Genomic DNA, 109,937 nt, shown 5'->3' on the forward strand with positions numbered 1-109,937 from the left:
CGGCGCGTTGCCGTCGATGATGATCTTGCGCGACCCGCGCAGTATGTCCTCCATCGTCTCCAGATACATGCGCTTGGCCGTCACGTCCCTGGACTGCTGGAAGGCGTCGTAGACCTTGGTGAAGCGCTCGGCGTCACCCTGCGCCAGGCTGACGACCTGCTCGCGGTAGGCCGACGCCTCCTGGATCAGCCGCTCCGCCTCGCCTCGGGCGCGCGGGATGATGTCGTTGCGGTAGGCCTCGGCCTCGTTGCGGGCGCGTTCGCGGTCGGCGCGGGCGCGCTGCACGTCGTTGAAGGCATCGATGACCGGCCGCGGAGGATCCGCCTGCTGGAGCTGGATCTGCGTGATCTCGATGCCCGCCTGGTATTCGTCCAGCATGCCCTGGAGCAGCTGGCGGGTGGAGGTCTCGATCTGCTGGCGGGCCTCGGTCAGGGCCGGCTGCAGGTCGGTGCGGCCGATGACCTCGCGCATGGCGCTCTCGGCCGCCTTCTTCACCGTCGCCTCGGGGTCGCGGATCTTGAACAGATACTCGCCCGCGTCCTTGATCACCCAGAAGACGGTGAAGTCGATGTCGATGATGTTCTCGTCACCCGTGAGCATCAGCGATTCGTCGGTGATGTCGCGCGCCCCGCTGGCGCCCTCGGGACCCGAACGGTAACCGACCTCGATCCGGTTGACGCGCGTCACCTTGGGCAGGAGCACCGTCTCGATCGGGGACGGCAGGTGGTAGCGCAGGCCCGGTTCCTCGGTGCGCGCCCACTGGCCGAACCGCAGGACCACGCCCTGCTCGTCCGCCTCGACGCGGTGGATGCCGCTGGCCAGCCAGATCACGGCGATCACCGCGGCGACGATGCCAATTCCGCGCCCGGTGCCCATGCCGCCGGGCATCACCCGCCGCAGGCTGTCCTGGCCGCGCCGCAGGATGTCCTCGAGGTCGGGGGGCTGCGGACCGCCGCCGCCACCGCCGTTTCCGCCGCCGCCCGGCGGCCGTCCCCAGGGATTCTGACCGCCACCACCCGGCGGCGACCCCCACGGTCCTCCACCACCTCCACCCTGATTGCTCCACGGCATTAGGACTGTTCCCCTCTCACGCTCGCTGCCTCACCGTCCGGATCCGTCGCGGTGCCGCCCGGAACCTTTACGATTATTGTCCACCGGCCCTATAGTGCCCATCCTTTCGGAGAGGAATCCACCGGCGGATATCCGCCAATATCGGGAATCCAGCGGAGTTTTCAACCATGGCCCAGGTCAGCGAAGCTCAAGTCCTTGACGCTCTCAGGTCCGTAATGGATCCGGAACGAGGCAAGGACATCGTCAGCCTCGGCATGCTTTCGGGTCTCACGATCCGTGACAACAACGTCGCCTTCGCCATCGAAGTGGACCCCAAGCGCGGCGCGCAGGCCGAGCCGATCCGCCACGCGGCGGAAAAAGCGGTGGACCGGATTCCCGGCGTCCTGTCGGTGACGGCGGTCCTGACCGCGCATCGCGGCGGCCCCCAGCCAGCGCAGCAGGGGCACCGGCACGACCACGGTCACGACCATGCGCACGGCCACGATCATGGGCATGATCACGGCCACGGACAGCCCGCGCAGCCGCGCGGCGGCCAGGGCGATCAGAAGGCGCTCGTGCCCGGCGTGAAGGCCATCGTCGCGGTGGCCTCGGGCAAGGGCGGCGTCGGCAAGTCCACGACGGCCAGCAACCTGGCGCTCGCCATGGCGGCCAACGGCCTGTCGGTCGGTCTGCTCGACGCCGACATCTACGGCCCCTCGATGCCGCGCATGCTCGGCATTTCCGGCCGGCCCAACAGCAGCGATGGCCGCCGGCTGGAGCCGATGGAGAATTACGGCATCAAGGTGATGTCCATGGGCTTCCTGGTGGCCGAGGACACGCCGATGATCTGGCGCGGGCCCATGGTCATGAGCGCGCTCCAGCAGATGCTGCGCGACGTGAACTGGGGCGAGCTGGACGTGCTGGTGGTGGACATGCCGCCGGGCACCGGCGACGCCCAGCTGACCATGGCGCAGCAGGTGCCGCTGGCCGGCGCGGTGATCGTCTCCACCCCGCAGGACATAGCGCTCCTCGACGCCCGCAAGGGGCTGAACATGTTCCGCCGCGTGGACGTGCCGGTCCTCGGCATCATCGAGAACATGAGCTATTTCTGCTGCCCCAACTGCAACCACCGCTCCGACATCTTCAGCCACGGCGGCGCCCGCAAGGAGGCCGAAACGCTGGGCATGGAGTTCCTGGGCGAGCTTCCGCTGCACATCGCCATCCGCGAGACCTCCGACCAAGGCCAGCCGATCGTCGTGTCGCAGCCCGAATCGGAGCACGCCAAGGTCTACCGGAACATCGCGACCCGCGTCTGGGAGAAGGTGTCCGGCAACCAGGGCCCGAAGCGCGCCGCCCCGCGCATCGTGGTGGAGTGACGGCACAAAGGCCGGAGGGGGCGGGGCCGGCGCCCGCCCCCTTCCCCTAGCCGATCAGCAGGCTGTCGTCGGTGACGTCCTCGCCGCCGCGCCGGCGCGCGAAAAGGGCGAGCAGGTCCGGCACGTCGAGGCCGGACCGCTCCCCGCCCGCCACGTCCAGCACCACCCGCCCCTCGTGCAGCATCACCGTGCGCTCGCCGAAATCGAGCGCCTGTCGCATCGAGTGGGTCACCATCAGCGCGGTCAGGCGGTTCTCCCGCACGATCCGCCGCGTCAACTCCAGCACGAAACCGGCGGTGCCCGGATCGAGCGCCGCCGTGTGCTCGTCGAGCAGCAGGATCTTCGATCCGGCGAGCGTCGCCATCAGCAGGCTGACCGCCTGACGCTGGCCGCCGGACAGCAACCCCATGCGGTCCTGCAGCCGGTCCTCCAGCCCGAGCCCGAGTTCGGCGATCCGCTCGCGGAAGCGGGCGCGCCGGCCGAAGCCCAGCGCCGGTCCCAGCCCGCGCCGCCGGCCGCGCGCGGCGGCGAGCGCCATGTTCTCCTCGATGGTCAGGCCGGCGCAGCTTCCGGCCATCGGATCCTGGAAGACCCGCGCGACCAGCCCCGCCCGCTTCGGAGCCGGCCAGCGCGTGACGTCGGCACCGTCGATGACGATGCGGCCCCGCTCCACCGGCACGTCCCCGGCGAGTGCGCCGAGGACGGTCGACTTGCCGGCCCCGTTGGAGCCGATGACCGTGACGAACTGCCCCTCGGGGATCGCCAGTTCCACACCGCGCAGGGCCTGCTTCTCCAGCGGCGTGCCGCGCCCGAAGGTGACATGAATGCCTTCGACCGCGATCATCGCACCGCTCCCTTCAGCCGCAGGCGGGGCAGGATCAGCGCCACCGCCACCAGCACCGCCGTCACGAGGTTGAGGTCGGAGGCCTGGAGGCCGATGGCGTCCGCCGACAGGGCGAACTGGACCGCCAGCCGGTAGAGGATCGACCCGACCACGCAGGCCGCCAGCGCCAGCACGAGGCGGCGCGCCGGCAGGACGGTCTCGCCCACGATGACGGCGGCGAGACCCACCACGATGGTGCCGACGCCCGTCGTCACGTCGGCGAATCCATTGGTCTGGGCGAAGAGCGCGCCGGCCAGGCCGCACAGCCCGTTCGACAGAGCCATGCCCGTGTAGATGTGCCGGTCCGTGTCCACGCCCTGCGCCCGCGCCATGCGCGGGTTGATGCCCGACGCCCGCATGGCGAGGCCGAACTCGCTCGACAGCAGCCAGGCCAGCAGCGCCACAACCAGGACCACCACCGCCAGGACCAGGAGCGGCCGCACGATGTGGTCCGGCACGCCCAGCCCGTAGAAGGGCGTCAGCACCGTGTCCTGCATCAGGATCGCCACGTTGGGGCGGCCCATCACCCGCAGGTTCACGGAAAAGAGCGCGATCATCGTCAGGATGCTGGCGAGCAGGTGCAGGATCCGGAAGCGCACGTTCAGCGTCGCCGTCACCAACCCGGCAGCCGCCCCGGCCAGGGCCGCGGCGAGGCTGGCGAGCCAGGGGTTCCCGCCGGAGACGATCATGGTGGCGGCCACGACGGCTCCCAGCGGAAAGCTTCCATCCACCGTCAGATCGGGGAAATCGAGCACGCGGAAGGACAGGTACACCCCGAGCGCCACCAGCGCGTACACCAGCCCGATCTCGACCGCCCCGAAGAGCGCGATGTCGGTCACTTGCCCACCACCTTGGCGGCGCGGGCGACCAGCGCGTCGGGCAGGGTCACGCCCATCGCCTCCGCCGCCGCCGGGTTCACGTGCAGGTCGGTGCCCTCGGCGAAGGCCGGCTTGATGGCCGACGGCTTCTCGCCCTTCAGCACGCGGGCGACGAGCGCGCCCGTCTGCTTGCCGACCTGGAAATAATTGAAGCCGAGGGAGGCGACGGTGCCGCGCGCGACGCTGTCGGTGTCGGCGGAGAAGACCGGCAGCTTCGCCTGCCGGCCGACCGCGATGACCGCCTCCAGCGCCGACACGACCGTGTTGTCCACGGGGATGTACAGCGCGTCCACCTTGCCGGCGAGGCTGCGGGCCGCCTGCTGCGCATCCGCCGATCTCGTCGCCGTGGCCTCCGCGATCGCGAGCCCCTGCCCGGCGGCGGCCGTCTTCAGCAGACCGACCAGCGTGACGGAGTTCGGCTCGCCCGGATTGTAGAGCACGCCGACGCGCTTGGCCGTGGGCAGGATCTCGCGGATCAGCGCCAGATGCTCGGCCACGGGGATGAGGTCGGAAACACCCGTGATGTTGGCGCCGGGGGCGTCCATGCTCTTCAGCAGCTGGGCGCCGACCGGGTCGGTCACGGCGGTGAAGACCACGGGGATGTCGCGGGTCGCGGCGGCGACCGCCTGGGCCGAGGGGGTGGAGATCGGAACGATCACGTCCGGACGCGCGCCCGCGAAGCCGCGGGCGATCTGGACCGCCGTGGCCGGGTTGCCCTGGGCGCTCTGGTACTCGACCTTCAGGTTTCCGCCGGGCGTGAAGCCAGCCTCCTTCAGCGCCTCCACCACGCCGTCGCGCGTCGCGTCGAGCGACGGATGCTCGACGATGGCGGTGATGGCGACGGTCTTGCTCTGGGCCAGGGCGGGCGTGGCGGATGCGGTGGCGAGGGCCGCGGCGAGGGCCGCGGCAAGCGGGAGGCGGGCGATCTTCATGGTTGGTCTCTCGAACCGGCAGGGATTTGGGCGGTAACCTGTATGGCGGCGGCCCTGCCGTCAACGCGGGACGCGACCTTACGACGCGGCGCGCCGGGATTGCCCCGTGGCGGGCCGGCGTGCGAAAAGACGGGGACGATACGAAGGATTCCTCATGTCGCTCCCCCTGGACGCCCGCCCCAAGATGTCGTCCGCCCTGCGCGGGCTGATGGGCGCCTGCCCGGCCTGCGGCCGGGGCCGGCTGATGAAGAGCTACCTGAAGCAGGTGGACCGCTGCGCCCAGTGCGGCGAGGAGTACGGCCACATGCGCGCCGACGACGCGCCGCCCTGGATGACCATCCTGATCGTCGGCCACATCGTCATTCCGGCGGTGCTGCACATGGAGCAGGCCTACCAGCCCGAATCCTGGGTGCATTTCGCCATCTGGCCGGCGCTGACGCTCGCCCTGACCATGGTGCTGCTGCCGCGCTGCAAGGGTGCCGTGCTGGGGCTGCTGTGGAGCACCGGCGCGCCCGGCTCCGAACGCGCCTGACCTCCGCCCGAGACCTCTGAAGACTGAAAGGGCGCCGGACACGGAAGCGTCCGGCGCCTGGGCAAGGCTTACTCCGGGCGGCCCAGCTGGTCCATCAGCTCGCGCCATTCGCGCTTGGACAGGCCGCTCTCCTCCTGTGTCACCCGTTCCCCGGCGAGCAGGCGGCGGACCACCTCCAGCCCGGTGCGGGAGACGTGGGTGCCGCCCATGCGGTATTCCATGAAGGCGTCGTAGACCGCCGGCACCCAGCGCCGGACGACGTCCAGCATGGCGTCGGCGTAGACCCGGATCTCGTACTGGGCATGCGGGTCGGCGCGCAGGGACAGGAAGTTCAGCAGATTGTGCAGATCCGCCTTCCAATACCATTGCGTGTAGTAGTTCAGCGTGAGGTTCATGCGCGCCAGCTCGCGGGCGAGGCCCTGGCGGTCCGGCGCGATGGCGGTGCCGTCCTCGCGCTGGTTCAGCATCTCTTCGTAATGGTCGTAGACCATGCCTGAATCCTGGCGCAGCAGGGCCAGCACGCTCGCCGCCTCCTCGCCCTCCAGCACGCCGCCGCGCCCCTGGCGGTTCACCACGGCCTGGGCGCCGAGCTGGTCCGGCGCCGGAATGTAGAATTCCCGGTCGAGGATCGAATAGCGCGCGGAATACTCGTTCACGTTCGCCATGCGGTGGCGGATCCACTGGCGCGCCACGAAGATCGGCAGCTTGACGTGGAACTTCATCTCGCACATCTCGAACGGAGTCGAGTGGCGGTGCCGCATCAGGTACTTGATGAGCCCGGCGTCCTCCGTGACCTTCTTCGTGCCCTTGCCGTAGGACACGCGCGCCGCCTGCACCACCGCCGAGTCGTCGCCCATATAGTCGATGACGCGGACGAAGCCGTGGTCGAGGACCTCCATCGGCTGGTACAGGATCTCTTCCAGCGCGGGCACGGTGGCGCGGCGCGTGGTGGCGGTGACGGCGCGCAGACGGTCGATCTCGTCTCGCTGCTCGGGCGTGATCGGCATGGGGACTCCAGAACTTCTAGCGGGGCGGCACTCTACCCCGCCCGGATCGGTCCTGCATCCCGATTATCGCAACCAGTCCCGCTCGCGCCCCTTCCCAAGGCGGGCGGGAGGCCCTATATTACACCTGTCGGTACGCCGACTATGGCGATAAACGCCTTACGGAATAAGCGTTGTGGACCCGGGGGCGGTACCCGGCGCCTCCACCAAATCATCCTTGGGCCGGCAGGTCCGGGATCGTTGGGGGCGAAATAGGATCGACACGCGTGGTAAAGGTATGGTCTTCGCCCGGCATGGTTCCGCCGTTATCGGGCCATTGCAATAGTTGCCAATGACAACGTTGCTCAGGCTCGCCTCGCTGCCTAACGGCGGCTGGTAGCCTAAATTAAATTCCCGATGGGTTGCACCTGAGGGTGGGGCCGTGGGCCGCCTAGCAACAGAAGGCCCACACTTACCCATTTGCCGTATGGCTGATCTGCCCTAAGGACCCGCTCAAGCATGCCGAGAGAGCAGCTGCGTTATGACAGGATGGTCGAGACCGCATTGCGCGGTGTTGTGCGCGATGCGCTGACTCAGGTCGCCGAACGCGGGCTTCCGGGCAACCACCATTTCTATCTGACCTTCCGGACCGGCTATCCGGGCGTCGAGATCCCCCCTTACCTGTCGTCCCAGTACCAGAACGAGATGACGATCGTCATCCAGTACCAGTATTACGGTCTGGAGGTGCACGACGACTGGTTCGAGGTCACGCTGAGCTTCAACAACGTGCATGAGCGGCTGGTCATTCCCTTCGCGGCGATCACCACCTTCGCCGACCCCTCGGTGAATTTCGCCCTGCAGTTCCAGCCGATCACCCCGGCCGAGGCCGCGGAGGTCTCCTCGATCTCGCCGCGCCAGCAGGCCGAGAGCAAGGACGAGGGCACCGACGCCAAGCCGGCCGAGGAGCCGAAGCGCGGCGAGGTCGTGACGCTGGACGCCTTCCGCAAGAAGTAAGCGCGCCCTTCTCCGGCTTGCGCAGAACCACGAAAAAGGCCTCGCACCCGACGGTGCGAGGCCTTTTTCTATTCGGGGCTCCCCCGGCCTTCAGATGCCCTCGCCCATGTGGGTGGTGATGTTCGCCGCCTGCATGCTGTCGCTGCGCTGGCGCATCTGCCGCGCGAAGCGGACGGGGCTCGGCAGGAACTGGAACAGACGCCCCATGCCCGACAGGCCCGAGGTCGCCTTGCCCACGGCCATGACGTCGGCGAGCCGGCGGTCCACGAAGGCCCAGGTTTCCCGGTGATCCTCCGACTGGTCGTCGAGCCAGTAGAAGGTCGAGGAGCTGAGAACGGCCGAGAGCAGCGCGCGCTTGCTGTAATGGTTGAAGTCGGTCGCCGTGTCGCCGGCCGCGTACCACATGGCGTCCACCGTGCGGTACAGCATGCGCAGGCCGAGCCCGAGATTCTGCGGCATGGCGAGATAGGCGATCAGGCGGCGCTTGGCCTCCTTGTGCGGCTCCAGCACCTCGAAATGGGTGCGGACGGCGAGCGAGACCCGGTCGCGGACGCGCATCTCGGCGAGCGGCTTGCTCTCCAGCTCCTCCAGCATGCGCCGGTCGGTCCAGTTGCCGAAATGCTCGACCAGCTCGGGGATGCCGCCGGGGAAGGCCCGGTGCATGGTCGCCGTGTCGTGGCCGGCCATCTGCGCGCCGTCGCGCAGGGATTGCGTGCTCCAGCCGTCGAAGATGACGTTGGGCAGAGTGGACAGCAGGATCTCGTCCCGCACAGCGTCCATGTCCATGGTCCGGTCGTCCATGATCCCGTCCTTTCCCGTTCAGTCCTTTGCCAGCGCGGCCGTGACGTGATGCGCCTCTTCATTGAACGCGAGATGGCGCAGGTCGGGCATGCGGTCGATGTAGAGAACGCCGTTCAGATGGTCGAATTCGTGCTGAACCACGCGCGCGTGGAAGCCCGCCGCCTCCCGTTCGATGGGAGCGCCGTCCAGCCCGACGCCGCGGTAGCGGATGCGGGCGTGGCGCGGCACGACTCCGCGCAGGCCGGGGATCGACAGGCAGCCCTCCCAGCCCAGCTCCATCTCCTCGCCGACCGGCTCCAGCTCCGGGTTGATCAGCACCGTGGGCTCCACCGTCTCGCCGCCGGAGCGGTCGGCCGGCACCCGGAAGACGATGATCCGCTTGGACACATGGATCTGCGGCGCCGCCAGCCCGACTCCGGGCGCGTCCTCCATCGTCTCGATCATGTCGGCGGCGAGGCGCCGGATCTCCGGATCGGTCGGGTCGCGCACCGGCTCGGCCATGGCGCGCAGCACCGGATGCCCCATGCGGGCAATCTTCAACAAGGCCATGGGGCATTATCCGGGGAACCGGAGAGCCCGGCAACTGTTTCACCTCCGACCGTCCGCCGACGCGGGCGCCGGGCCGTCCCTCTTTGGTAACGGAAGACTCTTCTTCCCTTGGAGGCTGGCCCGTGTTAGACAAGTGTTCACACAAGGGGTGCGCTCGCTGGCGCATGCCTAATTGTTGCTACGCGCAACACGGCTTCCTTTAAGGGGTGACGGTAAACGTGCAAGTTTTGGTCCGTGACAACAACGTCGATCAGGCCCTCCGCGCGCTGAAGAAGAAGATGCAGCGCGAGGGTATCTTCCGTGAGATGAAGCTGCGCCGCAACTACGAGAAGCCCTCGGAGAAGCGCGCCCGCGAGAAGGCCGAGGCCGTGCGCCGCACGCGCAAGCTGCTTCGCAAGCGCATGGAGCGCGAGGGCTATTAATCGACTGGCGCGTTCCCGCGCCGGGCACCCTTGTGTCTAGAGCACTGATCTGAACCAGCCGCCCCGTGCCTGTCGCGTGGGCGGTTTTGGTGCATCCTCCTTCCGCCGCCTGCTCTCCGATATACTGGAGATCTCTGCGGCGGGGGCCACGGCCGGAGCTACGAGGTCCCGTGAGCGCGTCGAAGCACACCACCCGAATCACCGCCCCCGCCCTGCGCGCCCGCAAGGGTGGCGAGCCGATCGTCTGCCTGACGGCCTACACCGCCCCGACCGCGCGTCTGCTCGACCCCCATGTCGACCTTCTGCTGGTCGGCGACTCGCTGGGCATGGTGGTCTACGGCTTCGACAGCACGCTGGCCGTGACGCTCGACCTGATGATCGCCCATGGCGCCGCCGTGGTGCGCGGGACCGAGCGCGCCTGCGTGGTGGTGGACCTTCCCTTCGGCAGCTACCAGGAAAGCCCGCAGGTGGCCTTCCGCGCGGCCTCGCGCGTGCTGGCGGAAACCGGCGCCCAGGCCGTGAAGCTGGAGGGCGGGGCGGAGATGGCCGAGACGGTCGCCTTCCTGACCAGCCGTGGCGTGCCCGTGATGGGCCATGTCGGGCTTCTGCCCCAGTCGGTGAACGCGCTGGGCGGCTACAAGGCCGTCGGCCGCGACCCCGCGGCGGCCGAGCGCATCCTCGCCGACGCCCGCGCCATCGCGGAAGCCGGCGCCTTCTCCCTCGTCATCGAGGGCACGATGGAGCCGCTGGCCCGCCGGATCACCGAGGAGGTGGCCGTCCCCACCATCGGCATCGGCGCCTCCCCCGCCTGCGACGGGCAGGTCCTGGTCACCGACGATATGCTCGGCCTGTTCAGCGACTTCACCCCGAAATTCGTGAAGCGCTTCGCCGACCTCGGCCCGGCCATCGCCGAGGCCGCCGCCGGCTATGCGGCCGAAGTGAAGGCCCGCCAGTTCCCGGGGCCGGAGCACTGTTTCGGGGTGAAGAAAGGGTAAGAGGCGTTAGCGGCGACCTGGAAGGCCCGTTTCGTCATAGCCGAGGATATCGTCGGGTGCGCGGGAGTCGAACACAGGCTGGGCGGCCAGTTCGCGGTGCAGCCGCACCATGCGGTCTTCGGCTTCATCGCCATTGCGAACCCGTTGCCTCATGCGCTCCGCTTCGTCGCTTTTGACGCTCATGGATCGGCGCTCCGCATAGCTGTCTGTAAATAGGTCCAGAACCACCCTTCCACCGTTATCCCGGCGGACGCGCATAGGCGCTAACTGTTGCATGTTCGTCCGTTCCACCGAAGCTTGTACCTTCCCTCCTCGTCATCCCCGCGGACGCGCATGAGCGCTAACTTTTGCATGTTCGTTCGCTCGACCGAAGCCCGCGCCATCCCACCTCGTCATTCCCGCGAAAGCGGGAATCCAATCCCTTCCCGCAGCGAACCTATTGGAAACTCTGGATCCCCGCGTCCGCGGGGATGACGGTGGAGAGGCGGTCGGATGCTCGGTTTCGTCGGTCGATTCTCAAAGTTAGCGCCTATGCGCGGACGCGGGGATCCAGGGTTTTCAACGGTTCCGCTTTGGGAGGAACTGGATTCCCGCTCTCAAGCAAACTTCGTTTGCTCTGACGCGGCAGGCGAATGCCAGAAGCATTCGCCAAGAGCGTTTCGCGGGAATGACGTCGCAGGATGACTTACCTGCACCCTCCGAACAGACCTAACCCTCCCGCCGCTTTTCCCCCTCCGACCGCTTGGGCCCGAGCGTGGCGTCGTCGTTGAGACCCTGGGCCTGCTGCTCGGCCGGGGATGAGCCGGCGGGCGGGAGGCCCACGCCCATGCGCAGTTCGCGCCATTTCAGCCGCAGGTCGGCCAGACGGTGGCCCGGGGCCTCGTGGCCGTAGGCGCGGTATTGGTTCGGGGGCACCTTGCCCTTGGCGCGGACATGGGCCGCGAAGGCGTCCACCCAGCCGTCGAAATCCGCCATGACCCCAGCCTCGGCGACCATGTCCTCCGCCTGGTTGTCGCTGTAGGGCTTGCCGTTGCCGAACTCCCGGTAGCGCCAGAGCGCGTCCGGCACCTCGATCCCGCTGTAGCGGCACTGCCAGACCAGCGGCGCGTAGGCGTCGCGCATGTCGGCGAAGGGTTCCTTGTCGGGGTCGAACCAGTGCGGATGGCGGAGATTCTTCGGGCGGCCGCTCCCGTCGTCCTCGGCGGCGCCCGCGTCGCCGTAGCAGAAGAAGGCGGCGCTGCGGCCCTCCAGGTGGTTCTGCGACAGCTCGGCCCATTCGGGCGCGTGCTCCAGCGCCATCGCCCGTTCCGGGTCCTTGTGGCCGATCAGATCCTCGCGCGGGTTGCCGCCGCTGGCGCAGACCAGCCGGTCGAACATCAGCTTCAGATTGCTGGTCGGGGCGTACCAGTTGACCGGCCCGATCACCGCCCAGGCATCGGCGAGGTCGAGCCGGGCGTAGAGGCCGAGGTCCCACATCAGGTCCGGCTCGGCCTTGTTGTCCGCCTCGTAGCAGTTGCAGGGCCAGACGCAGAGCGCCATGGAGGTGGAGGCGCAGGCGTTGCAGCTCTGGATGCGGGCGCGGCCGAAAACGTTGCCGAGATCCTCGGCATCCACCTCCCACTCCTCCGGCAGGCGGCGCACCATGCGCTGCATCAGGGCGCGCGCCTTGGAATCGACGCCGGGGCAGTTGTATTGGCGCCGGTCGGAGCCGGCGATCACCAGCACGCGAAAGGGCCGCCGCTCCGGCGGCAGGGCTCCATTGGCGTCGTCGGGCTTCATGGCAACCGCTCCCCTTCGCGTCCCAAACCCCAGGCAAACAGCGGGGCATGGCGGAAGGTCCGGCGGAAAAGAAAAGCCCCCGGAGCGCGAGCGCTCCGGGGGCCTGACAGGCCGCTCCCTTCCGAGGAGACGCCCTTACTCCATCGACTTGACGACTTCCTCGGTGACCTTCTTGGCGTCGCCGAAGAGCATCATGGTGTTGGGGCGGAAGAACAGCTCGTTGTCGACGCCGGCGTAGCCCGAGGACATGCCGCGCTTGATGAAGAAGACGGTCTTGGCCTTCTCCACGTCCAGGATCGGCATGCCGTAGATCGCCGAGGTCGGGTCGGTCTTGGCGGCCGGGTTGGTGACGTCGTTGGCGCCGATGACGAAGGCCACGTCCGCCGACTGGAAGTCGCGGTTGATGTCCTCCAGCTCGAACACCTCGTCGTAGGGCACGTTGGCCTCGGCCAGCAGCACGTTCATGTGACCGGGCATGCGGCCCGCGACCGGGTGGATGGCGTACTTCACCGAAACGCCCTCGTGCTTCAGCGCGTCGGCCATCTCGCGCAGGGCATGCTGCGCCTGCGCCACCGCCATGCCGTAGCCGGGGACGATGATGACCGTCTGGGCGTTCTTCATGATGTAGGCGGCGTCCTCGGGCGAGCCGACCTTGACCGAGCCGCGGTCGCCGCCGCCGGCGCCACCGGCCGCACCACCCGCCGCGTCACCGCCGAAGCCGCCGAGGATCACGTTGAAGATCGAGCGGTTCATGCCCTTGCACATGATGTAGGACAGGATCGCGCCCGAGGAGCCGACCAGCGCGCCGGTGACGATCAGCGTGTTGTTCTGCATCGTGAAGCCGATGCCCGCCGCCGCCCAGCCGGAGTAGCTGTTCAGCATCGAGACGACCACCGGCATGTCGGCGCCGCCGATCGGCAGGATCAGCAGGAAGCCGAGCGCCAGCGAGACCAGCACGATCAGCCAGAGCGCCGTGTCGGAGTTGGAGGCGACCAGCCAGACGATCAGCAGGATCGTCAGCACGCCGAGGCCGGCGTTCAGGTAATGCTGCCCCGTGAAGACCAGCGGCTTGCCGGTGACCAGACCCTGGAGCTTGGCGAAGGCGACGACCGAACCGGTGAAGGTGATGGCGCCGATCGCGGTGCCCAGCGCCATCTCGATCAGCGAGCCGGTCGCGATGTTGCCGCGCACGCCGATGCCGTAGCCTTCCGGCGCGTAGTAGGCGGACAGCGCCACGAAGACGGCGGCGAGGCCGACGAGGCTGTGGAAGGCCGCGACGAGCTGCGGCAGGGCCGTCATCTCGATCTTCTTGGCGATGACGTAGCCGATGGCGCCGCCGATGGCGATGCCGAGAACGATCATCCAGTAGGACTGGACGATGGGCGAAGCCAGCGTCGTGCCGATGGCGACGACCATGCCGACCATGCCGTAGATGTTGCCTTGCCGGGAGGTCTCCGGCGACGACAGGCCCCTCAGCGCCATGATGAAGCAGACCGAGGCGACCAGATAGAGAAGGGCGGTAAGCGTTTCCATGGTTCGGTTCCCCTTACGTGCCCTTCTTCTTGAACATGCTCAGCATGCGCTGAGTGACGAGGAAGCCGCCGAAGATGTTCACCGAGGCGAGGATGACCGCGAGGAAACCCAGGACCTTGGAGAAGCTGAAGCCGGCGGGGCCGGCGGCGATCAGCGCGCCGACGATGATGACCGAGGAGACGGCGTTGGTGACGGCCATCAGCGGCGAGTGCAGCGCCGGCGTGACGCGCCAGACGACGTAGTAGCCGACGAAGCAGGCCAGGATGAAGACCGTCAGGCCGGTGATGAAGAAGTTGCCGTGGCCGGCCGCTTCCGCCACCTGGGCGGGGGCGGAGGTGGCCACCTGGGCGGCGAGCGCGTCGGCCTGCTGGCCGAGCGCGGCAAGCTGGGCCTTCAGCTCGGCGATGCGGGTTGCCAGTTGGGTCTGGTCCATGAGGGGTCTCCTTAGCCGGCGAAGGCGGGATGCACGACCTGGCCGTCGCGGGTCAGCGCGATGGCCTTGACGATCTCATCCTCCCAATCGACCTTGACGCTCTTGGCGTCCTTGTCGTGGAGGAGGGTGATCACCGCCAGCAGGTTCTTGGCGTAGAGCAGCGAGGAGGCCTCGGCCATGCGGCTCGGGTAGTTGGTGTGGCCGACGATCTTCACGCCGTTGTCCGTCACCACGACCTCGCCGGGGCGGGAGCCCTCGACGTTGCCGCCCTGCTCGACCGCGAGGTCGATCAGGACCGAACCCGGCTTCATGGAGGCGACATGCTCCGCCGTCACCAGCACCGGGGCCTTGCGGCCGGGGATCAGCGCGGTGGTGATGACGATGTCCTGCTTCTTGATGTGCTCCGCCACCAGCGCCGCCTGCTGGCGCTTGTAGTCGTCGGACATTTCCTTGGCGTAGCCGCCGGCCGTCTCGGCCTGCTTGAACTCGTCGTTCTCGACGGCGACGAAGGTCCCGCCGAGCGACTGCACCTGCTCCTTAACGGCCGGGCGCACGTCGGTCGCCGAGACGATGGCGCCCAGGCGCTTGGCGGTCGCGATGGCCTGGAGGCCGGCCACGCCCACGCCCATGATGAAGGCGCGGGCCGGCGGAACCGTGCCGGCGGCGGTCATCATCATCGGGAATGAGCGGCCATACTCGCTGGCCGCGTCGACCACGGCCTTGTAGCCGGCGAGGTTGGCCTGGGAGGACAGGACGTCCATGACCTGCGCACGGGTGATGCGCGGCATGAACTCCATGGCGAAGGCGTTCACGCCCGCCGTGGCGTAGGCCTGCAGCGACTCGCGCGCGTTGTGCGGCTGAAGGATGCCGAAGAGCATCGCGCCCTTCTTCATCAGCGCCAACTCGTCCTGGCCGCCCTCGGCGGCCGTGAGGGGGCGCTGCACCTTCAGCACGACATCCGCGTCGGCAAGCGCCGAGGCGGCGTCCGGCGCGATGGTCGCGCCGGCATCGGCGAAGGTCTGGTCCGGAATGCTGGCACCGGTGCCCGCCCCAGTTTCCACCACCACGTCCAGGCCAAGACCCTTCAGCTTCTTGACCGTTTCGGGCGATGCGGCGACGCGCAGCTCACCCGCGCGCCGCTCCCGGGGTATGGCGACTTTCATAAGGTTCCCCTCCCATACGCAAACCGGCCGAGCGACGGGAGGCACGGAGCCACCAACGCGCTAGCCGCAAACGGCGCGACCAACTGTCACGCCCAAGCAACGGTGTTACCAATCCTGGAAGAGATGCGCAACAACACCGCGAGTTTTGCCGCGTCGTAGAAAAGCAAACGCCACATAACTGTTTGTAAGCCGAACCAACATTGTTGTTCTCGGGGGCGGGATCCGGCAGTCCCGACGGGAGCCTCCCGTGAGAAGAGACGGACACCGTTCCCGAAAGGTGCCGCTGCGCTTGCGCTCCGCCGCGCCCGTCGATATCGTCCGCGCCTGCTTACAGCTTATCGAAGAGGTTACCCCATCATGTCCGACGTCGGCGGAATCGCGGCGGATCGCCTGAAATCCTTTGTCGAGCGCATCGAGCGCCTGGAAGAGGAAAAGCGCGGCCTTCAGGAGGACGTGAAGGAAGTCTATGCCGAGGCCAAGGGCACCGGCTTCGACGTCAAGATCATCCGGCAGATCATTCGTCTGCGGAAGATGGACAAGGCCGACCGCCAGGAGCAGGAAGCCCTGCTCGACCTCTACAAGGAAGCCCTGGGCATGGTGGAGTAAGGGACGGCGGCCGGTTTCGCGCCGGCCGCGCCCCTTCTGCCCGAGGCGGCCCCCGCATCCGTGGGATCTTACGCCGCCTCCATCCGCGCCCGGACGGTCAGCCGGGACATCACGTTGCCCATCAGCCTCAGCCCCACCCCGTCCTTCTGCGTGAGGATCGACTCCGGGTGGAACTGCACGGCCGCCAGCGGCAGGGTCCGGTGCTCCACCGCCATGACCTGCCCGTCCGCCGTCTCCGCCGTGACGGCCAGTTCCGCCGGCATCCGGTCGCGCCGCGCCACCAGCGAGTGGTAGCGCCCGACGGGAAACCGCTCCGGCAGCCCCTCGAACAGCCGCCCGCCCAGCACCCGCACCTCCGACGCCTTGCCATGCACCGGCTCGGGCAGCAGGGCGAGCGCGCCGCCGAACCGTTCCACCATGCCCTGAAGGCCGAGACAGACGCCGAAGACCGGGACCGCCCGCGCCAGCGCGGCGTCGATCAGGCCGGCCACGTCGAAGTCCGCCGGCCGCCCCGGCCCGGGCGACAGCAGGAGGAGGTCCGGCGCCTCGCGCAGCAGGGCCCCGCGCGCGTGCCCGTGGCGCAGGGTGGCGACCTCCGCCCCGGTCTGCCGGATATAGTCCGCAAGGGTGTTCACGAAGCTGTCGTCATGGTCCGCCAGCAGCACCCGGCGGCCCGCCCCAGGCTTGGTCTCCGGCACGGCGGAGGCGGGAAGCGACGGGACCAGCCCCTTCAGCACGGCGAGGAAGGCGGCGGCCTTCAGCCGGCATTCCGCGTCCTCCGCCTCCGGGTCACTGTCGGCGAGCAGGGTTGCCCCGGCACGCACCGAGGCGACACCGTCCTTCATGCGGATCGTGCGCAGAGTCAGGCCGGTGTCGAGCCCTCCGTCGAAGCCGATGCGCCCGAAGGCGCCACCGTACCAGCGGCGTACGAAAGGCTCGTGATCCTCCAGGAACTGCATGGCGCGGCGCTTGGGCGCACCGGTGACCGTCACCGCCCAGCTGTGTGTGAGGAAGGCGTCCAGCGCGTCGTAGCCCTCGCGCAGCCGCCCTTCCACATGGTCCACCGTGTGGATGAGGCGGGAATAGAGTTCGATCATGCGGCGGCCGAGAAGGCGGACGCTGCCCGGCTCGCAGACCCGCGCCTTGTCGTTGCGGTCCACGTCGGTGCACATGGTCAGTTCCGCCTCTTCCTTTGCGGAGTTCAGCAGCATGCGGATTTGGGCGGAATCCTCCAGCGCGTCCGCACCGCGCGCGGCCGTGCCGGAAATGGGGCAGGTCTCCACCCGTCGTCCGGCGACGCGCACGTACATCTCCGGGCTGGCGGCCACCAGGAACTCGCCTTCGCCGAGATTCACCAGCGCCTCGTAGGGCGCCGGGTTGGCGGCGCGCAGGCGGCGGAACAGGGTGGAGGGGCTGTCGGCGCAGGGCTCGGCGAAGGTCTGGCCGGGCACGGCCTCGAACAGGTCGCCCCGGCGGAACGCCTCCTTCGCCGCCGCGACCACCGCCGGATAGGCGCCTGGGGCATGGTCGCAGCCGCCCTGGGCATTGGTGGCCGCGCGGTAGCCATGGACCCGCCCCTCGCGCGGCAGCCCGGCCGTCGAAGCCTCGCCCACGGTGAAGTCGTAGGTGAAGCGGCGCGCCACCCCGCCCGCGGGGTCGGTGACGACCAGCCGGTCCGGCAGGTAGAGCAGCAGGTCGCGCTGGTCGTCCGGTCGCTCCAGCCGCAGGCGGATCGGCTCGAACTGGAAGGCCAGGTCGTAGCCGAAGGCACCGTACAGCCCGAGCAGCGGGTCGTCGGGTGCGGCGAACAGGCCGGTGAGCGCCCGCAGGACGGAAAAGACCGAAGGCTGCCGGCTGCGCTCCTCCTCCGCGAAGGCGCGGGCGGGCTTGGCGGTCAGCGCCGTGACGCGGGCCGGCGCCGTTTCGAGCCCGGCCAGCGCGCCGAGCCCGCGCAGGGCCCCGGCCACCGCGGGCAGGAGGATCTGGCCCCGCCGGTTCAACGCCTCGATGCGGACGGTGCGCCCGCGCGCCGTGACCGCGAGCGGCGGATCGGTGAAGCCCAGGGCGTGCCGGCGGTAACGGCCCGGCGCTTCCACCCCGCTCGCCAGCAAGAGACCGCGGCGGCTGTCCAGGGCATTGATCACGGGGTCCAGCGCGGCATCGGGCGCGAGTACCTCCGCGCTACGGGACACGGCGATACTGCCGGCGGTCCGGTAGGTCAAAGGGGCGAGGTGGGCGGGGTCGGCGAGGAACATCGGGTTCTCCGGGTCTCATGTGCGTGGACGGCGCACCCGGAGTTCCCACTCGACGTCTCTTTCCCGCATCGGGAACGAAAAAGGCCGCCCGGAACCCCGGGCGGCCTTTTTCGAGTCTCAAGCGCTCACGCGCGTCTCTTGGCCGGCCCGGACAGGTCGGGCCGCCACCAAAGGCGCGAGAGGGTGAGCGGGACTGTGTTCATGGGCCATAATGGGCCATGAGGGCGGCGGGCCTGTCAAGGCCCGCCTCACGCCGGCATGTTCTGACTGTCCGGGTCATCGCCCATCGGCAGGTCGGCGTTGCCGTCCCCATCCTTCTTGTGGGCCTCACCCTTATGGGCCTCACCGGGGCGGTCGGTTCCACCGGGAACGTAGGGATCGGCCGGAGCGGCGGGATCGCCGTCCCGGATGCCGCTGTCGGTGGCTCCGCCGAATCCGGGGGTCAGGCTGCCGCCCTGGTCGCCTTCGTTGTTACCGGTCCGGCCGCCGAGTCCGCCTTGGCCGGGTTGCTGTGGGTTGCCATTGGCCACATCCGCCTCCTTGAATGGTTCAAGGGGGAGAACAGGCCGGCGGGGCGACCGTTTCAGCCGCGCTGCGGCCAGGCGCGCCGCGCGAGGCGGGCGTCGAGGTCGTCGGCCTCCAGCGTCGGCTCGCCGAGCGTCCGCATCACGAAGCAGAAGGTGTCGAGCACGCGGTCGAACACGATCTCCTGGTCGTCGGGCCGGCGGCTGACCGTCACGATGGCGTGGCCGGCGGCGCGCGCCACCGCGCCGTCGCCGCGCAGGCCCCGCACGCCCCAGCCGGCGAGCGCCGCCTTGCAGCGGAACAGCTCGACCGAGAAACGGGTCGGGCTTACGTCCTTCACCACATAGGTCGCCGCGACCGCCAGCGGGGCCAGCAGGCCGTCCCAGTCCAGGCAGTCCTCCCGCGACACCCACATGCCCCCCACCGAGCATGGGGCGGCACCGATGGCGTCGCCCAGGCCCGCGCGGAAGGCGCGCAGGACCTCCACAGCCTCGGTCGCGGGCATCGGCTCGACGCGCTCGCCCTCGGGCATGAGCATCAGGCGCCCCGCCCATTCGGAGGAAGGCGGGAGCTGTTCCGTCAGGCGGAGCATCAGCGCTTCGCGAGCGGCGGCGAAGGGGAGGATCTTCGTCATACGGCTTAGGCCGAACCGAATGGTTGTAGGGGATGGCGGGTCTGGTAATGGAAAAGCGCTTATTCTGTCAACCAAAAGGCGTATCCGGGCCCGTTTTATCACAGCCTGGAAGGGATCGCCGCGAAATGGGTTTAGGCGGTTACATTGCGCTTGCCAGGAGCCGCAGCCCGGCTTATAAGGCGGCCTCCGTTCCGGATTAGCTCAGTCGGTAGAGCAGCGGACTGTTAATCCGCGTGTCGCTGGTTCGAGTCCAGCATCCGGAGCCATTGCGGGTGTAGCTCAGTTGGTTAGAGCGCCGGCCTGTCACGCCGGAGGCCGCGGGTTCAAGTCCCGTCACTCGCGCCATCCCCCTTCCGGGGCATGGCCCATGCTTCTTCCAGGAATTTCCGAACAATCCGCTCCGCCCTTCGAGCCGCAGGCCCTGCCCGCGGCTCTTGCCGTTTGCGGCCCCGGGCGGACCGCCTCAGGTCAGGCTTGATCCGTGTCGGGCGCGGCCTTCCTCGCGGCGGCGGTCTCGTCCTCGATCACGGCGAGGATGCGCTTCAGCGCGTCGGCCGACAGAGGACTTTCCATGTTCAGCACGTCGGCGAATTTCCGGATCGCGCCGATGCTGCGCCGCTTGGACACGAAATCGGCGTCGCCCGGCTGCTCGGGCTCCACATAGGGACCCTTGTAGAAAGAGCCGCGGAAGCCCCATTGCCGCTTGCCGTCCGCGCGCCATTCCGAATTGTCGGACAGCACCATGCAGCGGTTGTCGTGGGTGAAGGCCTTCACCTTGGCGATGGTTTGGGGGCCGCTCTGGCTTGCATGGACCGTCACGCGGTCGCCGACCCTGAACTCGCTCATTTGCCTCTCGAAAACTGAAAACCGCCGTCGCTCCGGCCGCCGGCAGGACACCCCTCCGGCGGACGCGCGCCGGCACCCTGCCCTATCCCCGCCGCTTCGTCCAGGGTTGCCGCCCAGCGCGTCAGGCCGCCCTGGCGCCGTTGAGGGCCGCGAGGAAGCCGGAAGCGGCCTTGCGCGGCACGCCGCCCCCGCCACTGCCGCTTCCACTGCCACTGCCGCCACGCGGTGCCGGAACCGCCTCGCCGGGACCGCGCCGGGCCGCCTGCGCTTCCTTCTGCGCGCGGGCGACGATCCGCTCGCGGAATTCGCGGTCGAGCGACTGGAAGACGCGCGAGGCCTCGCGCAGTTCCTGTTGGCTGCGCGATTCCAGGGTCCGCGCCAGGGCGCCCGACAACAGACGGAATTCCAGGAGGCCGGGGACCCTCACCTGCTCCACCGCCTGCGCCAGAATACGAATCGCTTGCAAATGATCCTGGTCCAGATCGCCTTGCGACATAGGTCCTCGGAACTCGCCACCGAAAAGCAATAGATCTTTATCCATCCGCCGGATTCCGGCGTCAATGCCCGCCGGAATCCAATCATAGGTTTTTTCTCTATGCGCAAAAGGGACTTGAGGGACGGGCGGGATACAGGTACATGACTCCTACCAGACCGGGCCCCTCTGGCAGCCTTCAGGGTTGCGATGTCGGACTGGATAGTTGGAGTGGCCTGGTTGCTTCTCCGTTTCGCGGTCGCGGAGCGGATTGCAGACCGGTGGACGTTGTGTCCCCGGTGAAATGCCTAAGCGCCACTCTGCGATTTTTCTTAATGGGGAAAGACGTCGCATGGGTGAATTGTTTACAGCCGACGCGTTGACGGCCCTGATCCAGGTCATCATGATCGACCTGGTGCTGGCCGGCGACAACGCCATCGTCATCGGCCTCGCGGCGGCCGGCCTGCCCAAGGAGCAGCGCAACAAGGCCATCCTGGTCGGCATCATCGCCGCGACCTTGATGCGCATCGGCTTCGCGGCCATCACGACCCAGCTTCTCGCCATCGTCGGCCTTCTGCTGGCCGGCGGCATCCTGCTGCTGTGGGTGTCCTGGAAGATGTGGCGCGAGCTGCGCACGTCCCACCAGGAAGAGGTGGACGCGAACGAGGCGCTGACCGACGAGGACCTGAACAAGGACGGCACGGTCTCCGGCTCCAAGCCGAAGAAGACCTTCGCCCAGGCCGCCTGGCAGATCATCGTCGCCGACGTGTCCATGTCGCTCGACAACGTGCTGGCGGTCGCCGGTGCCGCCCGCGAGCATCCGTCGGTGCTCGTGATCGGTCTGGCGCTCTCCATCGCCCTGATGGGTCTGGCGGCGACCTTCATCGCGCGTCTGCTGAACAACCATCGCTGGATCGCCTACGTCGGTCTGCTGGTCATCCTCTACGTCTCGCTGGAGATGATCTACCGCGGCGCCCTGGAAGTCTGGCCGTACGTCTTCGGCTGAAGCTTCGGGTCATAGCATCGGGAAGGGTGGGGTCCGAATGGACCCCACCTTTTTTATTGCCCATTTTTTTGCCCAGGCGGCATCAGGGCATCCGCGCCTCGTCTTCCCGCCCGAGATCGGCCACGGTCTCGTGATCGTCCTCGACCGTGCCGCGGCTCTGGAGCCAGGCGGCGGCCACCCAGCAGAGCAAGGCCCAGGCGGCCCCGGCGGTCCAGCCGGCCAGGACGTCGGTCGGCCAGTGGACGCCCAGATAGACGCGGCTCATCCCGACCATCAGGGTCAGAAGGATCGCGATCACCAGCACATAGGCCTTGAGCCGGCGCCGGGGGACGAAACGGGCGAGCAGGGCGCCGAGCGTCAGGTAGACGACCGCCGACAGCATGGAATGGCCGCTCGGGAAGCTCGCCGTGTAGACGACCTGTCCGTGCGGGACCAGATCGGGCCGCGCGCGGTCGATGCCGAGCTTCAACAGGGTGCTGAGCAGGATCCCGCCGCCGACGGAGGCGAGCAGAAACAGCGGCGCGCTCCGTTTCTCCATGAGCAGGAGGAACCCCACCGCGGCCAGCGTGATCAGGATCAGCACCGTCATGCTGCCGAGTGCCGTGATGTCGCGCGCCATCTCCTCGACCCAGGAGGGGCCGAGGGGATTCGACGGGTCGGCGGCATCGCGCAGGGCCAGAAGCAACAGGCGGTCGAGCGCCTGGGTTTCGCCTTCCAGCACTTCGCCGGCCAGAGCGACGAAGGCGGACAGAAGTGCCGCGACGGCGAGCGCGCCGCCGAGGATGGCCAGCTCATGCCGGCCCAGCCGGCTCCAGATTCCCTCCCGCAACCTCACCGCCACCTCCCCCGCCGCTTTGTCTCACGGCAGGGGAACGCCACGGCGGGGCCGTGGGTTGCAGAGCGGAACCGGGAAGGCCGGGTTAAGCCGGGACGTAGGGGGCGAGGTTCTTGCGGATGCGGTCGAGGACGGGGGTATCGTCCGTCGGCAGAGGGAAGGGCCGGCCGGTGATGGTCTCGAACACGTCGATGTAGACGCGGGCGGCCTCCATGATGACCTCCGCCGGGATCTCGGGGATCGCATCCTTGTAGGGGTCGCAGCGCGCGACCACCCAGCTGCGCACGAAGTCCTTGTCGAAGCTCTCCGGCTTCTGGCCGGCCTTGAACCGCTCCGGGTAGCTCGACGCGAACCAGTAGCGCGAGCTGTCGGGCGTGTGGATCTCGTCGGCCAGAATGATCCGGCCGTCCTCGTCGAAGCCGAACTCGTACTTGGTGTCCACCAGGATCAGCCCGCGCTCGGCCGCCATCTCCCGCCCGCGCGCGAACAGGGCCAGCGCCTTCTCCGACACCTCGTCCCACTGCGCCTGGGTCAGCACGCCGCGCGCGACGATCTCCCCGGCGGTGATCTCCTCGTCGTGGCCGGCGTCGAAGGCCTTGGTGGTCGGGGTGAGGATGGTGCGCTCGAGCTTCTGGTTCTCGACCATGCCGTCGGGGAAGCGATGGCCGTACATCTCCCGCCGGCCCGTCTTGTAGATGGACCAGATCGACGTGCCGGTGGTGCCGGCCATGTAGTCGCGCACGACGATCTCGACCGGCATGATGTTCAGCCGCTTGGCGACGACGACGTTGGGGTCCGGGTATTCCAGCACGTGGTTGGGGCAGAGATCCTTCGTCGCCTCGAACCAGTGGCGGGCGATCTGGGTCAGCACCTGTCCCTTGAAGGGGATGGCGGTGAGGATGCGGTCGAAGGCGGACAGCCGGTCGGTGGCGACGATCACCCGGCGCCCGTCGGGCAGATCGTAATTCTCCCGCACCTTGCCCCGGTAATGGTTCGGCAGCTCCGGCAGGGCCGCGTCGGCCAGGATGTGGGACAGGTAGGGGGCGAGGCGGGCGCTGTCGACCATGGTGCGGGTCCGGACTGGGATAGGGATGGGGGCGGAATGCGCCGGCATCATAACGCAATGGCGCCGTTCGGCCAGCGGCGATGTCGGCCCGGCGGCGCAGGCCAGCCCCACGGGAACCGGCTCCCCGCCACCGCTTCCGCTCCTGCCATCGGCACCTAGCGCAGTGGCTTGATGGCCCAGACCAGCCGAGCGGGCGGATGCTCCTGGTCCGCCGTCCCGATGAGGATTTCCCCCAACGCGGGCAGGACCAGGGCATCTCCGCTGTGGAGCCGCCGGGTGCCGGCGCCTGGAAGCACGACCGAGGTTCCGTTCCGGCTGCTGTCCGTCAGGACGAACTGCCCGTCGCGGACGGACAGCGTCGCGTGCCGGCGCGAGGCCGCCGCGACGTCGAGCTGCACGTCGCAGTCCGGCGAGCGCCCAAGGACGAGCTCCGCCCCCTCCCCGGACAGCCGGTGGCGCCGGCCGGCATGGGAAAGGGTAAGGCCGAGCGCGGCGGGTCCGGCCTTCGCGAGGTCCAACGTCTCCGCGCGTGCCCGGGCAAGGCGCGCGCGCTCCGTCTCGGGAACGGCGCCGATCCGCGCGATCAGCCGGGTCACGAGGGGAGGCGGAACGCCGGCGTCGCGCAGCCGGCCGCCAAGCACCTTCCTGAGTTCGGGCAAGGACACGCCGGGGGGGGCCAGCTCCGCGGCGGAGCGCACATGGTCGAACTCCTCCGCCAAGAGCCGGCCCAGGACCGCCGCCCTGCCCTGTCCGAGGCCGCTGCTCGCCAGATCGATCAGATAGCCGATCCGCGCGGCCGGTCCGCGCAGCCGGCCGATCAGGCGCTGCACCGCATCCTCGAAAGGCAGGTCCAGGCCGCCGTTGCCGAAGGCGAGTTTCGCGCGCCGGGTCAGGGCCGCCGCCATGGCGGGGCCGCCCCGGTAGCCCTCGAAGACGGCAAGCCGGTCGGCGAGGGCCTGGAGCGCCGCGGCTTCCGCCGGGCCGCCCTCGTGGGTCAGCGGGGTCAACCCATCGAGCCCGCCGCGCACGCGCCGCAGCAGCGCCTCGCGGACATGGATGAAGCCGCCGGCCCCGCTCTCAACGGCGCCGATCGCCTCCGACAGCGCGAGCAGTTCGGCGGTGTGGGGCAGCCGGTCGTCGAGAGCGCCCCGCTCGGTTTCCACCAGGGAATGGAGCGCGCTCGCCAGATCGGGGGCGTAGCCGATCAGGGCGCGCACCGGCTCCCGCCCGTCCACGGTTTCGGCCAGGAACTCGTCCACGAGCCGCACCGACTCTCCGTTCCCGTCCTCACGCAGGCGGAGGAGGGCGGTGACCTTGGGCCGCCAGTCCCGGTGCGGCTCCAGGAGCGCGGCGACGGCATGGGTGACGATGCGGTCGCGCTCCTCCGGCGGGTGTTCCGCCGTCGCCGCCAGAAGCCCGGCCACGCCGCCGCGCGCCAGCGCGGCATCGCAGCCGGCGAGCGACGCGGCGTGCTGCGCGAGATCCTTCAAGCCGTGGAACAGCCGTTCGAGTTGGCCATGCCGTTCGTCCGGCTGCATGCCGAGCATGGGGGCCTGAAGGGCGGCCAATCGGTTCAGCGCCGGCCCGAAGAGAAGCGCCTCGCGCTCGAATGCGCGCAGGGCGGAATAGCGGTGCAGCTGCTCGGACGGGATGACCTGCTCCTCGTCGAAATAAGCGCGCAGCAGCCGCAGCAGCGTCATCCGGCTCTCGAAGGAGAAGACCTGCAGGACGTCGGCGCACAGGTTGGCGCCGTCGATGGCCGAGATCGTGGTGGGCTTCGCGCCACCGGCCACCGCCTTCTCGAAGATCGTCTCTTCCTTGCCGGCCCTGGTGATCCGGAGGACGCGCACGACCGGGAATTTGGCGAGGCGCAGCAGGTACTGCGCCCGCTCCAGCGCCGGCCGCTCCTCATCGAAAACGCGGTCGATGCTGGACCGGCCGTCCTGCTCGACCATCACTTCGAAGGTGGCTTCCCGACGCCACGACATCATGGTGAACGCGCTCCCGGCAAGCTGCTCTCCCGGCCTTCCCTGGTCCGGACCGATCGTCCATACCAGATGGTTCGCAAACAAATAATGAAGGCCGAATTCCTCCTATGCGTGCAAATAAAGGACTTCATTCAATTAACGGACACCTCCGTTGTACCCGCCGGGCGTTGGGGTAGACTGCGCCGATGCCCATGCTTCGCTTCCGCCCGCGCGCGCTTTCCATCGGCCAGGCCGCGGCTCTGCTCCCGGTCCTCTGGCTTCTCGCCTGCTCGACGCTGCCCCCCGACGAGGAAACACCGGCCATCGCCGGTGCCGGCTTCGCTGCGGAGTCCGTCGGTTATCTGCTGTTCGATCTCGAAAGCGGTACGAACCTTGCCGGCCTGCAGCAGGACCGGCCCTTCGTTCCGGCTTCGGTGACGAAGGTGCCCACCGTGGCGGCGGCGCTCGCCGCGTTGGGACCGGACCACCGCTTCGCCACCACGCTGCACGGGACCGGTCCCTTGCGGGGCGGGACCCTGGAGGGCGACCTCATCCTGAAGGGCGGCGGCGATCCCAGCCTCACGACCGCCGGCCTGATGGACCTCGCGGGCCAGTTGCGCACGCTGGGGCTGACGCGGATCACGGGCCGCTTCCTGTTCGACACGACCACCCTGCCGGAGGTGCCGGAGATCGACCCCGCCCAGCCGAGGACGGCCGGCTACAACACGGGCGTCGGCGCCCTGTCCGTGAACTACAACCGCGTCCAGCGGGTGCGGACGCGCGGCCGGTCCGGGGAGCCGGGGGTTGAACATTGGTCCCTGTCCGACGCAGGCCGCCACCGGCTGGACCGCGCCACCCTGGACCACGCCGATCTGGACGATCCCTCGCTTTCGGGCCCGGACAGCGCGGATGCCGCCAAGCCGGTCTGGCTGCCCGTGCGGCGGCCGGGGCCGGTCGCGGCCGCGCTGTTCCGCCAGGTCGCGGCGGAGGCCGGCATCGCCCTGCCCGCCCCGGCCGCCGGGCTCACTCCGCCGGAAGCCGCCCTGCTGGCCCGGCATGACAGCGCCCCTCTCGTGGATCTCTCGCGCGATCTGCTGCGCTATTCCAACAACCTCTCGGCCGAGCTGATCGGGCTCGGCGCCGCCCGCGGAATCGATCCCATGCTGGACCTGCGCTCCGACCCGCTCGGCCGTTCGGCAGCGCTTCTGTCATCCCGGCTGATGGTGTCCGCCGGACCGGTGGACTGGCAGGGGTTCGTCCTCGCCAATCATTCCGGCCTCACAACGATGTCGAGGATGACGCCGCGTCAGACGGCCGCGCTGCTGCGCGCGGGCGGCCCGGCCCTGTGGGATCTTCTGCCCGGCGAGGATGAGGGCAGGGCTCCCGTTCCGGGCACCCGCGCGAAGTCCGGCACGCTGGCCTACGCGAAGGCGCTCGCCGGCACGCTGGAGGCGGCGTCGGGACGCCGCCTGGGCTTCGCGCTGTTCATCGGCGATGAAGCGGCCCGGCGGGCGTTCGACGCGGCGATGGACCGCAGCCGCCCCGACATGCCGCCGGAGGCGCGCGCCTGGATCGCCAGGGCAAGGGCGCTGCAGGCGGAGTTGCTGGCGCTCTGGGCGAGACGTTACTGAGCGCAGGCACTTTCGGCTGAGGCGGAGCCATTTTCCGATCCGCGCTGTTTTCCACGCATGACCGAGACACCCTTCCGCATCGGAACCTTCAATCTCGAGAATCTGGACGACGGGGGCGAGCTTCCCTTCGAGGAACGGATCGCCGTGCTGCGCCCGCAGCTCGAACGGATCTCCGCCGACATCCTGTGCCTACAGGAGGTCAACGCCCAGCGCCCGGCCAAGGGCGAGCCTCGGACGCTCCGGGCGCTCGACCGGCTGCTGGAGGGCACCGCCTACGAGAGCTTCCACCGGGCGGGCGGGAACGGCACCAAGCTGTCCGACCACCACAACCTCGTGGTCCTCAGCCGCTGGCCGATCCTGGAAACCCGCCTGTACCGCCACGACCTCGTGCCGGCCCCGGCGCTCCGGCTCGCCACCGCCGATCCGCCGCAGGAGGAGGCCCAGCCGGTCACCTGGGACCGGCCGATCCAGCATGTCGAGATCGAGCTGCCGGGAAACCGGCGGCTGCATGTCCTGAACCTTCATCTGCGCGCGCCGCTGGCGGCCCCCGTTCCGGGTCAGAAGGAGGCGGCCTTCACATGGTCGAGCGCCGGCGGCTGGGCGGAAGGCTTCTATCTGGCCTCCATAAAGCGGGCCGGGCAGGCGCTGGAGGCGCGTCTCCTCGTGGACCGGTTCTTCGACGCCGATCCGCAGGCTTTCGTGCTGGTCGCCGGGGACTGCAACGCCGACATGGAACAGACGCCCGTGCGCATCATCCGCGCCGACCTGGACGAGACGGGCAACGGACGGCTGGCCACCCGCGCGCTGGTGCCGCTGGAACGCTCCATCCCCGAAGAGCGCCGCTTTTCCGTCCTGCACGGCGGCGAGGGCGTGATGCTGGACCACCTGCTGGTGTCGCGCAGCCTGCTCGGCTGGTTCCGCGAGGTGGAACTGCACAACGAGGCGCTCGGCGACGAGCTGCTGGCCCACGCGACGGTCGCCAACTCACCGGAAAGCTACCACGCGCCCCTCGTCGCGGCCTTCATGCTGCCGGACTGACCTGAGTCCCGGACGGCCCGGGGCGGGCGGCGCATGGCCGCCCGCCGCGCAGGCGTCAGGCGGGGCAGGACTCGAGCCAGAACTGCTCGATGTAGTGCAGGCAGGAGGTCTTGTCGCCGCTGAAGCCGGCCTTCGACCAGCCCAGGGGAAGACCACGGCTGGCGGGCCAGATGGAATATTGCTTCTCCTGATTCACGACGGCGTCGTAGATCTGGGTGTCTTCCCGCACATACTGGTCGAACATCGGCATCTCTCCATGGATGCGGCTTTCTGGGTAGTCCGCTCCAGGGATGATGCCACCATAGATAGGCTGTTGGAAGCCCCGACTCGCTGTTTCGCGGATTGTCACAGAAGCGGATTGTCGCGCGGAGCCGCAGGCAGGCGGTCAGACGGTCACGGAAAGGACGGCGCCGGAGGTTCCCGCCGACGGCGCGGACGCCGCCATGGCCGGCGGGGGCGCCGCGCTGGTGGCGGACGGCGCGGAAGCCGGTCCGGACGGGCTACCAACGGGCGCGTCATCACCGCCGGGCTGGGCGGCGGGCGTGCCTGATCCGCCTTCGCGGTTCAGGCTGGTGGCGGCGCGGCGGTATTCCTCGACGACGCGCTTGGCCGGGATCTGGTCGCGGGTTTCCCCCGTGTCGTAATCGCGGAAGACCAGGACCGCGAGGCGCGCGCCCTGGTCATAGCGGATGGCGGGGCTGATGTATCCGCCGGAATCCGCCTGCCCTGCGGAGGCGCGCGTGGCGTCCCTGTCGGGGGCGGTGACCGCCGTGGGTGCCGCCGGCCTGTTCACCGCGATGCCGGAAACGCTCGTGATACCCATCGGTGCCTCCCCGCCCCATCGCAATGCAATCCTGTCCGAAAGCCTCTAGCGGTCCGCCACGAAAGGGCGGGGCGGACGGCCGGTTCAGACGGTGATGTTCAGGTTCTGGCCGCGGGTCGGGGTCGTGCCGCCCGGGACCGGCTGGGCCGAGGTCCGGCGCTCGGCCTGCCTGGCTTCCTCTTCGGCGGCCTGGGCCAGTTCCTGAACCGGATCCTTTTCCTGCGTCCGCTGTGCCGCGGCCGGGCCGCTGCTCAGCGGGGTGACGAACGGCTGCTGCGTGCCGCCGATGCCGCTCACGCCCATGTCGCTTCTCCTCGCGCGGCCCGTGTTTCAGAAAGGGTGAAGCGGGCCAAAAAAGAGAGTAGGCAAAATTTGCCGCCTGGGCAAGAGCGGTTGCGATTCGAATCGACAACCCCGGCGCATCGGGTATCCGTCGGCACGGGCGCATCCCGCGAAACGGAACCGAAAAGGAAAACGGCGGGCATCTGGCCCGCCGTCCCTCCATCGCCTATGGGGCGCCGCTCACATCCCGCCGGGATAGTTCGGCCCGCCGCCGCCCTCCGGCACGACCCAGTTGATGTTCTGGGTCGGGTCCTTGATGTCGCAGGTCTTGCAGTGGACGCAGTTCTGCGCGTTGATCTGCAGGCGCGGGTCGTTGCCGTCCTCGTCACGCACGATCTCGTAGACACCGGCCGGGCAGTAGCGCTGCTCCGGCGCGTCGTAGAAGCGCAGGTTCACGCGGATGGGGACCGTCGGGTCCTTCAGCGTGAGGTGCGCCGGCTGGTCTTCCTCGTGGTTGGTGTTGGACAGATACACCGAGGACAGCCGGTCGAAGGTGATCTTGCCGTCGGGCTTCGGATATTCGATCCGCGGCGCCTCGTCGGCGCGCTTCAGCGTCTCGTTGTCGGCGTGGGCGTGGCGCAGGGTCCAGGGCGACTTGCCCTTGATCGCCGTCTCGTAGGCGGCGTTCGCCAGACCGGCCCACAGCCCCTTGTTGAAGCCCGGCCGGATGTTGCGCACCGCGTGCAGCTCCTCCCACACCCAGGACCGCTTCATGCCCTCGGTGTAGGCGGTCACCTCGCGCGCCGCGTCCTCGGCCGACAGATGCGCGAAGATGGCTTCGGCCGCCACCATGCCCGACTTCATGGCGGTGTGGTTGCCCTTGATCTTCGGCACGTTCAGGAAGCCCGCCGCGTCGCCGGCGATCACGCCGCCAGGGAAGGTCAGCTTCGGAATCGACTGGAACCCGCCCTCGCTCAGCGCGCGCGCGCCGTAGGCGATGCGCCGGCCGCCCTCGAAGGTCGGGCGGATCGCCGGGTGCGTCTTGTAGCGCTGGAACTCCTCGAAAAGGTTCATGTGAGGGTTCCAGTAGTCGAGCCCGATCACGAACCCGACCGACACGAGGTTGCCCTCCATGTGGTAGAGCCAGGAACCGCCGTAGGTCTTCGGGTCCATCGGCCAGCCGATCGTGTGCACGATCAGGCCCGGCTGGGACTGGGAGGGATCGACCTCCCACAGCTCCTTGATGCCGAGCCCATAGGTCTGCGGCTGGACGCCGTCGCGAAGGTTGAAGCGCGCCATCAGCGTCTTGGTGAGCGAACCCCGGCAGCCCTCGGCGAAGATCGTCTGCTTGGCCTGCAGCTCGACGCCGGGCTGATAGTTGTGGGTCTTCTCGCCGTTCTTGCCGATGCCCATGTCGCCGGTGGCCACACCGATCACCGCACCCGCATCGTCGTACAGAACCTCCGCCGCGGCGAAGCCGGCATAGACCTCCACCCCAAGCTCCTCGGCCTGGGCGCCGAGCCAGCGGCCGAGATTGCCGAGGCTGATGATGTAGTTGCCGTGATTGTTCATCTGCGGCGGGTTGACCGGCGCCTTGTAGGCCTTGGTCTCGGTCAGGTAGAGGAAGCGGTCCTCCCTGGCCGGGGTGTTCAGGGGGGCACCCTTCTCCCGCCAGTCGGGAATCAGCTCGTCGAGCGCGCGCGGCTCGAACACCGCGCCGGAGAGCAGATGCGCGCCGACTTCCGAGCCCTTTTCGATGACGCAGACCGACAGATCACGGCCGGCCTCGTTGGCAAGCTGCTTCAGGCGGATGGCGGCGCTCAGACCCGCAGGGCCGGCACCGACGACCAGGACGTCGTATTCCATCACCTCGCGCGGTTCGCGCTCCATGGGCTCCCAATCTCCTGACAGTTGATGCCGACACCCGGGTCCGTGCCGCCGCCACGGGGCGGTGGTCGGCGCTTCGGATGGTCGGATCCTTGAACGGATTGAAGGCCATGTAAGACCACAGGAGCCGTGCTAAGGTCAAACCATGAGTGACGCATCGGACATCCTGGAACTGCTGCGCTGGCACCTGGACATCGGGTGCGACGAGGCCATCGGCGACGAGCCCGCGGACTGGACCGCCTTCACCGCGCGCGCCCCGTCACGGCCGGCTCCCGTCGCCCCCCCGGCCGCGGCGCTTCCGCCCCAGCGGACGGCCCGGCCCACGGCACCCGGCCGCCCGGCGGCGTCCGGCACCCCGCCGATGGGCAATCCCCTGCCGGGCATGCCCGGCGTCCAGCCCATGCCGAACGCCTCCCAGCCGCTGGGCGCCAGCGAAGCGGGGATCAGCGCCCGCGCCCGCGCCCGGGAGGCCGGCAGCCTGGCCGAGCTTGAGGCGGCGGTGCGCGCCTTCGACGGCTGCCCGCTGAAGGCCACGGCGATGAACACGGTCTTCGCCGACGGCAATCCGAAGGCCAGGATCATGCTGATCGGCGAGGCGCCGGGCGAGGACGAGGACCGCCAGGGCAAGCCCTTCGTCGGGGTCAGCGGCAAGCTGCTGGACCGCATGCTGGCGCAGATCGGGCTGGACCGCGACTCCGTCTACATCACCAACATCCTGCCCTGGCGCCCGCCCGGCAACCGGTCGCCGACCCCGGCCGAGATCGCCGCCTGCCTGCCCTTCCTGGAGCGGCACGTGGAGCTGATCGGTCCGGCCGTCCTGGTGCCGCTCGGCGGCACCTCGGCGAAGACTCTGCTGAACCGGGCGGAGGGAATCACGCGCCTGCGCGGCCAGTGGTTCGACTTCCAGGCGCCGGGCCTGCCCGGCGCAGTGCCGGTCCTTCCCATGCTCCATCCGGCCTATCTCCTGCGCAATCCGCTCGCGAAACGCGAGGCCTGGCGCGACCTGCTGCTCCTGAAGCAAAGAATTTCACAAGAGTAGGTGAAATTTTCCCGCGCACAGGCAAGTAATCGGAAGCCTGATCGGTCAGGGAAATCCCTTCTCCGGCATCGAGCAGCCTCCCAGCGCCGGCCCCTGACCAAAGGGCTAGCGCCGATGCCCCGCTGTGATCAAACCGGTCAAAAAGCGTTACTTTCTCCGCCTGCAAGCCTGATGCGCGAATCAACGGCTTGCGATTCTCAAAATGGGCGGCTATTTCAGACAAATGCTCGGGATATTTTGCAGCGCAGCAAAATCCGTCACGCTGCGGCGGAAACTCCTGGGGGCATTCTGCGCGGTGCTCGTTCTGAGCGCCGTGCCGGAGGGGGCCGGCGGTTTGCCGACGGCCCAGGCCGCCCTCGTGATTCACGCGCCCGATGGCCGGACGGTCATCCCGCCGGGATTCGAACAGGAACCGATCGACCTTCCCCGGGACGCGGAGGAAGCCGGCGCCCTTCTGGGCGAGGAGGATGCCGCGCGCTACCGCCGGATCTTCGCGCTTCAGCAGGGGGCGGAGTGGGACGCGGCGGACGCCGAAATCGATCAGCTCTCCGACAAGCGGCTGCTCGGCTATGTGCTGCGCCAGCGCTACCTGCATCCCGACCGCCGGGCGCGCTATGACGAGCTTGCGGCCTGGATGCAGCGCTACGGCGACCTGGCCGGCGCGGACCGCATCTATGCCCTGGCGCAACGCCGCCAGCCCGCCGGCCAGCGCGCGCCGAAACCGCCGCAGGGCGCGGGCGAGCGCCTGGCCGGATCGCTCGAACGGCTGGGCGGCTACAAGCCGGAGCCGGTCGCGGCGGAGGTCCTGGCCGAGGAAAACCTTGAAGACGGCGAAGGACGCGGCGCGGAGACCGCCGAGGCGGAGGAAGCCGCCAAGCCCGTCACCGTAGCGCCGCGCAGCCGCGCCACGCGCCGTGCCAGCACCAGCGGCGGGGCCGCCGTGGCGCGCGTCAAGGAGCTGCTGAGCGCGGGCAAGACGGCCGCCGCCCTGGCACTGCTCGGCGAGGATTCCTTTGGCCGCAACCTCGACCCGGTCCAATACGACACGGCGCGCGCCCGCATCGCCGCCGCGCTCTATTACGAGGGGTCGGTGAAGCAGGCCCTGGCGCTCGCCTCGGCCAGCGCCGCGCGGTCCGGCGCCTTCGTCGAGGAGGCGAACTGGATCGCCGGCCTCTCCGCCTGGCGGATGGGCCAGCACGACCGCGCCGCCCGCCATTTCGACGCTCTGGCCGAGGCCCAGCCCCGCTCGCCATGGCTGGCGAGCGCCGCCGGTTACTGGGCCGCCCGCGCCCACGCGAAGAAGGGCCGCCACGACAAGGCGCGGGCATGGCTCGCGGCGGCGGCCCGCTACCCCCACACCTTCTACGGGCTGATCGCGCAGCGCACGCTGGGCGGCGTCAACGACCTGCACTGGCAGCTTCCCGAACTGACCGCCGAACATCTGCGCCGGCTGACGGCGGAGCCGGCCGGCGCCCGCGCCGTCGCCCTGCTCCAAACCGGCCAGAAGGATTTCGCCGAGGCGGAACTGCGGCGCGTCCATCCGCGCGGCGACCGCCTCGTCGAGGAGGCGCTGATCGCGCTGGCCGACCGGGCCGGGCTGGCCGCCCTGGCGCTGCAGGCCGGGAACGCGGTCGCCGGCCCCGACGGGTCGCCCTACACGGCGGCGCTCTACCCGCTTCCTCATTGGACGCCGCGGGACGGCTTCGTGGTGGACCGGGCGCTGCTGTTCGCGGTGATGCGCCAGGAATCGCGCTTCAACCCGCGGCTGATCAGCTCGGCCGGCGCGACCGGCCTGATGCAGATCATGCCAGGCACGGCGGTGCACGTGCAGCAGCGCAACGCCGAGATCGACGAGGACGACACCGGGCGCTCCGCCCTGTTCGACCCCGCCACCAACATGGAGCTGGGGCAACGCTACTTGGCCGAGCTTCTGTCGGGCCAGTATGGCGACAACAACCTGTTCTACGTCTTCGCCGCCTACAACGCCGGGCCGGGCAACCTGAACCGCTGGCGCCGCGAACTGGCGGAGATCGAGGACCCGCTGCTCTTCATCGAGAGCATCCCCTTCGGGGAGACGCGGCACTATGTCGAGCGGGTGCTGGCGAACTTCTGGATCTACCGGATCCGGCTGGGGCAGGAGACGGGATCGCTGGACGCCGTTGCGGCGGGCGGGTGGCCGGTCTATATGCCAGTGGACGCCAGCCCGGCGGCCCGAACCGAGCAAGTCGCCCAGAATGCCGAAGATTGACGAATCCCGCCCCTTCCTGCCCGTCAACATCGCCGTCGTCACGGTGTCCGACACGCGGACGCTTGAGGACGACCGGTCCGGCGACGCGCTGGCCGAGCGGCTGACCGCCGCCGGCCACAGGCTGGCGGCCCGTGCCATCGTGAAGGACGAGGTCGCCTCCATCCGTGCCCAGGTGCAGGGCTGGATCGCCGATCCGGAGATCGACGTGGTGCTGACCACCGGCGGCACCGGCGTTACCGGCCGCGACGTGACGCCGGAAGCGGTGGAAGCTCTGTTCGAGAAGAGCATTCCCGGCTTCGGTGAGCTGTTCCGTTACCTGAGCTACGCGAAGGTCGGCACCTCGACGATCCAGAGCCGCGCCACCGGCGGTGTCGCCAACGGCACCTACATCTTCGCCCTGCCCGGCTCGCCCAGCGCCTGCCGCGACGCCTGGGACGGCATCCTCGAAGCCCAGCTCGACAACCGTCACCGCCCCTGCAACCTCGTCGAACTGATGCCCCGGCTGAGGGAGCACCAGAAGTAGGGAACGGGCCATGACGCCCGCCCCCATCCCCGCCCTGCTCGCCTCGCTGCGCCGCCTGCCCGCCTTCCGGACGCTGGAGGCCGGTGATCTCGCGCCCATGCCTCTGAAGGGCGTGGCGCATGACCACCTGCGGCTCTCCGGCCGGGGGCTGGTGGCGCGCCTGCCGCGCTGGAGCCAGGTCGGGCTGGACGCCGGGGCGAACCTGCACCATCAGGCCGCCGCCTTCGCGCGCGCGGCCCCCAGCGGCCACACGCCGGAACTGGTCGCGGTGCTGGAGCCGGCGGAAGGGCTGCCGATGGGCGCCCTGCTGGTGACGGAGATCGCGGGCCGGCCGCCACGCCTGCCCGACGACATGCCGGCCATCGCGCGGGCGCTGGCGGCGCTGCACCGCATGCCCCTTCCCGACGCGGCGGAACGTGCGCCGCTCGCCTCCTCCGCCGATCCGGCCGCCGCCGCCCTGGCCCTGGTGGAGCGGCAGGCCGCCTGGTTCGAGCGCGCCGCCTTGCCGGAGGAGTCGCTCGCCCGCCTGCGCGACGAGCTGGACGCCGTGCGTGCCTTCCGGCTGGAGGCGCCGCAGCCCCTTACTCTGGTGGGCAGCGACGTCCATCCCGGCAATTTCCTGATCGACGATGCCGGAAAGGCTTGGTTCATCGACCTGGAGCGGGCGCAGTACGGGCATCCGGCCATGGACCTCGCCCATGCCAGCCTGCCGACCTCCACCATGTGGGACCCGGAGGTCGCGGCGGAGCTGACCCCGGCGGAGGTCGCGGCCTTCGTCGCCGCCTGGGAAGCCGCGGTGCCGGCGGAGCTCTCCCGTGCGGCACGGCCCTGGATGAAGCCGATGCGCCGCCTGACCTGGCTGCGCACCCTGTCCTGGATGGCGCGCTGGCGGGTCGAGGGTGCCACCCTGTCGCCCAGCATGCCGGAACGTCTGCGGGCCTACCTCGCGGGACGCGCCGCCGCCGTCTTCGAACCCCGTGTCATCGAAGGGGTCAGCCGCGAATGGCGGTAGCGCAAGCCGCCGCCACTGGTCCATGATGGAGGAGGATGTGGAGCTTGCCCGGTTCTTCCCTTCGCGACGTGCTGCCCACCAGCGGGTGTTCAAAGCCATGAAGAGTTTTCGAAACGGACGCGCGGCCCTGGCTGCGGCATTCATCGCGGCGCTCGGCGGCCTGCCGTCGTCCGGCGCGCTTGCGGCCGGTGCCGGCACGGCTCCGGTGGTCGCTCCTGTTCCCGAACGCCCGATGCTGTCCAACGTGACCGGCAGCTACCTGGCGGGGCGCTTCGCCCAGCGCCAGGACGACTGGAAGACAGCCTCCCAGTATCTGGCCCACGCCCTGTCGGCGAACCCCGAGGATCTGTCGCTGCTGCGCCAGACCTATCTGCTGAAGCTTGGCGAAGGGCAGACGGATGCGGCGCTCAGCTACGCGAAGCGGCTGGTCGGCAAGGATCCGGACCCGCAGATGGCCCTCATCCTGCTGGTCGCCGACCATCTGAACCGCGGCCGGCTGGAGGAGGCCGCCGCGCTGGCCGCGCGGATGCCCGACCAGGGCATGGCGAAATACTTCGGCCCGCTGATCGACGCCTGGCTCCTCATGGCGCGCGGCGACGCGGCCAAGGCGAGCGAGGAGCTGTCGTCCCTGTCCGACGCCCCCGGCTTCACGACCCTGCAACAGCTTCACTCAGGCCTGATCCAGGACCTCGCGGACAACAGGGAGGCGGCGGCGCGCCATTACGCCGCCCTCACCGAGACGCAGGCCCCGCTCCGCGTCGTGCAGATCGTCGGCAACTTCTTCGAGCGCAATGGCCGCGTGGATGAGGCCCGCGCTCTCTACGAGCGGTTCAAGGCGAGCAACCCCGAAAGCCTGATGATGGAGCCGGCGCTGAAGGCTCTGGGCCAGGGCAAGGTGCCGGCGCGCATCGTCGCGGACGCGCGGCAGGGCATGGCGGAGGCGCTGTTCGACCTTGCCAGCGCGCTCCACCAGGAGGGTGCGGAGGAGACGGCGCTTCTGTTCGGTCGGGTCGCCCTCCACCTGCGCCCCGACCTGACGCTCGCGCGCTTCATGATCGGCGACATCATGGACGCGCGCGACCTTCACGCGGAGGCCCTCGCGGAATATCAGGGTCTGGCGTCGGACCCGATGCTCGGCTGGGCGGCGAAGCTGCACATGGCGGAAAGCCTGACGCGGCTGAAGCGCACCGACGAGGCCATCGCCCTGCTGACGCAGCTCGCCGGGGAACGGCCGGAGCGCACCGACGCTCTGGTCCGGCTGGGCGACCTCTACCGCAGCGCCGAGCGCTACGAGGAGGCTGCCGCCACCTACAGCAAGGCACTGGAGCGCATCGGTACGCCCGAACAGCGCCACTGGGCGCTGCTCTACACCCGCGCGGTCACCTGGGAGAAGCTGGACCGCTGGCCGCAGGCGGAAGCCGACCTGCAGCAGGCGCTGGCGCTGAATCCGGACGAGCCGCTCCTGCTGAACTATCTCGGCTACAGCTGGGTGGACCGAGGCCTCCATCTCGACAAGGGGCGGGCGATGGTCGAGCGGGCCGTCGAGCTGCGGCCGAGGGACGGCTACATCATCGACAGTCTGGGCTGGGCGCTCTACCGCATGGGCGAGTTCGAGCAGGCCGTGACGACGCTGGAGCGGGCCGTCGAGCTGAAGCCCGTCGATCCGACCATCAACGACCATCTCGGCGACGCCTACTGGCGTGTCGGCCGCCGCAACGAGGCGCGCTTCCAATGGAACCGCGCCCTGCGGATCGCCGAGGAGGAACCCTTGAAGGAACAGATCCGCGCCAAGCTGGAGAAGGGCCTTGCCGACCGGCAGGCCGCCGAGGCCGAACGGCCGAAGCAGCCGTAAGCGCTGGACATGGACGGCTTCATTGAGGCAGCACCCGCCAAGCTGAACCTGTATCTGCACGTCACCGGGCGGCGCGCGGACGGCTATCACGAGTTGGACAGCCTCGTCGCCTTCGCCTCCGCCGGCGACCGTGTGACGGTGACCCCCGATCCCGACGGGCCGCGGCTGCATCTCTCCGGCCCCTTCGCGCCGGCGCTGGCGGGGGAGCCGCCCTCGGGCAACCTCGTGCTGCGCGCGGTGACCGCGCTGGCGGAGCGGTTCGGCCGCGCGCCGGCCGTCTCGGTCGCGCTCGACAAGCACCTGCCCGTGGCGTCGGGCATCGGTGGCGGCTCCGCCGACGCGGCGGCCTGCCTGCGCGGCTTGGCCCGGCTGTGGGAGATCGCGCCGGACCACCCGGCCCTGTTCGAGGTGGCGGCATCGCTCGGCGCCGACGTGCCCGTCTGCCTGGACGGCCGCACCCGCTATTTCGGCGGCATCGGCGACGAGCTGGCCCCGGCCCCGGCCCTGCCGGAGATCCATCTGGTGCTTGCCAATCCCGGCGTTCCGGTGCCGACCCCGGCCGTCTTCAAGGCGCGCAGGCAGGATGCCGAGGGCGACCGCTTCTCCCCGCCCGCGCGCTTCGCCGGCACTCCCGCCGATGCGGCGGATCTGGCGGGCCTGCTGCGGGAGCGGCGCAACGACCTGACCGGCGCGGCCTTGAGCGTCGCCCCGGCCATCGCCGGCACGCTCGCCGCCCTGGACGACACGCCCGGCTGCCTGCTGTCGCGCCTGTCCGGCAGCGGGGCCACCTGTTTCGCGCTCTACGCCCACGCGGAGGAGGCCGAAGCGGCGGCGGGCCGGATCACCGCCGCCCATAACCGCTGGTGGGTCAAGGCGGCGCGGATGCTCGGCTGAAGGCCCGCCGCGCCGGACCTTTCCTCAAAACAGGCTCATCTGGCGGTCGTCCTTCGGCGGACAGCGGAACTGGGTCAGGTCCAGCCCGCCGATGCCATCGATGCGGTCGCCCAGCCCCAGCTTCCGGCAGGCGCCGCGGAAACGCTGGCGCAGCAGGTCGGCGTAGGCGCCGCTGCCGACGAAGCGGCTGCCGAAACGCGGATCGTTGAGGCGCCCGCCGCGCGACTGCTGGATGAGGGACAGGACGTGGCGGGCGCGGTCCGGCCGATGCGTCTCCAACCAGTCGGCCATTAGCTCCTTCACCTCGTGGGGAAGCCGCACCAGCATGTAGGCGGCGCTCACCGCCCCCGCCTCGCGCGAGGCGGCGAGGATGGCCTCCAATTCCATGTCGTTCAGCGCCGGGATCATGGGGGAGGCGAGCACGCAGACCGGGATGCCCGCCCGGCTGAGATCCCGGATGGCGGCCAGCCGCCGGTGGGGCGCGCTGGCCCGCGGCTCCAGCGTCCGGGACAGGGCGGGGTCGAGCGTGGTGACGGACAGGCAGACCGTGACGAGGTTCCGTTCCGCCATGGGCGCCAGTATGTCGATGTCGCGGGTCACCAAGGCCGACTTGGTCGTGATCATGAGCGGATGGCCGAAGGCGGCCAGCACCTCCAGCACGCGCCGGGTGATCCGGTGCTCGCGCTCGATGGGTTGGTAGCAATCCGTGTTGGTGCCCAGCGCGATCACGCGGCACTGGTAGCTCCTGGACCGCAGTTCCCGCTCCAGCAGTTCCGGCGCGTCGAACTTGGCGAAGAGGCGCGTCTCGAAATCCAGCCCAGGCGACAGGCCGAGATAGGCGTGGGAAGGCCGCGCGTAGCAATAGGTGCAGCCGTGTTCGCAGCCCCGGTAGGGGTTCACGGACTGCTCGAAGGGAATGTCGGGAGAATCGTTCCGGCTGATCACCGACCGCGCCGTGTCGGGAAGCACTGTGGTCCGCAAGGGCGGAAGATCCTCGTCGCAATGGCTGTCCCAGCCATCGTCGACCGCGTGGCGGTCGTGGCGGTCGAAACGCGGCGTAGGGTTGCCCAGGGCGCCGCGCCCCTTTCTCGGAACATCCGGCAGCTTCTCGTCCATGCCCACAAGCTTAGCGGCACAGGAGAACTTTTCAAGAACATAAGCGCATGCGGCTGGAAGCGGCGTGAACGCCGGCTGGGATGGCGGAGCCGCCCGCCCCGGTCCCCTGCGGCGCGGCGCTCCCTTCCCTCGCCGCCCTCAAGAGGTGCGGGTCGAATCCTCTCCGGCCGCCGTTCCGCCCCAGATCATCGCGGGCTGCGCGATTGGCCGGCGCGAGCAGTCCGCCTTGGGGCAGTCGCAGGACGGGAAGCGGCAGCCGTCTCCGTTGAGTTCGTTCGCCTCGACGGCAAGCTGGTAACGGGCCGCCTGTGCCGCCTGCGGCTGCACGAGCCCAAGTTCCTCATAGCGATTCACGATGTGGCGTAGCTGCCCCAGAACCGTCCTGAAAACGCACTCTCCCTTGGACATCTGGTCCCCCCGGTCATCGGCTGGTCTCACGACTGCGAGGCGGACAACAGCGTTGGCTTGGGGAGCGATCCGTTTTGCGAGCGATTTACCCTCTTATCCTTTGTTCCTGCTCTTCGGGTGATATCAGAAAGCCGAGTTCCTGCCACGCTTCCGCCACTTTCAGGCGTCCGGAAAGGACGCCCTCCGGCGGGCTGCCGGGATCGCCGTTCAGGGAATGTTGAGCTGGAAGCTGAAGCCCGGACGCGGTGCGTGGTAATAGGGGCGCGGGGCGTAGACCACCGGCGGCGGCGCATAGTAGACCGGAGGCGGCGCGTAGATCACGGCCGGCGGCCGGGGCCTCGGATAATGGTGATGATGACGAGGCCCGCGCTCCCAACGGTCGCGGTGGCCGCGGCGGTCCCAATCCCGATCCCGATCCCAGCCGCGCTCATGCCCCCAGCCGCGGTCGCGGTGATCCGCTGCCGCCGGGGCCGCGGTGCCGAGAAGGGTGCCCGCAACCAGCAGACCCAAGATCGTGCCAAGCCCACGGTTGGGCTTTTCCCCGCCGAACAAGCTCTTCATTGCCTGGACTCCTTGCCGGGGGACCATGCGTCCCCCGCTCTGCATGAATGAACAGGAGGGCGGAGAACTTTATTCCAGGGGCGGAGGGCGAAGACGGCGCAAGACCATTCCGTATCCGGTCTTAGCCTTGTCTTTGCTGTTTCATTCCGTTTTCCTAACGAGATGGATCGGCCCGGTATCTCCGGAAGCGGCCAGAATAGAAAAGCCCTCCGTCACGAGGACGGAGGGCTTTCCGGTAGATGTCCCTTCGGCGGTGAGGCGCGCCGGGGCGCGGCCGTCCCCGCCGAAAGGGTTCCTTCGACAGATCAGGCCACTTCGATGCGCTGCGCTTCCGGGCCCTTGGCGCCCTGGCGGATGGTCACCCGCACCTGCTCGCCGTCGGCCAGGACGTCCAGGCCCGAACGCTCCAGCGCGCGGATGTGGACGAAGATGTCCTTGCCGCCGTCGGACGGGGCAATGAAGCCGAAGCCCTTGGTGACGTTGAACCACTTCACCGTGCCGTCGACCGTCTCCTCGCTGCCGCCACCATACTGGTGGTCGTCATAGCCGCCACGGCTGGCGGCCGGACGGGCCGACGGGCGGCTCGGGGCGGCGGTGCTGGTGTCGACGCTGTGGATGCTCGCAACCTGAGGCCCCTTGGGTCCGCGCGACAGATCGCATTCGACCGTCGCACCTTCCGGCAGACTGTCGTGACCGGAGAACTGAAGAACGGTGGAGTGGAGGAAGGCATCCGGCGAGCCATCCTCCGGCGTGACGAAGCCGAAGCCCTTGGTGGCGTTGAACCACTTCACGGTGGCTCGGATGTTGCGCTGGGTGATTTCGGGAGCGCGGAAGGAGTTGCGCTGCGGACGGTCGAACATACGGGGTCTCATCTGTCGTGTTACGCCGCGCCCCATACCACGGAGCGCGAAGACAAGAGGATGACCCCTTCCTCCTTCCATTTCAATTAAGAAGACAGGGAAAGACCCAAAAGACTCTTAAAAATCTCTCCCCGTCCACTCTTCGCTATTGCAGCGGGGGCCGCACCCGCGCCTGTCACGCGGCGGCGCCGCAGCACTTCTTGTACTTCTTGCCGCTGCCGCAGGGGCAAGGATCGTTGCGGCCGACCTTGGGGGTGCTGCGCGGGCGGGCGCCGAGAACGCCGTCCACATAGAACCAGCGCCCGTCGCGCTTGGCGAAGCTGCCGGTCTCGTGGTGGACCTGCTGCTTGCCGTTCATGGTGAAACGGGCCTGGAACTCGACGATGCCCTCTTCGTCGTCCGGACCGCCGTTCTCGGTCGAGCGGACCTCCAGCCCGGTCCACAGGCTGTTCTTCGCCCAGGCCTCCACCTCGGCGCGGTCGAAGTCGCCGCGCGTCTCCGGCATCAGCGTCTCTTCGAGATAATCGATGTTGTGCGTGGCGAAGGCGGAGTAGCGCGACCGCATCAGGGCCTCGGCCGTTGGTGCGGCGGCGGTGCCGGCCAGATAGGGACCGCAGCAGGCTTCCAGCGCCTTGCCGGAACGGCAGGGGCAGTCGGCGGAGAGCTGGTCGGCGGAAAACTGGGTGGCGGTCATAGGACGAACCTTCGTTGCAATCGGCCTGTTGGGGGCCGCCGGTCCGGAGCACCCCGTTTCGAGCGGCCATCCATAGCGCAGCGCGCGCAGCGCCGCCACACCCGTGATGACGGCGTGCCGGCGGGCATGACCTTTCACGGCTCCTAGCCCTTTCGATTTGACAGGGCCGCCCCATGCCGGAAAAAATCGCCGCACCCTGCTCCCCGGGAGCGGCGGTTTCCAAGCGATGCGTCCGTTCCAAGCGCCGATGAGCCATCATTCCATGAACCGTTCCGTCCTTCCGGCCCTGCTTGCCGCCGTCATCCTGGCCACGGCACCCCTGGCCGCCGGGCGCGCCGCGCCTCCGGCCGGCGCTTCCCCGGCCAGCACCCCGGCCACGGTGGAGGAGAGCTTCCGCGCGGCGGACCGGAACGGCAACGGGCTCATCGAGGAGGAGGAATACGCGTGGCAGATCGTCCAGATGTTCGCCGCGCACGACGCCGACCAGGACGGCAGCCTGACGGCGGCCGAGCTGATGGAACCCGACCGCCGCCTCTTCCGGGCCGCCGACGCGAACCGCGACGGCAAGCTGACGTTCCAGGAAATCATGAAGTGCAAGCTGAACGACTTCCGCCGCGCCGATGGGGATGGAAACGGCGTGCTGAACGCGTCGGAGGCCGCTTCCTTCACGCCGGTGGCCCGATGAAGGGAGCCACACGATGAAGGGAGCCACACGATGAAATGCCTCACCCGTGCCGCCCTCGCGGCTCTGCTCGCCCTGGCGCTCGCCGGCTGCCAGACCACGGGCGCCGAGCCTGCCGCCACCCCGCCCGCCGAAGCATTCTTCGGCAAGGGCCGGGAGAACACCGACGCCCTGATCGGCGGCGCGCTGCTCGGCAAGCCCAGCCTTGCGCCGCCCGCCCCCGCCGCGCGGGAGCAGAGCCTCATGGAACGCTGGAAGCGCGACCGGCAGTTCTTCTGATGCCGGGCTTGCGGAGCCGGTCGCTCTCCTGCATGAGGATGCCGCGCATCAGGATGCAAAAATGACGAAGCTGCTTTCCGCCAAGCCCGTGAGGACCTCGCGCGGCCTTCCCGACCTGAGTTACGAGCTGTCCGTCGGCCAGGGACGGCGGGTGTGCGGCATCGACGAGGTCGGGCGCGGGCCGCTCGCCGGGCCGGTGGTGGCCGCCGCCGTGGTGCTGCCGCCGGACGGGCTGCCGGCCGATCTCACCCGCCTCATCAGGGACAGCAAGGCCATGACCCGCCAGCAGCGGGAGGAGGCCGAGCCGGCGATCCGCGCCCACGCACTGGCTTACGCCGTGGCCGAGGCGCTGGTCGCGGAGATCGACAGCCTCAACATCCACAAGGCGACGCTGCTCGCCATGAAGCGCGCCTATGAGGGGCTGACGGGCGAGGCGCCGGCCGTGGCGCTGATCGACGGCAAGTTCAAGCCGGATCTGCCCTGCCTGGCGGAGGCGATCGTCAAGGGCGACGGAAAGAGCCAGTCCATCGCCGCCGCCTCCATCCTGGCGAAGGTGGCGCGCGACCGGGAGATGCTGCGGCTGGCGGAGCTGCATCCCCATTACGGCTGGGACCGCAACGCCGGCTATCCCACGCCGGAGCATCTGGAAGCGCTCCAGCGTCATGGAACCACGCCGCACCACCGAGTCAGTTTTGCACCAGTGCGTGCCCAAAAAGCCCGCGAGGGGTGATCCGGTCTACCCCTTCGGCAGAAAGCTGTTGACGGCGACTCGGGGGCGAATCATTGTCGGATCAATTGAATTGCTCTCGGTTGTGTAAATGCTGCCCCTGAATCGTATCCTGATCGGCGACTGCATCGCCCTAATGAACGAGATGCCGGCTGAATCGGTCGATCTTGTCTTCGCCGATCCTCCCTATAATCTCCAATTGGGTGGCGAACTCTTGCGCCCCAACCATTCGCGGGTGGATGGGGTGGATGACGACTGGGACAAGTTTCAGGACTTCGAGACCTACGACCGCTTCACGCAGGACTGGATGGCGGCCGCGCGCCGCATCTTGAAGCCGGAAGGCTCGCTCTGGGTCATCGGCAGCTACCACAACATCTTCCGTGTCGGAGCCACGCTCCAGAATCTCGGCTTCTGGGTTCTGAACGACATCGTCTGGCGCAAGACGAACCCGATGCCGAACTTCCGCGGCACGCGTTTCGCCAACGCTCACGAGACGCTGATCTGGGCCGCCCGCGACAAGGACGCGCGCTACCGCTTCAATTACGATGCGATGAAGAGCCTCAACGAGGATCTTCAGATGCGCAGCGACTGGGTGCTGCCGATCTGCAGCGGGCCGGAGCGGCTGCGCGACGAGGACGGCCGCAAGGCCCACCCGACGCAGAAGCCCGAAGCGCTGCTCTACCGCGTCATCATGTCCTCCTCCCGTCCCGGCGACACGGTGCTCGATCCCTTCTTCGGCACGGGCACGACCGGCGCCGTCGCCAAGAAGCTGGGCCGCAACTGGATCGGGCTGGAACGGGACGAGACCTACGCCAAGGCGGCCAAGGCCCGCATCGACGCCGCCCAGTTCCTGGACGACCCGAGCATCCTGGACACGCCGCCCAAGCGGCAGGCGCCGCGCATCCCCTTCGGCTGGCTGGTGGAGCGCGGGCTGCTGCGGCCCGGCACCTCGCTCTACGACCAGCGCCGCCGCTGCATCGCCCGCGTGCGCGCCGACGGCACGCTGATCGGCAGCAACGCGCGCGGCGACCATCGCGGCTCGATCCATCAGGTCGGCGCCGCCATGGCGGGGCTGCCGGCCTGCAACGGCTGGACCTTCTGGCACTATGAGGACGCCGACGAGCTGCGGCCCATCGACGTTCTGCGCGAGCGCATCCGGTCGGAAGACCGGATCTGAGAAGACCAGATCTAAGGCTGGCGGAGCGTCAGGGTGACGCTCTCGTCGCTGGTCAGACAGCCGGTTAGGCTCCAGAGCCCGGCACGGTACTGAAAGCCGTCGAAACGCGAGGTCGGCCGCCCGCCCGCGTGGCAGAGCAGCAGGGCGTCCCCGGCGATGCGCCAGGTCGCCTCGGAAGGCCGCCCGCCTTCGATCCCGCCGCCAGGCAGCAGACGGAGCGTGGCCAGCGCCGCTCCGCCGCTCCCTTCAAGTTGCCAGGTCCCCGTCACTTCCAGTGGACCGGTCAAGGTGGTCCCGCCGGACAGCGGCTCGACCGATGCGGCCGAAGCGGCTTGGGACCTCAGGAGGTATCCTGTCCCCGTCGCCGGATCGCTGCCCGACAGGACCGCCGCGCCCTGCTCCCGCAACATCCGGTCGAAGCGGGCCGAGGGGCGGCCGTTCGCGTCGTACAGCGAGAGCACCCCGTTCTCCGCCGACCAGTAGCGCATGCGCGGGTGCGCGCCGCCGGACAGGCTGGTGTCCGCCTCCAGGGTCAAGGTACCGAAGGGTGCCCCTTCGGTGGGTTCGAGCGTCCAGCGGCTGCCGGCCAGCGCCGCCTCCGTGACGGCCAGTTCAGCCGGCGCTTCGGAGGCGAAGTCGGGAGCGGCGGGTACGGCTGGCGGCTCCGGCACGAAAGCCGGTTCCGGGGCCGGAGGGGCGGTGTCGGCGGGTACGACGATGCGCAGGCTCGACAGGGGCACGGTCCCGAACTGGCTCGTGAAGGTCAGGGTCCAGCCGCCGCTCCCTTGCTGCTGCCCGACGCCGGAGATGAGATGGTCGCCCGTGTCGTAGAGGGTGACGTTGCCGCCGATGTCCACGGCCAAGCGCCGGCTGCCGGGGAAATAGGCGTAGCGCAGGTCGTTCTGGCTGCCCGTGACCGTCGGTGAACCAAGATCGCCCGGCCACCAGTTCCCGGAAGCAGACCAGGAGCCGGACAGGCTGTAGCCGCCCGCCCCGCCCTGCCCCTGGCCGTAGGACTGGCCCTGATTCTGGGCCTGAACAGGCGGCTGCCAGAGCGTCACCGACGGGTCGCCGGTCAGCGCCGCCAGATCGTTGCAGATCCCGTCGACCCTGGCCTTCAGCGCGTTGTTGAACAGGTCGCTGACCATGGTCATGCCGCCCATCATCCACTGGCCGGCGCCGCCGAACTCCGGATGGTTGAATTGGGCCATGGTGCCGCCGCCGCGCGACAGCGCGTCCAGCATGGCCTCCGCCGCCTCCATGCTCACCCCGTGGCGCCGCGCGATCTCCGCGACCCGGTCCTGGCCTTCCGCCGTCAGCGCCCGCATTGCCGTTCCCTTCTTCCTCGACGCCCATCAGATTGTGCGGCGAAGGTTCCGTTTCCAGCCGTCAGCGCGCGAGGTGGTCGGAGTGGCGTCAGGGCAGCGCCGCGATCTCCATGATCAGCTTCTGCCGCAGGGCCTCGATGAAGCTGTCGCGGTCGAATGCGGTCTTCACGAAACCGCTGGGTCCGCCGACCACATTCTCCAGGTAATAGTCTTCCAGCCAGGGGAACTCGTCGAGGATCGCCAGCGCGTTGATGGTGATGTCGCGCGCTGCGGCGCGGTCGCGGGCGCCCGCCGGGTCTGGGCCGCTGTTGGAGAAGCCGTTGGAGACGAGGTCGATCACCTTGCGCGGCGCCTCGATGCCGTTGCCGTCGAACAGCCTGGAGGCGTCGTCGATGGCGCTGCCCAGCGCCGTCGCGTCGGCCCTCACGGCGCGCGGCGCCGTCAGGATCCGGTCGGCGAAGGCCTTGGCGCCGTCGGCGTCGGCGATCACGGTCCAGGGGACCAGCACCCGCAGGCTGTGCGGGCCGGAAAAGACGACCAGCGTGGCGGCGATGCCGCCCAGCCCGAGAGCGTCCGTGACGCCCGGGTCCTGTATGGCGGCGGCATGGCCGCGCAGCTGGAACTCCAGCCCGCCCGTCGTGATGCTGGCCGATCCGTCCACCGCCAGGACCAGCTCCACGCTCGGCGTGAGGGCCTTCTCCTTCGGGGCCGGCTCCGCCGCCGCCGGCCCGAAGGCCAGGACCATCGTGCAGGCCGCCAGGGCCGGCGCCAAACCCCTATTCCACAGCATCACGATTCCACACCGTCACACCCCCGTTTCAACCGCTCCTCCGTCCGCCCTTCCGGCATGGGCCAGCGCGTGCCGCACCACCTTCATCATGACGGAGGGAAGCGCCTGGCCGCCCAGCCGGTCCACCGGCACCCAGAAGCCGTCCGCCGCCGCCCAGTCCGCGCCGGCGCGTCCCGCCGCCACCTCAAGCTCCAGGTGAAAATGGCTGAAAGTATGGCGGACCGTTCCCGGCAGCCGCCGCAGCGCGACCTTCAAGGGGGCGGCCGCCGCGACCGCGGCCTCGCCGGGAAGAGCACCTTCCGCCCAGCCGGTCGAGGGCACCTCCGCCATGCCGCCGAGCAACCCCTCCTCCGCACGGCGGCGCAGCAGCACCGATCCCTCCGGGTTCAGCAGCCAGTAGGCCACGCCGCGCCGGGTCGGCTTGTCGCCCTTGGGGGTCTTGCGCGGCAGTTCCTCCTGGATGCCGGCGGCGCGCGCCTCGCAGATTTCGGCCCAGGGGCAGAGCATGCATTTCGGCTTGCGTGGGGTGCAGACGGTCGCACCCAGGTCCATCACCGCCTGGGCGTAGTCGCCCGGCCGCTCGTCCGGGGTGAGCGTCGCGGCCAGCGCCCGCAGCTTCGGCTTGGCCCCCGGCATCGGCTCCTCCACCGCGAAGATGCGGGAGACCACGCGCTCGACGTTGCCGTCCACCACGGTCGCCTTGCGCCCGAAGGCGATGCTGGAGATCGCCGCGGCGGTGTAGGCGCCGACGCCCGGCAGCTCCAGCAGCTCGGCCTCCGTCTCCGGAAAGCGCCCGCCCATGCCGCCCGCCACGGTCTGCGCGCATTTGTGCAGGTTGCGCGCCCGCGCGTAGTAGCCGAGCCCGGCCCAGGCGACCAGCAGGTCGTCGAGCGGGGCGACGGCAAGGTCGCTCACCGTCGGCCAGCGTTCCGTGAAGTTGCGGAAATAGGGGGCGGCGGCGGGCACGGTGGTCTGCTGGAGCATGATCTCCGACAGCCAGACGCGGTAGGGATCGGCCGTCTCGCCCGGCCGGGCGCGCCAGGGCAGGTCCCGGCGGTGACGGTCGTACCAGGAGAGGAGCTGCGCCGGGGCGTCTTGGGAGTCACGCTTCATGGGCGCAACAGATAGGGGCTCGGCCACGCTGACGGAAGTGTTACCAACCGTTACCCGGCGAGGCTGGCGAAGGCCGGCGGCTTTGCGGTAGCTTCGCGCGAAGGATAGGCCCGTAGCATTGGAGACCAAGCCATGAGCGGACCCCGACGCATCGGCCAGACCGTTCCCGAGGTGGCCGGCAAGGTGCTGGGCAAGCGGGGGCTGGCCTTCGGCGCGCTGATCACCGACTGGCCGAGCATCATCGGCCACCAGCTCAGCCTGCGCACGGCCCCGGACAAGCTGAGCTTCCCGCGCGGCAAGCGCGAGGACGCGACCCTGCACATCCGCGCCATGGGCGCCATAGCGCTGGAGCTTCAGCACTTGGAGCCTCAGATCATCGAGCGCATCAACAGCTTCTTCGGCTACCGCGCCGTCGCGCGCATCAGGCTGGTCCACGCGGCCCTGCCCCAGACGGCGCGCCCGGCGCCGCGCCGGCGCGAGCTGACGATGGACGAGGAGATCGCCGTCGTCACCGGCACCGCCGCGGTGGAGGACGAGGAGCTGCGGGCGACGCTGGAACGCTTCGGCCGCTCCCTGCTGGCCCGGCCGAAACGCTGAAGGCGGCTTGCCCGGCAACGGCCTTTTTGGCTATAAGATCAACATCTGGTAGGAAAGAACGCGAAGTGAACCGCAACAGCTTGGGCCTCATCAGCCGCGCCGCCATGAGCGCGGCGGTCGCAACCCTCCTGGCCGCCGCCCTGCCGGCCGTGGCGTCGGCCCAGACCGCCGCGCCCGCCCAGACGGCGCAGGCCCCGGCGGTGCCGGCCCACGCCCTGAGCGAGCGCGTGCTCGGCAAGGCGGACGCGCCGGTGACGATCATCGACTACAGCTCGATGACCTGCCCGCACTGCGCCACCTTCCACACCGACGTGCTTCCCAAGATCAAGGAGAAGTACATCGACACCGGCAAGGTGAAGCTGGTCTTCCGCGACTTCCCCCTGGACCGCGTCGCCCTGGCGGCCAGCGCCATGGCGCGTTGCGCGCCGGAGGAGCGTTATTTCCCGCTGCTCGACGTGCTTTTCAAGAGCCAGAGCCAGTGGGCGCGCGCGAGCGACCCGACCAAGGCGCTGTCCCAGTACGGCAAGCTCGCGGGCATGCAGCAGGCGACCATCGACGCCTGCATCGCCGACCAGACGCTCGCCGACGGCATCCTGAAGTTCCGCATGCAGGGCACCGACGAGCACAAGGTCCAGTCCACCCCGACCTTCGTGCTGAACGACGGCACCAAGATCGAGGGCGCGCAGTCGATCGAGACCTTCTCCGCGGCCATCGACAAGCTGCTGTAGCCAGCCGGGAAACCCAGCGTTGCAGTTCACCCGCCTCCGCCTGTCCGGCTTCAAGTCGTTCGTCGACGCCACCGAACTGGTCATCGAACCCGGCCTGACCGGGATCGTCGGCCCCAACGGCTGCGGCAAGTCGAACCTGGTGGAGGCGCTGCGCTGGGTGATGGGCGAGACCTCGGCCAAGCGGATGCGCGGCGACGACATGGACGACGTCATCTTCGGCGGCACGTCCAACCGGTCGGCGCGCAACCTGGGCGAGGTCGCCCTGGCGATCGACAACCGGTCGCGCACGGCGCCGGCCAGCTTCAACGAGCATGACGAGCTGGAGATCACCCGCCGGATCGAGCGCGGCTCCGGCTCCGACTACCGCATCAACGGCAAGCTGGTGCGCGCCCGCGACGTGCAGCTTCTCTTCGCGGACAACGCGTCGGGCGCCAATTCGCCGGCGCTGGTGAGCCAGGGCCGCGTCGCCCAGATCATCAACGCCAAGCCGCAGGACCGCCGCATGCTGCTGGAGGAGGCGGCGGGCATCACCGGCCTGCACTCCCGCCGGCACGAGGCGGAGCTGCGGCTGCGCGCGGCCGAAGGCAACCTGACCCGCCTCGACGACGTCGTCGGCGCGATGGACACCCAACTGCAAAGCCTGAAGAAGCAGGCCCGGCAGGCCGCGCGCTACCGCAACCTGTCCGAACAGATCCGCAAGGCGGAGGCCGTGCTGTGGCACCTCCGCTGGACCGCCTCCCAGGCGGAGCTGGCCCGCGCCCGCGCGGCCTTCGCGAAGGCCGAGGGCATGGTGCGGGAGCTGATGCTGGGCGTGAACCAGCTCACCCAGAAGCGGGGCGAGGACGCGGCGGGCCTGCCGGAGAAACGGCAGGCCGAGGCGTCGGCCGCCGCGGCCCTGCAGCGGCTGGTCATCGCCCGCGAACAGCTGGACGGCGAGGAGAAGCGCGTCGCCGAACAGCAGCGCGCCCTGAACGCCCGGCTGTCGCAGATCTTCGGCGACCTCGGCCGCGAGGAGGCGTTGGCCGCCGACGCCGGCGAGGCGCTGGCCCGGCTGGAGGCCGAGCGCGAACGGCTGCTGGAGGCGCGCGCCGACGAGGAGATGCTGGAGGAGGCCGCCCGCGAGGCGCTGGCCGAGGCGCGCGAAGCGGTGGACGAGCTGGACCGCGAGCTGACCCGCCTGACCGAGAAGACGGCCGCCGACGAGGCGCGCCGTGCCGCCACCGGGCGCCAGCTGTCCGAACTGGAGGCGCGCACCGCCGGCCTGACCGGGCGCATCACGGAGCAGCGCGCCCAGCAGCAGAGGCTGGAGGCCGAGACGGCCGCCCGCGCCGACCTCGCCGAAGCGGAACTGGCGGTCGAGCTGGCCGATCAGCGGCTGGAGGAGGCGCGCGAGGCGGCGGAAGCGGCGGAGCGCGCCAAGGCCGACGCCGAACCCGCCCAGGCCCGCGCCCGCGAGGCGGTGCAGGCCGCGGAATCCGCCCGCGCCCGGCTGAAGGCCGAGGAGAAGGCCCTGTCGGAGCTGCTGTCCGCCGGCTCCGGCGACCTGTTCCCGCCGCTGGTGGACGCCGTCACGGTGGCGCCCGGTTACGAGGGCGCGCTGGCCGCGGCGCTGGGCGACGACCTGACCGCCCCGCTGGACGAGGCGGCCCCGGTCCATTGGCGCGAGCTGCCGGCCTACGCGGCGACGGCCCCCCTGCCCGCCGGGGCCGAGCCGCTGGCGGCCCTGGTCCGGGGGCCGGCGGCGACGGCCCGCGTGCTAGCCCGCATCCTGGCCCATGTCGGGGTGGTCGCCGACGCCGATGCCGGAGCCCGGCTCGCCGCCGGCCTCGCTCCGGGCCAGATCCTCGTCAGCCGCGACGGCGGCGCCTGGCGCTGGGACGGGCTGACCGTCCAGGCCGGGGCTCCCACCGCTGCGGCGATCCGCCTGAAGCAACGCAACCGCCTGAACGAGCTGCGCGGCGAACTGGACGGCGCCGACGAACGGCTCGACCTCGCCCGCGAGGCGCTGGACCAGGCCAGGGACGCCGCCGAAGGGGCGGCGCAGGCCGACCGCCGCGCCCGCGACGCCCTGCGCGAGGCCTTCGCCGCCCTCAACGGCGCCCGCGACCGCCACGCCAAGCTGGCCCGCGAGGCCGACGCCGCCGCCTCCAGGCTGGCCGCGCTGGCGGAGGGGATCGACCGGCTGGAGGCGGACCTCCGCGACGCCGAAGGCCAGCGGGAGCTGGCCCGCGAGGCGCTGGACGCCCTACCCGACCCGCGCGAAAGCCGCGAGCTGGTCAGCGAATGCCGCGCCGCGCTGGCCGAGCGGCGGACCATCCTGGCCGAGAAGCAGAACGGCCTCGACCGGCTGGCCCGCGAGGTGCAGTCCCGCCGGCAGCGCCTCGCCGCCATCGACGGCGAGACCTCCGGCTGGGCCAACCGCTCCGCCGGGGCCGGCGGACGCGTCGCCGAGCTGCGGGAGCGCGCCGCGGCGGCGGAGGCCGAACTGGCCCAGCTGCAGAGCCGCCCGGCGGCCATCGCCGAGGACCGGCAGGAGCTTCTTGGCCGCATCGCCGAGGCCGAGCGTGCCCGCAAGCGCGCCGCCGAAGAGCTCGCCGAGGCCGAATCCCGGCTCGGCGCCACGGAAATGGCGCTGAAGGCAGCGGAAGCCGGCCTCTCCGACGCCCGCGAGGCCCGCGCCCACGCGGAGGCCGCCGTGTCGGCCGCCATGCATCAGGGCCAGACCGTCGCCGAGCGGATCGCCGAGCGGCTGAACTGCCGGCCGGAGGAAACCCGCGCCGCCGCCGGGATCGCCCCGGACGAGGATCTGCCGGACGCAACGGTGCTGGAGCCGCGCCTCGACAAGCTGACGCGCGAGCGCGAGGCCATGGGTCCCGTCAACCTGCGCGCCGAGATCGAGGCGGCGGAGCTGGAGCAGCAGATCGCGGGGCTGCGCGCCGAGCGCGAGGACCTGATCGCCGCCATCGCCCGCTTGCGCCAGGGAATCGGCAGCCTGAACCGCGAGGCGCGCGAACGGCTCGTCGCCTCCTTCGACGCGGTGAACCGGAACTTCCAGGAGCTGTTCATCCGGCTGTTCGGCGGCGGCAAGGCCCATCTGGAGCTGGTGAACGCCGAGGACCCGCTCCAGGCCGGGCTGGAAATCTACGCAAGCCCGCCGGGCAAGAAGCTCCAGGTGCTGTCGCTGCTGTCCGGCGGCGAGCAGGCGCTGACCGCACTCTCGCTCCTCTTCGCCGTCTTCCGCTCCAACCCCGCGCCGATCTGCGTGCTGGACGAGGTGGACGCCCCGCTCGACGAGGCGAACGTGGGCCGCTTCTGCGACCTCGTCGCCGACATCGCGCGGGAAGGCAACACCCGCTTCCTGATCATCACCCACCACCGGCTGACCATGGCCCGCGTGGACCGGCTGTTCGGCGTCACCATGGTCGAGCGCGGCGTCTCCCAGCTCGTCAGCGTGGACCTCCAGGGGGCCGAGGAGCTGCGCGGGGTGGCGTGATCCGACGGGGCCACAGCCCCGCCTGTTCTCGGCCCTCGTGCTGTGCAGTGCCTCGCAAAACCTGCTCCATCACGGGTTCGGCCTGCTTACTCCGGAAGCCAAGCTCTGGCTGCTGGAGGTGGATGAGGAGCGGCCTCTACACATGGCGGTCCTGAACCTTCTCGTGGCCTATGAGCGCGAGGAGGGACGGCTGGCCTTCCTGCAATGGCTGCTGCTCGCCTTCATCTTCCCCGGGCTTTCCGCCGACGAGGCGCTGTCCATCCATGAGAAGCTGAGGAACTTCGTGGCCGCCGAGATGAGGACGGGCGCCCTGCGCTTCGCCTGGGTGCTTCCCGCCGGCATGCTGTGCCTCGCCGGCCTCGCACTGTACATCCCCTTCATCCTGAGCTTTCCGCCGAGGCCCAGGATCCTGCTGATCGCGTCGGTCCCCGTCTTCCTGTCGGGGGCCATCGGCATGGAGATGATCGGCGGGATTCTGGAGGAAGCCAACGGCGTCCACAGCTGGGCTACCGCGTGGCCTCCGGCCTGGAGGAGGCAATGGAGGGATTCGGCCTCCGGGGCGATCTCGATCAGGATCTGACCTCCGCCAGCCCCCGTCCCCCGCTCCATCACGCCGGGCTCGACTTCGCGTCCTTCTCGCCCTTGTTCCCGCCAGGGGCGTTGCCCAGGGACCGGATGTCCTGGAAGCGGCTCGTCCATTCGCCCAGCTTGTCGGCGAGCTTGTCCTCGTCCTTGCAGCCGATGCTCCAAAGATCCGAGGATATCTGCGCGTGCAGCTGCGTGTAGCTTTCCAGCGACACGGACGAACGGCCCATCTCGTCGCGCGGGCCATAGAAGGCGTCCAGGGCGGCGGCGGCGGTGCCGACCGCGGGAAGGACGATCGCCGCGACCCGGATGGCACGTCCGGCGGAGGTGTCGGAGCCGAGGAAATCAATCGAGCTGAGGCTCACGAGGATGGTCGTTGCCAGCCCGATGATGATGGCGACGATCTGGGAGAATTCCAGCATCTGGTACGCCTGGCCGAGCTTGCGGTCCGCCGCGATGCGGCTGTAATGGACCGTCTTGCTGAGTTCGAGAAGGCCGCGCTCATGCCCCTCCAGCAGGAAAGCCGTCATCCCGTTCCCCGGCGCGCCGTTCTCGATCTGCATTCCGGGCACCGCGACAACCTCGACCAGCGATGCCGGCAGATCCGAAACGTCGTTCACACCATGGCATGACAAGCTCCACGCCACCACGGCGGCATGCTCCCGCGAGATTTCCGCCGAGTAGGCGACGTGGTCGTAATCCTCCTCCTCGAACGCGATCTCGATCGCCTCCGAGTACTTGTTCGGAAGCAGCCAGATCGCGCTCTGATAAACGATGAAGATCGCCAGCAGCAGGGAAACGACGCTCAAGGTGATGGCGAACACATATTTGACGAAGTTCAGGATGCTCTTCATTCTCGGTTCCGCGAACTGATTCGGCGCGCCGTCATGGCACGGGCCCCGCCACGAGCAGCCGTGGGAAAAGCCCCCTTCGAGCCCGTTGATGGTATGGAGGCCAAGCTTTCTCTACCGTCGGGCATCATACCACTTTTGCGCGCCCACCAGCAATTTCCCACCCGAAGGCGATGGATGCGCGTGAAGGGAAGCCCTGCCGCCGCACCGCCGGCGGGGGCTTGCCCGAACCGGCCTTTCACGCTCCTATGGCCGCCCTGACCGAGGACGACGCCCATGCCCGTACAGATCGCCGAACGCTGGTTCGAGGCCCGCCGCATCGATGACGACATCACGCTGCTGTGGGAACCGCACGTCGTGCCGCTGCTCCGCTGCAACATCTGGCATGTGCGCGGGCGCGACCGCGACCTGCTGGTCGATACGGGCATGGGCATCTGCAGCCTGAAGGAGGCCGCGCGCGACCTGTTCGACAAGCCGCTGGTCGCCGCCGCGACCCACACCCACACCGATCATGTCGGCGGCCATCACGAGTTCGAGGACTGCCTCGTCCACCGGCTGGAGGCGGACCGGCTGGCGGAGCCGCGCGGCCGTTCCAAGCTGCACACCCGCGACTCCAGCCCCGAGGAGATTCGCAAGCTGCGCGAGGCCGGCTACGAGGTCGGGGAGGAGCTGGTCACCGCCCTGCCGCACGCCGGCTACGACATCGAGAGCTACCGCGTGCGCCCGGCCCGGCCGAGCCGGATCGTGGAGGAAGGCGACACCGTCGATCTGGGCGGGCGCCGTTTCGAGATCCTTCATCTGCCGGGCCATTCGCCGGGCGGGATCGGGCTGTGGGAAGCGGCGACCGGCACGCTCTTCTCCGGCGACGCCATCTACGACGGGCCGCTGCTCGACGATATCCCCGGCGCCGACGTGGAAGCCTATGTCGCCACCATGGAGCGGCTGAAGCGGCTGCCGGTGACGGTGGTCCATGCCGGGCACGACCCGAGCTTCGGCCGGGAGCGGCTGGTCGAACTGGCCGACGCCTATCTGGCGCGCCGCCGCGCCGCGTAATGTTGTGCGCCCCCGCAAGAGGGGTGCCGTAAGGGAGCGATCATGGTGGAACGGGTGGATTTCCTGGTGGTCGGGGCTGGCATGGCTGGTGCCTCGGCGGGGTACGAACTGGCGGCGCACGGCCGCGTGCTGCTGCTGGAGCAGGAAGCGCAGCCCGGCTACCACGCGACCGGCCGTTCGGCGGCGCTCTACACGGAAACTTACGGGCCGGCGCCCGTCCGGGCGCTCACCGTGGCGAGCCGTACCTTCTTCGACGCGCCGCCGGATGGCTTCGCCGAACACCCGCTGCTGGCCCCGCGCGGCGTGCTGCTGATCGGGCGCGAGGACCAGACGGAGGCGCTAGACGGCGCTTTCGCGGAGGCGCGCCGGCTGGCGCCCAGCGTGGAACGGTGGGACCGGGACCGCGCGCTCGCCCAGGCACCCTTCCTGCGACAAGACTACGTGGGCGGCGCCGTGTGGGAGCCGGACGCCATGGACATGGACGTCCACGCCATCCACCAGGGTTTCCTGCGCGGGATGAAGGCGCGCGGCGGACGGGTCGTCACGGACGCGCGCGTCACGGCGCTGGTCCGCCGGGACGGGCTTTGGCGGGCCGAGACGGCGGCCGGCGCCTTCGCCGCTCCCGTCCTGGTCAACGCCGCCGGAGCCTGGGCCGATGAGGTCGCCGGACTGGCAGGGCTGCCGCCGGCCGGACTGGTGCCGAAGCGGCGCACCGCCGTGACCGTCGATCCCCTTTTCGACCGAGCCGAAGAGGCTGAGGGGCTGGATGCCTGGCCGATGGTGGTGGACGTGGAGGAGAGCTTCTACATGAAGCCCGACGCCGGACGCCTGCTCGTCTCCCCCGCCGACGAAACCCCGTCGCCGCCCTGCGACGCCCAGCCGGACGAATTCGACATCGCGGTGGCGATCGACCGGATGGAACAGGCGGCCCGTTTCCGCGTTCGCCGTATCGCGCACCGGTGGGCCGGCCTGCGCAGCTTCGTCGCCGACAAGGTTCCGGTGGTCGGGTTCGACGGGCGGACCGAGGGCTTCTTCTGGCTGGCGGGCCAGGGCGGCTACGGGATCCAGACAGCGCCGGCGCTGGCCCGGACCGCCGCCGCGCTCGCCACGGGAGGGGGCCTGCCGGAGGACGTCGCGGCCTTCGGCCTGACGCCCGCCGATCTGGCGCCGGACCGGCTGGCGCGCGGCTGAGGCAACGCCGGTGCCAAGCGAATGGAATGAGGAGGCCGAGGTCATGAAGAGCATCGCACGCCAGGGGAACCGCCGCGCCGCGCCGCGAACCCACGCGCTCGGCGCCATGTTCGGGGCGGCCCTTCTCGCCTCCTGCGCCAACCCGGCGGCCGAGCAGGCGCTGTTCGCGCAGAACGCGCTGACGGGCATGCCCAAGGAGACGCTGCTGTCCTGCGCCGGCGTGCCGGACCGGCAGGCGACGGCGGGCAACATGGAGTATTTCACCTACAGCAGCAGCCGCATCGTCACCTATCCCGGCAGCAGCCTGGGCTTCTACGGCGGCCCCTGGGGACCGCATTACGGGTACGGCGCCGGATTCCCGGCCTTCGCCCCGGAGGTCGCCAGCCTCGAATGCGAAGCGACCTTCACCCTGCGAAACGGGGTGGTGGAGCGGATCGTCTATGGCGGCCATTCAGGCGCGGGATCGCGGCTGGGCCAGTGCTACACCATCGTCCAGAACTGCCTTGCCCTGGTGCCGCCGCCACCGGCGGGCCAGCCGGTGCGCTGACGGCCTGCGTCGATGACCGGCGGGGAGCAGCAGCACTCCACTTTTGTGGTAGCCGCCTGACCCTTTTCCAGACTTCCCGGATGCCCCCACCGGTGTGAGCATGGAGCGTCATCAATCAAACGCGCCGCCCGATGAAGGCCGCGCGACCATGGGAGGCCGTCGCATGCACGTCGCAGCCTTGATCAAGAGGAAGGGAAGCCAGGTCATCGCCGCAAAGCCGGATGCGCCGATCACCGAGGTGGCCGGCATCCTGGCGCGCAACCGGATCGGCGCGGTGCTGGTGATGGACGGCGACGACCGGCCGGTCGGCATCCTGTCCGAGCGCGACATCGTGCGGGCCGTCGCGGCCGAGGGACCCGACGCCCTGTCCCGCCCGGCATCCCACCTGATGACGCGGGAACTCGTCACCTGCAAGCCGGAGGACACGGTCTCCCAGATGATGGCCGTCATGACCGAGCGCCGCATCCGCCACGTGCCGGTGGTCGAGGACGGCCGTGTGATCGGCCTCGTCAGCATCGGCGACGTCGTCAAGGCGCGCATCGACGACGCCGAGTTGGAAGTGGAGAGCCTGCGCGGCTATGTCGGTATGAGCTGAGCCGGCCGGCGGCTCCCCCCCGGACGCCAAACCGGCGGGCGGTAAATGTGAAAGGCGCGCGGCCGAACGGCCAGCGCGCCTTTTTCTTGTCCGTCAGCGATCAGGATCAAAAAGCCGGGAAAGTCCCGCTGATCCCCGCTCCGGCGGTCAGGCCGAGTGCGACTGCGGGAAAGCCATCGCCGCCTGAGTCCGGTTGCGCACGCCGAGCGACTTGAAGATCGCCGTCATGTGGATCTTCACCGTGCCCTCGGAGAGGCCGAGCTCGTGCGCGATCTGCTTGTTCGACTTGCCCTCGCGCAGCCGGTCCAGGACCTCGCGCTGGCGCTGGGTCAGGAGCTGCTCGAGCTGCGGATCGGCCGGCGGAACCATGGCGCTGCCGGCGCCGCGCGGCTCCGAATCGTTGCCCTCGCGCAGAACGGTCGGAGGCACATAGACGCCGCCCGAGAAGATCAGGTCCAGCGCGCTCAGCATGATCTTCACGCTGGAGGATTTCGGAATGTAGCCGGCGGCGCCATGCTCCAGCGCGTCACGCACGTCGTGATGCGCCTCGGACGCCGAAACGACCACGACCTTCGACTCGGGCTGGGCCTCGCGCAGCATTTCAAGACCGGTGAAGCCGGGCCAGCCGGGCATGCGGAGATCGCTGAGCACCAGATCGTAGGCTTCGCCGGCGCGAGCCATTTCCAGAAGCTCGTCGAAGTTGCTGGCCTCCTGGAAGGAGGCGCCTTCCTTCAACTGCTCCAGCAGCCTGCGCAATCCCTCCCGGAAAAGCACATGGTCGTCTCCGATCAGGATTCTCATAAGTCTCGCTCCCGCACAAAGCCCTCGGTCGTCCGGTTCAGGCCATTCCGGCAAAATGCCGACCTTATTCGAGGATCATAAGCCCCAATAACCGGAGATATAGAAGGACTTTATCTAGTGTCTAGTGTATTTAGATGTACCACGAATCGCGGTGTCCGGACAACTCGATTCTGCCCTTTGTCACATTCATAGGCATTCCGCGCGAAGCCGCGCAGGGCATCCTGTCGTTCCGGAAGGGGCCTACCGCTTTGGCCAGCTTCCGAACGTATGTCCACAAGCCCGATCTTAAGCCGATGGCCGAAGGATGCAAGCCGTCCGTTGCTGGAAACCGGCAGAAACAGCCCCTCAAGTCATAGGTTCCCGGTCATCGGCAGGCGGAAGTGGTTTCCCGGCGTCCCACCGTTGTCACAGCCCCGTGACAGGGTGGATCGCCGGGATCGCCGCCCCCGACCCTTCCTTCAGTCCGGAAGGACCCGCAGACGCGAGTCCGAGGTCCGGGCCGCCTGGTTCGGACGGTACAGGCTTTCGACCGACGCCCCCGGCATGGCGAAGTCGCCCGGCGTGACCGCGCGCGCCAGATAGGCCAGCCGGAAGCGCCGGGCCTCTCCGCCAAGCTCGACCACGGCCATGAAACGGTCGTCGCGCTGTTCGACATGCCGGACGGGCGACAAGGCGCCCAGCCAGGACAGCTCGCCGAGCGGCGCGCTTTCGGCGAGCCGGACCGCCTCGATTTCCAGCCCGGCGGGCAGCCGGTCGGTGACGAGCGCCTGATGGCTGCCTTGGTCCGTGGCCTCCCCTTCCAGGATCACGACCAGCAAGTCGTTCTGGCCGGCGGCGGACGGGTCGGACGGGCGGCCCGACATGTCGAAGACGCCACGCCGGATGGTCATGCCCTGCTCCGAGGGCTCGGCGGACGGCCCGGCTGCCGTGTCGAGCGCTCCCATGACGGTAACGGTTTGCGGCAGCGGCTCGCTCCCCGCGTTCGCCACGGCGGGTTCCAATGGCTTTGGAGCCAGGGGATCGAGGCGCCGGAAGATCGGCCTGGCGCTTTCGGCCTTCTGGCCGCCGATGGACAGGGTCATCGGGCCGCGCACCGCCTCCGAATGGCCGAGGAGTCCCTCGGCGGCACGCGCCAGCCACGCCTGCTCCTGCACGCTGGTGGCGCGCGCGCCGGCGACGGTCTTGGCGAGCCGTTCGGCGGCGGCGCGCAGCCGGTCCGCCTCCACCGCTCCGCTTTCGGCCATCAGCGCCAGCACCCCCGCCTCGTCGCGCAGGGAGGAGCCGTAATCGCGCAAGGCCGCCGACACCACGCGGGCTCCGCTCAGGCGGCCGAAGGCCTCGGACGCCGCCGCCCCGTCGCCGAGCCGGGCGAGCGCAGCCGCCAGCTGGGCACGGGCGAGGTCGGTCGGCAGCTTGTCCCAGTGGTTCTCCCGGAAGAACTGCGCGGTTTCGGCGCCGACCATGCCGACGCGCGCCAGAACATAGAGCGCGTAGGCGCGGCCAGGCAGGGCGTCCGTCTCGACCCAGCTGTTGTCGAGCGTCTGCTTCAGCCAGTCGAGCCCCTTGCGGTAAGGCAGGGCCGGAACGCCGAGCCCGGCCGCCTCGGCGCGCCCGAGAAAGTCCAGCGCGTAGGCGGTGAGCCAGGGATCGGCCTCGCCGCGCGGCGACCAGGCGGCAAAGGCTCCATCGGCGCGCTGGTAGGACAGCACCCGGTCCACCGCCTGCTGAAGCCGCGGCTTGAGGCCTTTCTCCGGCAGGAGGCCCAGCGACACGGCCGCCCCGCCGAAGGGCAGGAGCGGCAGGGCGCGGCTCGCCGACCGCTCCAGCCCGCCCCCTGCGGACCGGTCGAGCGAGAAGAGCAGGTCCGGCACGTCCAAGCCCGCCGGCCCGCCCAGCGACAGCGTGGCCGACAGGGTGCCGGGCAGCAGGCCGGCCGTCAGGCCGGCGGGGAGGGACACCTCCGCCCCGGCCGGGAGAGGGGCATCGGACCGGCGGACGGCGTCCGGCCCGGCCGCCCGCACCGGGATTTCCCAGCGGCGCGTCAAGGCCGTTCCGTCCGGGCCGGAGACCTCCAGCGAGAGGACACCGGTCCCCGCACCCTCCGCCTTCAGGACCCGCCGGACCGAGGCGCGCTCGCCGCGGCCGAGATCCGCCGGCACCTCGCCGGCAGCACCCTCCTCCGCGAAGGACAGGGCGCCGCCAGCGGTCAGGGAGAGGGTGTAGCGTCCCGCCGGGCCGGCGGGATTGTCGAGCGTGACCAGCGCCTCGGCCCGATCGCCAGCGGCGAGAAAGCGCGGCAGCGCCGCGTCGGCGAGCAGGGGATCGCGGACCTGAAGATGCGATTCGGCATAGCCGAGCTTGCCGCCGCTCCAGGCCACGGCCGTCAGCCGCAGCCGCCCCTGAAAGTCGGGAATGGCCAGCGGCACGGACAGCCTCCCGTCCGGCCCGACCGTCCGGATTCCGGAGAAGAGCGCCACGACGCGTTCCGACTTGCGCGGCAGGGCGGCGCCGGCCTGCCGCAGGCGGGGCGCCGTTTGGCCCGGACGCGGGCGGTCCGCGTCCGCCACCGGCTCGACCAGCCTGCCATAGGCGTCGCGCAGTTCCACGCCGAGCCGGCGCTTGCCGAGGAAGCGGCCGGCGGGATCGGATCCCGGACGGTCGGTCAATTGGAGGACGGCCTCGTCGACAGCGGCCACAGTGACGTAGGCGGGCTGCCCTTCGGGGATGCCCGCCACGACGACTTCGGCCTCGACCCGGTTCCGGGACCCGGCCTCGCGCGGCGCCGCGATCTCGACGCCGAGCCGGCGTTCGGCGGAGTCGACCGCGAGCCAGGACAGCCCGACGGCGCGGCGAGGCGCCGCCTTGGCGTCGGAAGCCGGCGTGGCGAAGGCGGTGGCCAGCACATAGACGCCGCCGGTCCAGGTCGGATCGACCGGGATCTGGAGGAAGGCGCCCTCCGGCCCGATGGCGCGGGTCGTCGCCTGCCGGATCTTGCGGTCGGCCACGGCGATCAGCACCTGGCTCTCGTAAGGGGGCTTCACGAAGACCCAGGCGGTGTCGCCGCCCTTGTGGCTCGGCAGCATGATGCTGACATCCACCTCGTCGGGCCGTTCGGCGGCCGTCGGGGTCATCCACCAGCCGGCGGCGAAGCGCAGGCTGGTCGCGACACCGGTCTTCGCGTCGAACACCTCCAGCCGGTAGCGCCCCGCGCTCACCGGCGTCTCCACCGAGGCGGGCTTGGCGGCTTCGATGGCAAGCCCGCCGCCGGTCACGCGGCGGTCGTGGATCTTGACCGTGTAGTCCCAGCGGCCGTCCGCCTCCACCCAGACATACTCGTGCTCTTCCTCGAACAGCTCGTAGGAGAGGTCCTGCTTGTCCAGCGCGGCGCCGTCCGGTCCGACGGCGATCACGTCGAAGCCCGCCGTCGCCCCCTCCGGCACGCCGTCCCCCTCGAAACGCGGGCGGATGCCGATGGCGAAGGGCTGGTGGCGGACCGGCAGCACGAGTTCCCGGCTGACCGGGCGCCCGCCGACGTCGAGCAGCGTGCCGCGGACAACCGCTTCGAGCGGCCGGCTGCTCTTCGGCGGCTCGGCCAGCCTCACCTCGAGCCGGGCGCGGCCCATGGGGCCGGTCGTGAAGCCCGGCAGTTCGGTGCGGACCGGCCGTACCTCTTCCTGCGCAAGGCCGAAGCGGAAGCCGGAATGATTCGGGTAGGGGTTCGCGGCGGCGCGCAGGGTCATCACCGCCTCGCCCGGCAAGCCGGCCGCGGGGGCGCCGTAGAGGTAATGGCTTTCCAGCGTCAGGACGGCGCTGCCCTCCGCCGGCAGCGCGCCAGTTTCGGCGGAAAGGGCCACATCAAGGCGCGGCGGAACGAAATCCTCCACCAGGAACTCGACCCGGCCGACCGCAGGCCCGTCCGCTTCGAGATGGGCGGTGACGCTCCAGGCGCCGGGATAGGCGCTGGCGCCGAGACCGATCCGGGTGGCGTAGCCGCCCCCGCCGGCGTCGCCAAGCGTGCGCCGCTCCACCTCGAACCCGTCCGGGCGCAGGATCTTCACCGTCAGCGTCCGTCCCGTCACCGGGTTGGCGTCGCCGTCGCGCAGCAGCAGGGCCAGCTCCGCGGCTTCGCCGGGGCGGTAGATGCCCCGCTCGGTGTAGAGGAACGCCTCCGGCAGCCCCGCAGCGGCACGAGGCGCGGGAACGGCCGCACCGGTGTTGCTTGCCGGGGCGCTGGCTCCGGGGGCATTGGTTCCAGGGGCGGGTCCGGCGCTGGCCGTGGCGCTCGCCTGCGGGCCGGCAAGGTCGAGAAAGCCGAAATCCCCGGCGCCGCGGTAGGCGAAGAGAGCCTGCGGTTCCTTCCCGGGCGGGGGTGCGGCGGGAAGGTCGATGCGGGCGAGCCCGTCCAGACCGGTGGTGACACGGCCCAGTTCGCTGTTGTCGCGGGCGAGCAGGCGAAGCTCGACCCCCGGCTCCGGCTGGGCGGTGCCGAGCGAGCGGGCGAAGACGACCAGCCCGTCCTCGCCCATGATGGTGTTGAGGCCGAGGTCGGACACGACGAACCACTGCGTCGCCTTGCGGTCCCAGCCGCCGGGCGCGATCTCCTCCGCGCTGGCGACGGCGATGTAGACGCCAGGATCGAGCTTGCCGAGCAGCGCATCAATGGGAAAGGGCGTGACGACGGCCTGGTTGACGGCGTTCGCGATGGCCATCTCGCCGCGCCAGACCTCCTGCCCGGCCTGATCCACCAAGCCGCCCACGTCATAGTCGGAGAGCTGCTGGCTGACGCGGCCGAAATAGATCTTTTCGACCAAGGAGCGGTCGGCGATGCGCAGCACCTGGAGCTTCGCCCGGTCCAGGTTGATCGAGCGTAGCGGCAAGCCCGCGGCACCGACGCGCGGCAGGATGTAGCCGGCGCCCCGGAAGGCCAAGGCCGCCTTCCGGTTCGGCACGGCGATCTCGCGGCTGTCGGGCGCTCCCAGCCGCGCGCCGTCGGCGCCCGGCAGCCCCTCGCGCAAGGTGATGCGGTAGGTGCGGCCGTGCTGCAGCCCCTCCACGCACAGGCTGTTGCCGCGCGCGACGGCCGCTCCGGCATCCGCCGGCTCGACCGCCACATGGTCGCGGTAATTCACCCCCGGCGACGCGTCCAGCCGGCCGGTGAAGGCGAAGCAGGCCTGCGGCTGATCACGCTCCGCCGCCACCTCGACCGAGGAGACGCCGAAGGGCGAGGGTTCGGGCGGCGCTCCTTCCTGGGCGGTTGCGGGCAGGGAGGCTGATGCGACGAGGACGGCAAGCACACGCCCAAAGGCACGCTGCATATGACGAAGGACCCCAATTCCCGTGAACCGGCCCGGCGCACCCGCGCGGGAGCCTAAGACGTTGGGGCCGGAGTATGCCGAACGGACAGGCGTTCCGCCATGGATTTGCGGCGCGCCCGCATTGTTGGCGCGCCGCTGTGTCCGGAAGTCACAACCGCATGGCGGAGGACGCTTTCAGGCGGCCCCGAACCGGGCGCGCAGCCGCTCCACCGCCGCGTCCAGCACCTCGTCCTTCTTGGAGAAGCAGAAGCGGATGCAGTTCGTCGGCGCGTCCTCCACGAAGAAGGCGCTGACCGGAATGGCGGTGACGCCACCCTCCGCCGTCAGCCAGCGGCAGAAGGCCTGGTCGTCGCCCTCGAATCCGGCGCGCGCCGCGAAGGAGCGGATGTCGGCCACGACGAAATAGGTGGCGGCGGACGGCAGCACCTCGAAGCCGACCGCGCGCAGCCCGGCCGACAGCCGGTCGCGCTTGGCCTGGAGCCCGCCGGCCAGCGCCTCGAAGTAAGAGGTGTCCTTCGCCAGCCCGTAGGCCACCGCCGCCTGGAGGTTCGGCGGGGTGGTGAAGGTCAGGAACTGGTGAGCCTTGGCGACCGGCTGGAGCAGGGTGGGCGCTGCCGTCACGTAACCGACCTTCCAGCCGGTCAGCGAGAAGGTCTTGCCCGCCGAGCCGATCTTCAGGCAGCGCTCGCGCATGCCCGGCAGGGTCATCAGCGGGATGTGGGCGGCGCCGTCGAAGACCAGATGCTCGTACACCTCGTCGCAGACGGCGAAGGCGTCGAAGCGCTGGACATACTCCGCCACCAGCTCCAGCTCCGCGCGGGAGAAGGCCTTGGCCGCGGGGTTCAGCGGATCGTTGATGAGGACCAGCTTGGTGCGCGGCGAGAAGGCGGCCTCCAGCCCCTCGCGGGTGATGGTCCAATCCGGCGCCCGCAGGTTCACGAAGCGCGGCACGCCGCCGGCCCGCCGCACGATGGGCAGGTAGCTGTCGTACATCGGCTGGAAGAGGACCACCTCGTCGCCCGGCTCGATCAGCCCGAACAGGCATGCGGCCAGCGCCTCGGTCGCGCCGGAGGTGACCATGACCTCCGATTTCCAGTCCACCTCCAGCCCGTAGAAGCGCTTGGAATGGGCGGCCACCGCCTGGCGCAGATCCGGCGTGCCCATCATCGGCGGGTACTGGTTCCAGCCCTCCAGCAGCCCCTTGGCCGCAACCTCGAGCACGTCGGCGGGGCCGCGCTCGTCGGGAAAGCCCTGGCCGAGGTTGATCGCCTTGTGCTCGTCCGACAGGCGGGACATCACCTCGAAGATGGTCGTGCCGTAGCTTGACAGAACAGCGTTGCCGGACTTCACCGCAGCCTCCAGACCCGAAAGGGCCGACAGCATTGCCCCAGCCGGAGACCGCCGTCAACCGGCGGCGTCGGCCGCCGCCCTGCGTTTCGCCTTCTGGCGGCGGCGCAGGAACTGGAGCCCGCGCTCCGCCGGGGACAGCATGCGCGGGTAGCGCTTCTTCAAGCGGACGAAGAGACGGCGCGCGCTGGCGGAGTTGCGCAGCAGGATGACCCCGCCGACGAGCGCCAGCGGCAAGCCGCCTGGTCCCGGAAGGGGCGTGAGCAGGACGGAAAAGGCGATGATGGTCCAGCCCGTGCCGATCAGCGCGAGCTGGCGGATGCGGGGAAGGGACAGGCCGGTGACGCGGGACGGTGTCATATGGTCGGGTTTTTCCAGAAGTCTCCAGCGCATATGGGAGCGCCGCCCCCCGAAACCAGCATGTGCGGCACCACTCCCCTTTCGCGCAAGGGGTTCCGCAGGGGCCATGCGGTTTTCCCCGGACCCGGCGCTACGGAGTCCGGCCGGTGCCCTCCCCCTCCTCGCCTTCGAGCGCCTCGCCCGCCAGGGCGAGAATGTTGTCGAGCCGGATCACGAGTTCGTTCTCGCAAAGGGCCGAGCGGGCGGCGGCGGCCTCGTGGGTGATCCGGCGCAGGAGATCGGTCAGTTCCCGGACGCGTTCGGCTGGCGGAGAGTGGGGCATGGTGGCCTCCTGGCGTGCCTTGCCTCCCGTCAACCGCCGGACGGAATGGAAAGCACCACATCGCCCTCGCGGACCGGCCTTCCGACCGGGCGGCCGCCTTAATGCAGGGTCCGGGCGCCGCCGGCCGTGGGATCGGGGTCGAGCTGGAAGAGCACGGCGCTCAGTTCCGCCGGGGCCGGGGTCCATCCGAACTCCCGCTCCAGCGCGTGGTGCGCGTCGGACCGGCCCTCGCGGTCGGTCCCGCTCTGCAGCATCAGCCGGATCATGCGGTCGCGCATGCCCGCGTCGACATAGCCGGACTGGTCGAAATAGAGCTTGGTGAAGGCGACCTCGGCGATGCGCGGCGGCGTGCCGCGTTCGCCCACCAGCACGGCGGCGACCACATCGAGGCAGCGCCCGGCGAATCCCGGGATCGGCGCCGTGCCGTCGTCGGCGCGGTCGAACAGCCGGGCTGGCAGCTCCACGAGCCGCCCGGTGGTTTCCTTCACGAGGTAACGGCGCCAGACCGCCATCGTCGCCCCCTGCCCCTTTGCCCGCACGAACGCCGGACCGGTTCCGGACATGGGCTTGAGTGTACCGCATCCCGGATGGCCGCGAAACGGGCCAGCGTGCCGCAGCCCCTTCACAGTCCCTTGAGCGGTCCCCCGGTGCGTTTCGGCGGGGCAGGCCGCCATCCTAAAGCGGCGCCAGCGGCCAGAACAGGGCGATCGCCGCCGTGCCGAGGACGAGGACGATCAGCGAAAGGGGCGCGCCCAGCCGCCAGTAATCGCCGAAGCGGTAGCCGCCCGGTCCCATGACCAGCGTGTTGCACTGGTGGCCTATGGGGGTGAGGAAGTCGCAGCCGGCGCCCACCGCCACGGCCATCAGGAAGGCGTCGGGCCGCAGGCCGAGATGGGCGGCGAGGCTGGCCGCGATGGGGGCCATCACCAGCACCGTGGCGGCGTTGTTAAGGAAGGGTGTCACCGCCATGGCCGCCATCATCATCAGGGCGAGCGCCCCGACCGGCGGCAGCCCCTCCGCCACGTAGGACAGCCAGCCGGCGATCAGCTCGGTCCCGCCGGTGGTGCGCAGGGCCTCGCTGACGGGGATGAGCGAGCCGAGCAGCACGAGGATCGGCCAGTCGATGGCCTCGTAGGCCTCCTTGACCGAGAGGACGTTCAGCGCAGTCATCAGCACGGCGGCCCCGAAGAAGGCGACGGCGACGGGTACCAGCCCGGTCGCGATCAGGCCGATGGTGACCGCCATGATGCCCAGCGCCAGCCGGCGCTTCTCGGGCCGGCCGATGGCGACGCCGCGCTCGGCCAGCGGCAGGCAGCCGAGCTGCGTCAGCGTGTCGCTCAGCCCCTTGGCCGGCGCCTGGAGCACGACCAGGTCGCCGAACTGGAAGCGAACCCGGCGCAGCCGCTGGCGGATCGGCTTGCCCCGGCGGCTCAGCGCCAGAAGGTTGACGCCGTAGCGCTCGCGCAGGGCGCCGTCCTCCACCGTGCTGCCGACGAGCATGGAGCGCTGCTCCACCACCGCCTCCACCAGAACGGTGTCGTCGGCCTTGCGGCCCTTCTTCTCCTCCGGCTCCGGTTCTGGTCCGTGCTCGTGCACGAGCTGGAGCCCGGCGCGCTTGACCAGATTGGACAGCGCCTGGGTGTCGGCCTCCACCACGAGGATGTCGTCGGCCAGCAGGACCCAGTGGCTCGTCGGGACCAGGCGCCGGAAGTGGTCGCGGATGACGGTCGTGACCGTCACGTCGCCGTCGCTGCCGGCCTCGAGATCGGCGACGGTCCTCCCGACGAAGGGGGAGGAGGCGGGCACCAGCACCTCCGCCGTGTAGTCGGCGATGGAGAAGCTGGGCTGGGACGACGCCGCCTGCCGGCCGGTCGGCAGGAGCCGGTAGCCGAAGCCCAGGAAGACCAGCCCGGCCAGAGCGATGGTCAGCCCGACGGGCGTGAAGTCGAACATGCCGAAGGGATGGCCCACCAGCTCGTCCCGCATCCGCGACACGATGATGTTGGGTGAGGTGCCGACCAGCGTCATCAGCCCGCCGAGCAGCGATCCGAAGGCCATCGGCATCAGCAGGCTCGACACCGACGTGCCGGTCCGCCGCGCGACCTGGAGCGCGATGGGCATGAAGATGGCCAGCGCGCCGATGTTCTTCACGATGGCCGACAGGAAGGTGACGGCCCCGGTCAGGATGACGACCTGGGCCCAGGGCGTGGTCATGCGGGCGCTGAGCGGCCGCATGAGAGTTTCCACCACGCCGGACCGCCCCACGCCGGCGCTGACCACCAGGGCGGAGCCGACGATGATCACGATGTCGTCCGAGAAGCCCCGGAAGGCTTCGTTGGGCCGGACGATCCCCGTGGCGACCGATGCCAGCAGGGCGAGCAGCCCGACCAGGTCGTAGCGCAGGCGGTCGGTGATCAGCAATGCGATCACCGCGCCGATGATGCCGAACGCGAGAAGCTGGTCGACGATCATGCGGCGCGGCTGCCGGCTGCCTCAACGCGCGCTGCCCGACGGAGCCTCGCGGCCCTCCTCGCGCCCGCCGGATGAGCGGCCGGCCCCGCCTTGCTGGGCGGCGGGGGAGCGGGCGTTCTGGATGAGCTGTCCACAATGCGTCTCCTCGTCGGTGCCAGGGTCGATCAGCGGCAGGATGGCGGCCAGCGGGGTCAGGACGACCCCGAGAGCCACCGCCGCGGCGCCGCGCGCGACCGTTTCCGTGGCGTCCACCCCTATGTCGGGCGAGCCCAGGGTGCCGCGCACGAGGACCGGCACATGGGTCGCGAAGACCTGCGGCTCCTTGGAGCGGCCAAGAACGTCCAGGTTCAGGGCCTCGTTGCGCAGGTCGATGGTTCCCTCGCCGGTCACCAGCGTCTCCGGCGTGTCTAGCACCAGTGCCCTGGTGCGCACCACCCCGTTTTGGAGCGCGAGATCGGTGACGAGGCAGTTGAAGCGCATGGGCTCGTCCCCCGACAGGGCGACGCCCAGCGCCTCCACCACGTTGGTCTTCAGGCCCTTGACGGCCAGGCTGCTGATCCGCCCGCCGTCGACGGCGGCCCCGATCTTGCCGTCGGCCGAGGCGAGGAGCCCGGCCACCGTCTTGCCCTGCCCGGCGATCTGCACGCGCCCGGTGATGGTTCCGCCCATCTCCTGCGCGAAGGGCGTGTCCTTGAAGAACTGGGCGAGCTGGATGCGCCGGATCTCCAGGTTGGTGCGCAGGCCCGGCACCTCCGCGCGCCCGTCGAGCGTCGTCGTGCCGGCGATCCGCCCGCCGCCGATGCCGAGCGAGAGCGGATCGACGGTGAGGCGCCCGTTGTCGAGGACCATCCGGGTGTCCAGATCCTCCAGCGGGGCGAAGGGCGCCTCCACCCGCTGGCCCTTGAAGCGCACGTCCATGTCGGCGTTGCGCAGCTTCTCGACGTTGATCTCGGTCGCCGGGAGGATGCGCCCCTCCCGCTTGGTCTCGTAATCGTCCGGGCCGTTGGGCGAGGCGCCGACGAAACCCGCGAGATCCTGGGCGGCCAGCCGCTTGGAGGTCAGGTCACCGGTGATCTTCGGCCGCTCGCCGCCGATGTCCACCGCGACCGTGCCGGAAAGGTCGCTTTCGCCGACCCGCCCGTTCATGCCCTCGAACTTCCAGACGCTGCCCTGGCGGGTGAGGTGGCCGGACAGACCGTAGGGACGCGTCTGCGGCGTGGGGATGCCGAAGATCGGGAAGATCTCCGACAGGTCCTTGCCGGTCAGCTCGACCGAGAGGTCCACGCCTTCCAGCTTCACCGGCTCGGCGATGGAACCCTCGACCTTGCCGCGGGTCTCGCCGATGGCGGTTTCCACCTTCAGCGGGTAGGGCTTGGGGTCGTCGCGCAGATACTGGAGCGAGCCGCCCTCGATGTTGAGGGAGAAGGGCTTGCCCGCGAAATTGCCCTGGCCCGCGAGCTGGACCTGATCCTCGCCGTTGCCGCCGGTCGCGGTGTTGACGCCGCTGTCGATGTCGATGTCGCTGGTGGGATCGCGATAGCGCAGGCGCCCCTCGGCGACCACCAGCCGCTCGATGATCGGAATGTCGCCGCGGTTTTCCGGCTGGGCCGATTCCTGCGCCGCCTCCTTGCGGGGATCGGGGCCGCCGAAGGTCCAGTTGTTGGCGCCCTCCTCGTTCTTCTCCAGGACGAGCTTCGGCCCGGTGAAGCGCAGTTCCGGGAATTCGAAGTTGCCGCGCAGCAGGGGCCACAGCCGGAGCTGCGCGTCCAGCGCCCGCAGCTCCGCCATGTTCTTCTCGTCGCTCCAGTCCACGTTGGCGACGCGCACGCCCTCCACATGGATGCGGATCGGGTCGCCCCAGTCGATGGAGAGGTTGCCGTCGATCGCGACCTCGCGGTTCAGCGCGCCCGATGCCTGGCCGGCGATGAAGCCCCGAAGCTGGTTCGGGTCGAACAGCCCGACCGCCAGGCCGCCCGCGCCGACCAGCACGGAAAACACGCCAAGCAGGCCGGCGGCGATCCAACTCAAGACGGCCATCAATCATCCCCTTTTCTGCAATGCCAAGGATGAAACAGGCGGGGAGGCGGAATGGGACGCGTTAACGCCTTTGGGTCGCGCGGACGTGAAGGCGCGCAGAGAGAAAAATTTAACGCAATTTTTAGGGAACGGTCCTGTAATCGGAAACACCGGATCCGCAATGCTGGCTGGCCTTCCATGCGTTCGCTGACGAACTTCGCCCCCTCCACCTTCGAGGAACGCGGCGCCGCCGTGGCTTTCACGACGCCCGTGCTGTCCCAGACCCGGGTGCGCAAGAACCTGCACGAGGAGCTGGAGGTGCTGGTTTCCAACCTGTCGGAGGGGCGCGGGGTCTATGTCGTGCCCTGGAAGGCGCTGCCCATGGCCTTCCCGATGACGGCGCACGACCGCATGCTCCAGGACCTGATCGTCAAGGCCGAAGGCTGCTCGCCGGGCGACATCCGCACGGCGGTGCTGGAGGCCGCGCGCTGCGGCCTCGCCGGCCCGCTGGCGGTCGAGGCGGCGGAGGCCGCGCTGGGCGACGACGACGAGCAGCGGCTGCTCATCAACTTCCAGCTCATCGCCGAGGTGCTGAAGGCGGTCGGGCTGGAATCCTCGGAGTTCCTGCGCTGCGGCCTCGGCTCCGAGGAGGGGCAGAAGCTGACCCGCGAGCTGATGCTGAAAGGCGCCAAGAAGCTGTCCATCGAGCCGACGGAGCTGTACGCCCGCGTCGCCGAACTGGCGGCGCTCATGCAGCCCATCGGGCTGACCAGCTCGCCCAAGCCGGGGCGCCTGCGCCGCCTGATGCGGGAGCTGGCGAACTTCCGCGACAGCATGACGGAATGGACCGACGGCAACCCGTCGGAGGCGGCTCCCATCGGCGGCTTCTGCGCCGAGGTGGCCGAGCACACGCTGAACCACGCCCGCAACGTCGTCGGCCAGTTCGACCAGGCGATGGAGGCGTTCGAGACGCTGCTGCGTCAGTGGGACGCCAAGCGCACCGTCGTCCGGCGCGCCGCCACGCGGCTGTCCTGGCTGATGGACGGCTGGGAGTTCCTGATCGCCACCTGGGCCGAAGCACAGGGCAAGAGCCGCCATGAGCAGGACCTTGCGGTCCACGAGCTGTTCCGCGTCCTGCCCCTGCTGCCCCGCGCCGAATCCGCGTCCGACCAGGTGTCGGCGGCCGATCAGGTGATGGCGGCGAACCGGCGCTCGGTCCGCGCCTATGTGGACTGGCGCAGCGGGCAGCTCGACATGGACCTCGTCATGCGGATCGAATCCATAAAGACACGGGCGGCGTGATCATGGAAAGCCAGGCGCTTCTCGGGCTCGGTACCAAGCTTCTCGACATCGACGAGCAGCGTTTCCGGCAGGTGGTCGGGCTGCTGGAGCATATGGGCGACCATCCGGACGTCCAGAAGACCTTCTCGCTGATCCGCCCCCGGCTGGTCGAGCTGAAGCCGCGGCGCCGCCCGACGATGAAGCGCCTGTTCTGCGAACCCTTCGAGGACCTGTTCGAGCCCCTGGACCGGAGCGCGCCGGCCCCCCTCAAGACCATCGAGCGCGATGTCGTCAACGGGCTGTGGCCGCTGGTCGAGGCGCAGATCGGCAAGGAGCGGGTGAAGTCCTTTTCCGGCGCGTTGCGCCCCGTGGCGGAAGCGCCGGACGGGCCGGACATGGCTCTGGCCTTCTGGACCGAGGCGGGCGAGGCGGTAGCCCTGATCGCCGGCCAGTTCGAGGCGGGCCGTTTCGCGGAGGACCTGAAGCTCCGCCTCACCCCGGACCGGGTGCGCGCGGTCGGCGACATCGCACGCATCCTCTCGATCGCAGGCCCCGTGGCGGAGCTGAAGGCGGTGCTGGCGCCCCACCCCGTCGTCCGGCTGCACCAGGATCATCTGGCCGGCGTGCAGGAGATCGGGCGCAAGGTCGCCAGGTCCAGGCCCGAGGCCTTGAAGATTTTCATCCTGCTCGCCGCCGCGCGGCTGGCCGACCCGTCCCTGCTGCTGGGCGGCCTCTGGAACATGGAGCTGGGCCAGAAATCCGGCGACCGCGCGGCCCTGTTCCTGGAACTCAGCGGCACGGTCATCACCCAGATCGAGGAGCGCTCGCGCGTCATGAAGCAGGCGCCGCGGCAATCGGCCGACCGGCTGGCCGTCGCGGATCTGGCGGCTGGGCTCGTCGCCAGCCTGGAGGCCACGCGCTCGGCCATGGAGCAGAGCCGCAACAGCAGCTTCGACCAACGGCTCAAGGCCGTGCGCGGATCGGTGCACGAGATGGTGCGCAGCCAGATCCTGGAGGGCGCCACGGGCGACATTCTGGAGGCGCTCGAAGAGATGAGGGACGGCACGATGAACGGCGCCGCCCCGGCACAGGCCGCCGAGACCCGCGACCAGCTCCTGCGGGCGGAGAACCACGCCCGCGCGCTGCGCAAGTGTGCCACCATCGCCGACACGCTGGGCCTGCGCGGGGAGCTGAAGGCGGTCACGCAGAAGACGCTGAGCTCTCTGACCGACACCGCCCGCCAGCTTCTCGGGCGGGGCGCCGGTTCCGCAACACCCGCCTCGGGTTCCCGCGCCGGCTTCACCGCCGTCCGCATGATCGAGCTGATTGCCGGACCGGCGGAGGCCAACCAGATCATGAACGACGTCCTGAACGGCAAGCCCTGACCGGGAACTCCACCGGACGGCGACGGAACCGAGGGGCGGAGAGGCATGAAACGGGGCTATGTCGGCTGGGAACTGCCGCGGGACGATCGGGCGCGTCTGCTTGCCGCCATACCGCCCGCCTACCCGCGCATCATCGCGCATCACGTGACGCTCGCCTTCGGGGTCGGGCCGGACCATCCCCTGCCGAAGGAGAAGGCGGGCGAGATCGTCGGCGTCGCCGATGACAGCCTGGGCCTGCAGGCGCTGGTCGTCGCCATCGGCGGCCGGACGGACCGCCCCGGCGGGGGAACCTACCACGTCACCTGGTCTCTCGGCCCCGGCCGCCGGCCGGTCGAATCCAACGACCTCCTCCGGGACCGCGGCTGGACCGTGCGGCCTCCCGTTCCCGTGGCCCTGCTGCCGCGCTTCTTTCCGATCCGGTAGTCCGGCCTTTTCCGCCGCCTCGGCCGGGGCCCCCGCCCCTACGGCCCGACGCGGCGCTCCAGTTCCGGCCGGTGGTTGGCCCAGTTCTCGGCGACCCATTCGGACGCCGGGCGGTCGTAATAGTTCCAGGGCAGATCGCGGCTGTTGAGCCCGACGAAATGCGCGCCGGCGCGTCCCAGGATCGGGCGCTTGGGCCAGAGCGGCGAGCAGATGGACACCTCGGCGGTGGAGACTACATGCGCCGGCCGGCCGAGGTCGAGGGCGACGACCTGAAGCCCCTGCTCGTCGAGTTCCGAGGTCAGGGGTGCCGCATGCGTCTCCAGCACCGTGAGGAGGGCCCTCTCAAGGTCATGGCCGGGCGGCAGGCCGCGGATGCCGGCGTTGCGCGGATCCGGCCGGGTCATGCCGGTGAAGGCTCCGTGCGCCAGCTCCACATCGGCGGCGATCAGGCAGCGCGGCTCGGATTCCTCAAGCCAGGCGGCCATGGCGCCCGGCATGTCCCAGAGGATGCAGTCATTGTCGAGGGAGACCTCGTAGCGGTCGGGGAAGCAGCGCGGGGGCGCGAACTTCCAGGCGACGCCTTCCGCCATGCCGTCGTCGAACCAGCGGCGCAGCCTGTCCGGAAAGCCGCCGGCGGCGCGCCACTCCACCCCGTCCGGAACGGAGCCCGTGCGCGCCCGCGCCTCCTCCAGCGACAGGGAGTTCACGACGACGGCGTAGGCGGCGTCCTCGCCGAACAGCCGGCGCGCGCCCCGGATGGACAGGCGCAGCGCCTCGAATCCCAGAGGGCTGACGTCCCCGATGGTCCATCGCACCCCGACACGCCGCTTCATGCACCGACCTCTCCGTCCGGAACGAACCCCGGATAAGACGGCGCGTCCGCGACGCGGGGCAACCGCCTCTTTGGAAGCTGTCCCATTTGGGATGAAGCCCGCGCACGTACCGCCTCTGCGTCCCGCAACTCTGGCCGGGGTCCCCTGTTCCGACCATTCGCCTTCTGGTTTCCATGATCGGAACGACATGCCGGACACACACGCGATTGCCGCCGCGAACGCCGCGATCCCCTCGCTGCTGACGGACAGTGCCGAGCGCGCCATGGTCGTCGTCGCCCATCCCGACGACGAAACCATCGGGGCCGGGGCGCGGATCGGACGCTTCAGGGAGGCGCTGGTCGTCCATGTGACGGACGGCGCGCCGCGTTCGGGCGCCGACGCGCGCAACGCCGGCTGCGCCACCTGGCAGGACTATGCGGCCCTGCGCCGCCGCGAACTGGAAGCGGCCGTGGCGCTGGCGGGCCTGCCCGCCGGCCGGTTGCTGGAATTGGGATATCCGGACCAGGGCGCCTCCCTGGACATGACCGCGCCGGCGCGGCGGATCGCCGCCCTGATCAAGGAGCACCGGCCTCACCGGCTGCTGACCCAGCCTTACGAGGGCGGGCACCCCGACCACGACGCGACCGCCTTCGCCGCGCACGCCGCCCTGGCGCTGCTCCGCCGCGAGGGGCACCCGCTGCCCGCCGTGGAGGAGATGGCCTCCTACCAGGACGGGGACGGCGACGGGGTGACCAGCTTCCAGGAGTTCCTGCCGCTGCCGGGCCAGCCAGTCCGCACGGTCCGCCTCGACGGGACGGAGCGCGCGCTCAAGCGGCGGATGCTCGACGCCCATGCGAGTCAGGCGGCGACGCTGTCGCCCTTCCGCGACGACGTCGAGCGTTACCGTGACGCGCCTCTTTACGACTTCACCCGCACGCCGCACGCGGGATTGCTGAACTATGAGCGTTTCGACTGGGGCATGACGGGGGAGCGTTGGCGCGGGCTGGCCTCCGACGCGCTCGCCGCGCTGGGGCTGGAGGACACGGCATGGCGCTGACGGTGCTGAGCGTCGCCTACCCCTTCGCCCCGGTCATGCCGGACTCCGTCGGCGGCGCCGAACAGGTGCTGGGAATCCTCGACCGCGCCCTGACGGCGGCGGGGCACCGGTCCCTGGTGATCGCCTGCGAGGGGTCGCGCGTCGCGGGCAGGCTGCTGCCCGTTCCGGCCGTGCGGGGCCGCATCGACGATGCCGTCCGCACGGCGGGGCATGCCGTCGTCCGCCGCGCGGTGCGCGAGGCGCTGGCGTGCCATCCCGTGGACATCGTCCATCTGCACGGCATCGATTTCCACGCCTACCTGCCGCAGCCCAGCGTGCCCAGCCTGGTGACGCTGCACCTGCCGCCGGGCTGGTACCCGCCGGAGGTTTTCGCGGCGGCGCGCCCCAACATGCACATGGTCTGCGTATCGGCCTCGCAGGAGCGCGCCTGCCCGCCGGGCACCCGGCTCCTCCCCCACATCGGCAACGGGGTGGAGTTGGAGCGGCTGTCCGGGAGGGTCTCCAAGCGGAACTTCGCCCTGGCGCTCGGGCGGCTGTGCCCGGAAAAGGGGTTCCACCACGCGCTGGACGCCGCCCGGCTCGCCGGCATCCCGCTGCTGATCGGCGGGCAGGTCTTCCCCTACGAGGCGCACGAGCGCTATTTCGCGGAAGAGATCCGGCCCCGGCTGGGCGGCGGGAGCCGCTTCCTCGGCCCGGTCGGCGGGGCGCGCAAGCGCCGGCTGATCGCCGCCGCGCGCTGCCTGCTGGTGCCGAGCTTGGCACCGGAGACCAGTTCGCTGGTCGCCATGGAGGCAATGGCCGCCGGCACGCCGGTGGTCGCCTTCCGCAGCGGCGCGCTGGCGGAGATCGTGGAGCCGGGCGTCACCGGATTCCTCGTGGAGCCCGGCGACGGCGCCGCCATGGCCGGGGCGATCGGGGCCGCCGGGCGGCTCGATCCCGAGGCCTGCCGGGCCGCGGCACGGTTGCGCTTCTCGGCACAGCGCATGGCCGGCCGTTACCTGGACCTCTACGAGCGGCTTGCCCGGCGCGCGGACCTGAAGGCGGGGGCGGCATGACCCGGGCCTCCGTCGAACGGCACAGCACGCCATCCGCCCTCCCGCCACTGGAGGCGGCCGGCCTGAGGATCGCCGCGGCCCGGACCCTGCCGGCGCTCGAGGCGCTGGCCCCCGCCTGGGCCGCCCTGTGGCGGCGCGTGCCGGACGCGACCCCGTTCCAGCATCCGGCTTGGCTGATCCCGTGGTGGCGCGCCTTCGCCCATGGAGAGCTGTGGGTGCTGGCGCTGCACAGGGGCGGCCGGCTTGCCGGCGTGCTGCCCTTGTACCGGGAGCTGGACGGCAAGCTCCTGCCGCTGGGCATAGGCGTCACGGACTGGCTCGACCCGCTGGTGGAGGAGGAGCTGCCGCTCGCCCCGGTGATCGCCGCCCTGCCCTCCCTCACCGGCTGCGGGCGGGTGGAGTTCCCCGGCCTGTCCGACTGGTCGCGGCTGCGCGCCATGCCGGCGCCACCCGGCGCGCGGGAGGAGGGAGGCGTGGAGGACGTCTGCCCCACCCTGCCCCTTTCCGCCGGGGCAGCGGGGCTGGAGGACGCGATCCCGCCGAAGCAAGTCCGCAACCTGCGCCACACGCGCAGCCGTGCGCTCCGCGCGGGGGCGCTGGAGGTGGAGGCCGCCACGGCGGAGACCGCCCCAGCCCTGCTGGAGGAGCTGTTCCGCCTGCACGCCCTGCGCTGGGAGGAGCGGGGCGAACCGGGCGTGCTGGCGGATCCGGCGGTCCGCGCCTTCCATCGGGACACGGTGACGGCACTGGCCGGGGCCGGGCTGCTGCGGATGTACGGCCTGCGCATCGGCGGGCGGATCGCCGCCGTCCATTACGGCCTCGGCGACGGACGGTGCGCCTATTACTACCTCGGCGGCTTCGACCCGGAACTGGCACCACTCGGCCCCGGCGTGCTGGCCGTCGGCCACGCCATCGCGGAAGCGCTGCGCGAAGGCGCCCGCGAGTTCGATTTCCTGCGCGGGCGCGAGGCCTACAAGTACAAATGGGGCGCCCTGGACCGGCCGAGCTGGGCGCGCCGCTTCTCGTTGGACATTGAGCCATGACCGCACCCGGCACCGATCGCGCCCTTCTCGGCCGCGCCACCCTTTCGGTGGAGATGGTCATCCGCCTCTGCGAGGAGGGGGATTTGCCTGCGCTGGAATGGATGGGACTGTACAGCCGTGACCGCGCCATCATCCACGGCGCCTTCGAGGCGCAATGCCGCGGCGACGGGCTGATGCTGCTGGGGCTAACCGGCGGATTCCCGGTTGGGCAGGTGTGGATCGATTTCGAGCGCGGGAAGGAGGAGACCGTCGCCTATCTCTGGGCGGTGCGCAGCTTCTACCCGCTGCACGGCATCGGCATCGGCCGTCATCTGATGACCGCCGCCGAAGCGCTGCTGCGCGAACGCGGCATCCACCGCGCCGAACTCGGCGTCGAGCGCTCCAACGAGGCGGCGCTACGCTTCTACGAGCGGCTGGGCTGGCGCGTGGCCGGCGAACTGACGGAGACGAACCGCGTCACGGCGGCGGACGGAACGCTGGTCGAGGAGACCCTCGACCAGTGGCTGATGGCGAAGGATCTGGGGAAGGCCTGACGTCCCGAACCGCGCGTATTCTTGCGGCAGCGGCGGGCCAGGACGCGTGGGGCAAGAGCCGGCTGGAAGAAAAGCACGGCTTCGGTATCATGCCGGCCGAACGCGTTCTTACCGGCCAGGCCATGCAATCGCCCTCCTCCCGTCTTCTCTCCGCCCTGCTGGAAGCCGAACGCGCGCTCGGGCGCTTGGCCGAGGCGATGCAGGATCCCGTGCGGCGCGGTCGGCTCTGGGCGGACGCCGCGCGGCGTGACGCCTGCGCCGCGGCACGGTTGGACGGCGTGGCGGTGGACCCCACGGATTTCCTGATCGCCACGGTCAGCCCGGACCTCGTCCCGCACGCCGGGCGGGGGACCGCGCAGTCGGTCCGCTCGCTGTGGCAGGGGGCGCTCTTCACGCAGGGGCGCCTGGCGGCACCGGCCCGGCGCATGTCCCGCCCTTCCCCGCCGCGTTCCGGCGGCGCCGCGGCCGATGCCTGGCGCGCGGTGGCGGAACTGGAAGCCGACATGGCCGATCTGAGCCGTTTCGACCGTGAGGAGGACACGTTCGACGGAGTTCCCTCCGAGGGAATGGATGCCGAGGCACCGGCCCCCTGGTCGCTCGGCTGGCTGGAATCCCTCTGGCGCTGCCTTCAGGCGGAGATCTCGGGGCGCGATCCGGGGCGGCTGGTCTTCTCGGCGGAGCGCGAGACCGAGGCGAGCGCCCTGCTCGCCCGCATCGAGGCCGCCGGGGAAGAGCCGGCGATGCTCGGCGCGGTCGGCATGCTGGCCGGCCTGCTCCGCCCGGCGCCCGATTTGCGGACGCCCGGTTGGGCGGTCGCGCCGGCCCGCCTCATGGCGGCGCTGGCCGTCGGGCGGAACTGCCGGGCTTCCAACGTCTGGCTGCCCATGGCCGCGGCGCTCCAGACCGACCGCACGACGGCCCAGATCGCCGCGCGCGGCCGGGACGAGGACTGGCGCGTCTGGCTGGCGGAGATGGTGGCGGAGGCCGCCCGCCGGGAGCGCCAGCGCGCCGCGGCGCTGGACCAGGCCGCCGAGACCTGGCGGCGGCGCGTGGGATTGCGCCGGCGCAACTCCCGCCTGCCCGAGGTCATGGACGGGCTGTTCGAGGAGCCGGCCTTCACGGTGCGCCACATCCAGAAGCGGCTCGGCACCACCTTCCGTGGCGCGCAACTCCTGGTCGATGAGCTGGAAGAGGCGGCAATCGTCCGCGAGGTCACCAACCGCGCCCTCGACCGCGTCTTCGTGGCCGTCGACCTGATGCCCTGATCATCGAATGGAGAGCGGGCCGCCCTGCCCTCAGATGTCGAAGTTCATCGGGAGGCTGCCGGTCGCCTGCCGATGCCGGAGCGCGTCGGCCAGCGAGCAGTTGTCCAGCACGGAGGCCGTGGCGTCGCGCACCTGGATCATCAGCCAGCGCACCGAACAGGTTTCCGGGTCGATGCAGTCGTCGCAGGGCCGGAAGGAATTCTTGCTGGCGCAGGGGATCGGCGCCAGGTGACCGTCCACGAGGCGGATCACCTCTCCGAAGGAAATGTCAGCCGCTGCTCGGGCCAGCCGGTAGCCGCCGCTCTTGCCCCGCTTGGCGAAGAGCAGCCCGTGCTTGCGCAGTTCCACCAGAATGGCTTCCAGGAACTTCCGCGGAATGTTCTCCCGTTCGGCGATGTCGGCGATCAGGACCAGTTCCATGTCCGACCGTTCGGCGAGCATGATGAGGGCCCGCAGGGCGTATTTTGCTTTCTGCGACAGCATTGCGGCGGAACTCGATCCTTCAGGCGGCGGTCCGAGCCCCTGCGCGCGGCCCTTGCGGGTTCCGCGGCAGGGAGGCTCGGACGGTGAACGCCGCGTGCGGCATCGACGGGCGGTTCGGCGCGAGCACCATCGGCATCACTTGCATCGGCGGCATCGCGGTCGCAGAACCGTAGGCGGCGTTCGGTATCATCGATATGGGGAAGGCAGCCGAAAAACGGCGCGGAGATTGGGTTTTCCCTTATGGGGCTGCATCGACCATAGCGTGTTTCCCGCCGGGATGCGAGCGCGGATCCGCGCCATCCCGGTTGCTCCGTTTCGGGCTGGCGCGTAACCTCCGGCCCGGACATGTCTCTTGATGAGGGCAGCACATGCAGTACGCCATCGTTCCCGTCACGCCGTTCCAGCAGAACTGCACGGTCCTGTGGTGTCCCGAAACCATGAAGGGCGCCGCCGTGGATCCGGGCGGGGACCTGGACCGCGTGCTGCGGACCGTGGAGGCGAAGGGCGTCACGCTGGAAAAGATCCTCGTGACCCACGGTCATCTGGACCATGTCGGCGGCGTCGCCGAGTTGTCGGAAAAATTCAGCCTGCCCATCGAAGGTCCGCAGCTTGAGGACAAGTTCTGGATCGACGGCATGCCCATGCAGGCGGAGATGTTCGGGTTCCCGCCGACCCGCTCCTTCACGCCGGACCGCTGGCTCGAGGAGGGGGACACGGTGACCGTCGGCAACCAGACCCTGAATGTCTATTTCTGCCCCGGTCACACGCCCGGCCACATCGTCTTCATCCACGAGCCAAGCAAGCTGGCGGTCGTGGGCGATGTGCTGTTCCAAGGCTCCGTCGGCCGCACCGACTTCCCCAAGGGGGACCACGCCACGCTTATCCGCTCCATCAACGAGAAGCTCCTTCCACTCGGCGACGAATACGCCTTCATCCCCGGGCATGGGCCGATGTCCACCTTCGGCGAGGAACGCCTCTACAACCCCTTCCTGAACGAGTAGGGCCGGCATTCTGGAGAACCGGGCAGGGTTGCGCCGGCGCAACTCTCCCCTGCCCCACGCTTTCGGGTAGCTTCAACCGGGTTGACGGTACCGTCAACCGGCGGCATGCTGCCCGAAAGCGATTGGAGTTCCCATGCCCGAAACCTTGTCCGGCGCGGAGCTGCGCCAGATGCGCGAAGCCCGCAACCTCGACCAGCAGGCCTTCGCGGACCTGCTCAACGACGCCCTAGACCGGAAATACGACAAGGCCAAGATCAGCCGCTGGGAGACCGGGGCGGAACGGGTGCCGCAACTCGTGGCGCAGCATCTCAAGGCGACGGGCGGCAACCCCACGGCGATCCCATCCGTCAAGGCCGGGCCGGCGCTGGTCATGGCCGTGATCAACCAGAAGGGCGGCGTCGCGAAGACCGTCAGCGTGGTCAACATCGCCCACCTGCTGGCGGAGGCCGGCAAGCGCGTCCTCGTCATCGACTGCGACGCGCAGGGCAGCGCCACCATCCATCTCGGGATCTATCCGGCCGACCGCGATGCCGAAAAGCTGACGCTGAACCATGTGCTGTTCCACCGGGCCGCGATCGACCAGGTGATCATGAGCGTGTGCGACGGCACCATCGACCTGCTGCCCTCCAGCATCTCGCTCGCCCGCGCCGACAGCGAGATCAACCACCGCCCGAACGGCGCCCTGATCCTGCGCGCCAAGATCCAGGAGGTGAAGGAGCGCTACGACTTCATCCTGCTGGACTGCCCGCCGCACCTCAGCCAGATCACGGTGTCCGCGCTGAACGCGTCCGACCTTGTCCTCATCCCCAGTCAGACGGAAACCCTGTCGCTGATGGGCATCCCGCTTCTGCTGGAGACGCTGGCCGATGTGCAGGCGCTGGTCAATCCGGCCCTGCGCGTGCTCGGCATCCTGCCCACACTCTACGACGCGCGGCGCACGCAGGACCGCGAGCGCCTCACCGACCTGGAGGAGATGGGCCGCCAGAACGGCTTCCGCGTCTTCCCGCCGGTCAGCCGCAGTGTGATCTACCCGAAGGGCGTCAACGACGGCCGGCCCGCGCTTGCCATCGACCCGAAGGCCGCCGGTGCCGAAAGCTACCAGGCCGTGGCCGATGCGCTGGTCGATCTCTGCGACGCCCAGCGCTCCGACCTGAAGGCGAAGGAGTCCACCCATGCCTAAGCCCAAGGGCATCATGGCGGCCAACATGCTGAGCCGCGCCACCCGCTCGACCGCCGGCCTCGTGGCGACGAATGCCCCGCCCCAGGCCCAGCCAGCCGCCGCCATGAGCGTTCCGGCCACCATCGCCCCGACCGGGGTTGAGCTGAAGCTGCGCGTGCTGTCGCTCGACCTGATCGAGCCGAACCCCGCCCAGCCGCGCCGCATCCTCGACGAGGCTGGCGAACTGCTCGACCCGGCGGCAATGGACGAGCTGGTGCAGTCCATCCGGCGCTACGGCGTGCTCCAGCCCATCCTCGTCCGGTCCATTCCCGGCGACCGCTACATGATCGTCGGCGGCGAGCGCCGCTGGCGCGCGTCGCGCCTCGCCGGAAAGAGCCACATCCCCGCAGCCATCACCGATGGCGATGATCCGGCGCTGCTGTCCCTGCTGGAGAACATTCAGCGCGAGGATCTGGGCGTCTTGGAGCTGGCCGATTACCTGCGGCGGCTGAAGGAGGAGAGGGGGCTCAGCCAGGACGAACTGGCCGAGCTGCTGGGCAAGTCGAAGACCTATGTCAGCCGCATGCTGGCGATCCTTGATTTGCCGGACGCCATCACTCGGGAGCTGTCCGAACACCGCGACCGGCTGTCCGCCAAGCTGCTGACGGAGATCGTCGAGGCGGACGGGGAGGGCACCCGGCTGGCGCTCTGGGAACAGGCCAAGCAGGGGGCCAGCGCCAACGTGCTGCGCCAGATCAAGGCCCTGCCCGACCCGATCCTGGCCGAGCTTCCGGACTTCCAAGGCCGCGTGAAGCTTGCGCAGGTGGTGGCGCTGATCCGCGCCGACGGCGAGGAGCGGCAGCTCGCGCTGTGGGAAGAAATGAAGGCCCAGGCGGGCACCGCCGGCCCAGCCCGCGCATCGGCCGGGCAGGGCGAGCCGGCCGCCGCACCGCGCTTCATCACCCAGCTCTCCCGCATCGCCAAGGCCGCCGACCTCTTCCGCAGGTCGGAGCAGACTCTGACCGACGGGCAGATCGGCGAGCTGGAAGCCGCCCGTGATGCCATCGAGGAGGCCATCCGGGCCGCCAAGTTGCGCCGGCGCAACCAGCCGGACTGACTGGAGAGGGCCGAAGCCTCCTTCCGGATTGACTGGACGCCAATCCGGTCAATCCGTGTGCGGGAATGATCAGCCGCCTCAGATCAGCGCGGCGGCCATGGCGGGGGACTGTTCCAGCGCGTGGGCGATCTGCTCCAGGGCGAAGCGCGTCTCGTCCCGGTTCAGCAGCCCGCCCAGGCACACGCGCACGGCTTCCGGTGGCGGGTTCGTGATGGCGAAGGCGTCGCTGGCGACCACGCCGATGCCCGAACTGCGCATCGTCGTGACGAAGCCGGACCGGCTCCAGTCCGACGGCAGCTCCATCCACAGATGGAAGGCCTCCGGCCCCGTGCGGAAGCTGCCTAGCGGCAGGATCTCGGCGGCGAGCCGCCGGCGCACCCGCGACTCCTCGCGGATGGCCGCCAGCACCGCGTCGCCCGTGCCGTCGCCGATCCAGCGCGTGGCGAGCGCCGCCGTGAGGGGGGAGGCCATCACGGTCGCCGCGCGCAGGCTCGCCGTGACCGGCCAGATCCGCCGCGCGTCCGGCACCACCAGATAAGCAATGCGCAGCCCCGCGCCGAGGCTCTTGGCGAGGCCGCAGATGTGGAAGGTCATCTCCGGGGCGAGGCTCGCGAAGGCGTCCGGCCCGGACTCCGGGAGCAGCCCGTAGGCGTCGTCCTCGATGATCGCCACGTCGTGGCGGCGGGCGATCTCGGCGATGGCGCGGCGGCGCTCGACGGGGATGGTGGCGGTCGTCGGGTTCTGGAGCGTGGGGTTGAGGTAGAGCGCCTTCGGCCGCCGCGTCCGGCAAGCCTCCTCGAAGCCTTCCAACGTCAGCCCGAATTCGTCCATGGGCATCCCCAGGAGATGCAGTCCGCGTTGCGCCGCCAGCGCGCGAATGCCGGGGTAGGTCAGGGCCTCGGCGAGCACCACGTCGCCGGCCTTCGCCACCGTGTCGAGCACGGCCAGCAACGCGCTGTGCGAGCCCGGCGTGACGAGCAGCCGCTCGCGCGGGGCCGTCAGGCCGCGCCGCGCCAGCCACTCCACCCCTGCCTGCCGGTCCTCCTCCGACCCGCCGAACTCCTGATAGCGCAGCAGCGCCGGGAGATCCTCGCCCAGATCGGCCAGCCCCTGTCGCATGCGGGCGAGGAGCGCCTGGTCCTCCAGCTCCGGCGGCAGGTTCATGGTCATGTCCACCAGCCCCTTGCGGGCCGCGCGGGGCGGGGTGCCGGCCGCCGCCGGGGCGCCCTCCGGCACGAAGGTCCCGAAGCCGACGCGCGACGCGATCAGCCCGCGCCGCTGCGCCTCGTTGTAGCCGCGGGCGACCGTGGTGAAGTTCAGCGACAGCCGCTCCGCCAGCGCGCGCTGCGGCGGCAGCCGGTCCCCCGCCGCCAGCCGCCCGGCGCGGATGTCCTCGGCGATGGCGTCGGCGATGGCGAGGTAGTGCGGCTTGCCGTTCTTGGGGCCGCTTTTGGGAAGGGCCGGCATCCAGCCGTTCGGCGCGCGCGACATCGGATGATGAACCTTGAGCTGGTGCGGCCGGAGGCCGGATTGACTGGAGAGGGCGCCGGTCACGCCGCAACCCTTGAACAGCCGATGACCGGATCCGGCTCCGGTCTACCAATCCATCGGGTGGGGCGCAAGCCTTCCGCACCGCCAGACCTGTCCGAAAGCCTTATGAGATCTATGCAGAGCGCCTTTATGCACGCTCTTTGTGCAAATCATAGAATGCCGAATATTTATTCAGATCGCTGTCCGCGTCGCGGGCAGGATGATTTGAAATGGACCAGAACGCGCCGGTCGCGAGCAGGCAAATTGACCGCAAGAATTGACCGTATGATGGCTGCTTTCCTGGATTTCAAAGCGGCTGCAAAGACTGGCACGGTCCTTGCCAATAGAAGTCCGGCCGCTGCGGTCGGAAAGGCCGACCCGGAACAGGCCGCGGACGGCGCCCCTGAGGAGGCTCCCCGTGGGGACTGAATCCGACATGGGAACCGCCGGGCCGCGGGTCAATCGCAATGCCCGCTTTCTCTAACCAAGGAGATAGTCAATGCCAGTCGTGACCAAAGACGCGAACAAGAAGGGCGATTTCCTGGTCGACTACGAAGAGAAGGTCTTCGAGGACGTGAAGGCCGAACCGGGCGAGATGGCCCTGGTCACCTTCCACACCGTCGCCTTCGAGGGCTCCATCGGCCTCGTCAACATGCTCCAGGCGACGCGGCTCCAGCGCAAGGGATTCACCACCTCCATCCTGCTCTACGGCCCCGGCGTGACGCTGGGCGTGCAGCGCGGCTTCCCGACGCTGGGCGACGAGGCCTTCCCCGGCCATCAGGCCATGAACAAGCAGCTCGTCAAGTTCATGGAGGAGGGCGGCAAGGTCTATGCCTGCCGCTTCGCGCTCCAGGCGCTCTACGGCCACGGCGAGGGCGCCCTGATCCCCGGCATCCGCCCGATCAGCCCGCTGGACGTGCTCGACCTCCAGCTCCTGCACCGCAAGGCCGGCGCCTTCGTCATCAACACCTGGACCCTCTGACAGGGCCGGACGGGCCATTCCCTTCCCCTTCCGTCATCCCCGCGCAGGCGGGGATCCAGGGCAATTCAGGGGCGTTGCCAAGTTGCCCTGGAGTCCCGCTTTCGCGGGAATCCAGGGCCGGTGGGGCAGGGCGCCCGCCCGACCACAATCCCAAGGAGACCTTCCATGGCGGAGAAGAAAACCGTGCGGGTCGCGGCGGTGCAGCTGGCGCCCGACCTCGACAGCGCCTTCGGGACGGTGGAGAAGATCTGCCGCCTCATCGCCGATGCGGCGGGGCAGGGGGCGCAATTGGTCGTCTTTCCGGAGACGGTCGTTCCCTACTACCCCTACTTCTCCTTCGTGCATCCGCCCGTCCTGACCGGGGCCGAGCATGTGAAGCTCTACGAGCGCGCCGTCACCGTCCCCGGCCCGGTGACCGAGGCGGTGGCCGCCGCCGCCCGCCGGCACAAGACCGTGGTGGTGCTCGGCGTCAACGAGCGCGATCACGGCTCCCTCTACAACACGCAGCTCGTCTTCGACGCGGACGGGCGGCTGGCGCTGAAGCGCCGCAAGATCACCCCGACCTTCCACGAGCGCATGATCTGGGGGCAGGGCGACGGCAGCGGCCTGACGGTGGTGGAGACGGCCGTGGGCCGGGTCGGGGCGCTCGCCTGCTGGGAGCATTACAACCCGCTCGCCCGCTACGCCCTGATGGCGCAGCACGAGGAGATCCATGTCGCCCAGTTCCCGGGCTCCATGGTCGGCCCGGTCTTCGCCGACCAGATCGAGGTGACGATCCGCCACCACGCGCTGGAGTCCGGCTGCTTCGTGGTCAACGCCACCGGCTGGCTGACCGAGGAGCAGATCGCCGCCATCGCCCCCGATCCGGCCATGCGCAAGGCCCTGCGCGGCGGCTGCATGACCGCCATCGTCTCGCCCGAGGGCGGCCATGTCGTGCCGCCCCTGACGGAGGGGGAGGGGATCCTGCTGGCCGACCTCGACATGGCGCTGATCACCAAGCGCAAGCGCATGATGGACTCGGTCGGCCACTACGCGCGCCCCGAACTGCTCAGCCTCCACCTCGACAACCGGCCCAAGCCCCCGGCGACGGCGGCGACGCCGCTTGCCGAGGTGGCATCCGCCGGCCTCTCCCATCCGATGCCCAGCGTTTCCGCCCCCTTCCAGAGCGAGGAGCCGAGCCATGAAGCCGTCGCCGCTGAATGACACGATGCTGAGTGAGACGATCCCGGTCGAAAGCCTTTCCGCCGCCTCCATGCCGGCCAGCCAGCTCATCACCGAGCTGCAGTCCTTCGGCATCCGGCTCGCCGACCCCAGGGCCGGCGCGCCGAGCCGGCGGGGCGGGGCGGGGCCGTCGGACCACAAGGCGGTGACCATCGACGGCCGCACCGTCATGGTGCCGGTCCACACGGCCTCGGCCTACGAGTCCCCCTACACCGCGTCCCGCCCCGACGTCCGGGGGCTGAGCGTGGTGGAGCGGGACGGGGTGGCGGTCGGTCGCATCGCCTTCCCGCGCCAGCCGCGCTTCCACGCGCTCCAGACTCTGGACGGCATCCCCTATTCGAAGATCGCGGTGCTGCACGGGGCGGACGTGCTCGCCACCACCGTGCTCCAGACCTGCATCCGCTACCAGAGCCGCGCCAGGACCTGCCAGTTCTGCTCCATCGGCCAGTCGCTGGCGGCGGGGCGCACCATCGCCCGCAAGACGCCCGAACAGCTCGCCGAGGTGGCGCGCGCCGCCGTGCTGCTCGACGGGGTGAAGCACATGGTGATGACCACCGGCACGCCGAACGCCACCGACCGGGGTGCGGCCATCCTCTGCGAGAGCGCCTTCGCGGTGAAGCAGGCGGTGGACCTGCCGATCCAGGCCCAGTGCGAGCCGCCGGACGACGACGCCTGGTTCCGCCGCATGAAGGCCGCCGGGGTGGACGCGCTCGGCATGCATCTGGAGGCGGTGACGCCGGAGGTGCGCGCCCGCATCATGCCCGGCAAGGCCAGCGTGCCGCTGGAGCGCTACTTCTCCGCCTTCGAGGCCTCGGTGGCCGTCTTCGGCCGGGGCCAGGTCTCGACCTACATCCTCGCCGGGCTGGGCGACGGCCGCGACGCGATCCTCGGCATCTCCGAAAAGCTGATCGCCATGGGCGTCTATCCCTTCGTCGTGCCCTTCGTGCCGATCTCCGGCACGCCGCTGGAGGACCATCCGGCCCCGAGCCCCGGATTCATGCGCGACCTGCTGGCCCCGCTCGGCGCCATGCTGCGCGCGGCGAACCTCCGCTCGGCCGACATCAAGGCGGGCTGCGGCAAGTGCGGCGCCTGCTCCTCCCTCTCGGCCTACGGGGGGTGAGCCATGCTGCTGGAACCCGTCCGCCCCTTCATCGCCAGCGAATACCGCGTGAAGCTCGCCACCGAGGGCTGGGAGCGCGCGGGCGCCGCCCGCCTGCGCCGCCGGATCTTCTGCGAGGAGCAGCGGATCTTCGAGGGTGACGACCGCGACGCCGTGGACGACACGGCCATCCCCATCGTGGCGCTGGCCTGCCTGTTCGGCAACCCCGACACGGTGGTCGGCACGGTGCGCATCCACCAGCCCGAGCCGGGCGTCTGGTACGGCTCGCGGCTGGCGGTCGATGCGGATTACCGCCGCGTCGGCTCGCTCGGCGCCGCGCTGATCCGGCTCGCCGTCTGCACGGCGACCGCGCGCGGCTGCCTGCGCTTCCACGCCCATGTGCAGAGCCGCAACGCGCTGCTCTTCCGCCGGCTGCACTGGAAGACGCTGGAGGAGGTCACCTTGCACGGGGCGCCGCACCATTTCATGCAGGCCGACCTCGCCCACTACCAGCCCTTCCCCGACGGCGACCGCGGCTTCGTCGCGCTGACCAGGAGCGCGGCATGAGCCTTTCCCCGGACTCCCTCGCCACCCTGGCCGACACCCTGCGGGCCAGCCGCGGCATCGCCCACAAGCGGGACATCGACGCCGTCGTCTCGGCCCTGTCGCTGGGCTTCGCGGCGGACCGGGCGGTGCCGGTCGGCGACGACTGCGCGGCCATCCCCGACGGCGACGGCCACCTGCTCCTCGCCATCGAAGGCTTCCTGAACGAGTTCGTCGCCGACGACCCCTGGTTCGCCGGCTGGTGCGGGGTGATGGTCAACCTCGGCGACGTCGCCGCCATGGGCGGGCGCCCGGTCGCCGTGGTGGACGCGGTGTGGAGCCGGGACGCGGGTGAAGCCGGGACGATCCTCGACGGGCTGCGCGCCGCCTCGGCGGCCTACGGCGTGCCGGTGGTCGGCGGCCATTCCAACACCCGCAACGACCGGGGCCAGCTCTCCGTCGCCGTGCTCGGCCGGGCCAAGCGGCTCCTGACCAGCTTCGACGCCCGGCCGGGCGACCGGCTGCTCGCCGCCATCGACCTGCGCGGCCGCTACCGGGAGCCGGCCCCCTATTTCGACGCCGCGACGGCCGCACCGCCGGAGCGGCTGCGCGGCGACCTGGAGATCCTGCCCGCCCTGGCGGAGGACGGCCTCTGCCGCGCCGCCAAGGACGTCAGCATGGGCGGGGTCGCCGGCACGGCGCTGATGCTGATGGAATGCTCCGGCGTCGGCGGCACCCTCGACGTCACCGCCGTGCCGCGCCCGCCGGGGGCGGCGCTCGACCGCTGGCTCCTCTCCTTCCCGAGCTACGGCTACCTGCTGAGCGTGGCGCCGGAGAAGACGGACGCCGTGGTCGACCGCTTCGCCGCGCGCGGCATCGCCTGCGCCGCCATCGGCGGGGTGGAGGCCGGCAGCGGGGTGCGGCTGTCGTCGGGCGGGGAGAGCGTGCCCTTCTGGGACTTCGCCGCGAGCCCGCTGATCGGCTGCGGCCCCGCCGCCCACGCTCCGGGCGGGAGGTGACCCGTGCGCAACCACCTGTCCATCGGCATCCTGACCCATTCCACCAACCCGCGCGGCGGCGTCGTGCACGCGCTGGAGCTTGCCGACGCCCTGACGGCGCTCGGCCACGAAGCGGTGGTCCACGCGCCGGATCCCTCGGGCGAGGGCTTCTTCCGGCGGACGCGGGCGCGCACCGTGTCGGTGCCGGCCCGGCCCGTGTCCGGCGGGCTGGTCCAGCTCGTCCAGACCCGCATCGACGAGTATGTCGCCTTCTTCGAGAGCGCGGCGGCCGCGCGCTACGACGTGCTCCACGCGCAGGACTCCATCAGCGCCAACGCGCTGGCCTTTCTCGCCGAGCGGGGCCGCATCCCCGGCTTCGTCCGCACCGTGCACCACATCGACGGCTTCGACGACCCGCTGCTCAGCGCCTGGCAGAACCGCGCCATCACGGCGGCCGACCATCTCTTCTGCGTCAGCCCGCTGTGGCGGGAGACGCTGGCCCGCGACTTCGGCCGGACGGCCACGCTCGTCGGCAACGGGGTGGACCGGCGGCGCTTCACCCCCGTCCGCGACGCCCGCGACGCGGAGCTGCGCTCCCGCCTGGGGATCGGCGGCGGGCCGGTCTTCCTGGCGGTCGGCGGGGTGGAGGCGCGCAAGAACAGCGTGCGCATCCTCCAGGCCTTCCTGATCGCGCGCCGGACCTACCCCGCCGCCCAGCTCGTCGTCGCGGGCGGCGCCTCGCTGCTCGACCACGGCGCCACCCGCCGGGCCTTCGACGCGCTGGTCGCGGAAAGCGGCCTCGGCACCGGGCCGGGCCGGCCGCTGCTGCTGACCGGTCCCCTGCCGGACGCCGACATGCCAGCGCTCTACCGTCTGGCGGACGCGCTGGTCTTCCCCTCGCTGCGCGAGGGGTTCGGGCTGGTGGTGCTGGAGGCGATGGCCTGCGGGACTCCGGTGGTCGTGTCGCGGATGCCGCCCTTTACCGAATATCTGGCGCCGGACGACGGGCTGTGGGCCGACCCCCATTCGGCGGAAAGCATCGCCGACGCCATGCTCGCCGCCGTCGAGCCGGCCACGCGCGCCCGGCTGGCGCGGGCCGGCGCCGCCGTGGCGCGCCGGCTGGGCTGGGACGGCTGCGCGCTCGCCCATCTGCAGGCCTACATCGCCCATCTCACGGGAACCCGCCTTACGGGAACCTGGCCAACCGACAGGGGAGGGGCCCTCCATGCCTGAAATGCGCTTCCTGGTCCGCTGGCCCGACGGCAGCGCGTCGAGCTGCTATTCCCCCTCCCTGGTCGTGAAGGACTACCTGACCGCCGGGGAAAGCTACGGCCTGTCCGATTTCGTCGAGCGCAGCCGCACCGCGCTCGGCATCGCCAGCGACCGGGTGGAGGCCAAGTACGGCTTCCCCTGCTCGCGCGCCGCCGGCCAGATCGCCGCCATCCAGGCGGCGGCCGAACGCTTCGCCGGCATCCCCGACGCCCGCGTCACCGTCCAATCCTTTGTCGAATGACACCGAAGGAGCCCGCCATGACCGAGACGATCCACTCCCTGAAACCCCACTATCCCGTGATCGTCGTCGGCGGCGGTCAGGCCGGCCTGTCGGCGAGCTGGCACCTGAAGCAGAAGGGCATCGAGCATGCCGTTCTGGAGAAGCACCGCAGCGGCCATTCCTGGCGCAGCGAGCGCTGGGACAGCTTCTGCCTCGTCACGCCGAACTGGCAGTGCCAGCTTCCGGGCTTTCCCTATCCCGGCGCCGACCCGCACGGCTTCATGAAGAAGGACGAGATCGTCGCCTATCTCGACGCCTTCGTGGAACGGCTCCGCCCGCCGCTGATGGAGGGCGTGACCGTCTCCTCGCTCCGGCGGGAGGAAGACGGCCTCTACCGGCTGCGGACGAGCGCCGGCGAGACCAGCGCCGACAACGTGATCCTGGCGGTCGGCGGCTATCACATCCCCAACATCCCGCGCCTCGCGGAGCGGCTGCCCGACGGCATCGCCCAGGTCCATTCCTCACGCTACCGCAACGCCGCCCAGCTTCCCGAGGGCGCCGTCCTGGTGGTGGGCAGCGGCCAGTCCGGCTGCCAGATCGCCGAGGACCTGCATCTCGAGAGCCGCCGGGTGCATCTCAGCGTCGGCAGCGCGCCGCGCTGCCCGCGCGTCTACCGGGGCCGCGACGCCGTCGATTGGCTGCACGACATGGGCCATTACGACATGCCCGTCGAGAAACATTCGCTGAAGGAGAAGGTGCGCCGCAACGCCAACCATTATGTGACGGGCCGCGACGGCGGGCGCGAGATCGACCTGCGGAAATTCGCGACGGAGGGCATGAGGCTCTACGGGCGCCTCGACACGCTGGCCGAGGGCCGCGTCACCTTCGAACCGAACCTGACGAGGAACCTCGACAACGCCGACGCCGTCTACAACGGCATCCGCGCGGCCATCGACAAGCACATCCGGGAACAGGGCATCGACGCCCCCATCGACCCGCCCTACAGCGCGCCCTGGGCGCCGGACGGCGACCCGCTGGAGCTGGACCTCGCCGCGGAGGGCATCCGCTCCGTCGTCTGGTGCACGGGCTTCCGCTCCAACTTCGGCTGGGTGGAGGTGCCGGTCTTCGACGGCGCCGGCCAGCCGGTGCACCGGCGCGGCGTGACGGGCTCGCCGGGGCTCTATTTCCTGGGACTGCCCTGGCTGCACACCTGGGGATCGGGGCGCTTCTCGGGCGTGGCGCGGGACGCGGGCCATGTGGTGGACCGCATCGCCGCGCGGCCGGTGGACGCCATGCCCTTGCAGGCCGTCGGCTGACCGGAGGGGATACGCGCATGACCTTCCTCCTGGCGGACCCCGCGCCCACAGAAGCCCCTCGGGACTCCGGCGACCTTCTGGTCGGCATGCCCCATCTGGCCCTGAACGGCCTGTCGGAGACCTGGCTCCTGAAGGAGTGCGGGCACCGGCATTGGATGATGCTGGCGCGGGAGCTAGGCCAGCCGGTCCCGGACTTCCGCGACCGCACCGGGGCGACGGTCTACGCGACCTTCACCGCCGTCTCCACCGCCGACGCCGCGCTGGACCAGGTGGAGGAGAACGACCGGCTCCGCTTCGAGGGCCGGATCGAGCGAGTCTCCCGCACCCAGTTCCAGAGCACCCAGCGCATCGCCGTCGGCGAGCGGACGGTGGCGCGGGTCACGCTCCTGTCGGTCTTCCTGAAGCGCGCGCAGGCCGGCGACAACCGCAGCGTGGTGCGCGCCGTGCCCAGCCGCATGCCGCTGGCCCTGTTCGAGCCCGGCGCCGGACAGGGGCTGGCCGGCACGGCCTACGGCTTCCGCGACGGAAGCTGGGGCGAACACATGGGCTTCCGGCGGGAGGAGCGGCGCATTCTCGCCTCCCACCCCATCGATCCCTGCCCGCACGGCGACTTCAACGGGGCGGGCTTCCTTTACTTCGCCAGCTTCCAGGGCTTCGCCGACCGCGCGGAATGGGCCTTCCACCGCGACCGCTCGGCCCGCCTGACCACCGCCCGGCGCGAGCTGTTCCTCTACGGCAACGTCAATCCGGGCGACCGGCTGACGGTCAATCTCTGCGGCTTGCGCGAGGGTGGCGAGGCGTTGGACCATTGGCTGGAGATCGTCCGCCAATCCGACGGCAGCCGCATCGCGGACGTGCTGAGCCTGCGCCGCGGGCCGGAGTGACAGGTAACCGGGCGGACGGTCGGGCCTCGAACGAGACGAAAGGGAACAGGGATGCTGATGGACTTCAAGCCCGTGCTGACATCGATGATGCTGGCCGGCACCGTCGCGGCGCTGCCGGCCGGCGCCTTGGCCCAGGCCGGCGCCCAGGCCGGCGCCCAGGCCGGCACACAGACCAGTCCACTCTGGTCCCTCTACGAGACCACGCTCAAGTCGGCCAAGCACATCGACCTGACCCACGCCTTCGAGCCGGTGCAGGCGGTCTGGCCCGGCTTCGGCACCGCGACCTTCAAGCCGGCCACGGCGGGCGCCGCCATTCCCGGCTATGTCGAGAAGGGCGAGGTCTACAGCTACGACAAGCATGGCTTCGTCGCCACCGCCTATGATCTGCCGACCGACCAGTACGGCACGCAGCTCGACCCGCCCGCCCACTGGAACCCGCTCGGCGCGACGATCAGCGACATACCGGCCTCCGTCGCGCTGCGCCCGCTCGTGGTGATCGACATCAGCGGGAAGGCGAAGGCGGACGAGGGCTACCATCTCCAGGTCTCCGACGTCGAGGCGTGGGAGACGCGGCACGGCCGCATCCCGGAAGGGTCCGTGGTGATGGTCCGCTCCGACTGGCACAAGCGCTGGACCGACCGCGAACGCTTCAACAGGAAGCCCTTTCCCGGCGTCAGCCTCGCCGCCCTGAAGCATCTTCACCTGGAGCGCAAGATTCTCTTCCACGGCCACGAGCCGCTGGACACCGACACCACCCCCACCCTGGAAGGCGAGGCCTGGCTCATGGCGAACAACTTCGCCCAGGCGGAAGGCGTCGCCAACCTGGACCAGGTGCCGGAGGCCGGCGCCCTCATCTCCATCGGCTTCGCCAAGCCATTGGGCGGCACCGGCGGCTATGCCCGCTTCGTCGCCATCGCCCCGGCGGATTGGCCGCACGGCGTCACCGTGACGACGGCTCCGGGCGCGCCCCTGCCGACGCAATCCGCGCCGCTGAAGCGCGACGCCAACGGGGTCATGCGCCCGACGCCCTGATCCCGCCCGATGCCGTTGCGCCGGCGCAATTGATGGCCGCCACCACTTCCAGGGGTCAGTAGCGCGTCGGCCAGAGCGCTTCCGGCACCGGGGCGCCACCGGTCAGGTGGTCGCGCAGCAATGCCCCGGTGGTGGCCGCCAGCGTCAGGCCGAGATGGCCGTGGCCGGTGGCGAAGTACAGGTTCCTGCGGCTGGCCGAAGGGCCGATCACCGGGACCGTGTCGGGAACGGAGGGGCGGTTGCCCATCCAGGCGGTCATGCCGGTGGTGTCGAGCGGTCCCAGCATGGCCTGCGCCTTGTCCAGCAGGATGTGCGACCGCCGGAAATCCGGGGCCGCGTCGCGGCTCGCCAGCTCCACGGTCCCGGCGAGCCGCAGCCCGCCATTGGCCATGGGCAGGATGACGAAGCTCTCGGCCGCGTTCAGCAGGTAGCGGCGAAGGGTGAGGCCGGCCTTGGGCAGGGTCAGGTTGTAGCCGCGCTCGCTTTCCAGGGGCAGGCGCTGGCCGACCTGCCGCGCCTGGCGGTCACTCCACACGCCGGCGGTGACGATGACGTTCCCCGCCCGCAAGGCTTCGCCCGACGCCAGCCGGACGCCGTCCACCGCACCGTCCGGCCCGGTCAGCTCGGCCACGGCCTCCTGCCGGAACCGGCCCCCGGCGGCGGTGAAGCGTTCGAACAGCCCGAGGCTGAACAGGTACGGGTCGTCCACATGCGACCAGTCGGGGATCGCGACCGCGTGCCGCCAGGGCATGCGCAGCGCCGGCTCCTCCCGCTCGACTCTGCGGGGATCGCAGGCCTCCCAGCGCACGCCGAGCCGTCCGCGCTCCTCCCAGCGGGGCAGGTCGCGCCGCAGGGACGCCTCGTCGGGATAGACGGCCAGCGCGCCCCAGCGCCGCCACATGCCGGCCGGCGGCGCATCGCCGAGCAGGGCCGCCACGTCGCCGTTGACCCGCCCCAGCAGGCCGGCGAGCTGCCGGGACAGCGCCGACACGCGCGACGGCCGGCTCGCCGCGACGAAGCGGGCGAGCCAAGGCAGCAGGCCCGGCAGATGGCGCCACCGCACCGCCAGCGGACCCAGCGGGTCCAGCATCCAGCCGGGGACCTTCCGCAGCACGCCCGGCTCCGCGAGCGGAAGCACCTCGCTCACCGCGAAGGCCCCGGCGTTGCCGGAGGAGGTGCCGGCCGCCGGCGCACCGGAATCCAGCAGCAGCACGTCCAGCCCGGCCTGCCGCAGCTGCAGGGCCGTGGCGATCCCCACCACGCCCGCGCCGACGACGATGACGTCGGTCATGGCGCGGAGGTCAGCGCACAGCGGGCCGCGGCGAGGTCCCAGGCGGCGCAGCCCACGCTCTTGAACAGGCGGGGCCGGTCCGGGGCGGCGCGGCCCTCCAGCGCGTCGGCGAGCGACCGCCCGGTTGACCAGTCGAAGCCGGCCTGGATCAGGTCGCCAGCCTCGTGCCGCGCCCCGGCCGGATCGTCCATGAACACCTCGCTGCCATGAACGCAGGCGGCACCGAACTCCGCCATGTCCGGCTTGAAGGCGCCGACGCCGATCAGCAGCCGGTCCGGGCGGGGCGCCTCGTCGTAGAAGGGCGCGCGGCTGGTGGTCAGGGCGATGACCACGCCGGCCGAGGGATCGACCGCGCCCGACGCCGGCCGCAGATCCAGCCCGAGCCCATCATGCCGGCGGCAGAAGTCCTTGGCCTTATCGAGGTCGCGGCTGTGCACGTCCACCCGGATGCCGGGATGGAGGGCGGCCAGCGCCTCGGCGTGGCAGGAGGCCTGCTTGCCGGTGCCGATCAGGGCGACACGGACCGGCGCCTGCCGGGACAGCGTCCGGATCGCCAGCATGGACACGGCGGCCGTGCGCCGGCCCGTGACCGTCGGCCCGTCCAGGATCGCCACCGGCACGCCGGTCGGACCATCATAGACGGACACCACGCCGTGGATGGTCGCCAGCCCCTGCGCTCCGTTGCCCGGGCAGACATTGACCAGCTTGTGGATGCCGATGTCCTGGGCCGTCGCGGGCATCGACAGCAGCACGCCGTCCTGGGGCAGGGGCAGGACCTGCCGCTCCGGGCTGGTGATGCGCCCCGCGGCGTAATCGCGGGCCGCGGCGGCGACCGCCTCGCACAGGGGGCCGAAGGGCAGGCGCGCGGCCGTTTCCTCGGCGGTCAGCATGGACAGGGCAGGCGCGGGCATCGCGGGCTTCTCCTCAGACGAAACGGTCAGGGCGGGCCGGGCGGCTGGGTCGGGTGGACACCCTCTCCTGCCTGAAGGCCGGTCACCCATTCTTTTCCAGAAGCCTAACGGGAAAGCCGCCGTATCTCCACAGCGGTTATCGCAGGCTTCTCCGAAGGAAATTCGGCCTTTAGCGCCTTCAGACACTTGATGAGGTGGTCATTCACCATTCGGGCCGTGGCTTCCCCCGCACGCCGGTCCGGCGTCCGAAGATCCATCATCCATCACGCCGCCCAAGGCGGCGTTCAGCCCAATCAAGCAGCTTTCTGAATTGATGCAATTTGAACTACGCGTTTCCCTAATGTCAGTGCGGCGGGCACCTTGGTGCCATCGACGAGCGCCGAAGCATGCTGCCCGGCCCGTCACGGACCATCTTTCGGAACTCCGCAAGGGCACAGAGATGAAACACGCGACTCTGGCGGCGATGCTCGCCGCCGCCTTCCTGAACAGCACCGCCGCCACGGCCCAGCCCGCGTCCGGCCCGGTCGAACGGGTCGCCACTTTCCACGACGCCATGCCCACGGGCGTGACCGTGGCGCCGAACGGCCGGATCTTCGTCAACTACCCGCGCTGGGGCGACGACGTGCCCTTCACGGTCGCCGAGATCCGCGGCGGCAAGGCGGTGCCCTACCCGGACGCGGCGGTGAACCGCGCCGACCCCGGCAATCCGGGCGGCTCCCTGCTGAGCGTCCAGAGCGTTGTCGCCGACGCCAGGAACCGGCTCTGGATGCTCGACACCGCGGCACCCGGTTTCCGGACGCCGGTCGCGGGCGGCGCGAAGCTGGTCGCGGTCGATCTCGCGACCGACCGGATCATCCGCACCATCGTCGTGCCGCCGGAGGCCGCACTGCCGACCACCTATCTGAACGACGTGCGCTTCGACCTGCGCCAGGGCGCCGAAGGCGTTGCCTACATCACCGACTCCTCGGTGAGCGGCCCCGGCGGGATCATCGTGGTCGATCTCGCCACCGGCCGCACCCTGCGCCGGCTCAGCGGTCATCCCTCGACCTCGCCGGAGCCGGGTTTTCAGGCCGTGATCGAGGGGCAGGCGATGATGGCCCGCCCGGCGGATGGCGCGCCGCAGCCCTTCCGCGTCGCCAGCGACGGCATCGCGCTCTCGGCCGACGGGCAGACGCTCTATTACTGCGCGCTCTCCAGCCGCCGCCTCTACGCCGTCCCCACCGCAGCGCTGCGCGATCCCGCCCTGTCGGAGGAGGATCTCGCCGCATTGGTCGTCGATCTCGGCGAGAAGGGCGCCTCCGACGGGCTGGAGGCCGACGACAAGGGCCGCGTCTACGCCGGCGACTACGAACACAACGCCATCCGCCGCCTGGAGCAGGGGCGGTGGAGCACGGTCGTGGAAGGACCCGAGATCCTGTGGCCGGACACGCTGTCGGTCGGCCCCGACGGCTATCTCTATTTCACCGCGAACCAGCTCCACCGCCAGGCCGGCTTCAACGGCGGACGCGACCTGCGCCAGAAGCCCTACCAGCTCCTGCGCGTGAGGATCGACGCCGGGCCGGTCCTCCTGAAGTGAGCCGTCCCTACAGCCCCGCGACCGCGTGGGGAACGTAAGGCTCCTCAAGCGTCCAGACCTCCTCCTCGGTCAGCCGCAGCGAGAGTGCGGCGACGGCGTCCTCCAGGTGGCCGGGCCTGGAGGCGCCGATGATCGGGGCGGTGACGCCGGGCTTGCCCAGCAGCCAGGCCAGCGCGACCTGGGCCGGCGGCACGCCGCGCCCGGCGGCGACCGTGCCCACGGCCTCGATCACCCGGCGGTCGGCCTCGGCCGTCGCGTCGTAGAGCCTCTGCCCGACCTGGTCGGTGCGGACGCGCTCGTTCTCCACGCCGAAGGGGCGGGTCAGGCGGCCGCGGGCGAGCGGGCTCCAGGGGAGGATGCCGACGCCCTGGTCGGCGCAGAGCGGCAGCATCTCCCGCTCCTCCTCGCGGTAGAGCAGGTTCAGGTGGTTCTGCATGGTGACGAAGCGGGTCCAGCCGTTCCGCTCGGCGGTGTGCTGCGCCTTCGCGAACTGCCAGGCGGCCATGGAGGAGGCGCCGATGTGCAGCGCCTTGCCCGCCTTCACCACATCGTGCAGCGCCTCCATCGTCTCCTCGATGGGGGTGGCCGGGTCCCAGCGGTGGATCTGGTACAGGTCCACATGGTCCATGCCCAGGCGCCGCAGGCTGTTGTCGATCTCCGTAAGGATCGCCTTGCGGGACAGGCCGCCGCCGTTCGGGCCGGGCCGCATGCGGAAATAGACCTTGGTCGCCACCACGATCTCGTCGCGCCGGGCGAACTCCTTCAGGGCGCGCCCGACGATCTCCTCGGAATGTCCGTCGGAATAGGTGTTGGCCGTGTCGAAGAAGGTGATGCCCAGCTCGACGGCCTGGCGGATCAGGGGGCGGCTCTGCTCCTCCGGCAGGGTCCAGGCATGGTTTCCCCGGCCGGGATCGCCGTAGGTCATGCAGCCCAGGCAAAGGGCGGAGACGTCCGTGCCGGTGCGGCCGAGCTTCTTGTAGTCCATGGATCTGCTCCTGTGGGCGGGGAGGCGTGCCGCAGCCTACAGCAGGTCCGGCCCCGTGGGCCACGATGGGTCCGCCCTCAGGCGGCGCTCGTCCGGAACCGCTTGCGGTATTCGAGCGGGCTGAGCCCGAGGTTGCGCGCGAAGACCCGGCGCATGGTGCCGGCGTCGCCGAAGCCGCAGGCGAAGGCAATGCGCTGGAGCGGGGTCGCGGAATCGACCAGCATGCGGCGCGCGGCGTCGAGCCGGGCCGCCTCCACGAATTCCGACGGGGTGCGGTTCACGTCGCGCCGGAAGACGCGGGCGAAATTGCGCGGGCTCATGCCCGCCCGGAGGGCCAGCGCCTCCACCGACAGGTCGGCCGAGAGGTTCTCCAGCACATACTCCTGGGACTTCTGAATGCTGGTCCGGCTCGACACCTGGGCGGCGAGATGGGCGCTGAATTGGGACTGGCCGCCGGGGCGCTTCAGGAACATCACCATGTAGCGCGCCACCAGCAACGCCAGCTCCCGCCCATGGTCCTCCTCCAGCAGCGCCAACGCGAGGTCGATGCCTGAGGTGACGCCCGCTGCGGTGCAGAGCGCGCCGTCACGGATGAAGATCTGGTCCGCGTCCACGGTCAGGTTCGGGTGTTCGTCGCGCAGCTTGTCGGCGCATTCCCAATGGGTCGTCACCCGGCGCCCGTCGAGCAGCCCGGCGGCGGCAAGCAGGAAAACGCCCGTGCAGATCGACCCATACCGCCGTGTTTCCGGCACGCGCCGGCGCAGCCAGTCGATCACCGCCGGGTCGATGGCCTCGAAGGACGGATCGCCGCCGACGAGCAGCGTGTCGATGGGCTCGTCCGGGTCATGGATGGTGCGGTCGGCCAGAAAGCGCAGGCTGCCGGTGCCGCAGACCGGCCCTTCCAGCGTGCCCATCACCTGCACCTGATAGGCGTCGGGATCGCCGAGGCGGCGCGCCGCCTCCCAGAACACCTCCGCCGGCCCGACGACGTCGAGCGACTGAACCCCCGGCGGGGCTAGGATCACGATCCGCATGGCTTAGGCCCGAACACGCGCGAAAGGGCGGCCAATGATTCGGCCGCCCTCCTGACTGTACGCGTCCCCCCGGAGATCAGGCAAGGGCCTGGCCGTTCAGCGTCGTGAAGCGCCGGACCGGGCTGTCCGCCCTCAGGCGGCCGAGTGCCCGCAGCAGGCCGCAGCTGATCGCCGGCTCGCACAGCACGACCGGCAGGTATGAAGCCGCGAAGACCGCCCAGCCCGCGAAGCTGGTGACCTCGTTGCCAAGCGTCAGCCAGAAGCCGACCATTGCCGCGACGCCGCTGTAATAGACGGCATCGAACCGCAGCACCGACGTCCAGCGCAGCCCTTCGAGCCCTCCGGCCTCCAGCACGCGCCGGCCGGCGGCGGCGTGGGCCGCGACCAGGGGCACCATCAGCGACAGCGCGTTGACGCCGAGGTGGAAGAGATCCTGCGGCTCGAACAGCAGGCCTTGGAGCAGCAGGCCGATGCCGAAGCCGAACAGCGTCGCGCGGAAGCCGAAGACGAAGTAGATGGCCGAGGCGCCGATGAAGTGCAGCTCCGACGGGCCGACGGGCTGGTGCCACAGCTCCATGAAGAGGGAGAAGAAGACGGCGGCCAATGCCGCCTTGGCCCAGTCGAGCGGGCGGCGCAGGAATCCTGGCGTGTGGGTCGCGAGCAGGCTCAGCGCCGCCGCGTCGGCGCCGGCGACCTTGGCGGCGGACAGCAGGCCGGGTTCGATGTGCATGGAAGGCTCCTGATGTGCGGAAAAGGTTCGGGTGTCAGTCCGCCGCCAGGGCAAGGCGGGCGGACAGTTCCTCGGGTGTCGCGAGGCCGCATTGGACGACAGTGGCCTCCAGGGCGGTGAGCCACTGCTCGTAATAGCTCCAGGACGAGCCGTCCGGCGCCCGCTCCCAGTCGCCGATTGCGGCGATCAGCTTCTCGCGGAACTCGTCCCATTCGAAATGCCCATCGCGGGCGAGCGCCAGGGCAACACCGAAGGCCGCGCGCTCCCAGTCCGAGGCGAAGCAGAGCGTGCCGTTGGCGCGCGGCGGATGGTCGCCGGCGCCCATCATGCTGGTGACGGCGGACTGTTCGAAGCGGGTCAGCATCGCCGTCTCCTCAGCCGGCCTTGGAGACGGCGACGCCCATCATGGCCTCGGGCGTCACGAGGGCGGCGAGTTCGGTCTCGCTCATCCCGTCGGTGCCGGCGGGGCGCTCGGGCACCACGAACCAGCGGATCTGCGCGCTGCTGTCCCAAATCCTCACCTCGACCGTCTCGGGCACGTCGAGCCCGAACTCCTTCAGGACGGCACGCGGCTCGCGGGCGGCGCGGCTGCGGAAGGTCGGATCCTTGTACCAGTAGGGCGGCAGGCCCAGCACCGGCCAGGGATAGCAGGAGCAGAGCGTGCAGATGACGAGGTTGTGGACGCCCTCGCCGTTCGCCACGGCGCGCATGTGCTCGCCCTCGGCACCGGCCATGCCCGCGGGCAGATCGTTCATCCCCGCCATCTCGGCGATGGCGGCGGGCGTGTCCTCGACCAGCCGCCGCTTGAAGGCCGGATCGGCCCAGGCGCGGGCGACGATCTTCGCCCCGTTGAACGGACCCATCTTCGTCTCGAAGACCTTCAGCACCGTGTCCACGGTGCGGTCGGTGATGATGCCCTTCTCGATGAGCAGCGATTCGAGCGCCTTGGCGCGGGCGGCGCTGCGCGCCTCGCGGTCGCTCGGGTGGTGGAAGCGGTCGGTCATCGTCGGCTCCTGGATCGGACGGGTGGATGCGTCAGGCGGATGCATCGCCGGAGGGGGCGGCAAGCTCTGCGGTCGGCTCGGCCACGTAGGCGGCATAGAGGTCGGCGTAGAGCGACAGGTTGGGCTCCGTGTTGCCGGGCCAAAGGTCCTGCGGGTCGAAGCGGACGCAATAGACGGCCATCGGCGCTCCGATGCCGTCGGCGCCGGTGTCGGTCAGATAGCCGTAGGCACCCGGATAGACCGTCACCACGGTGCCGTTGCGGTCACGCAGGAAACCCGGCAGCCGGGTGTGCTCCAGCGTCGGCACGTTCCGCACCCGCACCTGGTCGCCTTCCCGGAACTCGACCGGGACGGCGAGGTCGCGGTGGGGCGAATCGCCCTCCTCCAGGTAGCGCTCGACGCGCCGGTCGATCTCGGGGGAGCCGCCCCGGGGCAGGGGCTTGTCCGGGTCGCCCAGATATTCGGCTGTCCGGGCTTCCAGCTCCTCCTCGGTGATGTAGCCGTTGGCGACGAAATAGCCGGAGATGCCGCCCAGCCATTTCTCGTAATAGCGGTACTTGAAATAGTCGAAAGGGTTCATGGCTTCGGCACCCTTGCGCAGGTCCGCCCAGGTCCAGACGGTGTGGAAGGCGCTGGGCGTGGCGGGCAGGGACAACTGGGGGCTGAGCGCCATCATCGCGGTGTGGATGCCGAAGATGCGCGTCTCCCACTCCTCCACGAAGACGCGCGTCTCGATGGTGAGGGGGCCGAGCCCTTCCAGGCCGCCAAGATAATGTTGCAGCTTCATCGGCAGGGTCCTTGGTTGGAAGAGGGGTCTTGGAGGACCGGTTCAGGACAGGGCGGGCGCCTCGGCGGGGACGATGCAGCCGGCGAGACCCGCCCGCAGGGCGCCGGCGTCGAGGTTCCGGCCGATGAAGACGAGCTGGTTCAGCCGCTCGTCGCCGGGACGCCAGGCGCGGCCGTGACGGCCGTCCAGCGTCATGTGGACGCCGTGGAAGACGAAGCGGCGGTTCTCGCCGTCGATGTCGAGCACGCCCTTGATGCGCAGCAGGTCGCGCCCCTTCTCCTGGAGGAGCTGGTTGAGCCAGCGGTCCACGGCGTCCGGGTCGAGCCGGCCCGCCTCGCGGAAGGCCACGCAGGCGATGTCGGCCGCGTGCTCGTGCTCGTGGTCTTCCAGAATGTCGGGGTCGAGGCGCAGGATGTTGCGCAGGTCGAAGGCACCGATGTCCAGGACCTCGGCCAGCGGCAGCGCGCAGCCGCGGGTGCGGTGGACGCGCGCCAGCGGGTTGAGCCGGCGGATCTCACGCTCCACCGCATCGAGGGCCTCGGCATCCTCCAGGTCGATCTTGTTCAGCAGGATCACGTCGGCGAAGGCGACCTGCTCGCGCGCCTCGTCATGCTCGAGCTGGCGGGGCAGGTGGCGCGCGTCGGCGACGGTGACGATGGCGTCCAGGGCGAAATGGGCGCGCAAGGCTTCGTCCAGCACGAAGGACTGGATGACGGGTGCGGGGTCGGCGAGGCCGCTCGTCTCGATGACGACGCGGTCGAAGGCGCGCGCGTTCCCGCTTCCGCCCAGGCTGCCATCCACCAGCCGGCCCAGCGCCGCGATCAGATCGCCGCGCACGACGCAGCAGACGCAGCCATTGTTGAGTTCCACCACCGTCTCGTCCGTCGCCTCCACGAGCATCCCGTCGATGCCGAGTTCGCCGTATTCGTTGACGATGACGGCGGTCCGCCCGCCACCGCGCTCCGCCAGGATGCGGTTGAGCAGGGTGGTCTTGCCGGCCCCGAGAAATCCGGTCAGCACGGTTACCGGGATCGATCGCATGGCGATGCTCCGTCGTTTCGGTGTTGCACGTGGAGAGCCGGCCGAACATGCCGTCCCGGCGGCCGATCACCGCTCCGGTTAACGTCCGGCGCCTTGGCCAGTGTTGGGAGGGCGTGTGGGGAATGGGCGTCCGGCAGGAATTCGTTCGTGTCGCTGTATGTCCATTGCACAACAGGGCCGCCGTCCGTTCAACGGAACGGAGACGGCAATTCCGGACAAACAGGCGTGCAAATCCGGCCAAGGACTCCGGCCAGAGCCCGTCAGAGCGACAGGTCGAAGAAGCTCCTGGCCAAGCAGGTGCCATTCACCAGAAGTTCGACCTCATGCCGGCCCGGATGGTGGGTGCGCGTCGTGAAGTCACGCAGGGTCTGGACGCGCGAAATACGCTCGGTGCCCTGCGGGGCGAGCAGGATTTCCTTCATCTTGAAGACCTTCCGGAAGGTCTTGCCGCTCTTCTTCACATAATGGATCGCGTAGTCGATGACGAGGCGCTGCGGCTCCGGCGAGGTCGTCGTGAGCGTGCAGGACAGGCGGATCGTGCCGCCCAATCGGACGGCGGGCGGATCGACCGTGAAGCCGGCAATGCACTGCCGGGGCCGGCCGGTCGCGCCGACGATCGCGAGGGCCGCCTCGTCTCCTCTCTTGATCAGGGTCCGCAACGCGTGCCTGGCGATCCAGGCGGTGCGGGGATCCTCCAGCGGCCAGGAGGCGATCCGGTCGAGCGCCCAGGCGGGATGGTCCTTGGCGATGTCGTTGAGATGGTTGGCGACCGACTTTCGCACATAGGGACTCGGATCGTTCTTGAGCGCATCGAGGATGGCCGCGCCACGCGACGGGTCGGCGATCATCGGATCGAGCTTGAAGGACCAGGGCAGGCGGGGCCGGCTGCCCTCGCTCGCCAAGCGGCGGACATGTTCGTTCTCGTGCCCAGCCCATCCTTCCATCACGGTGATCGTCCGGTCGAAATCACGCCGAAGAAAGGTCCGGATCGCGAACTCCGCCGATCCGAAGACCGTGAGAGTCTTCAAGACCTCCATCGAGCGTTCGAAATGCTCCTGCCCGAAAAGGGCAACGTATTCCGCGAGCGTCATCGCGACGAAGGCGTTGCCGATCCTCGGCGCGAGCCTCTCGATGATGACCGTGCTTTCCGGAAAATCCTCCGGCAGGACGGCCCCCAGACTCCGGGCTGTCTGCCGCATCCGCTGCATGACGCCGAGCTGGTCGAGATCCCGTCCGGCGAGATCCAGGAAGCGCCGGACATCGAAATCCGGATGGACGGCCTTCGCCTCCTCGGCGATGTGACGGAGGCGAGGGCGGTCGAAAAGCTCCTTCAGCGCCGGAGAGGCCCCATCGGCACTTTGCATCTTTTCCATGTCGCCCCCGGAGTCCGCCCGGTGTGGCGGCCACCGGCGCGCCCATCATAGACGACATGCCAGCGCGGGATCGAGGCAAGATCGCGGGCGTTTTCGCCCTCCCCTAATACGATTTTCATGAAGTCCTGACCTGTGGTCAGGACCTCCGAACCCGGTATAACCGTGCGTCGCGACCCGTGCATGCCGCCGGGACGGAGTGGTGCCGAGCAGGGGTTCCAGGGCCTCGGCCGGAACCGGCGGGCCCCGCAGGTAGCCCTGCATCTCGTCGCAGCCCAGCCGGCGCAGGATGGGAGGCGGGCATAGGCGCCGGCGCCAGCATGCCCACCGGCGTGGCCGCCGCGATCGCCTGAACACCGTCGCGCCTCCGCGATGGGGGCGCAGCCGGTGTCAGGCGCGCAGACGCTCCAGTTCGCGCTCCAACTCGTCGATGTAGACCAGCGCGTCGGTAAGGGCACGCTCCAGCACGCGGATGCGGGCCTCGTCCCTGCTTTCGGTCCGGACCGGCTGGGACGCCACCTCCCGCAATTCGCGCGCCGCCTGTTCGAGCCCGGCATGGCGGCGGGCCAGGGTCGCCTCCGGCTCCTCCAGGCCCTCGGCATCGGTGTCTGGCCCACGGAGGACGGACGGCGCGGGGGCCGGTTCGAACTCCGTCTGGTCGCCCTCCCATTCTTGGGCATGAACATCAATCGGGATCGGCTCGGACGTCGCGTCGGCGTGCCGTGCATCCTCCCAGGCTTCCGGTTCGGGCGCCGCTTCCCGCCGCTCCACCTCGATCACCTGCTCCGGGGCTTCCCAGGCCGGCGGCACCCGCCCGGCCTGTTCCCTTGCCTGCTCCCTCGCCTGTTCCCTGGGCCGGGGATCCAGCGGTTCGCTCAGCAGGGAGGGGCGGCGCGGCGCCGGCGCTTCGGGAAGGACGGCCGGCACAGCCTCGTCACGGAGGGTGCGCCAGGTTCCCGAGTTTTTCGGCGTGTCCGCGCGGTTCCCGCGCAGGAACTCGTTGAGCTTGTCTTGCATCATTCCCATGGCTGCCTCTCCATTGGCGGCAACGGTCCGCCGGGGTGTCCGGTTCTGGCAACCGCGTTCCCCGTCTGGTCCGGAGCCCGCCTTGTCCCGAGCGGGTTAACATCCGCGGCGAAATCTTAATCCCCAGCCATCCGCATGCGCGGCGACCGAGTCGAACGCCGACTATCTGGGGAGGCGGGGCCATTGGCACCAGACCGGACGGCCCTAGGACTATGAACCCAGCCGCGCCCAGGGATTGCGGACCCCGCCCCGATTCGCCCGGCAAAGTCGGAAAGGACACTTCCGCCCGGTCTCCGATTCGGGTGCGCCGCCTGTTTTACAGAATCGATTCGCCTCGATTCGCCGGGAAGCCACGGGATTTCTTCCACAGGCGGCCTCGATTCTTCCACGTAATCTAGCGCGCGAATCACGTAGTCTTGTCGCGGCGAATCGGGTTTTCCCGCGTAGTCTGGTGGCACAAACTAATAATTTAGAATCTACTAGCTACAAATAGCTTCACCCACAAGATTACGCATTGACGGTGACCCCACCGCCAAACCAGATTGTTTACCAATCCAGTCACTCACCACGGTCCAGAGACAGCCATGGCGGAGATCCATCAGCTCATCATCCAGCACGGTCGTGAACGCGCCCGGGAACTTGTTCCGCGGGAGCAACGGCCGTTGGTGGATGCCGCCGCCGCCGTCCTCGCGGACGAATCGCGGGCGATGGGCATCACCTACAGCGGCTTCTGCCTCACCGCACTGCCGCACAAGCGGATCGCAGACGACCAGACCTGGCGCCGCGACGGACACAAGGTGACGCTGGTCGTTCAGCCCGGCGTGCTGCTCGTCGGCGGCAAGGAAAAGAAGTTCGGCGTGCCTTACGGTTCGCGCGCGCGGCTGATCATGCTCTACCTGCAGACCAAGGCCTTGCAGTCCAACAGCCGCGAGGTCGAGCTGGGCGCCTCCATGCGCGATTGGATGAGCCGGATGAACGTGTCCACCGGCGGCCAATCCTACCGGGACGTGAAGGAGCAGTGCAACCGGCTCTCCGCCTGCCACCTGACCTTCTTCTGGGACGAGAATGAATCCAGGGGACGCGGCAGCAAGTTCGCCAAGGATTCCATCGTGGTCGGCGGCCTGACCTTCACGGAAGAGGACGACCGCCAGGGATCCCTTTGGGAAGAGCGCGTCCTTCTGTCGGAAAGCTTCTTCAAGTCTCTGCGCGAGCATCCGGTGCCCGTCGTCGAATCGGCGATCCGGGAGATCTCCAGCAAGTCGATGGCGATCGACGTCTATATCTGGCTCGCCTACCGTCTGCATTCGCTGAGCGAGCCGACCAAGATCACCTGGCAGTCGCTCCATGCGCAGTTCGGCGCCGGCTACGACGAAATCCGCCACTTCAAGACCCGCTTCCCGGAAACCTTGCGCGTCGCGACAAACGTTTATCCCGAAGCGAAGGTCGAGGTCACCCGCGAGGGGCTGATCATGCACCCGTCCATGCCCCCGGTCGCCTCCGACCGCCGTCAGGCGGCGCTGATCGGCCTGTAAGGGCGGAGCGGAGGCTTCCACCAGATTACGCGAACGGATTCCTTCGGCGAATCCAACAACTTCCACCACAATACGCACGGCGGCCCGGAGAGAATCTCCCGGTCGCCGTTTCTGTTTCCGCACGTCTCCGGACCAGCCGAACCGCTTCCACAAGATTACGCACGGTAGCGAATCAGGGCCGCCCTTCAAGGGAACGGAGGGCTCCCTCCCATCCACAAGATTACGTGCCGGCCAGCTTGGCCGGGGCGGGGTGAGGCCAGCTTCCACCAGATTACGAATCCCGGACGAGGAAGCGGCAGGCCGACGCAGCCTTCCGACGCCGCTTCCACAAGATTACGCGCTGCGGACCTCACGGTGTCCCCTGGCCCTGCGGCTCACGATGGATGGCGACGGCATTCGGCTGCCATTCTCTGCGCATGCGCTCTGCGGAGTGCTGGGCTCACGTTTTTCTAAGGATGGCGATAAGCGATTGTCCTTCAATGGGTTGGCGCCGCGTGAATGGATACGCCCCGTCGCAAAGGGCCGGAGAAGAGCGGACCGGCCTCCACAAGACTACGCGCCCTTGAGGCGGAGCCGACCTCCGGGAGGCGCGGCGGACTCGTATTCTTGCGGCAGGGGTGGGGATGGTGCGTCCGGCCGACGTGCCGGTGAAGGACTCGAGTCCTCGGCGATTCCTAAAAACAACCCTTGCGTGGCTGAGCGCTCAGCCCCCCACGAAGGTGACGGTCACCTCGGTGACCCCTTCCGGCGCGGGGAGCGTGTGGCGGAAGATGGCGATGGCGCCGGGCGGAAGCTCGCCCGGCTCCGCCTGGATGGTCTGGTCGCCCAGAGGCTCCGGGCCGGAACCTCGCAGGATGACGCGGACGCCGGGAACCGCGCGCACGAGGTCGGACGCGTTGAGGATCTGCCCCTCGACGTGGATCACCGCGGCGCCGTTCTCCTGCAGCTGTTCGGAGCGGACGCCCTGGAAGGCCAGCCCCGTGCCGGCCGGCTCGACCGGCAGCCCGACCGTGTCGTAGAGCAGGGCCGCCGGGGGCCAGACGGCGACGATCCAGCCGCGTCCCAGAACCCCGCCCGTGCCGAGAGCAGCCAGGATAAGGGCGAGCGCGCCCCAGCCGATCAGCGCCCGCCGGTCGCGCCGCGCGGGGGGCTTCTTTGCGGAACGGGCCGGCTTGACCGGGCGCGACGGGCGGATTTCAGTGACGAGATCCTCGTCATCGGCTGGCGGAGTATCAGTGGCTGGTGTCTGCCACCAAACGTGGCTGCACTTGGCGCAGCGCACCTTGCGGCCATGCGCGCCCATCGACGCGTCGTCCAGTGTGTACCGCGTGGAACAGGTCGGGCAGGAAATGATCATCGCACCGGTCGCGGTCACGAAAAAAGGCCGGACTTTTATAGGAGTTGTATCCGGTTTAATCAACGCGATCCGGGGGCGAGCGGGCCAGCGCCCGCTTAAGGCGCCGGGCTCCGGTCGGGCAGGACCTCCGTGACGGCGCGGGCCAGAACCGCATCGCGCACCGGCTTCTGCAGGATGCGCACGGTCGCGAAGTCCGGATCGACCCCCGCGGCGCCATAGCCGGTCAGGAAAAGGTAGGGCACCGCGCGCGACCGCAGAGCCTCCGCCACGGGATAAACCTTCTCGCCGCCGAGATTGACGTCCAGCACGGCCACCTCGGGCCCCTCGGACTCGATCAGCGCCAGTGCCCGGCTGACGCTGGCGGCCGGCCCGATCACCTCGAAGCCGAGGTCCTCCAGTATGTCGGCGATCATCATCGCGACCAGCGCCTCGTCCTCCACGACCAGGACGCGCCGGGCGGTAATGGCTGTCATGCCAGCCTCACCTTCGAGGAGAGCGGAAGGCGCATGCGGCAGCGGACGCCCGACGGCGGGAACTCGTAGGTCAGTTCGCCCTCCAGTTCGCCCGTGACGCCCTGTTCCAGCAGGCGCCGCCCGAAGCCCCGGCGCGCCGGCGGCTCCACGGGCGGGCCATCCAGCTCGACCCAGTCGATCCGGAGCGCTGGCCCGGCGTCACCCTCCGCCACCGCTACGGGTTCCAGCGACCAGGACAGCTCGACCCGCCCGTCCGGCACGGAGAAGGCGCCGAAGCGCGCCGCGTTCGCCGCCAGCTCGAGAAGGATCATCTGCAGCGTCACCGTGCTGTTCGGGC

The 109,937-nt window shown here is 70.0% G+C and carries 108 protein-coding genes, 2 tRNA genes and 1 other RNA gene (2 of these 111 cut by a window edge); 53 read left to right on the top strand and 58 right to left on the bottom strand.

The window, feature by feature from the left end; genetic code table 11:
* Positions 1 to 1,071, bottom strand: the 5' portion of a protein-coding gene (gene hflK, locus JUB11_RS03455; protein WP_207456181.1) for an FtsH protease activity modulator HflK. It extends 144 nt beyond the left edge of the window; 1,071 of the gene's 1,215 nt are visible here — the first part of the coding sequence; it begins with the start codon at positions 1,069 to 1,071; the stop codon falls past the left edge of the window.
* A 167-nt stretch (positions 1,072 to 1,238) separates the two neighbouring features.
* On the opposite strand from hflK, the gene apbC reads away from it, so the two are divergent.
* Positions 1,239 to 2,426: an iron-sulfur cluster carrier protein ApbC gene (gene apbC / locus JUB11_RS03460; protein ID WP_207456182.1), complete on the top strand. Its 1,188-nt coding sequence runs from the start codon at positions 1,239 to 1,241 to the stop codon at positions 2,424 to 2,426.
* Positions 2,427 to 2,472: 46 nt separating this feature from the next.
* Here the strand turns inward: apbC and JUB11_RS03465 are convergent, their stop codons facing one another.
* Genes JUB11_RS03465 through JUB11_RS03475 form a run of 3 tightly spaced genes read right to left on the bottom strand, consistent with a single transcriptional unit; the run spans position 2,473 to position 5,119 of the window.
* Positions 2,473 to 3,270: an ABC transporter ATP-binding protein gene (locus JUB11_RS03465; RefSeq protein ID WP_207456185.1), complete on the bottom strand. Its 798-nt coding sequence runs from the start codon at positions 3,268 to 3,270 to the stop codon at positions 2,473 to 2,475.
* A complete protein-coding gene (locus JUB11_RS03470) occupies positions 3,267 to 4,148 on the bottom strand; it encodes an ABC transporter permease (RefSeq protein WP_207456186.1) in 882 nt (293 codons plus the stop codon). The genes JUB11_RS03465 and JUB11_RS03470 overlap by 4 nt, the downstream gene beginning before the upstream one ends.
* Positions 4,145 to 5,119: an ABC transporter substrate-binding protein gene (locus JUB11_RS03475; protein ID WP_207456187.1), complete on the bottom strand. Its 975-nt coding sequence runs from the start codon at positions 5,117 to 5,119 to the stop codon at positions 4,145 to 4,147. The genes JUB11_RS03470 and JUB11_RS03475 overlap by 4 nt, the downstream gene beginning before the upstream one ends.
* A 154-nt stretch (positions 5,120 to 5,273) precedes the next feature.
* Between JUB11_RS03475 and JUB11_RS03480 the strand changes: the two genes are divergently transcribed.
* Entirely contained in the window at positions 5,274 to 5,651 is a 378-nt protein-coding gene (locus JUB11_RS03480) for a DUF983 domain-containing protein (protein ID WP_207456188.1), read from the top strand.
* Between the two features lie 68 nt (positions 5,652 to 5,719).
* On the opposite strand, the gene thyX is transcribed toward JUB11_RS03480, so the two are convergent.
* Entirely contained in the window at positions 5,720 to 6,658 is a 939-nt protein-coding gene (gene thyX, locus JUB11_RS03485; RefSeq protein WP_207456189.1) for an FAD-dependent thymidylate synthase, read from the bottom strand.
* Between the two features lie 87 nt (positions 6,659 to 6,745).
* Here thyX and ssrA point away from each other — a divergent pair.
* Both ssrA and JUB11_RS03495 read left to right on the top strand, forming a co-directional pair.
* Positions 6,746 to 7,107: a transfer-messenger RNA gene (gene ssrA, locus JUB11_RS03490) on the top strand.
* 46 nt (positions 7,108 to 7,153) lie between these two features.
* Positions 7,154 to 7,648, top strand: a complete 495-nt coding sequence (locus JUB11_RS03495; RefSeq protein ID WP_207456190.1) for a ClpXP protease specificity-enhancing factor SspB — start codon at positions 7,154 to 7,156, stop codon at positions 7,646 to 7,648.
* Between the two features lie 90 nt (positions 7,649 to 7,738).
* On the opposite strand, the gene JUB11_RS03500 is transcribed toward JUB11_RS03495, so the two are convergent.
* Together JUB11_RS03500 and def are read right to left on the bottom strand one after the other, a co-directional pair.
* Complete coding sequence (locus JUB11_RS03500) at positions 7,739 to 8,449, bottom strand: COQ9 family protein (RefSeq protein ID WP_247886811.1); 711 nt, start codon at positions 8,447 to 8,449, stop codon at positions 7,739 to 7,741.
* Between the two features lie 18 nt (positions 8,450 to 8,467).
* Positions 8,468 to 8,998 (bottom strand): peptide deformylase, encoded by a 531-nt coding sequence (gene def, locus JUB11_RS03505; RefSeq protein ID WP_207456191.1) that lies wholly within the window; start codon positions 8,996 to 8,998, stop codon positions 8,468 to 8,470.
* Between the two features lie 218 nt (positions 8,999 to 9,216).
* Here def and rpsU point away from each other — a divergent pair, with 218 nt between their 5' ends.
* A complete protein-coding gene (rpsU, locus tag JUB11_RS03510; RefSeq protein ID WP_012974546.1) occupies positions 9,217 to 9,420 on the top strand; it encodes a 30S ribosomal protein S21 in 204 nt (67 codons plus the stop codon).
* A 170-nt stretch (positions 9,421 to 9,590) separates the two neighbouring features.
* Positions 9,591 to 10,415 carry a 3-methyl-2-oxobutanoate hydroxymethyltransferase gene (gene panB / locus JUB11_RS03515; protein WP_207456192.1) on the top strand — a complete coding sequence of 275 codons (825 nt, stop codon included), beginning with the start codon at positions 9,591 to 9,593 and terminating at the stop codon, positions 10,413 to 10,415.
* Between the two features lie 6 nt (positions 10,416 to 10,421).
* Here the strand turns inward: panB and JUB11_RS03520 are convergent, their stop codons facing one another.
* The 5 genes from JUB11_RS03520 to JUB11_RS03540 all read right to left on the bottom strand — a co-directional run bounded on the left by JUB11_RS03520 (position 10,422) and on the right by JUB11_RS03540 (position 15,323).
* Complete coding sequence (locus JUB11_RS03520) at positions 10,422 to 10,598, bottom strand: hypothetical protein (protein ID WP_207456194.1); 177 nt, start codon at positions 10,596 to 10,598, stop codon at positions 10,422 to 10,424.
* 525 nt (positions 10,599 to 11,123) lie between these two features.
* Positions 11,124 to 12,194 (bottom strand): NAD(P)H-dependent oxidoreductase, encoded by a 1,071-nt coding sequence (locus JUB11_RS03525; protein ID WP_207456195.1) that lies wholly within the window; start codon positions 12,192 to 12,194, stop codon positions 11,124 to 11,126.
* A 135-nt stretch (positions 12,195 to 12,329) separates the two neighbouring features.
* Positions 12,330 to 13,727, bottom strand: a complete 1,398-nt coding sequence (locus JUB11_RS03530) for an NAD(P)(+) transhydrogenase (Re/Si-specific) subunit beta (protein WP_207456196.1) — start codon at positions 13,725 to 13,727, stop codon at positions 12,330 to 12,332.
* A gap of 13 nt (positions 13,728 to 13,740) precedes the next feature.
* On the bottom strand, positions 13,741 to 14,160 hold the full coding sequence (locus tag JUB11_RS03535; protein WP_207456197.1) for an NAD(P) transhydrogenase subunit alpha: 420 nt from the start codon (positions 14,158 to 14,160) through the stop codon (positions 13,741 to 13,743).
* An 11-nt stretch (positions 14,161 to 14,171) separates the two neighbouring features.
* Positions 14,172 to 15,323, bottom strand: coding sequence for a Re/Si-specific NAD(P)(+) transhydrogenase subunit alpha (locus JUB11_RS03540; protein WP_207456198.1), 1,152 nt, complete (start codon positions 15,321 to 15,323; stop codon positions 14,172 to 14,174).
* A 357-nt stretch (positions 15,324 to 15,680) separates the two neighbouring features.
* Between JUB11_RS03540 and JUB11_RS03545 the strand changes: the two genes are divergently transcribed.
* Positions 15,681 to 15,929, top strand: a complete 249-nt coding sequence (locus tag JUB11_RS03545; protein ID WP_138064770.1) for a DUF2312 domain-containing protein — start codon at positions 15,681 to 15,683, stop codon at positions 15,927 to 15,929.
* A gap of 68 nt (positions 15,930 to 15,997) precedes the next feature.
* On the opposite strand, the gene JUB11_RS03550 is transcribed toward JUB11_RS03545, so the two are convergent.
* From JUB11_RS03550 to JUB11_RS03560, 3 genes are all read right to left on the bottom strand, one after another.
* The gene (locus tag JUB11_RS03550; RefSeq protein WP_207456199.1) at positions 15,998 to 18,184 is read right to left on the bottom strand and encodes an anthranilate synthase; all 2,187 of its coding nucleotides are present in this window, start codon (positions 18,182 to 18,184) and stop codon (positions 15,998 to 16,000) included.
* Between the two features lie 248 nt (positions 18,185 to 18,432).
* Entirely contained in the window at positions 18,433 to 18,714 is a 282-nt protein-coding gene (locus JUB11_RS03555) for a hypothetical protein (protein WP_207456200.1), read from the bottom strand.
* A 53-nt stretch (positions 18,715 to 18,767) separates the two neighbouring features.
* Positions 18,768 to 19,343, bottom strand: coding sequence for a hypothetical protein (locus JUB11_RS03560; RefSeq protein WP_207456202.1), 576 nt, complete (start codon positions 19,341 to 19,343; stop codon positions 18,768 to 18,770).
* Positions 19,344 to 19,533: 190 nt separating this feature from the next.
* On the opposite strand from JUB11_RS03560, the gene JUB11_RS03565 reads away from it, so the two are divergent.
* Positions 19,534 to 19,609: transfer RNA gene (locus tag JUB11_RS03565), tRNA-Asn, on the top strand.
* A 2-nt stretch (positions 19,610 to 19,611) separates the two neighbouring features.
* Positions 19,612 to 19,688: transfer RNA gene (locus tag JUB11_RS03570), tRNA-Asp, on the top strand.
* A 123-nt stretch (positions 19,689 to 19,811) separates the two neighbouring features.
* Here the strand turns inward: JUB11_RS03570 and JUB11_RS03575 are convergent.
* A complete protein-coding gene (locus JUB11_RS03575; protein WP_207456203.1) occupies positions 19,812 to 20,189 on the bottom strand; it encodes a hypothetical protein in 378 nt (125 codons plus the stop codon).
* 121 nt (positions 20,190 to 20,310) lie between these two features.
* Entirely contained in the window at positions 20,311 to 20,730 is a 420-nt protein-coding gene (locus tag JUB11_RS03580; protein WP_207456204.1) for a hypothetical protein, read from the bottom strand.
* A 283-nt stretch (positions 20,731 to 21,013) separates the two neighbouring features.
* On the opposite strand from JUB11_RS03580, the gene JUB11_RS03585 reads away from it, so the two are divergent.
* Entirely contained in the window at positions 21,014 to 21,667 is a 654-nt protein-coding gene (locus JUB11_RS03585; RefSeq protein ID WP_207456205.1) for a TerC family protein, read from the top strand.
* Between the two features lie 82 nt (positions 21,668 to 21,749).
* Here the strand turns inward: JUB11_RS03585 and JUB11_RS03590 are convergent, their stop codons facing one another.
* The 3 genes from JUB11_RS03590 to JUB11_RS03600 all read right to left on the bottom strand — a co-directional run bounded on the left by JUB11_RS03590 (position 21,750) and on the right by JUB11_RS03600 (position 25,559).
* Complete coding sequence (locus tag JUB11_RS03590; RefSeq protein WP_348771346.1) at positions 21,750 to 22,502, bottom strand: phosphatase PAP2 family protein; 753 nt, start codon at positions 22,500 to 22,502, stop codon at positions 21,750 to 21,752.
* Between the two features lie 85 nt (positions 22,503 to 22,587).
* Entirely contained in the window at positions 22,588 to 23,568 is a 981-nt protein-coding gene (locus JUB11_RS03595) for a phosphoribosylaminoimidazolesuccinocarboxamide synthase (protein WP_207456207.1), read from the bottom strand.
* A 155-nt stretch (positions 23,569 to 23,723) separates the two neighbouring features.
* Positions 23,724 to 25,559 carry an FHA domain-containing protein gene (locus JUB11_RS03600; RefSeq protein ID WP_207456210.1) on the bottom strand — a complete coding sequence of 612 codons (1,836 nt, stop codon included), beginning with the start codon at positions 25,557 to 25,559 and terminating at the stop codon, positions 23,724 to 23,726.
* Between the two features lie 182 nt (positions 25,560 to 25,741).
* Between JUB11_RS03600 and dacB the strand changes: the two genes are divergently transcribed.
* Positions 25,742 to 27,166, top strand: a complete 1,425-nt coding sequence (dacB, locus tag JUB11_RS03605) for a D-alanyl-D-alanine carboxypeptidase/D-alanyl-D-alanine-endopeptidase (protein WP_207456211.1) — start codon at positions 25,742 to 25,744, stop codon at positions 27,164 to 27,166.
* 57 nt (positions 27,167 to 27,223) lie between these two features.
* Positions 27,224 to 28,204, top strand: a complete 981-nt coding sequence (locus JUB11_RS03610) for an endonuclease/exonuclease/phosphatase family protein (protein ID WP_207456212.1) — start codon at positions 27,224 to 27,226, stop codon at positions 28,202 to 28,204.
* Positions 28,205 to 28,259: 55 nt separating this feature from the next.
* On the opposite strand, the gene JUB11_RS03615 is transcribed toward JUB11_RS03610, so the two are convergent.
* The 4 genes from JUB11_RS03615 to JUB11_RS03630 form a co-directional block, all read right to left on the bottom strand.
* Entirely contained in the window at positions 28,260 to 28,448 is a 189-nt protein-coding gene (locus JUB11_RS03615) for an MbtH family protein (RefSeq protein WP_207456213.1), read from the bottom strand.
* Positions 28,449 to 28,589: 141 nt separating this feature from the next.
* Positions 28,590 to 29,027: a hypothetical protein gene (locus tag JUB11_RS03620; protein ID WP_207456214.1), complete on the bottom strand. Its 438-nt coding sequence runs from the start codon at positions 29,025 to 29,027 to the stop codon at positions 28,590 to 28,592.
* 84 nt (positions 29,028 to 29,111) lie between these two features.
* A complete protein-coding gene (locus tag JUB11_RS03625) occupies positions 29,112 to 29,330 on the bottom strand; it encodes a hypothetical protein (protein WP_207456215.1) in 219 nt (72 codons plus the stop codon).
* A gap of 219 nt (positions 29,331 to 29,549) precedes the next feature.
* Entirely contained in the window at positions 29,550 to 31,199 is a 1,650-nt protein-coding gene (locus tag JUB11_RS03630; protein WP_207456217.1) for an electron transfer flavoprotein-ubiquinone oxidoreductase, read from the bottom strand.
* Between the two features lie 142 nt (positions 31,200 to 31,341).
* On the opposite strand from JUB11_RS03630, the gene JUB11_RS03635 reads away from it, so the two are divergent.
* The 6 genes from JUB11_RS03635 to JUB11_RS03660 all read left to right on the top strand — a co-directional run bounded on the left by JUB11_RS03635 (position 31,342) and on the right by JUB11_RS03660 (position 38,764).
* Entirely contained in the window at positions 31,342 to 32,235 is an 894-nt protein-coding gene (locus JUB11_RS03635) for a uracil-DNA glycosylase (protein WP_207456219.1), read from the top strand.
* Positions 32,236 to 32,530: 295 nt separating this feature from the next.
* Positions 32,531 to 34,483 (top strand): lytic transglycosylase domain-containing protein, encoded by a 1,953-nt coding sequence (locus tag JUB11_RS03640; RefSeq protein WP_348771347.1) that lies wholly within the window; start codon positions 32,531 to 32,533, stop codon positions 34,481 to 34,483.
* Positions 34,470 to 35,006, top strand: coding sequence for a molybdenum cofactor biosynthesis protein B (gene moaB / locus JUB11_RS03645; protein ID WP_207456223.1), 537 nt, complete (start codon positions 34,470 to 34,472; stop codon positions 35,004 to 35,006). Before JUB11_RS03640 ends, moaB begins: the two co-directional genes overlap by 14 nt.
* A gap of 10 nt (positions 35,007 to 35,016) precedes the next feature.
* Positions 35,017 to 36,018 carry an aminoglycoside phosphotransferase family protein gene (locus tag JUB11_RS03650; RefSeq protein WP_207456225.1) on the top strand — a complete coding sequence of 334 codons (1,002 nt, stop codon included), beginning with the start codon at positions 35,017 to 35,019 and terminating at the stop codon, positions 36,016 to 36,018.
* Between the two features lie 97 nt (positions 36,019 to 36,115).
* Positions 36,116 to 37,870 carry a tetratricopeptide repeat protein gene (locus JUB11_RS03655; protein WP_247886812.1) on the top strand — a complete coding sequence of 585 codons (1,755 nt, stop codon included), beginning with the start codon at positions 36,116 to 36,118 and terminating at the stop codon, positions 37,868 to 37,870.
* A gap of 9 nt (positions 37,871 to 37,879) precedes the next feature.
* A complete protein-coding gene (locus tag JUB11_RS03660; protein ID WP_207456227.1) occupies positions 37,880 to 38,764 on the top strand; it encodes a 4-(cytidine 5'-diphospho)-2-C-methyl-D-erythritol kinase in 885 nt (294 codons plus the stop codon).
* A gap of 24 nt (positions 38,765 to 38,788) precedes the next feature.
* Here the strand turns inward: JUB11_RS03660 and JUB11_RS03665 are convergent, their stop codons facing one another.
* From JUB11_RS03665 to JUB11_RS03685, 5 genes are all read right to left on the bottom strand, one after another.
* Positions 38,789 to 39,880, bottom strand: coding sequence for a PA0069 family radical SAM protein (locus JUB11_RS03665; RefSeq protein WP_207456229.1), 1,092 nt, complete (start codon positions 39,878 to 39,880; stop codon positions 38,789 to 38,791).
* A gap of 138 nt (positions 39,881 to 40,018) precedes the next feature.
* Complete coding sequence (locus JUB11_RS03670) at positions 40,019 to 40,234, bottom strand: hypothetical protein (RefSeq protein WP_207456231.1); 216 nt, start codon at positions 40,232 to 40,234, stop codon at positions 40,019 to 40,021.
* A 261-nt stretch (positions 40,235 to 40,495) separates the two neighbouring features.
* On the bottom strand, positions 40,496 to 40,849 hold the full coding sequence (locus JUB11_RS03675; protein ID WP_207456416.1) for a hypothetical protein: 354 nt from the start codon (positions 40,847 to 40,849) through the stop codon (positions 40,496 to 40,498).
* Between the two features lie 305 nt (positions 40,850 to 41,154).
* Complete coding sequence (locus JUB11_RS03680) at positions 41,155 to 41,709, bottom strand: cold shock domain-containing protein (protein WP_207456233.1); 555 nt, start codon at positions 41,707 to 41,709, stop codon at positions 41,155 to 41,157.
* 175 nt (positions 41,710 to 41,884) lie between these two features.
* A complete protein-coding gene (locus JUB11_RS03685) occupies positions 41,885 to 42,403 on the bottom strand; it encodes a YchJ family protein (protein ID WP_207456235.1) in 519 nt (172 codons plus the stop codon).
* A gap of 262 nt (positions 42,404 to 42,665) precedes the next feature.
* Here JUB11_RS03685 and JUB11_RS03690 point away from each other — a divergent pair, with 262 nt between their 5' ends.
* The 4 genes from JUB11_RS03690 to JUB11_RS03705 all read left to right on the top strand — a co-directional run bounded on the left by JUB11_RS03690 (position 42,666) and on the right by JUB11_RS03705 (position 45,268).
* A complete protein-coding gene (locus JUB11_RS03690) occupies positions 42,666 to 43,088 on the top strand; it encodes an EF-hand domain-containing protein (RefSeq protein WP_207456238.1) in 423 nt (140 codons plus the stop codon).
* A 30-nt stretch (positions 43,089 to 43,118) separates the two neighbouring features.
* A complete protein-coding gene (locus JUB11_RS03695; protein ID WP_207456239.1) occupies positions 43,119 to 43,364 on the top strand; it encodes a hypothetical protein in 246 nt (81 codons plus the stop codon).
* A 61-nt stretch (positions 43,365 to 43,425) separates the two neighbouring features.
* Positions 43,426 to 44,094, top strand: coding sequence for a ribonuclease HII (locus tag JUB11_RS03700; protein ID WP_207456241.1), 669 nt, complete (start codon positions 43,426 to 43,428; stop codon positions 44,092 to 44,094).
* Between the two features lie 88 nt (positions 44,095 to 44,182).
* Positions 44,183 to 45,268 (top strand): site-specific DNA-methyltransferase, encoded by a 1,086-nt coding sequence (locus JUB11_RS03705; protein ID WP_207456242.1) that lies wholly within the window; start codon positions 44,183 to 44,185, stop codon positions 45,266 to 45,268.
* An 11-nt stretch (positions 45,269 to 45,279) separates the two neighbouring features.
* Here JUB11_RS03705 and JUB11_RS03710 read toward each other — a convergent pair whose 3' ends face one another.
* From JUB11_RS03710 to mutY, 3 genes are all read right to left on the bottom strand, one after another.
* Positions 45,280 to 46,596 carry a hypothetical protein gene (locus tag JUB11_RS03710; protein ID WP_207456243.1) on the bottom strand — a complete coding sequence of 439 codons (1,317 nt, stop codon included), beginning with the start codon at positions 46,594 to 46,596 and terminating at the stop codon, positions 45,280 to 45,282.
* An 88-nt stretch (positions 46,597 to 46,684) separates the two neighbouring features.
* Positions 46,685 to 47,386, bottom strand: coding sequence for a DUF1194 domain-containing protein (locus JUB11_RS03715; protein ID WP_207456244.1), 702 nt, complete (start codon positions 47,384 to 47,386; stop codon positions 46,685 to 46,687).
* 15 nt (positions 47,387 to 47,401) lie between these two features.
* The gene (gene mutY / locus JUB11_RS03720; protein WP_207456245.1) at positions 47,402 to 48,499 is read right to left on the bottom strand and encodes an A/G-specific adenine glycosylase; all 1,098 of its coding nucleotides are present in this window, start codon (positions 48,497 to 48,499) and stop codon (positions 47,402 to 47,404) included.
* 132 nt (positions 48,500 to 48,631) lie between these two features.
* Here mutY and JUB11_RS03725 point away from each other — a divergent pair, with 132 nt between their 5' ends.
* From JUB11_RS03725 to JUB11_RS03740, 4 genes are all read left to right on the top strand, one after another.
* Positions 48,632 to 49,096 carry a DciA family protein gene (locus JUB11_RS03725; RefSeq protein ID WP_207456246.1) on the top strand — a complete coding sequence of 155 codons (465 nt, stop codon included), beginning with the start codon at positions 48,632 to 48,634 and terminating at the stop codon, positions 49,094 to 49,096.
* A 65-nt stretch (positions 49,097 to 49,161) separates the two neighbouring features.
* Positions 49,162 to 49,824, top strand: a complete 663-nt coding sequence (locus JUB11_RS03730; protein ID WP_348771348.1) for a DsbA family protein — start codon at positions 49,162 to 49,164, stop codon at positions 49,822 to 49,824.
* Positions 49,825 to 49,843: 19 nt separating this feature from the next.
* Positions 49,844 to 53,317 carry a chromosome segregation protein SMC gene (gene smc, locus JUB11_RS03735; protein ID WP_207456247.1) on the top strand — a complete coding sequence of 1,158 codons (3,474 nt, stop codon included), beginning with the start codon at positions 49,844 to 49,846 and terminating at the stop codon, positions 53,315 to 53,317.
* Between the two features lie 142 nt (positions 53,318 to 53,459).
* Complete coding sequence (locus JUB11_RS03740; RefSeq protein ID WP_207456248.1) at positions 53,460 to 53,897, top strand: hypothetical protein; 438 nt, start codon at positions 53,460 to 53,462, stop codon at positions 53,895 to 53,897.
* 28 nt (positions 53,898 to 53,925) lie between these two features.
* Here the strand turns inward: JUB11_RS03740 and JUB11_RS03745 are convergent, their stop codons facing one another.
* Positions 53,926 to 54,756 (bottom strand): hypothetical protein, encoded by an 831-nt coding sequence (locus tag JUB11_RS03745; protein WP_207456250.1) that lies wholly within the window; start codon positions 54,754 to 54,756, stop codon positions 53,926 to 53,928.
* Between the two features lie 273 nt (positions 54,757 to 55,029).
* On the opposite strand from JUB11_RS03745, the gene JUB11_RS03750 reads away from it, so the two are divergent.
* From JUB11_RS03750 to JUB11_RS03765, 4 genes are all read left to right on the top strand, one after another.
* Positions 55,030 to 55,806, top strand: a complete 777-nt coding sequence (locus JUB11_RS03750) for an MBL fold metallo-hydrolase (RefSeq protein ID WP_207456252.1) — start codon at positions 55,030 to 55,032, stop codon at positions 55,804 to 55,806.
* 42 nt (positions 55,807 to 55,848) lie between these two features.
* Positions 55,849 to 56,997, top strand: coding sequence for an FAD-dependent oxidoreductase (locus JUB11_RS03755; protein ID WP_211112423.1), 1,149 nt, complete (start codon positions 55,849 to 55,851; stop codon positions 56,995 to 56,997).
* A gap of 43 nt (positions 56,998 to 57,040) precedes the next feature.
* Positions 57,041 to 57,544, top strand: a complete 504-nt coding sequence (locus tag JUB11_RS03760) for a hypothetical protein (protein WP_207456254.1) — start codon at positions 57,041 to 57,043, stop codon at positions 57,542 to 57,544.
* A gap of 163 nt (positions 57,545 to 57,707) precedes the next feature.
* Complete coding sequence (locus JUB11_RS03765) at positions 57,708 to 58,139, top strand: CBS domain-containing protein (RefSeq protein ID WP_207456255.1); 432 nt, start codon at positions 57,708 to 57,710, stop codon at positions 58,137 to 58,139.
* Between the two features lie 147 nt (positions 58,140 to 58,286).
* Here JUB11_RS03765 and JUB11_RS03770 read toward each other — a convergent pair whose 3' ends face one another.
* The 8 genes from JUB11_RS03770 to JUB11_RS03805 form a co-directional block, all read right to left on the bottom strand.
* Complete coding sequence (locus JUB11_RS03770; RefSeq protein WP_207456257.1) at positions 58,287 to 58,940, bottom strand: response regulator transcription factor; 654 nt, start codon at positions 58,938 to 58,940, stop codon at positions 58,287 to 58,289.
* 458 nt (positions 58,941 to 59,398) lie between these two features.
* On the bottom strand, positions 59,399 to 64,255 hold the full coding sequence (locus JUB11_RS03775; protein WP_207456259.1) for an alpha-2-macroglobulin: 4,857 nt from the start codon (positions 64,253 to 64,255) through the stop codon (positions 59,399 to 59,401).
* 174 nt (positions 64,256 to 64,429) lie between these two features.
* Positions 64,430 to 65,605 (bottom strand): aminotransferase, encoded by a 1,176-nt coding sequence (locus tag JUB11_RS03780; protein ID WP_207456397.1) that lies wholly within the window; start codon positions 65,603 to 65,605, stop codon positions 64,430 to 64,432.
* A gap of 54 nt (positions 65,606 to 65,659) precedes the next feature.
* Positions 65,660 to 65,962 (bottom strand): hypothetical protein, encoded by a 303-nt coding sequence (locus tag JUB11_RS03785; protein WP_207456261.1) that lies wholly within the window; start codon positions 65,960 to 65,962, stop codon positions 65,660 to 65,662.
* 130 nt (positions 65,963 to 66,092) lie between these two features.
* Positions 66,093 to 66,284, bottom strand: a complete 192-nt coding sequence (locus tag JUB11_RS03790) for a hypothetical protein (RefSeq protein WP_207456263.1) — start codon at positions 66,282 to 66,284, stop codon at positions 66,093 to 66,095.
* Between the two features lie 98 nt (positions 66,285 to 66,382).
* The gene (locus tag JUB11_RS03795) at positions 66,383 to 66,847 is read right to left on the bottom strand and encodes a hypothetical protein (RefSeq protein ID WP_247886813.1); all 465 of its coding nucleotides are present in this window, start codon (positions 66,845 to 66,847) and stop codon (positions 66,383 to 66,385) included.
* A gap of 112 nt (positions 66,848 to 66,959) precedes the next feature.
* Positions 66,960 to 68,756: an SLC13 family permease gene (locus tag JUB11_RS03800; protein WP_207456264.1), complete on the bottom strand. Its 1,797-nt coding sequence runs from the start codon at positions 68,754 to 68,756 to the stop codon at positions 66,960 to 66,962.
* A gap of 21 nt (positions 68,757 to 68,777) precedes the next feature.
* Complete coding sequence (locus JUB11_RS03805; RefSeq protein ID WP_207456265.1) at positions 68,778 to 70,793, bottom strand: AsmA family protein; 2,016 nt, start codon at positions 70,791 to 70,793, stop codon at positions 68,778 to 68,780.
* A 177-nt stretch (positions 70,794 to 70,970) separates the two neighbouring features.
* Between JUB11_RS03805 and JUB11_RS03810 the strand changes: the two genes are divergently transcribed.
* The 3 genes from JUB11_RS03810 to JUB11_RS03820 are packed head-to-tail and all read left to right on the top strand — an operon-like array spanning position 70,971 to position 73,861.
* Complete coding sequence (locus JUB11_RS03810; protein ID WP_207456266.1) at positions 70,971 to 72,074, top strand: hypothetical protein; 1,104 nt, start codon at positions 70,971 to 70,973, stop codon at positions 72,072 to 72,074.
* A gap of 2 nt (positions 72,075 to 72,076) precedes the next feature.
* Positions 72,077 to 73,438 (top strand): hypothetical protein, encoded by a 1,362-nt coding sequence (locus tag JUB11_RS03815; RefSeq protein ID WP_207456402.1) that lies wholly within the window; start codon positions 72,077 to 72,079, stop codon positions 73,436 to 73,438.
* A gap of 45 nt (positions 73,439 to 73,483) precedes the next feature.
* Positions 73,484 to 73,861 carry a hypothetical protein gene (locus tag JUB11_RS03820; RefSeq protein ID WP_207456267.1) on the top strand — a complete coding sequence of 126 codons (378 nt, stop codon included), beginning with the start codon at positions 73,484 to 73,486 and terminating at the stop codon, positions 73,859 to 73,861.
* 38 nt (positions 73,862 to 73,899) lie between these two features.
* Here the strand turns inward: JUB11_RS03820 and JUB11_RS03825 are convergent, their stop codons facing one another.
* Entirely contained in the window at positions 73,900 to 74,694 is a 795-nt protein-coding gene (locus JUB11_RS03825) for a hypothetical protein (RefSeq protein WP_207456268.1), read from the bottom strand.
* A gap of 187 nt (positions 74,695 to 74,881) precedes the next feature.
* Between JUB11_RS03825 and JUB11_RS03830 the strand changes: the two genes are divergently transcribed.
* The 5 genes from JUB11_RS03830 (at position 74,882) to JUB11_RS03850 (ending at position 79,626) form a co-directional block, all read left to right on the top strand.
* The gene (locus JUB11_RS03830) at positions 74,882 to 75,730 is read left to right on the top strand and encodes a PIG-L family deacetylase (protein ID WP_207456269.1); all 849 of its coding nucleotides are present in this window, start codon (positions 74,882 to 74,884) and stop codon (positions 75,728 to 75,730) included.
* The gene (locus tag JUB11_RS03835) at positions 75,721 to 76,785 is read left to right on the top strand and encodes a glycosyltransferase family 4 protein (protein ID WP_207456271.1); all 1,065 of its coding nucleotides are present in this window, start codon (positions 75,721 to 75,723) and stop codon (positions 76,783 to 76,785) included. The genes JUB11_RS03830 and JUB11_RS03835 overlap by 10 nt, the downstream gene beginning before the upstream one ends.
* Positions 76,782 to 77,828, top strand: a complete 1,047-nt coding sequence (locus tag JUB11_RS03840) for a GNAT family N-acetyltransferase (protein WP_207456273.1) — start codon at positions 76,782 to 76,784, stop codon at positions 77,826 to 77,828. The genes JUB11_RS03835 and JUB11_RS03840 overlap by 4 nt, the downstream gene beginning before the upstream one ends.
* A complete protein-coding gene (locus JUB11_RS03845; protein WP_207456275.1) occupies positions 77,825 to 78,361 on the top strand; it encodes a GNAT family N-acetyltransferase in 537 nt (178 codons plus the stop codon). The genes JUB11_RS03840 and JUB11_RS03845 overlap by 4 nt, the downstream gene beginning before the upstream one ends.
* A gap of 89 nt (positions 78,362 to 78,450) precedes the next feature.
* Positions 78,451 to 79,626 carry a helix-turn-helix domain-containing protein gene (locus tag JUB11_RS03850; protein WP_207456277.1) on the top strand — a complete coding sequence of 392 codons (1,176 nt, stop codon included), beginning with the start codon at positions 78,451 to 78,453 and terminating at the stop codon, positions 79,624 to 79,626.
* Positions 79,627 to 79,656: 30 nt separating this feature from the next.
* On the opposite strand, the gene JUB11_RS03855 is transcribed toward JUB11_RS03850, so the two are convergent.
* Complete coding sequence (locus tag JUB11_RS03855; protein WP_207456279.1) at positions 79,657 to 80,109, bottom strand: Rrf2 family transcriptional regulator; 453 nt, start codon at positions 80,107 to 80,109, stop codon at positions 79,657 to 79,659.
* A 368-nt stretch (positions 80,110 to 80,477) separates the two neighbouring features.
* On the opposite strand from JUB11_RS03855, the gene JUB11_RS03860 reads away from it, so the two are divergent.
* The 3 genes from JUB11_RS03860 to JUB11_RS03870 all read left to right on the top strand — a co-directional run bounded on the left by JUB11_RS03860 (position 80,478) and on the right by JUB11_RS03870 (position 83,386).
* A complete protein-coding gene (locus JUB11_RS03860; protein WP_207456281.1) occupies positions 80,478 to 81,110 on the top strand; it encodes an MBL fold metallo-hydrolase in 633 nt (210 codons plus the stop codon).
* A 133-nt stretch (positions 81,111 to 81,243) separates the two neighbouring features.
* Positions 81,244 to 82,290, top strand: a complete 1,047-nt coding sequence (locus JUB11_RS03865) for an AAA family ATPase (protein WP_207456283.1) — start codon at positions 81,244 to 81,246, stop codon at positions 82,288 to 82,290.
* A complete protein-coding gene (locus tag JUB11_RS03870) occupies positions 82,283 to 83,386 on the top strand; it encodes a ParB/RepB/Spo0J family partition protein (protein WP_207456285.1) in 1,104 nt (367 codons plus the stop codon). The genes JUB11_RS03865 and JUB11_RS03870 overlap by 8 nt, the downstream gene beginning before the upstream one ends.
* A 78-nt stretch (positions 83,387 to 83,464) precedes the next feature.
* Here JUB11_RS03870 and JUB11_RS03875 read toward each other — a convergent pair whose 3' ends face one another.
* Positions 83,465 to 84,877: a PLP-dependent aminotransferase family protein gene (locus JUB11_RS03875; protein ID WP_207456287.1), complete on the bottom strand. Its 1,413-nt coding sequence runs from the start codon at positions 84,875 to 84,877 to the stop codon at positions 83,465 to 83,467.
* Positions 84,878 to 85,415: 538 nt separating this feature from the next.
* Here JUB11_RS03875 and JUB11_RS03880 point away from each other — a divergent pair.
* The 10 genes from JUB11_RS03880 to JUB11_RS03925 all read left to right on the top strand — a co-directional run bounded on the left by JUB11_RS03880 (position 85,416) and on the right by JUB11_RS03925 (position 94,483).
* Positions 85,416 to 85,898, top strand: a complete 483-nt coding sequence (locus JUB11_RS03880) for an MSMEG_0572/Sll0783 family nitrogen starvation response protein (protein ID WP_207456288.1) — start codon at positions 85,416 to 85,418, stop codon at positions 85,896 to 85,898.
* A gap of 165 nt (positions 85,899 to 86,063) precedes the next feature.
* Positions 86,064 to 87,101, top strand: coding sequence for a Nit6803 family nitrilase (locus JUB11_RS03885; protein ID WP_207456289.1), 1,038 nt, complete (start codon positions 86,064 to 86,066; stop codon positions 87,099 to 87,101).
* 49 nt (positions 87,102 to 87,150) lie between these two features.
* Entirely contained in the window at positions 87,151 to 88,239 is a 1,089-nt protein-coding gene (locus tag JUB11_RS03890) for an MSMEG_0568 family radical SAM protein (RefSeq protein ID WP_207456404.1), read from the top strand.
* A 3-nt stretch (positions 88,240 to 88,242) separates the two neighbouring features.
* Positions 88,243 to 88,785 carry an MSMEG_0567/Sll0786 family nitrogen starvation N-acetyltransferase gene (locus JUB11_RS03895; protein ID WP_207456290.1) on the top strand — a complete coding sequence of 181 codons (543 nt, stop codon included), beginning with the start codon at positions 88,243 to 88,245 and terminating at the stop codon, positions 88,783 to 88,785.
* On the top strand, positions 88,782 to 89,780 hold the full coding sequence (locus JUB11_RS03900) for a sll0787 family AIR synthase-like protein (RefSeq protein ID WP_207456291.1): 999 nt from the start codon (positions 88,782 to 88,784) through the stop codon (positions 89,778 to 89,780). Before JUB11_RS03895 ends, JUB11_RS03900 begins: the two co-directional genes overlap by 4 nt.
* Positions 89,781 to 89,783: 3 nt before the next feature.
* On the top strand, positions 89,784 to 90,992 hold the full coding sequence (locus JUB11_RS03905; protein WP_207456292.1) for an MSMEG_0565 family glycosyltransferase: 1,209 nt from the start codon (positions 89,784 to 89,786) through the stop codon (positions 90,990 to 90,992).
* Positions 90,985 to 91,272, top strand: coding sequence for an MSMEG_0570 family nitrogen starvation response protein (locus JUB11_RS03910; RefSeq protein ID WP_207456294.1), 288 nt, complete (start codon positions 90,985 to 90,987; stop codon positions 91,270 to 91,272). The genes JUB11_RS03905 and JUB11_RS03910 overlap by 8 nt, the downstream gene beginning before the upstream one ends.
* A gap of 17 nt (positions 91,273 to 91,289) precedes the next feature.
* A complete protein-coding gene (locus JUB11_RS03915; protein WP_207456296.1) occupies positions 91,290 to 92,567 on the top strand; it encodes an MSMEG_0569 family flavin-dependent oxidoreductase in 1,278 nt (425 codons plus the stop codon).
* Between the two features lie 17 nt (positions 92,568 to 92,584).
* Positions 92,585 to 93,451 carry a Pnap_2097 family protein gene (locus JUB11_RS03920; RefSeq protein ID WP_207456297.1) on the top strand — a complete coding sequence of 289 codons (867 nt, stop codon included), beginning with the start codon at positions 92,585 to 92,587 and terminating at the stop codon, positions 93,449 to 93,451.
* A 57-nt stretch (positions 93,452 to 93,508) separates the two neighbouring features.
* Positions 93,509 to 94,483 carry a cyclase family protein gene (locus JUB11_RS03925; RefSeq protein WP_247886814.1) on the top strand — a complete coding sequence of 325 codons (975 nt, stop codon included), beginning with the start codon at positions 93,509 to 93,511 and terminating at the stop codon, positions 94,481 to 94,483.
* A 55-nt stretch (positions 94,484 to 94,538) separates the two neighbouring features.
* Here the strand turns inward: JUB11_RS03925 and JUB11_RS03930 are convergent, their stop codons facing one another.
* Together JUB11_RS03930 and lhpI are read right to left on the bottom strand one after the other, a co-directional pair.
* Positions 94,539 to 95,774 carry an FAD-dependent oxidoreductase gene (locus tag JUB11_RS03930; RefSeq protein ID WP_207456298.1) on the bottom strand — a complete coding sequence of 412 codons (1,236 nt, stop codon included), beginning with the start codon at positions 95,772 to 95,774 and terminating at the stop codon, positions 94,539 to 94,541.
* Positions 95,771 to 96,685, bottom strand: coding sequence for a bifunctional Delta(1)-pyrroline-2-carboxylate/Delta(1)-piperideine-2-carboxylate reductase (gene lhpI, locus JUB11_RS03935; protein ID WP_207456299.1), 915 nt, complete (start codon positions 96,683 to 96,685; stop codon positions 95,771 to 95,773). The genes JUB11_RS03930 and lhpI overlap by 4 nt, the downstream gene beginning before the upstream one ends.
* A gap of 439 nt (positions 96,686 to 97,124) precedes the next feature.
* Between lhpI and JUB11_RS03940 the strand changes: the two genes are divergently transcribed.
* Positions 97,125 to 98,261, top strand: a complete 1,137-nt coding sequence (locus tag JUB11_RS03940) for an L-dopachrome tautomerase-related protein (protein ID WP_207456300.1) — start codon at positions 97,125 to 97,127, stop codon at positions 98,259 to 98,261.
* Positions 98,262 to 98,268: 7 nt separating this feature from the next.
* Here the strand turns inward: JUB11_RS03940 and JUB11_RS03945 are convergent, their stop codons facing one another.
* The 9 genes from JUB11_RS03945 to JUB11_RS03985 all read right to left on the bottom strand — a co-directional run bounded on the left by JUB11_RS03945 (position 98,269) and on the right by JUB11_RS03985 (position 106,238).
* Positions 98,269 to 99,246, bottom strand: coding sequence for an aldo/keto reductase (locus tag JUB11_RS03945; protein ID WP_207456301.1), 978 nt, complete (start codon positions 99,244 to 99,246; stop codon positions 98,269 to 98,271).
* A 77-nt stretch (positions 99,247 to 99,323) separates the two neighbouring features.
* Positions 99,324 to 100,280 (bottom strand): GlxA family transcriptional regulator, encoded by a 957-nt coding sequence (locus JUB11_RS03950; protein WP_207456302.1) that lies wholly within the window; start codon positions 100,278 to 100,280, stop codon positions 99,324 to 99,326.
* Between the two features lie 76 nt (positions 100,281 to 100,356).
* Positions 100,357 to 101,010, bottom strand: coding sequence for an energy-coupling factor ABC transporter permease (locus JUB11_RS03955; RefSeq protein ID WP_207456303.1), 654 nt, complete (start codon positions 101,008 to 101,010; stop codon positions 100,357 to 100,359).
* 34 nt (positions 101,011 to 101,044) lie between these two features.
* On the bottom strand, positions 101,045 to 101,374 hold the full coding sequence (locus JUB11_RS03960) for a nitrile hydratase accessory protein (RefSeq protein WP_207456305.1): 330 nt from the start codon (positions 101,372 to 101,374) through the stop codon (positions 101,045 to 101,047).
* Positions 101,375 to 101,384: 10 nt separating this feature from the next.
* Positions 101,385 to 102,014, bottom strand: a complete 630-nt coding sequence (nthA, locus tag JUB11_RS03965) for a nitrile hydratase subunit alpha (RefSeq protein ID WP_207456307.1) — start codon at positions 102,012 to 102,014, stop codon at positions 101,385 to 101,387.
* A gap of 31 nt (positions 102,015 to 102,045) precedes the next feature.
* Positions 102,046 to 102,801 (bottom strand): nitrile hydratase subunit beta, encoded by a 756-nt coding sequence (nthB, locus tag JUB11_RS03970; protein WP_207456309.1) that lies wholly within the window; start codon positions 102,799 to 102,801, stop codon positions 102,046 to 102,048.
* Between the two features lie 42 nt (positions 102,802 to 102,843).
* Positions 102,844 to 103,842 carry a GTP-binding protein gene (locus tag JUB11_RS03975; RefSeq protein ID WP_207456310.1) on the bottom strand — a complete coding sequence of 333 codons (999 nt, stop codon included), beginning with the start codon at positions 103,840 to 103,842 and terminating at the stop codon, positions 102,844 to 102,846.
* 260 nt (positions 103,843 to 104,102) lie between these two features.
* A complete protein-coding gene (locus JUB11_RS03980; protein ID WP_207456311.1) occupies positions 104,103 to 105,215 on the bottom strand; it encodes a DNA alkylation repair protein in 1,113 nt (370 codons plus the stop codon).
* 387 nt (positions 105,216 to 105,602) lie between these two features.
* Positions 105,603 to 106,238: a hypothetical protein gene (locus JUB11_RS03985; RefSeq protein ID WP_207456312.1), complete on the bottom strand. Its 636-nt coding sequence runs from the start codon at positions 106,236 to 106,238 to the stop codon at positions 105,603 to 105,605.
* 584 nt (positions 106,239 to 106,822) lie between these two features.
* Between JUB11_RS03985 and JUB11_RS03990 the strand changes: the two genes are divergently transcribed.
* Entirely contained in the window at positions 106,823 to 107,770 is a 948-nt protein-coding gene (locus tag JUB11_RS03990) for a replication protein RepA (protein ID WP_207456313.1), read from the top strand.
* Between the two features lie 703 nt (positions 107,771 to 108,473).
* Here the strand turns inward: JUB11_RS03990 and JUB11_RS32605 are convergent.
* The 3 genes from JUB11_RS32605 to JUB11_RS04005 all read right to left on the bottom strand — a co-directional run.
* Entirely contained in the window at positions 108,474 to 109,145 is a 672-nt protein-coding gene (locus JUB11_RS32605; RefSeq protein ID WP_348771349.1) for a zinc-ribbon domain-containing protein, read from the bottom strand.
* Positions 109,146 to 109,222: 77 nt separating this feature from the next.
* Positions 109,223 to 109,600: a response regulator gene (locus JUB11_RS04000; RefSeq protein WP_207456314.1), complete on the bottom strand. Its 378-nt coding sequence runs from the start codon at positions 109,598 to 109,600 to the stop codon at positions 109,223 to 109,225.
* On the bottom strand, positions 109,597 to 109,937 hold the final stretch of the coding sequence (locus JUB11_RS04005) for a PAS domain S-box protein (protein WP_207456316.1). It continues 1,147 nt past the right edge of the window; only the last 341 of its 1,488 coding nucleotides appear in the window; its start codon lies beyond the right edge, outside the window; its stop codon occupies positions 109,597 to 109,599. Before JUB11_RS04005 ends, JUB11_RS04000 begins: the two co-directional genes overlap by 4 nt.

Origin of the sequence: Azospirillum sp. SYSU D00513, from assembly GCF_017356015.1 — a bacterium.
GTDB lineage: Bacteria > Pseudomonadota > Alphaproteobacteria > Azospirillales > Azospirillaceae > Azospirillum.

Coding starts and splice junctions, on each gene's coding strand:
- apbC (WP_207456182.1), top strand. CDS start 1,239: ATGGCCCAGGTCAGCGAAGCTCAAGTCCTTGACGCTCTCAGGTCCGTA.
- JUB11_RS03465 (WP_207456185.1), bottom strand. CDS start 3,270: ATGATCGCGGTCGAAGGCATTCATGTCACCTTCGGGCGCGGCACGCCG.
- JUB11_RS03475 (WP_207456187.1), bottom strand. CDS start 5,119: ATGAAGATCGCCCGCCTCCCGCTTGCCGCGGCCCTCGCCGCGGCCCTC.
- JUB11_RS03480 (WP_207456188.1), top strand. CDS start 5,274: ATGTCGCTCCCCCTGGACGCCCGCCCCAAGATGTCGTCCGCCCTGCGC.
- thyX (WP_207456189.1), bottom strand. CDS start 6,658: ATGCCGATCACGCCCGAGCAGCGAGACGAGATCGACCGTCTGCGCGCC.
- JUB11_RS03495 (WP_207456190.1), top strand. CDS start 7,154: ATGCCGAGAGAGCAGCTGCGTTATGACAGGATGGTCGAGACCGCATTG.
- JUB11_RS03500 (WP_247886811.1), bottom strand. CDS start 8,449: ATGGACGACCGGACCATGGACATGGACGCTGTGCGGGACGAGATCCTG.
- def (WP_207456191.1), bottom strand. CDS start 8,998: ATGGCCTTGTTGAAGATTGCCCGCATGGGGCATCCGGTGCTGCGCGCC.
- JUB11_RS03520 (WP_207456194.1), bottom strand. CDS start 10,598: ATGAGCGTCAAAAGCGACGAAGCGGAGCGCATGAGGCAACGGGTTCGC.
- JUB11_RS03525 (WP_207456195.1), bottom strand. CDS start 12,194: ATGAAGCCCGACGACGCCAATGGAGCCCTGCCGCCGGAGCGGCGGCCC.
- JUB11_RS03530 (WP_207456196.1), bottom strand. CDS start 13,727: ATGGAAACGCTTACCGCCCTTCTCTATCTGGTCGCCTCGGTCTGCTTC.
- JUB11_RS03535 (WP_207456197.1), bottom strand. CDS start 14,160: ATGGACCAGACCCAACTGGCAACCCGCATCGCCGAGCTGAAGGCCCAG.
- JUB11_RS03540 (WP_207456198.1), bottom strand. CDS start 15,323: ATGAAAGTCGCCATACCCCGGGAGCGGCGCGCGGGTGAGCTGCGCGTC.
- JUB11_RS03545 (WP_138064770.1), top strand. CDS start 15,681: ATGTCCGACGTCGGCGGAATCGCGGCGGATCGCCTGAAATCCTTTGTC.
- JUB11_RS03550 (WP_207456199.1), bottom strand. CDS start 18,184: ATGTTCCTCGCCGACCCCGCCCACCTCGCCCCTTTGACCTACCGGACC.
- JUB11_RS03560 (WP_207456202.1), bottom strand. CDS start 19,343: ATGACGAAGATCCTCCCCTTCGCCGCCGCTCGCGAAGCGCTGATGCTC.
- JUB11_RS03575 (WP_207456203.1), bottom strand. CDS start 20,189: ATGAGCGAGTTCAGGGTCGGCGACCGCGTGACGGTCCATGCAAGCCAG.
- JUB11_RS03580 (WP_207456204.1), bottom strand. CDS start 20,730: ATGGATAAAGATCTATTGCTTTTCGGTGGCGAGTTCCGAGGACCTATG.
- JUB11_RS03585 (WP_207456205.1), top strand. CDS start 21,014: ATGGGTGAATTGTTTACAGCCGACGCGTTGACGGCCCTGATCCAGGTC.
- JUB11_RS03595 (WP_207456207.1), bottom strand. CDS start 23,568: ATGGTCGACAGCGCCCGCCTCGCCCCCTACCTGTCCCACATCCTGGCC.
- JUB11_RS03600 (WP_207456210.1), bottom strand. CDS start 25,559: ATGATGTCGTGGCGTCGGGAAGCCACCTTCGAAGTGATGGTCGAGCAG.
- dacB (WP_207456211.1), top strand. CDS start 25,742: ATGCCCATGCTTCGCTTCCGCCCGCGCGCGCTTTCCATCGGCCAGGCC.
- JUB11_RS03610 (WP_207456212.1), top strand. CDS start 27,224: ATGACCGAGACACCCTTCCGCATCGGAACCTTCAATCTCGAGAATCTG.
- JUB11_RS03615 (WP_207456213.1), bottom strand. CDS start 28,448: ATGTTCGACCAGTATGTGCGGGAAGACACCCAGATCTACGACGCCGTC.
- JUB11_RS03620 (WP_207456214.1), bottom strand. CDS start 29,027: ATGGGTATCACGAGCGTTTCCGGCATCGCGGTGAACAGGCCGGCGGCA.
- JUB11_RS03625 (WP_207456215.1), bottom strand. CDS start 29,330: ATGGGCGTGAGCGGCATCGGCGGCACGCAGCAGCCGTTCGTCACCCCG.
- JUB11_RS03630 (WP_207456217.1), bottom strand. CDS start 31,199: ATGGAGCGCGAACCGCGCGAGGTGATGGAATACGACGTCCTGGTCGTC.
- JUB11_RS03635 (WP_207456219.1), top strand. CDS start 31,342: ATGAGTGACGCATCGGACATCCTGGAACTGCTGCGCTGGCACCTGGAC.
- moaB (WP_207456223.1), top strand. CDS start 34,470: ATGCCGAAGATTGACGAATCCCGCCCCTTCCTGCCCGTCAACATCGCC.
- JUB11_RS03650 (WP_207456225.1), top strand. CDS start 35,017: ATGACGCCCGCCCCCATCCCCGCCCTGCTCGCCTCGCTGCGCCGCCTG.
- JUB11_RS03655 (WP_247886812.1), top strand. CDS start 36,116: ATGAAGAGTTTTCGAAACGGACGCGCGGCCCTGGCTGCGGCATTCATC.
- JUB11_RS03660 (WP_207456227.1), top strand. CDS start 37,880: ATGGACGGCTTCATTGAGGCAGCACCCGCCAAGCTGAACCTGTATCTG.
- JUB11_RS03665 (WP_207456229.1), bottom strand. CDS start 39,880: ATGGACGAGAAGCTGCCGGATGTTCCGAGAAAGGGGCGCGGCGCCCTG.
- JUB11_RS03675 (WP_207456416.1), bottom strand. CDS start 40,849: ATGAAGAGCTTGTTCGGCGGGGAAAAGCCCAACCGTGGGCTTGGCACG.
- JUB11_RS03680 (WP_207456233.1), bottom strand. CDS start 41,709: ATGTTCGACCGTCCGCAGCGCAACTCCTTCCGCGCTCCCGAAATCACC.
- JUB11_RS03685 (WP_207456235.1), bottom strand. CDS start 42,403: ATGACCGCCACCCAGTTTTCCGCCGACCAGCTCTCCGCCGACTGCCCC.
- JUB11_RS03690 (WP_207456238.1), top strand. CDS start 42,666: ATGAACCGTTCCGTCCTTCCGGCCCTGCTTGCCGCCGTCATCCTGGCC.
- JUB11_RS03695 (WP_207456239.1), top strand. CDS start 43,119: ATGAAATGCCTCACCCGTGCCGCCCTCGCGGCTCTGCTCGCCCTGGCG.
- JUB11_RS03700 (WP_207456241.1), top strand. CDS start 43,426: ATGACGAAGCTGCTTTCCGCCAAGCCCGTGAGGACCTCGCGCGGCCTT.
- JUB11_RS03705 (WP_207456242.1), top strand. CDS start 44,183: ATGCTGCCCCTGAATCGTATCCTGATCGGCGACTGCATCGCCCTAATG.
- JUB11_RS03710 (WP_207456243.1), bottom strand. CDS start 46,596: ATGCGGGCGCTGACGGCGGAAGGCCAGGACCGGGTCGCGGAGATCGCG.
- JUB11_RS03715 (WP_207456244.1), bottom strand. CDS start 47,386: ATGCTGTGGAATAGGGGTTTGGCGCCGGCCCTGGCGGCCTGCACGATG.
- mutY (WP_207456245.1), bottom strand. CDS start 48,499: ATGAAGCGTGACTCCCAAGACGCCCCGGCGCAGCTCCTCTCCTGGTAC.
- JUB11_RS03725 (WP_207456246.1), top strand. CDS start 48,632: ATGAGCGGACCCCGACGCATCGGCCAGACCGTTCCCGAGGTGGCCGGC.
- JUB11_RS03740 (WP_207456248.1), top strand. CDS start 53,460: ATGGCGGTCCTGAACCTTCTCGTGGCCTATGAGCGCGAGGAGGGACGG.
- JUB11_RS03745 (WP_207456250.1), bottom strand. CDS start 54,756: ATGAAGAGCATCCTGAACTTCGTCAAATATGTGTTCGCCATCACCTTG.
- JUB11_RS03750 (WP_207456252.1), top strand. CDS start 55,030: ATGCCCGTACAGATCGCCGAACGCTGGTTCGAGGCCCGCCGCATCGAT.
- JUB11_RS03755 (WP_211112423.1), top strand. CDS start 55,849: ATGGTGGAACGGGTGGATTTCCTGGTGGTCGGGGCTGGCATGGCTGGT.
- JUB11_RS03760 (WP_207456254.1), top strand. CDS start 57,041: ATGAAGAGCATCGCACGCCAGGGGAACCGCCGCGCCGCGCCGCGAACC.
- JUB11_RS03765 (WP_207456255.1), top strand. CDS start 57,708: ATGCACGTCGCAGCCTTGATCAAGAGGAAGGGAAGCCAGGTCATCGCC.
- JUB11_RS03770 (WP_207456257.1), bottom strand. CDS start 58,940: ATGAGAATCCTGATCGGAGACGACCATGTGCTTTTCCGGGAGGGATTG.
- JUB11_RS03775 (WP_207456259.1), bottom strand. CDS start 64,255: ATGCAGCGTGCCTTTGGGCGTGTGCTTGCCGTCCTCGTCGCATCAGCC.
- JUB11_RS03785 (WP_207456261.1), bottom strand. CDS start 65,962: ATGACACCGTCCCGCGTCACCGGCCTGTCCCTTCCCCGCATCCGCCAG.
- JUB11_RS03790 (WP_207456263.1), bottom strand. CDS start 66,284: ATGCCCCACTCTCCGCCAGCCGAACGCGTCCGGGAACTGACCGATCTC.
- JUB11_RS03795 (WP_247886813.1), bottom strand. CDS start 66,847: ATGTCCGGAACCGGTCCGGCGTTCGTGCGGGCAAAGGGGCAGGGGGCG.
- JUB11_RS03800 (WP_207456264.1), bottom strand. CDS start 68,756: ATGATCGTCGACCAGCTTCTCGCGTTCGGCATCATCGGCGCGGTGATC.
- JUB11_RS03805 (WP_207456265.1), bottom strand. CDS start 70,793: ATGGCCGTCTTGAGTTGGATCGCCGCCGGCCTGCTTGGCGTGTTTTCC.
- JUB11_RS03810 (WP_207456266.1), top strand. CDS start 70,971: ATGCGTTCGCTGACGAACTTCGCCCCCTCCACCTTCGAGGAACGCGGC.
- JUB11_RS03815 (WP_207456402.1), top strand. CDS start 72,077: ATGGAAAGCCAGGCGCTTCTCGGGCTCGGTACCAAGCTTCTCGACATC.
- JUB11_RS03820 (WP_207456267.1), top strand. CDS start 73,484: ATGAAACGGGGCTATGTCGGCTGGGAACTGCCGCGGGACGATCGGGCG.
- JUB11_RS03825 (WP_207456268.1), bottom strand. CDS start 74,694: ATGAAGCGGCGTGTCGGGGTGCGATGGACCATCGGGGACGTCAGCCCT.
- JUB11_RS03830 (WP_207456269.1), top strand. CDS start 74,882: ATGCCGGACACACACGCGATTGCCGCCGCGAACGCCGCGATCCCCTCG.
- JUB11_RS03835 (WP_207456271.1), top strand. CDS start 75,721: ATGGCGCTGACGGTGCTGAGCGTCGCCTACCCCTTCGCCCCGGTCATG.
- JUB11_RS03840 (WP_207456273.1), top strand. CDS start 76,782: ATGACCCGGGCCTCCGTCGAACGGCACAGCACGCCATCCGCCCTCCCG.
- JUB11_RS03845 (WP_207456275.1), top strand. CDS start 77,825: ATGACCGCACCCGGCACCGATCGCGCCCTTCTCGGCCGCGCCACCCTT.
- JUB11_RS03850 (WP_207456277.1), top strand. CDS start 78,451: ATGCCGGCCGAACGCGTTCTTACCGGCCAGGCCATGCAATCGCCCTCC.
- JUB11_RS03855 (WP_207456279.1), bottom strand. CDS start 80,109: ATGCTGTCGCAGAAAGCAAAATACGCCCTGCGGGCCCTCATCATGCTC.
- JUB11_RS03860 (WP_207456281.1), top strand. CDS start 80,478: ATGCAGTACGCCATCGTTCCCGTCACGCCGTTCCAGCAGAACTGCACG.
- JUB11_RS03865 (WP_207456283.1), top strand. CDS start 81,244: ATGCCCGAAACCTTGTCCGGCGCGGAGCTGCGCCAGATGCGCGAAGCC.
- JUB11_RS03870 (WP_207456285.1), top strand. CDS start 82,283: ATGCCTAAGCCCAAGGGCATCATGGCGGCCAACATGCTGAGCCGCGCC.
- JUB11_RS03875 (WP_207456287.1), bottom strand. CDS start 84,877: ATGTCGCGCGCGCCGAACGGCTGGATGCCGGCCCTTCCCAAAAGCGGC.
- JUB11_RS03880 (WP_207456288.1), top strand. CDS start 85,416: ATGCCAGTCGTGACCAAAGACGCGAACAAGAAGGGCGATTTCCTGGTC.
- JUB11_RS03885 (WP_207456289.1), top strand. CDS start 86,064: ATGGCGGAGAAGAAAACCGTGCGGGTCGCGGCGGTGCAGCTGGCGCCC.
- JUB11_RS03890 (WP_207456404.1), top strand. CDS start 87,151: ATGCCGGCCAGCCAGCTCATCACCGAGCTGCAGTCCTTCGGCATCCGG.
- JUB11_RS03895 (WP_207456290.1), top strand. CDS start 88,243: ATGCTGCTGGAACCCGTCCGCCCCTTCATCGCCAGCGAATACCGCGTG.
- JUB11_RS03900 (WP_207456291.1), top strand. CDS start 88,782: ATGAGCCTTTCCCCGGACTCCCTCGCCACCCTGGCCGACACCCTGCGG.
- JUB11_RS03910 (WP_207456294.1), top strand. CDS start 90,985: ATGCCTGAAATGCGCTTCCTGGTCCGCTGGCCCGACGGCAGCGCGTCG.
- JUB11_RS03915 (WP_207456296.1), top strand. CDS start 91,290: ATGACCGAGACGATCCACTCCCTGAAACCCCACTATCCCGTGATCGTC.
- JUB11_RS03920 (WP_207456297.1), top strand. CDS start 92,585: ATGACCTTCCTCCTGGCGGACCCCGCGCCCACAGAAGCCCCTCGGGAC.
- JUB11_RS03925 (WP_247886814.1), top strand. CDS start 93,509: ATGGACTTCAAGCCCGTGCTGACATCGATGATGCTGGCCGGCACCGTC.
- JUB11_RS03930 (WP_207456298.1), bottom strand. CDS start 95,774: ATGACCGACGTCATCGTCGTCGGCGCGGGCGTGGTGGGGATCGCCACG.
- lhpI (WP_207456299.1), bottom strand. CDS start 96,685: ATGCCCGCGCCTGCCCTGTCCATGCTGACCGCCGAGGAAACGGCCGCG.
- JUB11_RS03940 (WP_207456300.1), top strand. CDS start 97,125: ATGAAACACGCGACTCTGGCGGCGATGCTCGCCGCCGCCTTCCTGAAC.
- JUB11_RS03945 (WP_207456301.1), bottom strand. CDS start 99,246: ATGGACTACAAGAAGCTCGGCCGCACCGGCACGGACGTCTCCGCCCTT.
- JUB11_RS03950 (WP_207456302.1), bottom strand. CDS start 100,280: ATGCGGATCGTGATCCTAGCCCCGCCGGGGGTTCAGTCGCTCGACGTC.
- JUB11_RS03955 (WP_207456303.1), bottom strand. CDS start 101,010: ATGCACATCGAACCCGGCCTGCTGTCCGCCGCCAAGGTCGCCGGCGCC.
- JUB11_RS03960 (WP_207456305.1), bottom strand. CDS start 101,374: ATGCTGACCCGCTTCGAACAGTCCGCCGTCACCAGCATGATGGGCGCC.
- nthA (WP_207456307.1), bottom strand. CDS start 102,014: ATGACCGACCGCTTCCACCACCCGAGCGACCGCGAGGCGCGCAGCGCC.
- nthB (WP_207456309.1), bottom strand. CDS start 102,801: ATGAAGCTGCAACATTATCTTGGCGGCCTGGAAGGGCTCGGCCCCCTC.
- JUB11_RS03975 (WP_207456310.1), bottom strand. CDS start 103,842: ATGCGATCGATCCCGGTAACCGTGCTGACCGGATTTCTCGGGGCCGGC.
- JUB11_RS03980 (WP_207456311.1), bottom strand. CDS start 105,215: ATGGAAAAGATGCAAAGTGCCGATGGGGCCTCTCCGGCGCTGAAGGAG.
- JUB11_RS03985 (WP_207456312.1), bottom strand. CDS start 106,238: ATGGGAATGATGCAAGACAAGCTCAACGAGTTCCTGCGCGGGAACCGC.
- JUB11_RS03990 (WP_207456313.1), top strand. CDS start 106,823: ATGGCGGAGATCCATCAGCTCATCATCCAGCACGGTCGTGAACGCGCC.
- JUB11_RS04000 (WP_207456314.1), bottom strand. CDS start 109,600: ATGACAGCCATTACCGCCCGGCGCGTCCTGGTCGTGGAGGACGAGGCG.